This is a genomic window from Streptomyces sp. NPDC058653, from assembly GCF_042716895.1.
Classification (GTDB): Bacteria; Actinomycetota; Actinomycetes; order Streptomycetales; family Streptomycetaceae; genus Streptomyces.
Genome location: NZ_JBHXRM010000003.1, coordinates 1 through 114,076 on the forward strand (window position 1 = coordinate 1; position 114,076 = coordinate 114,076).

The following is a 114,076-nucleotide window of genomic DNA, read 5'->3' on the forward strand; positions in this document are numbered from 1 at the left end:
ACTCCGACTCGGACCCGGGCTCCGGCTCGTACTCGGGCTCGGGTTGGGCCGAGCACGCGCCGGAGCTTGAGTCCGCGCCGGCCCCTCCGGAGAAGGGCGCCGACACGGCCGAGACCCCACCGGCGACAACGGCCGCAACCGAGCCAGAACCAGAACCAGAGCCCGAATCCGAGTCCGAGCAGGAGCCCGGTCAGAAATCCGAGGCCGAGGTCGAGGCCGAGCCCGCACCGGAGCCCGAATCCCAGCCCGAGCCGGAACCGCGGTCCGAGCCGGAACCCGAGCCGAAGGCCGTCGGCTGATCCACACCACTCGAACGAGCGGCGGCCCCGCCCCTCCCGGATCGGGGAGGGACGGGGCCGCCGTCAGATTCGAGCTCTTCCCCCGGCTACTTCTGGACGCCGAAGATCGGGACGAGCGAGTCGGGGAGCTTGTCGTTGCAGGCCAGTTGGCCCGTCTTCGTCAGCGCGTCGTTCACGCATGTGTAGTAGTCGCGGTAGACCAACTGCACGGTGAACGTCGCCGCCACGACCAGCAGCGCGATGGTCGCCGTGACGATCCCGCTCACGGCCGTGGTCGTCTGCGGCTTGTGCGCCGTCGTCCCCTGCGCGGGGGCTCCCGGCACACCCGGCGCCGGAGGTGCCGCGGTCGGCGCGGGAGGGGTCGTGTCCGGGCCCGAGACCGAGGTCGTCCCCACGTCCGAACGGCGGGCCGCCACCTGGCCGCCCTCGCCGCCCGAGGACGCACGCGGCAGCGGGGCCTTGGCCCGCAGCGAGCTGATGCCCCAGTAGAGCGCGAGCGCTCCGAGGAGCAGCGCGATCTCCGGGAAGTCGAAGAGGGCGAAGAAGAAGGCCCACATGCCCGAGAGCAGCGAGTACCTGGCGCGGCGCTGGAACGGGTCGGTCGGGTCCCAGCGCAGACCGCCCCTGCCGCCGGGCTGCCCCTCGGGACCGTCCTGGCGGCCACCGGGGCCGTTCCGCTCGCCGCCCGGTCCGCTCTGGCCGCCACCCGGTCTGCCGCCGAAACCGCCCGACGAGCGGCCCGGCTGCCGGCTGCTCCACTGGCTGCCCCAGGACGAACGGTCGTCGCCCGACCGGTCGTCCGGTGTTCCGCCGCCGTTCTGGGGATGGCGCGGCTGCCACGGCTGGTCCGGCCTGTCCTCCGGCGGAGGCGCGAACGGGTTGTCGTCGGAGGCCCCGGACCCGGAGGCTCCGGACGGCCCGGACCCGGACGACTCGGACCCGGACGGCCCGGACCCTCCGCCCGTCCCGGAGGACTCGGCCCCGGACCCTCCTGAAGCTCCCGAGTTTCCCGAATTGTCCGAGCTCCCGGACGAGTCCGAGGACCCCGAAGCACCCGAGGCCCCGGAGGAGTCCTCCGGCCCCGAAGAGCCCTCGGGCCCCGAGGACCCGGCGGACGAGGACTGGCGTTCCCGCATCAGAAGCACCGGCCCGGTGGGCTGCGGGACATGAAGTGCCGTGCGGTGTCGTCGGTCCGGCATGTGGTGAACGTCTTCCCCTCAGACCCTTGGCGCAAGGGGTCTCGTGTCGTATGACCTGTTCTGGAGACAGGTCCGTGTCCCCAGACGCTACCTCCCGGCCGCGCCCCCGTCCCCCGGGGGCGGTTCGGTGTGCCGGTATCGTTGCTGACGGTCGGCTCCTTCGTAGAGTTCCCCGATACGGGAGACACGATTCGTTCGTACGACCACACAAAGCCGCACGACCCGCACGACCCGCGAGGCTGTGCTCGCTTCCAGAAAGGCGTTCCGCCGTGGCCTCCCCGCCGTCCCCGCCCGCCCCCGACGACCCGGTCGCCCCGACGGAACCGGGCTCTCCGGTCGTATTCGGCTCCCCGGCCCGGCTCGTGGTCCTCGTCTCCGGCTCCGGTACGAACCTCCAGGCACTGCTCGACGCCGTCGCCGCCGACCCCGAGAGGTACGGCGCCCGTATCGTCGCCGTCGGCGCCGACCGCGACTCCATCACCGGCCTCGAACGCGCCGAGCGGGCCGGGCTGCCGACCTTCGTCCGCCGCGTCAAGGACTACGCGACGCGTGAGGAGTGGGATGCCGCGCTGACCGAGGCCACCGCCGCGTACGAGCCCGATCTCGTCGTGTCGGCCGGCTTCATGAAGATCGTCGGCAAGCGGTTCCTCGCCCGCTTCGGCGGCCGGTTCATCAACACCCACCCCGCCCTGCTGCCCAGCTTCCCCGGTGCCCACGGAGTGCGTGACGCGCTCGCGTACGGGGCGAAGATCACCGGTTGCACCGTCCACTTCGTCGACGACGGTGTCGACACCGGCCCGGTCATCGCGCAAGGCGTGGTCGAGGTGCGGGACGAGGACCACGAGGACGGTGGCGTCGCTCTCCATGAGCGCATCAAGGACGTCGAGCGACGGCTGCTCGTCGATGTCGTGGGGCGTCTCGCCCGGTACGGCTACCGCATCGAAGGACGAAAGGTAACAATCCAGTGAGCGTCGAGAAGCCCGACGAAGCAGTGGCCGAAGGCACGAGGCGGCCCGTCCGCCGCGCGCTGGTCAGCGTCTACGACAAGACGGGACTGGAAGAGCTGGCCCGCGGACTGCACGCGGCCGGCGTCACGCTCGTCTCGACCGGCTCCACCGCCGCGCGGATCGCCGCCGCCGGTGTGCCCGTCACCAAGGTCGAGGAGCTGACCGGCTTCCCCGAGACCCTCGACGGCCGCGTCAAGACGCTGCACCCGCGCGTCCACGCCGGCATCCTGGCCGACCAGCGGCTCGCCTCCCACCGTGAGCAGCTCACCGAACTCGGCATCGAGCCCTTCGAGTTGGTCGTCTCGAACCTCTACCCCTTCCGCGAGACCGTCGAGTCGGGCGCCACACCCGACGAGTGCGTCGAGCAGATCGACATCGGCGGCCCGTCCATGGTCCGCGCCGCCGCCAAGAACCACCCGTCGGTCGCCATCGTCACCAGCCCCGCGCGGTACGGCGACGTCCTCAAGGCCGTACAGGACGGCGGGTTCGACCTGACGACCCGTAAGAGGCTCGCGGCCGAGGCGTTCCAGCACACCGCCGCGTACGACGTGGCCGTGGCCTCCTGGTTCGCGGCCGACTACGCCGCCGCCGACACCTCGGGTCTCCCCGACTTCCTGGGCTCGACGTACGAGCGCAAGAACGTCCTGCGCTACGGCGAGAACCCGCACCAGCCCGCCGCCCTCTACACGGCGGGCGGGGGCGGCGGCCTCGCCGACGCGGAGCAGCTGCACGGCAAGGAGATGAGCTACAACAACTACACGGACACCGACGCCGCGCGCCGGGCCGCGTACGACCACACCGAGCCGTGCGTCGCGATCATCAAGCACGCCAACCCGTGCGGCATCGCGATCGGCGACGACGTCGCCGAGGCGCACCGCAAGGCCCACGCGTGCGACCCGCTCTCCGCCTTCGGCGGTGTGATCGCCGTCAACCGGCCGGTCTCCGTGGCCATGGCCGAGCAGGTCGCCGAGATCTTCACCGAGGTCATCGTCGCGCCCGGCTACGAGGACGGCGCCGTCGAGGTGCTGGCCCGCAAGAAGAACATCCGGGTGCTGCGCTGCGAGGGCGGTCCCACGGCCCCCGTCGAGGTGAAGCCCATCGACGGCGGTGCGCTGCTCCAGGTCACCGACCGTCTCCAGGCCGACGGCGACGACCCGTCGACCTGGACGCTCGCCACCGGCGAACCCCTCGCGGACGCCGAGCTGCGCGAGCTGGCCTTCGCGTGGAAGGCGTGCCGCGCGGTGAAGTCCAACGCGATCCTGATCGCCAAGGACGGCGCGAGCGTCGGCGTCGGCATGGGGCAGGTCAACCGCGTGGACTCGGCGAAGCTCGCCGTGGAGCGCGCGGGCGAGGAGCGGGCCCGTGGGTCGTACGCGGCGTCGGACGCGTTCTTCCCGTTCCCCGACGGACTGGAGATCCTGCTGGAGGCGGGCGTGAAGGCCGTGGTGCAGCCGGGTGGTTCGGTACGTGACGAGCAGACGGTCGAGGCGGCGAAGAAGGCGGGCGCGACGATGTACTTCACGGGCACGCGGCACTTCTTCCACTGAGCCCGGGCCGGTTCCTGAACACCGAAGAACGACTGAAGGCTTGAGGGTCCGAAAGCCCGAGAGCCCGAAAGCGTGAAAGCGTGAAAGCGTGAAGAACGCCGAGAACGCCAGAAGGCCGTAATCCCCGCCGCCAGGACGGGTGTTACGGCCTTCTGGCATACGCGCGGGCGCGGGGACGTGCTTCCGGCGCGCGCGTGCCCTCGCTGCTCGCCCGCGTCAGTAACGGGGGCGCTTGAACCACGCCGCGCCGTCCGCCTTCGACACGAAGACGATCAGCAGGATGCTCAGGACGATGTGGACGATGCCCGCGATACCGCCGAAGGGGTAGATACCCAGGACGATGGTCAGGGCGCCGTAGACGATGAGCGCGGTACGCAGGCCCGGGCCACCCGTGCTGATCTTGATCGCCAGGACGATCGACGCGACGGTCCACACGACGGCGATGAAGGTCATGAACCAGAGCACACCGCTCGACTGGTCGACCAGGCTCTGGAACTGCGAGTCGTCCGCCAGCTCGTCGCTGTCCTTCGCCGCGTTCAGCGCGATCGCGCCGATGAGGAAGATCACGCCGCCTATCAGGCTGAGCCCGGAGAGTATCCAGAGGAAGACGCGGGACGCCGACACGCCGCCCGGCATCGTCTGGGGGCCGCCGCCCATGGGGCCGCCGGGGTAGCCGCCGTAGGGCTGGACCGGGGGAGCCTGCGGGTAGCCGTAGTTGGGGCCCGCCTGCGGGGGCTGGCCCTGCTGCGGGTAGCCGTATCCCGGCTGGCCCTGGGGCTGCCCCTGCTGTCCGTAGGGGTTGTTCGGGTCGCCGAAGCTCATGGCGGGTTTCCTCCGTTGGTGACGCGGGGACATCGCGGAGCCGAAGGAGGAAACATCACACAACCGAGCGGTTAGTCCCCCTACACTGCCCGCGTACTGCGCGGCTCATCGTGCGGTTGTTGGTGACTTTTTGTCCAGTCGGTATTCGTATGCGTTGTGCAAGCGCAACCTGGACATCCCTCGTCGATCTTCGTCCGCCCGGGCGCGCCGGGCACGGGACGGACCCCATGGCCGACCTCGTGAACGACCTCGGTTGGAACAGGGGCGGGGTCATCCGCGAAGATGGGCACATGACCGCCCAGATTCTCGATGGCAAGGCCACCGCAGCCGCGATCAAGTCCGACCTGACCGCCCGCGTGGCGGCCCTCAAGACGCGGGGCATCACCCCGGGACTCGGGACCCTGCTCGTCGGGGACGACCCGGGAAGCCGTTGGTATGTGAACGGCAAGCACCGCGACTGCGCCGAGGTCGGTATCGCCTCGATCCAGCGCGAGCTGCCCGACACCGCGACGCAGGTGGAGATCGAGGCAGTCGTACGCGAACTCAACGCGAACCCCGAGTGCACCGGCTACATCGTCCAACTGCCGCTCCCCAAGGGCATCGACACCAATCGCGTCCTGGAACTGATGGACCCGGAGAAGGACGCCGACGGGCTGCACCCGATGAGCCTCGGCCGGCTGGTCCTGAACGAGACCGGGCCGCTGCCCTGCACCCCGTACGGCATCATCCAGCTCCTGCGCGCGCACGGGGTCGAGATCAAGGGCGCGCACGTCGTGGTCGTCGGACGCGGGATCACCGTGGGCCGCTCGATCCCGCTGCTGCTCACCCGTAAGTCCGAGAACGCGACCGTGACGCAGTGCCACACCGGCACCCGTGATCTCTCCTCACATCTGCGGCAGGCCGACATCATCGTGTCGGCGGCCGGGGTGCGCCACATCATCAAGGCGGAGGACGTGAAGCCGGGCGCGGCGGTGCTCGACGTCGGTGTCAGCCGCGACGAGCACGGCAAGATCGCCGGGGACGTCCACCCGGACGTCGCGGGAGTGGCAGGCTGGATCTCACCGAACCCCGGCGGAGTCGGCCCGATGACGCGTGCGCAGCTGCTGGTCAACGTCGTCGAGGCGGCGGAGCGCGCCGGAAGCGGAAGCGGAACGTGAAGGGGGCACCCATGGGTGCTGGTACGAGTGCGGGTGCCGACGCGGCTGCGGCCGCCGGGCCCGGAGGCGGTGACGGCGCCGACGGCGACGGTGGGCGTGCGGTGAGCGATCCCGTGGCCGCGGACGGCGGGCCGGGCACGGCCGCGTACGTGGGGGAGAAGCAGCCGGACGGGGGGACGGACGGAGAGGCCGCCGGGGCGGCGGACGCCGAGGTTGCCGCGCCCAGTACCTCGCGGCGCTTCCCGACGGTGACGCAGGACACCGCGCGCCCGGAGGGCGGCGGCCGGGCGGCCCCCGGCGACGCTCCCGCCCCCGCCCGCCAGTGGCCGCTGCTGACGGTGCTGGGTATGACGGGGCTCGGACTGCTGATCGTCGGGATCGAGCCGTTCGAGGAGGCGTCCCGCTACGGCACGATCCTGATCGGTGTGGCGTTGATCACCGGCGCGGTGCTGCGGCGGGTCATGCCGTCGGTCGGCATGCTGGCCGTACGGTCGCGCTTCACCGACATGGTGACCTACGGGCTGCTCGGTGTCTCGATCGTGCTGCTGTCGCTGATGACGCAGCCGGATCCATGGCTGGAGATCCCGTTCCTGGAGGATGTCGTCCACTCCACCGTCCCGTAGACCTGGACATATCCCGTACCGATCGAGAAGACGGCGCCCATCCCCTCCCCCGAGTCAGGACGGGCGCCGTCGGCATGTGGCTAGCGTCACGGACCCGCCAAAGAGGATCAAGGGCAGACAGCCGCCTGTGGCACGGAAGTGACCATTCCGCCATGGTGTGATCGTCGGGCAACGGGTGCGAGACTGTGGGACGGAATCGGCGGCGGCGCGCGAGGGGGCGCGGGGACTGTCCCGAATGCTCCGGTGCACTCCCATATCTGGAACTGACACCTCGGCTCCTCGCATCCCTTGGGGTAGTCGTCGGCCGGCGTGGGGGCGCGGCAGGGCGGAGCACATCAGGAACGTGCGGGGGGACAAGGGGGAAGTAATGCCTCGTTGGAAGGCACTACCGGAGGAGCTCGACCCACAGGTCAGAGAGTTCGCGACGCAGCTGCGCAGGCTCGTGGACAAGAGCGGCCTGAGCATCGCGGCCGTCTCCGACCGAACCGGGTACAGCAAGACGTCCTGGGAGCGGTACCTCAACGGACGCCTGCTCCCGCCCAGGGGCGCGATCCTGGCGCTCGCCGAGGTCACCGGCACCAATCCGCTGCACCTGACGACGATGTGGGAACTGTCGGAGCGGGCGTGGAGCCGTTCCGAGATGCGTCACGACATGACGATGGAGGCGATCCGGATCTCCCAGGCGCGGGACGCGCTCGGCGAGTTCGGCGGCGAACCGGTCGGCGGCCCCGGCGGTGCCGGGAGCAGCCGTCCCGGCGGACGTACGGCGACGCCGCCCGGCGGGGGTGCGCGGACGGGCTCGGGTCCGGGTCCGGCGTCGGGGGGCTGGCTCGGTCCCGAGCAGCCGGGCGCGAACCGCCCTCCGGCAGGCGCTCCCGGGGGGACGCCGCCCGGCTTCCCGCCGTCGGCCCCCGTGCCGCCGCCCGGACGCGGCGGCGGCGGGCGCGGCCGTCGCCGGACGGTCATCTTCGTGGCGGCCCTCGTCGGCGCGCTGGCGCTGATAGCCGGCGCGGTCCTCCTGACCGACCTGGGCGGCGGAGGCGACGACGGCAAGGGGAAGGTCGCGCAGTCCGCGTCGCCGAAGCCGACCCCCACCGCTTCCGAACTGCCCGCCGGCGTCAAGTGCTCCGGTGACGAGTGCGTCGGCGAGGACCCCGAACTCATGGGCTGCGGCGGTGACTTCGCCGAGACCGCGACGACCGCGACGGTCGGTACGGCGGTGGTCGAGGTCCGCTACAGCGAGACGTGCGGGGTGGCCTGGGCGCGTATCACCGACGCGGCACCGGGCGACACGGTGGAGATCGCGGCCGACAAGGGCGAGGGAAAGCCCCAGACGGGCACGGTGAACGCCGACAAGGACGCGTACACCCCGATGGTCGCGGTGGCGGCGGCGGCCGAGGCAAAGGCGTGCGCGACGCTGACGACGGGCACGGAGGGGTGCACGACGCCGGGCCAGTGAGGTCACTGCGGGCCCGGTGTCGGTACGGGGGGCTGGCTCGGCCCGGAGCACCCGGCGTGAACCGCCCCCCACCGCACCGCCCGCGCCCCGTCGCGTTCCGCGTGCTTCGCGTCGGATAGCCTGGCGGGCGGTTGTCTCTTCACGTCAAGACATGATTCATCCCGCCGTCGGAGAGATGGCCCGCACCAGGGGCAGGGCCCCTGCCGCCCGCCGTTCCACCGCTGTCTAACGGAGACCGCCATGACCCGCACTCCCGTGAATGTCACCGTCACCGGCGCAGCCGGCCAGATCGGCTACGCGCTGCTCTTCCGCATCGCCTCCGGTCAACTGCTCGGCGCGGATGTGCCGGTCAGCCTGCGTCTGCTGGAGATCCCGCAGGGCCTGAAGGCCGCCGAGGGCACCGCCATGGAGCTCGACGACTGCGCCTTCCCGCTGCTGCGCGGCATCGAGATCACCGACGACGCCAACGCCGCGTTCTCCGGCGCCAACGTCGCGCTGCTCGTCGGCGCCCGCCCCCGTACCAAGGGCATGGAGCGCGGCGATCTGCTCTCCGCCAACGGCGGCATCTTCAAGCCCCAGGGCAAGGCCATCAACGACAACGCCGCCGACGACATCAAGGTCCTCGTCGTCGGCAACCCGGCCAACACCAACGCGCTCATCGCGCAGGCCGCCGCCCCCGACGTACCGGCCGAGCGCTTCACCGCGATGACCCGGCTGGACCACAACCGCGCGATCTCGCAGCTCGCCGCCAAGACCGGCGCGCAGGTCACGGACATCAAGCGGCTGACGATCTGGGGCAACCACTCGGCCACGCAGTACCCGGACATCTTCCACGCGGAGATCGCCGGCAAGAACGCCGCCGAGACCGTCAACGACGAGCAGTGGCTCGCCGACACCTTCATCCCGACCGTCGCCAAGCGCGGCGCCGCGATCATCGAGGCCCGGGGCGCGTCCTCGGCGGCCTCGGCCGCCAACGCCGCGATCGACCACGTCAACACGTGGGTGAACGGCACCCCCGAGGGCGACTGGACCTCGATGGGCGTTCCGTCGGACGGCTCGTACGGCGTCCCGGAGGGCATCATCTCGTCGTTCCCCGTGACCACGAAGAACGGGGCGTACGAGATCGTCCAGGGCCTGGACATCAACGACTTCTCCCGCGCGCGCATCGACGCGTCGGTGAAGGAGCTCACCGAGGAGCGCGACGCCGTCCGCGAGCTCGGTCTTCTCTGATCTCGGAGGCCCGCTCCGACCGGTCTACGACAGAGCTCCCGGCAGCCGCCCAGGCGGACGCCGGGAGCTCTGTCGTGCGGGCCCCGGGGCCGGGGCTCGGGGCCAGAGCCGGGATCGGGGTCGGGATCGCGGTCGGTGGGTCAACCGCCGTACACCGGTGTGGTGTTGATTACGCGTTCGGTGCCACCGAGGGCGACCCTTCGCGCACACTGAGTGCATGAACGCATACGGAGAGGGGCTGCCGGCGTACCGGACCATCCGCATGACGGCGCAGGACGGTCCGATCGCGGCATTCGCCGACGAGGAGGCGTGGCGGGCGCGGGAGCGCTACCCCACGATCGTGGGCATGGGGCTGCCGGCCTTCGTCGGGGCGAGGGAGTCGGAGCGGGGCGGCTGGGAGATCCTGCGTGCGGCCGGGGACACACCCCAGAGCGTCCGCGACTCCCTCGCCTCGCACTTCCGGGGGCTGGCCAAGGAGGCGGAGGACGCGGGGCGCGCGGCGGACCGCAAGAAGTACCGGGCGGCGTACGAGAAGCTCGACCGGGTCGCGGTGGACGAGTTGAGGGTGCTGGGCACGCGGTACCGCGTGGTGCGCGTGGAGCAGTTCATCCGGCTGGGGCCGGACGGCCCCGAGCCGCCGAGGCCTTCGGATCCGGACCCGGGGGAGGTGGGGGAGGCGTACCGACTGCCCAGCCGGGTCGTGGGGTTCGTCATCGACCCGTACACCGGTACGGGGATGGCGGAGGGCCTGCTCAAGTTCGATCTGATGCAGTTCGTGCTGAGGGCGGGCACCGCGCCGCCCGAGATGCGCGGGGATTCGCTGCGGGCGGTCGAGACGCATCCCGGTGGCGTACTGCTGCCGGCGGAGTTCGCGATCGCCGAGTGCGGTGAGGACGGGCGGTGGAAGCCGCATTCGGGCTCCGCGCCGAGTCCGCAGGCGGCGCGGGACCGGCTGGCGATCGACTTCCGGGTCATGACGCCCATTCAGCAGAGGCTGAGCGAGGCCGAGCGCGAGGAGTACGCGAAGGCGGCGGACCGGCTGGACGAGAAGCGCGGGGCGGGGGTCGCGGTGGGCGGGCGGCGCTTCCGGGTGGCGCGGGTCGAGCAGTTGGTACGGATCGGGCCCGACGGCCCGGAGGGTCCGAGGCCGTCGGACTTCGACCCGGACCCGCCGATCGAGGTGCAGACGAGGCAGCTGCGGGAGCAGGGACAGCCGGAGGACGACGCCGAGGCAGCGGCGGAACTGAACGCCGACATGGAGGAGATGAAGCGCCTGATGGCCAAGGAGGAGGCAAGACGCGCGGCCTGGAAACAACGCAAGCCCCGGAAGGACCCCGAACCGGGCCCGTCCTAGGTCCTACCCGGAGCCCTACGGGCGGGGCAGGCACACGAGCGATCCACCACGTCGAAAGCTCGGCACCCGGCGGACGGCTCGCTGCCGCGCGCGACCGCGTGCGGGGGGGGGCAGGTACTGGGCCCGCGTTGACCGCTCAGCGCCGAGCTCCGGCCCCGCCCGATGGGCGGGCTCGCTGCCCCGGTCGCCCCCGTACGACCGGGGCCAACGCGGCGAGCGCGCGTGCCGGGAGTCGTGACAGGTAGGCGGCCGTGGCTCGTTGCCCCGTGCGACCGCAGCCCCGGGGGTCGCACGCGTACCCGGGCGACCGAGGCCAACGCGGCGAGCGCGCGTGCCGAGCGCCATGAGCCGGGCGGGGCTTCGGGGCCCCGGACCAGCCCCTGAAGCCCCCTGCCCACCCCCCCAGGAGGGGTCCCGCAGTCGGTGAGCGGCAAGTTGCGTGCTATGTCCGGCAGTTGGTTCCCTGTTTTCTTCTTGTTTCGTCATGAGCATGGTTACATCTCGGCGTTTCTGGGGGACCATTCCCGCGGCGGTCATCGCGCGTAGACCCGTGTGGTGACCGCCCCGATCGCTCTGAGGTACGACTCCGTGTCACCGGGCACGGGGCGCCAACCTGTCTCCCCACCGGAGGTATCCGAAATGCGCCGTCGTCTGGCGATGCCGCTCGCCGCACTTGCCCTCGTCCTCCCCGCCACGCTGATGTCGGCGAGCTCGGCCGCCGCCGCGCCGGCCGACAAGCCGCAGGTCCTCAGCAGCTGGACGCAGACCAGCGCCGCGAGCTACAACTCGTTCGTCTCCGCCCGCAACAACCAGGGTGCCTGGTCCGCGTACGGCTTCGACTGGTCCACGGACTACTGCTCGTCCTCCCCCGACAACCCGTTCGGCTTCCCGTTCCAGACGTCCTGCGCGCGTCACGACTTCGGCTACCGCAACTACAAGGCGGCCGGCTCCTTCGACGCCAACAAGGCGCGGCTGGACAGCGCGTTCTACGAGGACCTGAAGCGGGTGTGCAACGGCTACTCGGGCGCCACGAAGGCCTCCTGCAACGCCACGGCGTGGACGTACTACCAGGCCGTCAGCATCTTCGGCCGCTCCGCGCTGGTCGACGGCAACAAGTCGGTGGCCTGACCGACGCTCCCGGCGGAGCCCCCCACCGCCGCCTGTTACTCGAAGGCCCCTCGCCCGCCAGCGAGGGGCCTTCGTGCTGTCCGGGGGCCGGGTCCCCGCGCCGAGGAGACTCCCGCGGCGAGTGACCCCGAACACTTCCGGTCATCGAACACGCATGCTTCCCCCTTCTCGGGGCAGGGGCCCAGATCGCCAGTCTCCGCTGGTGGTGGTGGGTTTCGGGAACGGAAGGCCAAACGCGACGTGTCGGCACAACAGACCATCTTTGTGGACGGGGAGTGGCTCGAAGCCGCCTCCGGTGCCACACGCGACATCATCGACCCCGCCGACGCGACACCGTTCGCCGTGGTGTCCGAGGGCGGGGCCCAGGATGTCGACGCCGCCGTCGACGCCGCGCGCAGGGCCTTCGACGGGGGCGCGGGCCCCTGGCCCCGGACCCCGGTCGCCGAACGGGCCGCGCTGTTGCGACGCGTCGCCGGGCTGCTGAGACGGGACCGGGAAACGCTCGGGGCGCTGGAGAGCAGGGACGCGGGCAAGACCGTGGAGGAGGGCCGCGTCGATGTCGACTGTGTCGCCGACGCGTTCGCCTACTTCGCCGATCTCGTGGGCAACGAAGGCGGCGGGCGGGTCGTGGACGCCGGCCTCCCGGACGTGCACAGCGTCGTCGTCCATGAACCCGTCGGCGTCTGCGCGCTCATCACCCCCTGGAACTACCCCCTGTTGCAGGCGAGTTGGAAGATCGCCCCGGCCCTCGCCGCGGGCAACACCTTCGTGGTCAAGCCGAGCGAGATCACCCCGCTCAGCACCGTCGCCCTCATCGGCCTGCTCACCGAGGCCGGGCTGCCGCCCGGTGTCGCCAACCTGGTGACCGGCGCCGGTGACCCCGTCGGCGCCCGGATGGCGGAGCACCCGGACGTGGACCTCGTCTCGTTCACCGGTGGACTGGCCAGCGGTACGAAGGTGATGGCGGCCGCGGCGCCCGGAGTGAAGAAGGTCGCGCTCGAACTCGGCGGGAAGAACCCGAACGTCGTCTTCGCCGACTCCTGCGCCACCGACGAGGGCTTCGACACCGCCGTCGACCAGGCGCTGAACGCGGCGTTCATCCACAGCGGCCAGGTCTGCTCCGCCGGCTCACGCCTCATCGTCGAGGAGTCGCTGCGCGAGCGCTTCGTCGCCGAACTCGCCCGCCGGGCCGCGCGGATCCGTACCGGGCGGGGCACCGGCGAGGGCGTCGAGTGCGGACCGCTTGTATCGGCAGGGCAGTTGGCGAAGACCGAGGAGTACGTCGCGTCCGCGCTCAAGGAGGGCGCCGTCCTGCGCTCCGGCGGCAAGCGGCCCGAGCCGGGTGAACTGCGCCCCGCCGGGGGGTACTTCTACGAGCCGACCGTCCTCGACCAGTGCCACCGCGAGATGCGGGTCGTCCGCGAGGAGGTCTTCGGCCCCGTACTGACCGTGGAGACCTTCCGTACGGAGGACGAGGCCGTCGCGCTCGCCAACGACACCGAGTACGGGCTGGCCGGCGGTGTCTGGACGGCGGACCCCGGGCGCGCCCGGCGCGTCGCCGGACGGCTGCGGCACGGCACCGTCTGGATCAACGACTTCCACCCGTATCTGCCGCAGGCCGAATGGGGTGGCTTCGGCAAGTCCGGCATCGGGCGCGAACTGGGGCCCGCCGGCCTGGCCGAGTACCGCGAGGCCAAGCACATCTACCAGAACCTCGCGCCCCGGCCCGTCCGCTGGTTCGCGGGCTGAGCCGGCCCGGCCGGCCCGGTCGGCCGTACCGGCATGGCGGCCGTCGCCCGCCCGCCCGACATCGCCAACTGCCTTACGGCTGAGTCACATTACGCCTTATTGCGCGCAAGAGCCTTGAATCGCCCCAGTGAAGTGGAGTAGACGACACCCATGGCCGAACACGACGCCGCATACGACTACGTCGTCGTCGGTGGCGGCACCGCCGGATCGGTGATCGCCTCACGGCTCACCGAGGACCCGGACGTCACCGTCGCCGTCATCGAGGGAGGGCCGTCCGACGTCGACCGGCCCGAGGTCCTGACGCTCCGGCGCTGGATGGGGCTGCTCGGCGGTGAGCTGGACTACGACTACCCGACGACCGAGCAGCCACGCGGTAACTCCCACATCCGGCACAGCCGCGCCCGGGTGCTCGGCGGCTGCTCCTCGCACAACACCCTGATCGCCTTCAGGCCGCTGCCCTCCGACTGGGACGAGTGGGCGGCGGCCGGGGCCGACGGCTGGGACGCGGCGTCCATGGAGCCGTACTTCGGGCGACTGCGCAACAACATCGTCCCCGTGGACGAGCAGGACCGTAACCCCATCGCCCGCGACTTCGTCGACGCGGCGCAGGCGGCGCTCGGCGTCCCCCGCGTCGAGGGCTTCAACAAGAAGCCCTTCCACGAGGGCGCCGGCTTCTTCGATCTCGCCTACCACCCGGCGACCAACAAGCGCTCGTCCGCCTCGGTGGCGTATCTCCATCCCTTCCTGGACCGCCCCAACCTCCGGCTGCTGCTAGAGACCTGGGCGTACCGGCTGGAGCTGGACGGCACCCGCGCGACCGGCGTGCGCGTGCGGGCCGCGGACGGCACCGAGTCCTACGTACGCGCCCGGCGTGAGGTCCTCGTCTGCGCCGGAGCGGTCGACACACCCCGGCTGCTCCTGCACTCCGGCATCGGCCCCCGCGCCGATCTGGAGGCCCTCGGCATCCCCGTGACCCACGATCTGCCGGGCGTCGGCGAGAACCTGCTCGACCACCCGGAGTCGGTCATCGTCTGGGAGACCGACGGGCCGATCCCCGAGAACTCGGCGATGGACTCCGACGCGGGTCTCTTCGTCCGGCGCGACCCGGACGGCCAGGGGCCGGACCTGATGTTCCACTTCTACCAGATTCCGTTCACGGACAACCCCGAGCGCCTGGGGTACGAACGCCCCGCGCACGGCGTCTCGATGACACCGAACATCCCCAAGCCCCGCAGCCGCGGCCGGCTCTTCCTCACCAGCGCGGACCCCGACGTCAAACCCGCCCTGGACTTCCGGTACTTCACCGACGAGGACGACTACGACGGACGCACCCTCGTGGACGGCATCAGGATCGCCCGGCGGATCGCCGCCGCCGAACCGCTCGCCGACTGGCTGACCCGCGAGGTCTGTCCGGGCCCCGACCTCACCTCCGACGAGGAGCTGAGCGAGTACGCCCGTAAGTGCGCCCACACGGTCTACCACCCGGCCGGCACCTGCCGGATGGGCGCGACCGACGACGAACAGGCCGTGGTCGGACCGGATCTGACGATCCGTGGCCTGAAAGGCATCCGAATCGCCGACGCCTCCGTCTTCCCCACCATGCCGGCCGTGAATCCGATGATCGGGGTCCTGATGGTCGGCGAGAAGTGCGCCGAACTGCTCACCGCGACAGCCAATACAACCGCACCGGGAGGTGATGCGTGATGACCGCCACCGAACCGGTCTTCTCCGTACGCGATCTGTGGAAGGTCTTCGGACCCAAGGCCGACCGAATACCGGGCAACGCCGAGTACGCGGCCCTGTCCGCCGAGGAGTTGAGGGCGCGCACCGGCTGTACCGCCGCCGTCCGCGACGTCTCCTTCGATGTGCGCAAGGGCGAGGTCTTCGTCGTCATGGGCCTCTCGGGCTCCGGCAAGTCGACCCTCGTACGCTGTCTGACCCGGCTCATCGAGCCGACCAGCGGACAGCTCGCCATGGACGGCGAGGACGTCATCGCCATGGACAAGAACCGGCTGCGCGAACTGCGCAGGCACCGCGCCGCCATGGTCTTCCAGCACTTCGGTCTGCTGCCGCACCGCTCCGTGCTCGACAACGTCGCGTACGGCCTGGAGATCCAGGGCATGCCCCGCGCCGAGCGCCGGGCCAAGGCCGCCGAGGTCGCCGCCCTGGTCGGTCTCGAAGGCCTGGAGGAACGCCGCCCCGGCCAGCTCTCCGGGGGCCAGCAGCAGCGCGTCGGCCTCGCCCGCGCGCTCGCCGTGGACCCTCAAGTCCTGCTGTTCGACGAGCCGTTCAGCGCGCTCGACCCGCTGATCCGCCGTGACATGCAGGAGGAGGTCATCCGGCTGCACCGGGAGGAGGGCCGCACGATGGTCTTCATCACCCACGACCTCAACGAGGCCCTGCGGCTCGGCGACCGCATCGCGCTGATGCGCGACGGCGGCATCGTCCAGCTCGGCACGCCGGAGGAGATCGTCGCGAACCCGGCCGACGACTACGTACGCGACTTCGTCCGCGACGTCCCGCGCGAGCAGGTCATCTCCGTACGCCGCGCCATGCGCCCCGCGCGCGAGGGCGAGAGCGAGTCGGGCGTGGCGCTCAAGCCCGGCACTCTCGTCTCGGACGCCATCGAGGCCGTCGCGCGCAGCGGCGACTACTGCCGGGTCGTGGAGGACGGACGGACGCTCGGTGTCGTCGGCTACGAGGAACTGCTGGCCGTCGTCGCGGGGCTGGACGACGACGCGGAACCCAAGGAGGTGGCGGCGGTATGAGCGCCGCTCCCCAGCCGGTCTCCGAGAAGACCGACCCCGCCCGGCGGCAGACGGCCGACGGCCCGGGGGACATACGTACGTCCAAGACCGACGTGTCGGACGACCGGGTACCCGGTGCCTGGTCCCGTCTCGCGGGCAATCCCCGCGCGATGCTGCTCGTCGCCGCCGTCCTCGTCGCGATCGTCAGCGCGGCCGTCACCGGAAGCGGAGCCTGGCCCGCCGACCTGACCGTCGACGTACGCTCGCCGCTCGACGACCTCAACCGCTGGCTGGTCGACAACCGCACCACCCACCCCCTCTTCCTCTACTTCCTCCTGCACATCAGCAACTCCGCCGAAAGCTCGGTCGACGGCGTACTCAGCCTGCTGGAGAGCCTCGGCTTCATCGGCGTGACCGTGGCCGCCGTACTGATCGCCTGGTACGCGGGCGGCGCCGGCCTGCGCCGCCGCGCGCTGCGCACCGCCGCCACCGCGCTCGCCACCTTCGCCGTGATCGGGCTGCTCGGCATGTGGGAACCGGCGATGGAGACGCTGTCGCTGATGGTCGTCGCCGTCACCGTCTCGGCGGTCGTCGGCGCGCTGCTCGGACTCGCCGCCGGGCTGTCCGACCGCTGCCAGCGGATACTGCGGCCGGTCTTCGACACGATGCAGGTACTGCCCGCCTTCTCGTATCTGCTGCCGTTCGTGCTGCTCTTCGACATCGGCATCCCCTCCGTCTTCGTCGCGACCGTCATCTACGCGGCCCCGCCGATGGCCCGGCTGACCGCACTCGGGCTGCGCGGCGCGGACGCGGCGGCGCTTGAGGCATCCGCCTCGCTGGGCGCGAGTTCCTGGCAGCGCCTGATGACGGCGCGGCTGCCGCTGGCCCGCAAACAGATGCTCCTCGGCCTCAACCAGACGATCATGATGTGTCTGTCGATGGTCGTCCTCGCCTCGATGATCGGCGCGGGCGGGCTCGGCGACGAGATCTTCACGGCGCTCTCCACCGTCGACGTGGGCCTCGCGCTGCCCGCCGGAATCGCCGTCGTCCTGCTGGCGATCTGGCTGGACCGTACGACGGCGGCGGCCGGCGAACAGCTCGAAGACCCCGACGCGGGGCAGCGGCCCACCTGGTGGATGCTCTGGTCCGGCATCGTCGCGGCGGTCGCCGGCGGCGCGGTGCTCGGAGCCGTACTCGGCCGCAAGGAGTGGCCCGAGGCCTGGACCGTCTCGATCAGCGAACCGGTCAACAACGTCGTCGACTGGATCGAGCGCGAACTCGGCTCCGGAGTACCGGTTCTGGGCGGCACCCTGACCTGGTCCGAAGGCTTCGCCAACTGGGTGATCAACCCGGTGCGCGACGCGCTGCTGGCCACCCCCTGGTGGGCGCTGCTCCTCGTCGCGGCCGTGCTGGCGCTGCGGACCGGCCTGCGGGCCGTCGTCACGGTGGTGCTGTCGCTGGCCGCGATCGGCGCGATGGGCCTCTGGGAACGCTCGCTCGACACCCTTTCGCAGGTCCTCGCCGCACTGGTGGTGACCCTGCTGCTCGGCTTCGCCCTCGGCATCCTCGCCGCGCGCGTCGAGAGGGTCGAGCGGCTGATCAGGCCGGTCCTCGACATCATGCAGACGATGCCGCAGTTCATCTATCTGATCCCGGTGATCGCGCTGTTCAGCGGCGGCCGGACGGCGGCCGTCGCCGCGGCCGTCGTCTACGCGCTCCCCGCCGTCGTACGCATCACCACCCAGGGAATCCGGGAGATCGACCCCTCCGCCCTGGAGGCCGCGCGCTCGCTGGGCGCCGGTACGGGGCAGCAACTGCGCCAGGTCCAGCTCCCGCTGGCCCGCCCCGCCCTCCAACTCGCCGTCAACCAGGGCGTGGTGCTGGTCCTGGCCATCGTCGTCATCGGCGGCATGATCGGCGGCGGCGCGCTCGGCGTCGATGTCGTGAGGGGCCTCGCCAAGGGCGATCTGGGGCTCGGCATGACGGCCGGGATCGCGATCGTCTGCCTCGGCCTGCTGCTGGACCGGATCTCGCAGCCGAGCGCGGTGGCGAAGGAACGCGCCCAGGTCTGACGGCCGCCACGGACCGCAGGCCGCGGCTCCCCTCTCCCTCCCCCCCCGCACATCCGCAACCGAAGAAAACCGCACACAGCGACAACTAAACGCAGCCGAAACCGCGACAGAAAGAACCACGACGTGACCCATAGCAAGCGGATACGCACCACCCTGGTCGCCGGAGCCGGCGCGCTCGGCATGCTCGCGCTCAGCGCCTGCGCCGCGGACACCGATTCGGCGTCCGCCTCCGACGAGATCACCCTGACCGTTCCCTCCTGGGTCGGCGCGCGTGCCAACGCCGAGGTCGCAAAGGTGATCATGGAGCAGGAGCTGGACGTCAAGGTCGAGCTCCAGCAGCTCGACGAGCCCGTCGCCTTCGACGCGCTCAACAACGGCAAGGCCGACGCGATCCTGGAGGACTGGGGCGGCTCGCCGAAGAAGGAGAAGCTCTACATCGAGGACAAGAAGACCATCGTCAAGGGCGGCGACCTCGGCGTCGTCGGCCACATCGGCTGGTTCGTCCCCAAGTACTACGCGGACGCCAACCCCGAGGTCCTCGACGCCAAGAACCTCAACAAGTTCGCCAAGGACTTCCGCTCCGCCAACAGCGGGGACATGGGTGAGTTCCTGGGCGCGGCCCCCTCGTACACGACGTACGACGAGCACCTGGTCAAGAACCTGAAGCTGAACCTCAAGATCAAGGAGACGGGCAACGAGGCCGCCCAGATCAAGGAGATCCAGCAGAAGTACCGCGACAAGGAGCCCTTCATCACCTACTGGTGGGACCCGCAGTGGCTCAACGCGGACATCGACCTGGTCGAGGTGAAGCTGCCCGCGTACGAGGAGGGCTGCAACGTCCCGGAGACGGCGACGGACTGCGCGTACGCCAACACCCCGCTCCAGAAGTACCTCAACGCGGACTTCGCGAAGGACGGCGGTGACGCCGCCGAGTTCATCAAGAACTTCAAGTGGAGCACCGAGGAGCAGAACGCCGTCGCGAAGGCGATCGCGAAGGACAAGATGAGCGGTCCGGACGCGGCCGAGAAGTGGGTCAAGGAGAACAAGTCGACGTGGGAGGCCTGGCTCCCGAAGAAGTAGCCGCCTCTCTATCGCTGTCCGCACCCGTTTCCGTTGTCACCTGTCCGTGCCGTCCGTCCGGCCCGGAGCGCTCGTCGGCTCCGGGCCGTCCGGCCCTGTGCAGACACGGGCGTAGGCCGGTCGTGGGTACCTCAGAAGTGGCTCAACTCCCTTGAACGGGGAGGCCGGAGGCGGCGAGTATCCGGAGATGACGCTATTCGGACAGAAGAAGCAGGAGTTCGCCGTCCTCGTCGTACGCGACGCCGACGAGGTCGCCGAGGCCGTGGACAGCGCACTGAAGACCGCGGATCCCGAGGAGCGTCCCGGGCTGGAGCGGGCCGCCGCGCTGCTCGCCGCCGCGAGGGAGGCCACCGACAGTGAGGTGCGCGGGGCCTGGGCGCGCCGGCAACTGGTCGAGGCCGGTGTGGACGGGCGCCCCGACTCGGTGAAGGCGGTGAAGGCCCTGCGTGAGGCTCAGCCGGGGCTCAGCCTCCTTCAGGCCGTACGGCTGTCGCAGGAGGCCGCCGCGCTCGACGACGAAGAGGACACGGACACGGGCAGCGGCCGGGGTCTCACCGCCTGAACGGGCCGAGTGTTCGCCCAGGTCGGACGGGTACGGCGGGCACGGCGAGGACGCGTGCACGACGGGCGCCACGGGCGTTACGCGGACTCCCGCACGACCAGCGTCGGCGTGAAGATCATCGACGGCAGCGGGCTGCCCGGCGCGGCGATCTGCTTCAGCAGCAGCCTGGCCATCTCCGAGGACATCTCCTCGACCGGCTGACGTACCGTCGTCAGCGCCGGATCGCAGGTCAGCGCCGCGTTGCTGTCGTCGAAGCCCACCACGGCCACCTCGTCGGGCACCTGTCTGCCCGCCCGGAGCAGTACCGGCAGAGCGCCCAGCGCCATCAGGTCCGAGGCGATGAACACCCCGTCCAGGTCCGGGTGTTCGGCCAGCAGACGCCGCATCGCCGCCGCGCCGCCGGTATGGGTGAAGTCGCCCTCCGCGACCGCCACGTCCTCGATCCCGTACGCGGCCATCGCCGCCCGGAACCCTTCGAGCCGCTCCTGCCCCGCCGGCATGTCCTGGGGCCCCGCGACCGTACCGATCCTGCGCCGTCCCAGCCCCGCCAGATGCCCGGCGGCCAGCCGCGCGCCCGCCGCCTGGTCCGCCTCCACGTAGGTGAGCGGCGACGGATGTCCGGGCCGGCCCGCGAGAACGGCGGGCAGCCGCGTCTCATGGACCAGCCGGGGCAGCGGATCACCGGCGTGCGAGGAGATCAGCACGATGCCGTCGACATGGCCCTGGCGCAGATACGAGAGCAACTGCTCGCGCGAGGCCGCGTCGTCCGCCAGCATCAGCACCATCTGCACACCCGCGGGGCGCAGCACGTCCAGCAGCCCGCCCACGACCCGGCCGAAGTACGGGTCCGAGAACATCCGGCCCACGAACGGCTCGGCCACCGGCCGCCGTTCCTGCTCGGAGACCACCAGCGCGACCGAGTCGGTGCGGCGGGTCACCAGGGAGCGCGCGGCGCGGTTCGGCACGTAGTGCGTCGTGGCGATGGCCTGCTCAACGACCGTGCGCAGCGCCGGATCCACCGTCGTCGCTCCGTTGATCACGCGGGAGACCGTGGCACGTGAGACGCCTGCGACGGCGGCCACGTCCTCCAGGGTCGGGCGCGCGGGCTGGGAGGCGTCGGCAGTCATGCAGCCTTTATACCGGTTGGTACTCGACGCCCCGAGTGGGGCCCGGTGCCGTTCGGAGCCCCTCCTACGCGGCGATGCGCCTCAGTCCCGCGAGTTCGCCCTTCCTCGCCTCGACGAGCGCGGCGGCGAGCTTTCTGGCCGCGGCCTCGCTGCCCGCGTCGACCTCGGAACGGGACACGAGCGCGGAGTGCTCCAGATGTTCGCGGATCTGGGTCACGAAGACCTTCTCGAAGGCCGCGCCCTCGGCGGCGCGTGCCTGGGTGAGATCGCCGGGGGTCACCATGCCCGGCATCTCATGGCCCTCGTGCACGTTCGTGGACGGCAGGCCGAGCTGCTTCAACAGCGGTCGCATACGGCCGAGTTCGGCGCGGTGCCCGGTGGCCAGGTTCTTCGCCCAGCTCCGCAGACGGGGGTCGGTGGAACGGTCGGCTGCCAGCGTCAGCAGCTCCACCGCGCCCTCGTTCATGGGGGTCATGAGCTGGAGCCAGGCGGCGTCGGTGGCACTGGAGGGGGTGTCGGCGGGGGTGCCGGAGGGAGTGGGCGGCGCGGGCTGTGAGGGCTCTGTGTTCTGGGCGGGAGTCGAGGCCGCGGGGGGTCGCGGGTTCGCGCCCGCGTCCGTATGCGCGTCCGCCGCCGAGCAGCCCGTCGCCGTCGCCGTCAGAAGAGCGAGGAGCGCCGCCGCCGTCACGCCTGCCGCCTTCATGGGGGAGCCCTTCGAGTAGGAGATGCGCGAGAGGTACGGGGGAGGGGAGCCGGAGAGGGAGGGTGGCCGGTGTCCGGCCGGGGCGGGCGTGGCCCCGGCCGGACACCGGACCGGTGTGCCGGGTCAGGAAGGCTGACCGTTGGCGCCGCACTTGATGATGGGACGGATGCAGTCACGCACGCGCCGCTCCATCTCCGCGACCGGCCAGACGTTGAAGAAGTCGCCGTGCATCGTGTAACCGCGGCCGGACGCCAGTGAGAAGCGGCCCGGGTCGCCGTTGACCGGATACCTCAGCACCTGGCGCAGCTTCGGCACCGGTACCGGGTGGGTCGACGGGCAGGCGCCCGCCACCGGGTACGACATATGACTCTTGTGGTCGGCCGAGTCGAGGTCCCGGCCGTTCCAGCACTGCGGGAAGTCCAGATACGACTCCAGCATCGCGCCCGACGGACAGTTGACGAAGTCGGTCGACGGATTGACCTCGCCGTGGTGCAGACACGACCAGCGCGCCCGCGTGTTGTCGTTGGGACCGGTCGCCTTGGCGTTGCCCGCCACGATCCGCAGTCCGTAGGGCAGCGGCTGTGTCTGGGCGATGATGTCGTCCCGGACGCCTTCACCCAGGTAGTAGAAGGTGGTGCCGGTGGGCTCCACGGCCTTCGTGCCGTCGTACAGGGTGGGCACCCAGTACGAGGAGAGGTCCTCCTTCGGCGCGCAGGTGGAGCGCCCCCTCGCCAGGCTGTTGACGTCGGAGTTGGCGTTGGTGGTGTCGTTGCCGAAGAAGCTGTGCATGTGCGAGGCACCGGGCAGACCGGGGAAGACGATCGGGTCGTCCGGGGCGCGGTGGCTGTACGGGCACTCGGCGAGGAACTCCGACACCCGGACGACGGCGGCGCCCTTGGTCCCGGACTGTGCGGTGTCGGCCGAGACCGACTCGGTGTTCGCGCTGCTCATGTTGGCCTGGAGCAGCGACGCGGTGAGCGCGACGAGGGCCAGGGCGACGACCCGTCGGCGCCAGGACGCCAGTCCTGTCCGGAGGGATGAGGTGTTGCGGGAGGCGTGGGGGGTGCGGGGGGTGCGGCTGGGTCTGTGGAGCACGGCACTCCAATCTGAGGAATGGGGGAGTTCCTTGATCGCGTTAGAGAGCGCTCTCTGGCCGTGACCGTAGGAGTGGGGGGAGAGGGTGTCAAGAGATGCGGCAAGGTCGGTCAAGTAGCGGAAAATACAGGCGAGTTGATGGGTCGAGATGTTGGAGAGCGCTCTCTTGGATCGGGTGGTCGAGATGAGGGATATGGGCCGGTGCCGGACGTGCCGGATCCCCGGCGGGCCGTTGCCCGCCGGGGATCCGTTATGTCGTGTGCCCGGTCAGGCGCGCAGTCGGGCCGCGCTCTCCCGTACCGCGCCCATCGCCTGCCGCTGGAGGCCCGGCCCGAAGGTGATGCGGGTGGCGCCGAGCTTGCCCAGCTCCGACAGTTCCGCCGCGGTGCCGGGCGCCGACGCGACGTTGATCGGGCCCTCGATCCCCGCCCGGAGCGCCGGAATCGCCTGGGGCGGCGCGAGGATCGGGTAGACGCAGTCCGCGCCCGCGGCGACGTAGAGCCGGGCACGGCCGATCGCCTCGGCCGGGTCGCCCACGCCACGGATGAACGTGTCCACGCGGGCGTTGAGGAACAGCTGGTCCCCGGCCTCCGCGCGGACCTCCGCCAGCCAGTCGGCGTGCCGCTCCGGGTCCTTGAGACCGCCCTTGGACGAGTCCTCCAGGTTGCAGCCCACGGCGCCGGTCTCCAGGAGGCGGGCGACCAGCTCGGCCGGCGCCAGCCCGTAGCCGTCCTCGATGTCGGCCGTGACCGGGACGGGCGTGTCACCGGTGGAGACGGCGCGCACGATACGGGCCACCGCCGCGAACATCTCGTCCGGCGGAGTGGCCCCGTCCTCGTAACCGAGCGACGCGGCGACCCCCGCGCTCGGTGTGGCGAGCGCGGGGAAACCGGCCTCCACGAAGACGCGGGCGCTGGCCGCGTCCCAGGGCCCGGGCAGGACGAGCGGGTCTTCGGCCGCGCGGTCGTGGTGCAGGGTGCGGAAGGTCGTCAGGAGCGTCATGGCTGAATCAGGTTCCCGGGTGTGGAGGCGTGCACGGCGCGGGCGTCGGGGGTTCTGTCCGCCGCGAGGGCGGACAGGAGGGTCGGTTCGTGTCGTTACTTTCTGTCGGACGTCGGCGCGTAGTAGCCGGGAGGCGTCCTCGTGGTCACTCCGAAGCGGTTCCACGCGTTGATGAGGGTGATCGCGGCGATCAGATGCGCGAGTTCGGTCTCCTCGAAGTATGCCGCCGCCCTCTCGTACACCTCGTCAGGCACGAAGCCGTCCGTCAGCACGGTGACCGCCTCGGTCAGCTCCAGCGCCGCGGTCTCCTTCGCCGAGTAGAAGTGCCGCGACTCCTCCCAGGCGCTGAGCTGGACGATCCGCTCCACCGACTCCCCGGCCGCCAGCGCCTCCTTGCTGTGCATGTCCAGACAGACGGCGCACTTGTTGATCTGCGACGCGCGGATCTTCACCAGCTCGTACAGGGCCGGATCGATACCCTGCCGGACCGCCTTCTCCACTCCGGCCATCGCCTTGTAGACGTCGGGTACGACCGTCGCCCAGGGCATACGGGGCTCGTGCACCGGGAGACGCTCGGGGGCGTGGGCGTGGGCGTGGGCGTGGGCGTGGGCGTGGGTCCGGGCCTGGGCCTGGGCTTGTGCGGGGGGCTGGGTCCGGGCGTTGGGGTGCGCATCGGTCGCGTCGGTCGTCATGAGTACGACGCTACGTGTCGGGTGGCGCAGCGGTATGGTCCATTCCCATGACGGAATCGTGGGCCAATGTGCCACGCGGCGAAGGGCTGATCGCCCCCGGGGCAGGGCAGACCGAAGGCGACGGGCAGCAGGTCAGGGCGGTCACCGTCGGCGCCGATCTCCACCTTGAGCTGCGCGGGCCCGGACTCCGTACGGGACTGATGGACGCCCTGCGGGAGGCCGTACGGACCGGAAGGCTCGTCCCCGGCACCCGGCTGCCCTCGTCCCGTACGCTCGCCGCCGATCTGGGCATCGCCCGCAACACCGTCGCCGACGCGTACGCCGAACTCGTCGCCGAAGGCTGGCTCACCTCCCGGCAGGGGTCGGGGACACGGGTCGCCCGGCGGGCGGCGCCACGCACACCGGCGACGGGCGGCTCGCCGGCCCGGCCGGTCCGGGGGAGGGCCACGCACAATCTGCGGGCCGGGTCGCCCGACCTCGGCTCCTTTCCGCGCGCCGAATGGCTCGCCGCCTCGCGCCGGGCGCTGACCGCCGCGTCGCCCGAGGCGTTCGACTACGGCGACCAGCGGGGGCGCGTCGAACTCCGTACCGTCCTCGCGGACTATCTGGCCCGGACGCGCGGGGTCTACGCCGACCCGGAGCGGGTCGTCCTGTGCTCCGGGTTCGTCCACGGCCTGACGCTGATGGCCCAGGTCCTCGCTGCCCGCCGGGGGAAGGCGCGGACGGTGGGGAGGGCGCAGGCCGGGGGGAGGGCGCCGGCGGTGGCTGTCGAGTCGTACCAGCTCGGCATCCACCGGGACATCCTGACGGCCGCCGGACTGCGGACCCCTGCGCTCGCCATCGACCGACTCGGCACGCGAACTGAGGAGTTGGCGTCCGGGCAGGGCCGGCTGCGAGGCGTCGACGCGGTGCTGATGACACCGGCGCATCAGTTCCCGATCGGCGCCCCGCTCCATCCGGACCGGCGTGCGGCGGTGGTGGACTGGGCGCGCGGCGCGGACGGGCTGATCCTGGAGGACGACTACGACGGTGAGTTCCGCTACGACCGTCAGCCCGTCGGCGCTCTCCAGGGCCTGGACCCGGAGCGGATCGTGTACATGGGCACGGCGAGCAAGTCCCTGGCGCCGGGGCTGCGGCTCGCGTGGATGGTGCTGCCCGAGGCGCTGGTGGGGGAGGTGATCAGGGCCAAGGGAGAGGCGCCGGCGGTGCCCAGTGCCATGGACCAGCTCACACTGGCCGAATTCATCTCCTCCGGCGCCTACGACCGCCATGTCCGGTCCATGCGGCTGCGCTACCGCCGCCGGCGCGACCAACTGGTGCGGACGCTCGCCGAACACGCGCCGGAATCACGCGTCACCGGCATCGCCGCCGGACTGCACGCCGTGGTCGAACTCCCGCCGGACACCGACGAACGCGCCACGGTCGAGGCCGCGGCCCGCGAGGGCCTGGCGGTCGAGGCACTCTCCGGCTTCCGGCACCCGTCGGTCCCACCGGGCCGGGACGCGCTGGTGGTCGGCTACGGCGCCCCGACGGACAGCGCCTGGACCGGCGCACTGGCCGCACTCTGCCGCGTGCTGCACCGGCCCCTGACCTAGGGCCTGCTCGCCGCCTCCAGCGCGTCGACGCTTCCCGACATGATCGTGCGCAGATGGGTGGTGATGTGATCGAGCGGCCAGTCCCACCACGCGATCGTCAGCAGCCGGTCGACGTCCGCATCGTCGTAACGGCGGCGGATGAGCTTCGCCGGGTTGCCACCCACGATCCCGTAGTCCGGCACGTCGTCGACGACGACCGCCCCCGACGCGATCACCGCTCCATTCCCGATCCGGACACCCGGCATGATCATGCTGCGATAACCGAACCAGACGTCGTTCCCCACCACCGTGTCACCCCGGCCCGGCAGTCCGGTGATGAGATCGAAGTGCTCGCTCCATGAACCGCCCATGATCGGGAAGGGGAACGTCGACGGGCCGTCCATCCGGTGATTGGCGCCGTTCATGATGAACCGCACCCCTTCACCCAGCGCGCAGTACTTCCCGATGACCAGCCTCTCCGGCCCGTAGTGGTACAGCACGTTCCGCGTCTCGAACGCGGTCGGCTCGTCCGGATCGTCGTAGTACGAGAACTCCCCGACCTCGATCAACTCGGATGTGATCAGCGGCTTCAGCAGCACCACCCGTGGCTGGCCGGGCATCGGGTGGAGCACGGTCGGATCGGCGGGGCCGTCGGGTACAGCCGGCATGGCGAATCGTTCTCCTCGTATACGGCGAGTCACGCATCCTGCCTGAACGGTGATCGCGACGACACCGATTAATCCCTGCCCGCACCGGGCCCGCCCTCCTCGGTCGGACATGTGGGGCCGACGATGCCGATCGTTCCAAACGGGGTAAAAGGCGTGTAGTTGAGGAGAGTTCATGGACCGCCTGTCCGGTGTGGAGGCCAGGCATCTAATGTGTGCGGCGAGCACGGGATTGACGGGTCGAAGCATCGGCCGGCAGACGGGGGAGGACAGCGCCATGGCGGCAACGAGACAACGCAGGCTGCGGTCGAGCACGGTGGTGCTCGGCGGTATGGGGATACTCGCACTGACGATCACCTCCTGTGGTTCGGAACCGGACCGGCGCTGCGCCGACCGGAACACCTATGAGGAACTCTCCAACTCCGAGTGCGACAGCAACGGCACCGGCGCTTACTACTACGGCGGCAAGAGCACCAAGGGCCGTGTCCACGACGGCAGTTTCGACAAGTCGGCGGTCGACCGCGGGGGCTTCGGCTGCTCGGGCACCGGCGGCGGCTGAGCGGGCGTCGCCGCGCCATGATGGAACGTCGGACCATGGAGCCCCGCCCCGGCTGGCAGCAGACCGTCGAGGAGCAGGGTCTCGTCTATCCGCTCACCCGCTACCCGGACGACTCCCTGCGTCCGTACTGGGACGAGAGCGCCTACTACGTCTTCTCCCTCCCCGAGATCGAGGCCCTCGAAGTCGTCGTCGAGGAGCTGCACGCGATGTGCCTCGCCGCCGCCGAGCACATCGTCAAGAACGACCGCTTCGCCGATCTCGGCATCACCGACCCCCGACTGGCCCGTCTGGTCGGCGAGTCCTGGCACCGCCGCGACGAACTGCCCTCCATCTACGGCCGGTTCGACCTCCGCTACGACGGCACCGGTCCGGCCAAGATGCTGGAGTACAACGCCGACACCCCCACCTCACTGGTCGAGGCGGCCAGCCCCCAGTGGTTCTGGATGGAGGAACGCTTTCCCGGCGCCGACCAGTGGAACTCCCTCCATGAGCGGCTCGTCGAAGCCTGGCGCCGCCAGGCCCATCTCCTCCCCAAGGGGCCCCTGCACTTCGCCCACTCCGACGGCGACGAGCTGGGCGAGGACCTGATGACCGTCGCCTACCTCCGCGAGACGGCCCAGCAGGCGGGTCTGGACACCGAGGCGCTGTCGGTCGAACAGATCGGCTGGGACAGGCTGACCGGCCGTTTCGTCGACGAGCGGCTGCGCTTCATCCGCAGCTGCTTCAAGCTGTATCCGTGGGAGTGGCTGACCACGGACCGCTTCGGCCCCCAGGTCCTGGACACGCTCGACAACGGCGGCGGCACCGGCAGCACCTGCTGGATAGAGCCCGCCTGGAAGATGCTGCTCTCCAACAAGGCGCTGCTGGCCATCCTCTGGGAGCTCAACCCGGGCCATCCGAATCTGCTGCCCGCCTATCTCGACGGACCCCGTGAACTCGCCGTCGACGGAGGCTATGTCTCCAAGCCCCTGCTGGGCCGTGAGGGTGCCGGAGTCACGGTCCACGAGCCGGGCCACGCCCCGGTGATTCGCCAAGAGGCCTGCTGCTACCAGGCGTTGGCGCCCCTGCCCTCCTTCGACGGCAACCGCGTCGTGCTCGGCGCCTGGATCGTCGAGAACGAGGCGGCGGGCCTCGGCATCCGCGAGTCCTCGGGCCTGATCACGGACGAGTACGCCCGCTTCCTCCCGCACGTCATCCTCTAGGCCCGCTCCGGCGGACCGGACCTGGACCCGGACCGGGGACCCCGGCCGAGGGTGAGAGGTACGGGCCAGCGGCCGGCGGCGTCGCCCGCCGGCCTCTGCCTCCGTGCCCGGACAGGACCTAGTGGGCCAGGACCGCCCGCAGCTGCTCCAGGCCCCAGTCCAGGTCCTCCTTGCTGATCACCAGGGGCGGGGCGATCCGGATCGTCGACCCGTGGGTGTCCTTGACCAGCACACCCCGATCCATCAGCTTCTGGGAGATCTCCCGGCCCGTGCCGTACGAGGGAGAGATGTCCACCCCCGCCCAGAGCCCCCGACCGCGCACCTGTCGCACCGCTCCGCCGGTCGTCATCAGCCCCAGTTCATGGTGGAGGTGATCACCCAGCTCCGCCGCCCGCTGCTGGTACTCACCGGTGCGGAGCATCGCGATCACCTCAAGGGCCACCGCACACGCCAGCGGATTCCCGCCGAACGTCGAGCCGTGCTCCCCGGGCCGGAACACCCCGAGGATCTCGGCCGACGACACCACGGCGGACACCGGCACGACCCCGCCGCCGAGCGCCTTGCCCAGCACATACATGTCGGGCACCACGCCCTCGTGCTCACACGCGAAGGTCTTTCCGGTCCGGCCCAGACCGGACTGGATCTCGTCCGCGATGAACAGCACATTCCGCGCCCGGGTCAGCTCACGCACGCCCGCGAGATAGCCCGGCGGTGGCACCAGCACCCCCGCCTCCCCCTGGATCGGCTCCAGTAGGACGGCAACGGTGTTGTCCGTCATCGCGGCGTCGATCGCGGCGAGATCCCCGTAGGGAACGATCTCGAAGCCCGGCGTGTAGGGCCCGTAATCCGCACGGGCCTCCTCGTCCGTGGAGAAGCTGATGATCGTGGTCGTACGCCCATGGAAGTTGTCAGCCGCCACGATGATCTTGGCGGTGCCGTCCGGCACCCCCTTCGTCCGATAGCCCCACTTGCGGGCCGTCTTGACGGCGGTCTCGACCGCCTCCGCGCCCGTGTTCATCGGCAGCACCATCTCCATGCCGCACAGCTCGGCGAGCTGGGTGCAGAAGTCGGCGAACCGGTCGTGGTAGAACGCCCGTGAGGTCAGCGTCACCCGCTCCAACTGGGCCTTGGCGACATCGATGAGCCGTCGATTGCCATGGCCGAAGTTGAGCGCCGAGTAGCCGGCGAGCATGTCGAGGAAGCGCCGTCCCTCGACGTCGGTCATCCACGCGCCCTCCGCCGAGGCAACGACGACGGGCAGCGGGTGGTAGTTGTGCGCACTGTGCGCCTCCGCAGAGGCGATGGCACTCTCTGTTGTCGCCACGGGTTCTCCGTTCGGTCGAGACAAGCCATCCGGTCGGGGCGGGGTGATGCCCCTGTTTCTATGGTCACTCGCCAGTGTGGACGAAGAAACCCTGCCTCCGGCGTGGCCCGGGAGACAACCCCATGAGCGGGGGCCGGTTGGATCAGGTGTCCAGAAGCTGCCCGCGAGGACCCTTCTCCGGCCTCTCCCCTCCCCGCCCGAACGGCGGCCGGGGCAGTCGCCCCGCGAGCGGGCGCAGCACCAGACCCAGCACCACACCGGCTCCCAGCGCCGGTATCGCCCACCACCAGCCCTCTGTGCCGCCCGAGGAAGCGGAGCTCGCCGTCTCTGTCTCCTTCTCCGCCGTCCGCCCCTGATCCTGCCCGGGAGCGTCAGCGGCGGCCGTCGGATCGTCCGCCTCCCAGGCGGGAGGCACGGTCAGACCGCCGGCGAAGCCCTCCAGCTCACCCATGACCCCGACCCTCTTCAGCAGGGCGTGCAGCGCGGCCGGTCGCTTCGCCTTGTGCCAGACGCCGGACTCGCCTGCCTGCACATCCGTCGACGTATATATCCAGACGGTCGAGGGGTCGGAGCTCGGATACACCCGGTCCAGCCGCCAGGGCATCACATCGTGGATCATCCACGTCACATTGATCTGCCGGGAGCCCGTCGCGGAGTCCAGTGAGGACGGGCGCTTCTTCTGCCCCTCCGGCAGGACCCCCATGTCCCGCGCCACCAGCTCCTTCGACAGGGCCTCGTACTCCCCGTCGGTGTGATACAGCGCTGCTGTCTCCCGACTCTCCGGGGAGGAGATCAGCACGCTCGTGGGCCCACCGGCCACCGCGCTCGGAGCGAAAACCCAGGTCAGCCCCGTCACCACGATCAGGGCCGCGAGACGCCGGACCGTCCCCGCACATGGAAGTCGCATCATTCCCCCTGCCGACGCCCGGGCCCGGACCGTCCGGACCGCCTTCGCGTCACTTCCTGTACACCGCCCACCCCGAATCGGTTCCCACTCCCCGGCCGTCTTTTCCCGGGACCGCCGGAGTCAGGAGGGCATTGACTCGGCGATGGCCGTCGCCCGAGCCCGCGAGTCCACGCCTTCCAGCCGCAGCGTCAGCCGTTCGTCGGTGCTCGCGCCCGCGCCCGTCGCCTCCCAGAGCAGCGTCGGCCCCGTCATCCGCGCCGAATGGGACCAAGGGGCCCCTTCCTCGTCGAACATCCGGAACCGCAGCAGATGAGGATCGGCGAACCACAGCGCTGTCGTCTCGTTCCCCTCCCCGGCATTCAGGGACACCCACTCCGGCATGTGCCGCACCTGCTTGGCGAACATCAGGTCGAGGCCGGCCCGGAACTCGTCCAGGCGTATGGTCCCCCCGGCAGGGTCCGTCCAGCACAGACTCATCACCGGACGGTCCGCCGACACCCACTCAAGCGACACCTGGTCGGGCGCTCCGAGCTCGGCCGGGATCCGGGGCATGAATCCCGCCTTCCGCGCGGCTTCGTCCAGCGGCAACGGATCCGCGCAGCCCGGCACCGGCCCGCCCGGACCGGGCGACGCCTTGGGGTCGTACCGCACCTGGACCCCGCCGAAGTCGAACCAGTCGGCCACCGCCGCGCGCACCGGCGGCGTCAGCACCAGCACGACCAGCAGCCCCGACAGACCGGCCAGCAACGCGCGCCATCTGCGACGCACCAGCCGACGCAGCCGTACGACCCGGGCCGCCCACCCCCGAACCGGAGCCGGATCCCCGACCGGATCCCCGACCGACTCCGGCCTGGTCGTGGATGTGGATGTGGATATCGACGGGGGAATCGGTGCGGGCGTCGCGTCGGCGAGGAGCTGTGCCAGGACACGCTCGGCCATCGTCTCGCCGTCGACATCCGGAACCCGCATACCGCGCCCCAGCGCCCGCAGCTCCTTCTCAAGATCCCCCTCGCGCCCGCTCCCGTCCTCCCGCTCACCGTCACTCATGCCCGCCACCTCCTCCCCTCTCCGACCCCGCCCCAGTACCCGCCCCCGACTCGGGCGCCAGCAGCCCGCCCATCAGTTTCAACGCGCGGCTCAGCCGGGACTTCACCGTGCCGCGCGGCCAGCCCAGCGCCTCCGCCGTCTCCGCCTCGTTCATCTCCAGCAGATAGCGGCACCCCACCACATCCCGGTGGTCGTCGCTCAGCGCGTCGAGCGCCGCCCACAGCTCGGCACTCCGCTCCTCCTCCACCGCGGCCACCGCCGGATCGGCCGATTCCGGTATCAGCGGCTCACCCCTCAGCAGCGCGGCCTCGCGCCCCGTCGCCGCCCTCAGCCGGACCGCCGACCGCACGGTGTTCCTCGTCTCGTTTGCGACGATCCGTATCAGCCAGGGCCGGAACGGCGCGCCCTCCTTGAAGCTCCCCAGCGACAGATACGCCTTGATGAACGCGGACTGCACCACGTCCTCCGCGTCCGCACCCGCGCCGCACGCCACCGCCACCCGGAGCGCGATCCCCGTATGGGCGCGCACCAGCTCCGCGTACGCCTCCCGCTCCCCGGAACGCACACGCGCGATCACAGCCCACTCATCCGCAACCGTCAGGATGCGGCCCCCCTCCAGGGTCCCCTCCCGTGTCCTCACGCCTTTGATACACCGCTCACCGGAGATCCGTTCCCGACCTGAGGGCGCCACCTGAGAGAATGTCCACCATGGCCACTCGTCCTCGCGCGCTCTCCGGCATCCAGCCCACCGCAGGCTCGTTCCACCTCGGGAACTACCTCGGTGCGATCCGGCAGTATGTGGCGCTGCAAGAAACCCACGACGCGTTCTACATGGTCGTGGACCTGCACGCGATCACCATTCCGCAGGAGCCCGCCGACCTGCGCGCCAACACCAGGCTCGCCGCCGCGCAGCTCCTCGCCGCCGGTCTCGACCCCCAGCGCTGCACCCTGTTCATCCAGAGTCATGTACCCGAACACGCCCAGCTCGGCTGGGTGATGAACTGTCTGACGGGCTTCGGCGAGGCCTCCCGTATGACGCAGTTCAAGGACAAGTCGGCCAAACAGGGCGCCGACCGCGCCACCGTCGGACTCTTCACCTATCCGATCCTCCAGGTCGCCGACATCCTGCTCTACCAGGCCGACTCGGTCCCCGTCGGCGAGGACCAGCGCCAGCACGTCGAGCTGACACGTGACCTCGCCGAGCGGTTCAACACACGCTTCGGGAGTACGTTCACGGTCCCGAAGCCGCACATCGTCAAGGAGGTCGCGAAGATCTACGACCTCCAGGACCCGTCGATCAAGATGAGCAAGTCGGCGTCCACGCCGAAGGGCCTGGTCAATCTGCTCGACGACCCCAAGGCCACCGCGAAGAAGATCAGGAGCGCCGTCACCGACACGGGCACCGAGATCCGGTTCGACGCCCAGGCCAAGCCGGGCATCAGCAACCTCCTCACGATCTACGCCACCCTCACCGGCGCGAGCGTCACGGATCTCGAGCAGCGGTACGAGGGCAAGGGATACGGCGCCCTGAAGGTCGACCTGGCCGACGCCATGGTCGACTTCGTCACACCCTTCCGGAGCCGGACCCAGGAATATCTGGAGGATCCCGAGACGCTGGACTCGATCCTGGCCGAGGGTGCGGAGAAGGCCCGCACGGTCGCTGCGGAGACGTTGGCCCAGGCGTACGAGCGGATCGGCTTCCTCCCCGCCAAGCACTGAGACCCTCCGGGGCGGGCAGGCCGGTCCCGGCCCGCCCGCCCCGGACGCCCGTCCGGCCCTTTACCGCATACGCGCCGCCCGCGTACTGCTGACCAAGGACCCTGGCCAGCCGGGCGGTGCGAGCGTCACACTGACGCAGGGACGGAATGGGTCGGCAAACAGCACGCACCACCCGCACACACGGACTGAGGAGAACGACGTGGGGACCGTAACGCTCGGCGTTTCGATCGCGGTCCCGGAGCCGTACGGCAGCCTGCTCCAGGAGCGCCGCGCGGGCTTCGGCGATCCCGCCGCGCACGGCATCCCCACCCACGTCACCCTTCTGCCGCCGACCGAGGTCGACGCCGCGACGCTGCCCACCATCGAGGCCCATCTCGCCTCGGTCGCCACCGCGGGCCGCCCCTTCCCGATGCGGCTCTACGGCACGGGCACCTTCCGCCCCCTCTCGCCCGTGGTCTTCGTCCAGGTCGTCGAGGGCGCCGCCGCGTGCACCTGGCTCCAGAAGCGGGTCAGGGACGCGTCGGGGCCGCTGGTCCGGGAGCTCCAGTTCCCGTACCACCCCCATGTGACCGTGGCGCACGGCATCTCCGAGGAGGCGATGGACCGGGCGTACGCGGAGCTGGCCGACTACACGGCCCGCTGGAGCTGCGCGTCCTTCGGGCTCTACGAGCAGGGCTCCGACGGCGTGTGGCGCATGCTGCACGAGTACGCCTTCGGAGGCGGGACCGAGATCACGGGCGTGCCCTCGCAGAGCACCCCCGTCGACCTGCCCGCGACCTCGTCCCTGCGGCAGTAACGGCCGGCCCGCGCGGACCCGGGGCCCGGAGCGTCAGACCGGCAGTCGCCGGAAGAGCGGCCTCGGCAGATGCCGCACCAGCGACATCGCCACCCGCAGCGCCCCCGGCACCCACACCGTCTCCGAGCGCCGCCGCAGCCCCAGCTCCACGGCGACCGCGACCGCCTCGGGCGTGGTCGCCAGGGGCATCTCCTCCCGCCCGGCCGTCCCCCTCGTCCTTACGAAGCCGGGTCGTACGACCATCACATGAACCCCGGTGCCGTACATCGCGTCCCCGAGCCCCTGCGCGAACGCGTCCAGGCCCGCCTTGCTCGACCCGTAGATGAAGTCCGCGCGCCGCGCCCGCTCGCCGGCCACCGACGACAGCACCACCAGCGAACCGTGCCCCTGCGTCTGCATCGCCGCCGCGCACACCAGACCCGCCGAGACCGCGCCCGTGTAGTTCGTCTGCGCGACCCTGACGGCGGCTGACGGATCGGCCTCGTCGTGCGCCTGGTCACCGAGGAGACCGAAGGCGAGCAGCGTCATGTCGATGTCGCCCTCCGCGAAGACCTTGCCGAGCACCTCGGCGTGCGAGGCGGGGTCGAGCGCGTCGAAGTCGACGGTGCGGACGTCCGCGCCCAGGGCGCGGAGATGGTCGGCGGCGGCGTCGAGCGCGGGTGAGGGGCGGCCGGCCAGCCAGACCGTGCGCGTACGGCGCGCGATCAGGCGCCGCGCCGTGGCCAGCGCGATCTCGGACGTCCCACCGAGGACGAGCAGGGACTGCGGGATGCCGAAGGCGTCCTTCATGGTGCGGTGCTCCTTGCAGCGAGGGTGCGGGGCGAGCGTCAGGGGGACGAGAGGGGCGGAGAGGGACGAGGGGGGCGGAGGGATCGACGGGGTCGGCGGGCTCGGCGGGACCGATGGATTCAGTGGTGCGGACGGGGCAGGGCGGGGCGTCAGATCGAGAGCCGGCGGGAGAGGTCCGAGACGAAGACCGCGCGCGGGTCGAGTTCGGCCCGCAGCGCCCGGAACTCGTCCAGCCGCGGATACATCTCGGCCAGCAGCTCGGGCCGCAGCCGCGAGTCCTTCGCGAGACAGACCCGCCCCCCGGCGGCGGCCACGTCCTCGTCCAGCTCGTCGAGAAAGGGACCCAGCCCCGTCCGGTCGGCGGGGATGTCCAGCGAGAGCGTCCAGCCGGCCATCGGGAAGGACAGCCAGCCGGGATCGCCCACGCCGAAGCGTTTGAGTACGGCGAGGAGCGAGGGACAGCCGCGCCGGACGATGCGCCGCACGATGCGGATCAGCGCCTCCTCCTGGCCGTACCCGACGACGAACTGGTAGCGGACGAAGCCGCCGCGCCCGTACAGCCGGTTCCAGTGCGGCACCCCGTCCAGCGGGTGGAAGAACGCCGAGATGCGCTGGAGTTCACCGGTCCGCCGACGTGCGGCGCCCCGGTACCAGAGCTCGTTGAAGAGGCCGACCGTCGTACGCCCCAGCAGCCCCCGCGCTACGTAGGAGGGCGCGCCGGGCAGATGCCCCGGCCGGAAGGCGAGCGGCTGTCTGCGGGCCCGCGCCGCCGCGCCCCGGCTGCCCCACTCACCCCACCCGCCCAGGCCCGCGAGGCCGCCCCGCCCCCGCGCGGCGTGCGCCGACAGCGCGTCACGTGTGGTGTGTACGCCGTGTGTGAGGACGGACCTTCCCAAGGAGGAGCCGCCGGCCAGCAGATCGATCCAGGCGACGGAGTAGTGGTGGCGCCGGTCGGACGCGGTGAGACGGGCCATCAAATCGTCCAGGTCCGCCGCGCGTTCGGTGTCGACGGACATCAGGGAGGTCTCCACCGGATGCAGCCGGAAGGCGGCCGTGAGGATCACTCCCGTCAGCCCCATGCCGCCGGCCGTCGCGTCGAACAGGGGCGTGCCGGGGACCACCGTACGTACGTCGCCGTCGGCGGTGAGCAGCTCCAGGGAGAGCACGTGGCGGGAGAACGAGCCCGACACCTGGTGGTTCCGCCCGTGGATGTCCGAGCCGATCGCCCCGCCGACCGTGACATGGCGGGTCCCGGGCGTCACCGGGACGAACCAGCCCAGCGGCAGCAGCACCTCCATCAGCCGGTGGAGACTGACCCCCGCCTCGCACTCGACGATCCCGGCCTCCGCGTCCACCGACAGGACGCGGTCCAGGGCGGTCATGTCGATGAGGGAGCCGCCCGCGTTCTGCGCCGCGTCCCCGTACGCGCGGCCGAGACCGCGCGGGATGCCGCCGCGCGTCCCGCAGTCGCGTACGGCGCGGGCCGCCTCCTCATAAGAACGCGGCCGTACGAGACGGGCGGCGGCCGTGGGGGCGGTGCGGCCCCAGCCGGTGACAGGGTCGGCGATCTCGGCAGGCATGGTCGAGACGGTATCGCCCTAAACGTCATTCTTTGCGTTGTAAGCCGTATTTGCTGCTGTACTCGTATGAATGGGTGGTTGGGTGGGTGTCGGTGGACGATGACGTGCGGATCGGGTTTCGGGGTACCCGACCGTTGGTTCTCCGATCCGAGGGCAGGTCACCGTCATGGACTGGCTGAAAAAACTCCCCGTCGTCGGCCCGCTCGTGGCCCGGTTGGCGCTGACCCACGCCTGGCGTTCCTACGAGACCCTCGACCGCACGCACTGGACCCGGCTCGCCGCGGCGATCACCTTCATCAGCTTTCTGGCGCTCTTCCCGCTGATCACCGTCGGCGCGGCGATCGGGGCCGCGCTGCTCAGCGAGGACCAGCTCGACCATCTCAAGCACGACATCACCGAGCAGGTCCCCGGGATCTCCGACCAGCTGGACATCAACTCGCTGGTCGACAACGCGGGCACGGTGGGGCTGGTGGCCGGCGCCCTGCTGCTGTTCACCGGTGTCGGCTGGGTCGGCTCGGTGCGGGAGTGTCTGCGCGCCGTCTGGGAGCTGGACGACGTGGACGAGGGCAACCCCTTCGTACGGAAGGGGCTGGACGCGGTCATCCTCGTCGGTCTCGGTGTCACCGGTCTCGCCTCGATCGGCGCGTCGGCGCTCGGCTCCACGGCCATCAGCTGGACCGCCCACCGGCTCGGCATCCAGGAGGACGGCGTGGGCGGTGTGCTGCTCCAGATCGCGGCGATCGTGCTGGCGGCGGCGGCGACCTTCCTGATCCTGCTGTACGTGCTGACGCTGCTGCCGGGCGTACGGCCGCCGCGGCGCCGGCTGGTCGTCGCCGCGGTGATCGGGGCGCTCGGCTTCGAGGTGCTCAAGCTGCTGCTCGGCGGCTATGTGCGGGATGTCGCGGGCAAGAGCATGTACGGCGCGTTCGGCGTGCCCGTCGCGCTGCTGCTGTGGATCAACTTCACGGCGAAACTGATGCTGTTCTGCGCGGCGTGGACGGCGACGCCGAGCAAGCCGAGCGAGGACGAGCGGCCGGACGGACCGACGGGCGGGAGTACGGACGGCGACACGGACGGCGACACGGATGCCGACAGGAACGGCGAAACAGACGGGAAGCCGGACGGCAAGAGGGACACGAAGACGGACGGCGACGGGGGCGCGTCGGGTGCGCCGAGCGCGGGCGGTGCCCGGCGGCCCGGCGCGACCCGGTACGCGGGTGGCTAACGGCCCGGCAGCCGCTTGACCAGGTCCGGCAGCGGCCACCGGCGGTTCACCAGGAACACGGCCCCCGCCAGCAGCAGCAGCGCGCCACCCGCGATGGACAGCGCGATCCCCACGCCGCCCGATCCCGACGCGGAAGCCTTGTCGCCCATCCCGGCCTGGTCTGTTCCGCCGCTGCCTCCGGCCTCGCCCTTCTCGCCGGAGTCGCCGACAGCCTCCTTGTCGGAGCCGCCGTCGGCCGGGCCGGGCTTCACCAGCTCGCCGATCGGTTCGACCTTCCCGGCGGCGGTGAAACCCCAGTCCAGCAGGCGGGCCGTCTCCTGGTAGACCGCCAGGCCCTCCTTCTCGGACGGACTCATGACCGTGACCAGCAGGACCCTGCCGTTGCGCTCGGCGACGCCCGTGAAGGTCGAGCCCGCGTTGGTGGTGTTGCCGTTCTTGACCCCGGCGATGCCCTTGTACGGCTCCAGACCGGCGTCCCCGGTCAGCAGCCGGTTGGTGTTCTGGATCTCGAAGGTCTCCCGCTTCGGGGCCTTCTTGCCCTTCTTCGGCTTCTTCTCCTCGCCCGGGAACTGCACGCGGACCGTGGAGGAGTACTCCCGGAAGTCCTTCTTCTGGAGTCCCGAGCGGGCGATCAGGGTGAGGTCGTACGCGCTGGAGACCTGCCCCTTCTCGTCGTAACCGTCCGGCGAGACGACATGCGTGTCCAGCGCCTGGAGATCGGCCGCGTGCTTGTTCATGTCGGCGACCGTCTTACCGACGCCGCCGTTCATGTGGGACAGCACATGGACCGCGTCGTTGCCGGAGCGCAGGAAGACGCCCATCCACAGGTCGTGGACGGTGTACGTGCTGTTCTCCTTCACCCCGACCAGACTGCTGCCCTCGCCGATGTCCGCCAGGTCGGAGGGCAGCACCTTGCGGGACTGGGTCTTCGGCAGGACGGGCAGGACCGTGTCCGCGAAGAGCATCTTCAGCGTCGAGGCGGGCGGCAGCCGCCAGTGCGCGTTGTGCGAGGCGAGGACCTCGCCGCTCTCGGCGTCCGCGACGATCCACGACTTGCCGGTCAGCTTCTTCGGCAGCACGGGCACGCCGGGGGCGAGGTTCACCTGGGTACCGGGCTTGCCGAGAAGAGTGCCGCCGACCGTCGACATCGCCGCCGGCGGCTTCGGCTGCTTGTCCTCCGGCTTCCGCGCGTCCGCGTCGTCCGCCAGGGCGGGCGTGGCGGTCAGTACGGGCAGCAACGCGACGGCTAGGACCGTCAAGGCGGTCTTTCTCAGTGCGGACACGGTCGAAAACGTACATGGCCTGACGGGCGATCCGAACACCGGCGGGCTGGCCGGCCACTTCGACCGCCGGGACAGAGCACTTTCCGGCCAGCGGCGCCCCACCGTCCCGCCGGCCCCGGTCCCGGCCCCGGTCCGAACGCCTCCCCGGCCGACCCCTGCGCGAAGCGGCGGCGAGGGCTCCGGCGATACTGGATCCATGAAGCTCAGCCGCCCCGTGTCCTGGTTCCTGCTCGCCTTCGGGGTGTGGAGCTGGTTCATCTGGATCACTTTCGTCAAGAATTTGTGGCAGGACGGCAGCGGACTCGCCTTCGACGACGCCGGTGACCCCACGGGGTACTTCTGGGTCCATCTGCTGCTCGCCATCACGTCCTTTCTTCTGGGGACGGGTGTCGGGGCGGTGGGGTTCCGCGGAGTCCGCGCCTGGCGGGGCGAGTTGAGGAACGAACGCGACGACGAGCACGTAGTACAGAGACAGCGACAGGGATAAAGGGGAATCGGCTCGTGATCGTCGTGGTGGTCCTGGTGGCGCTTGTCGCCATCGCAGTAGTGGCAGGCGCGCATTACTACATATGGCGGCGCCTGGTCCGCGACACGACGGCGGCGGGAGGTACGGCCCGCAGGGCGGGCACCGCCGTGATCGTCCTGCTGCCGGTGCTGACCTTCGCCGGTGTCGGGATGAGCCGGGGCGAGGTGCCGTTCTCCCTGAAGCAGATCTTCGGCTGGCCCGCCTACATGTGGCTGGCGACGCTGCTCTATCTGCTGCTGGCGCTGCTGGTGGGCGAAGCCGTACGGCCGCTGCTGAGCCGGGTGCTCGCCCGCAGGGACGCGGCGGCGGGTACGACGACGGTCCCCGTCGAGGAGCCGGTCCCCGTCGGCGCCAGCCCGGGCTCCGGAGCATCGGCCGAATCGGACACGGACACCAACAGCAACACCAACACCGACGCCGACCAAGCCTCGCCCGCCGTCCCGGCGGTCGACGCCTCCCGGCGGCTCTTCGTCTCCCGCGTCGTCGGTGGCGCTGCCGCCGCCGCCGCGCTCGCGACGGTCGGCTACGGCACGGCGAACGTACTGCGCGGCCCCCGCGTCAAGCGGATCACGGTGCCCCTGGCCAAGCTGCCGCGCGCCGCGCACGGCTACCGGATAGCCGTCGTCAGCGACATCCACCTCGGACCGCTGCTGGGCCGGGCCCACGCGCAGCGCGTCGTGGACACGATCAACTCCACCAACCCCGACCTCGTCGCCATCGTCGGCGACCTGGTGGACGGGAGCGTGGCCGATCTGGGGCCGGCGGCCGAGCCGCTGTCCCGGCTGACGTCACGGCACGGCTCGTTCTTCGTCACCGGCAACCACGAGTACTTCGGCGACGCGGGCGAATGGGTCGACCACGTACGGGAGTTGGGCGTACACCCGCTGGAGAACGCGCGCGTGGAGATCGCCGGGTTCGACCTGGTGGGCGTCAACGACATCGCGGGCGAGGAGGAGGGCGAGGGCCCCGACTTCAAGAAGGCGCTCGGCGGACGCGACCCGGCGCGCGCCTCCGTGCTCCTCGCGCACCAGCCCGTGGTCATCCACGACGCGGTGAAGCACGGCATCGACCTCCAGCTCTCCGGACACACGCACGGCGGCCAGATGTGGCCGGCGACGTACATCGCGCAGGCGGCGAACCCGACCCTGGCCGGCCTGGAGCAGTACGGCGACACGGCGCTCTACGTGACGCGCGGGGCGGGGGCGTGGGGCCCGCCGGTACGGGTCGGCGCGCCCTCGGACGTCACCGTCGTCCAGCTGGCGTCGCGCCAGGCCTAGGGCGCACCGGGGCGGAGCGCGGCAGACGTACGGGAGCTCGACCTCTCGTACGTCGCGTGCCCCGAAGGCCAGGTCACCTCGCCCCCCCGGGGCCTCGCCGCACTCCACCCGGACCTCACCCTGCCCCCGGCCTTCACCTCGGCAGCGTGACCGTCACCGACAGGCCCGTGCCCGGTGAGGTCCGGATCGCCACCTCGCCGCCGTGCGAGCGCACCACCGCGTGGACGATCGCCATTCCGAGGCCGCTGCCGGCACCGCCGCCCCCGGCCCGGAAGAAGCGGTCGAATATCCGGTCCGCGTCCTCGTGCGTCATCCCCGGGCCTTCGTCGGAGACGCACAGCCGCACCACGCCCTCGGCCGAGCGGCCCAGCTCCACCCGGACGGGCGCGTCGGCGGGGGTGTGGGTGCGGATGTTCGCCAGCAGATTGCCGATGACCTGCCGCAGCCCCGACTCGTCCGCCTGGACCAGCATCGAGCCCGCCGCCGCCACGTCGAGCGGCCGGTCCGGCTGCTGCGCCCGCAGGTCGTCCGCCGCGTCGCGGACCAGCCGGCTCAGGTCCACCGGGCGCAGCCGGAGCACGGGCCGCTGGTCGAGCCTGGCCAGGGTGAGCAGTTCGTCGACGAGCCGGCCCATCCGGTCCGCCTCGCCGGTCATCCGGGCCAGCGCGCGGGCGCGTTCCGCCGGTTCGCCGAGCATGCCCTTCTCGTACAGCTGGAGGTAGCCGCGGATCGCGGACAGCGGCGTACGCAGCTCGTGCGAGGCGTCCGCGACGAACCGCCGCAGCTGTGTCTCGCTGCGCTCGCGCGTCACATACGCCGACTCGACCTGCTGGAGCATGGCGTTGAGGGCGAGCCGCAGCTGCTCGATCTCGGTGACCGGGTCGCGCCGGCCGGGGACCCGCCGGGTCAGATCGCCCTCGGCGATGGCCGTCGCCGTCTCGACCATGTCCCCGAGCGGCCGGAGCGTGCGGTTGGCTCCCATCAGGGTGATCATGGCCAGCAGCACGAGCAGCAGCGCGCCGAACGCGGCGTCGAACTTGAACGCGAGAAGCAGACTCCGCTGCACCGCCTTGGTGGAGCTGGAGATCAGCACCGTGGTGCCGTCGCTGAGACGGGCCGCCACCACGCGGTACGGGTCGCCGTCCACCGTCACCTCGCGGATGCCGCCGTCCCGGCTCAGTTCGGCCGGGTCGCTGACCGCCCGTGCCAGAGCGCGCTGCCGCTCGGTCACCACGATCCCGGCGAAGTTGATCGGCCTGCGCCGTTCGTCGACGAGGACGAAGACCGACTCGGGGGGCGGCAGCATGCCCGTGCCGGGCCGGCGCGGGGATATCCGCTCCACGATCGTCGCGAGCGAGCTGAGCGACTCGATCTGATTCACCGTCAGTTCGGTGCGTTGCAACCCGTCGCGGGACATGGTCAGTTCGGTGTCGATGTTCTGCAGCAGATAGTGCTTCAGAGCGAAGAGGCTGACGCCGGTGGCTATGGTGATGCCCAGGGCGAGCAGCACCACATTGATCAGCGTCAGCTTCGTACGCAGCGAGTGCGTACGAGGGGTGCGCCGCCCCACGACCCGCCGGGCCGGCACCCGCCGCCCCAGCACGCGCCCTCCCCCGACGAGGCGTCTCACGGCGAGCCCGGACTCGCGAGGCCGTAGCCCACCCCGCGTCTCGTCATGATCAACGGGGGCCCGTGCGCGTCGAGTTTGCGCCGCAGATAGCTGATGTAGGTCTCCACCACCGTGGACTCCGCCGCGTGCTCGTACCGCCAGACATGCCGGAGCAGCTGCTCCTTGGTCACCACCGCGCCCGCGTTGCGCACCAGGAACCTCAGGAGCGCGTACTCGGTCGGGGTCAGATCCACCGCGCGCCCCGCCCGGCGCACCGTGTACGTCGCCTCGTCCAGCTCCAGATCGCCGTACCGCAGCGGCGGCCGTACCGCGATCCGGTCGCCCGGCAGGGTCCTGCGCAGCACCGCGCGGACCCGGGCGACGACCTCGTCCACGTTGAACGGCTTGGTGATGTAGTCGTCGCCGAGGGACAGCCCGCCGACGATCTCCGCGGGCGCGTCCCGCGCCGTGAGGAAGACCACCGCCGTCTCCGGCCGGGAGAGCCGGAGTTGGCGGGCGATGTCACGGCCGTCGCCGTCCGGGAGCATCACGTCGAGCAGGGCCACGTCGGGGCGAGCCCGCCGTACGGCGTCCACCGCCTCCCGTACCGAGCCCGCCACCAGCACGTCGAACCGGTGGTAGCGCAGGGCGATGGTCAGGACGTCGGCGATGCTCGGCTCGTCCTCGACGACGAGCACGGTGGCCGTCGCCTCCGTCGTGTCCCCGTCCGTCAGGGCTGCGTCCGTCATGGCACCAGTATCCGCACGCGACCCGCGCGGATTCGCCGCCGCCGTCTTGGAGTTCCTTGAGAGTCGGCCCTTCGACCCCGCCCGCGCCGCCGCCCCAACCGATTCTGGAGCTGTCCGAAGACGGACATGAGCGGAAGGAAGAGATCGTGGAGGCATGGGCACGGTGGTGCTACCGGCACAAGCTCCTTGTCCTGGCCCTGTGGGTGGCGGCGCTGGCGGTTCTGGGCGTGGCCGGCACCGCGGCGGGAGGCAACTACGCCAACATGTTCGGCATCCCGGGCACCGACTCGTCCCGGGCCCACGACCGGATGGCCGAGGTCTTCCCGGAGAGCGCGGGCGACACGGTCACCGTCGTGTGGCGCGTCGACTCGGGGGACGTCACCGACAGCGCCGTACGGGACCGGCTGGAGCCGGCACTCGACCGCATCGGCTCCCTGCCGGGCGTCGGGGATGTCGTCGGCCCGTACGGACCGGGATCCGGCGGGGCCGCGCGGATCAGCGAGGACGGGCGCACCGCGTACGCGCAGGTGACCTTCGCCGAACAGGCCGACGCCGTACCGAAGGAGCTCGTCCAGGAGGTCGTGGACACCGCGCGGGGCGCGGAGCGCGCCGGGCTCCAGGTGGAGCTGGGCGGACAGGCGATCACCCGGATCTCCGCACCGCCCACCGGCATCGCCGAGACGGTCGGCATCCTCGCGGCGGGCGTCGTCCTCTTCCTCGCCTTCGGCTCGCTCTTCTCGATGCTGCTGCCGATCACGGTCGCGATCTTCGGCGTCGGTACGGGGCTGATGTCGACGCTGCTGCTGAGCCATGTCGTCGATGTGCCCGAAGTGGCCTCGCTGCTCGGCTCGTTGATCGGTCTCGGCGTCGGTATCGACTACGCCCTGTTCATCGTCACCCGCCACCGCAGAGCCCTGCTCGGCGGCCGGTCGCCCGAGGACTCGGCCGTCCAGGCGCTCAACACGGCGGGCCGCGCCGTGCTCTTCGCGGGCGGCACCGTCTGCGTCGCGCTCGCCGGCATGCTCGTGACGCGGATGAGTTTCCTCGAAGGTGTCGTGGTCGCCACGTCGCTGACCGTCGTCCTGAGCGTCCTGGCCGCGATCACCCTGCTGCCCGCGCTGCTCGGACTGCTCGGTGAGCGCGTACTGAGCCGCCGGCAGCGGCGCAGGCTCGCCGCCGAGGGACCGGAGCCCGCGGAGGCGACGGGCGCGGCGGCCCGCTGGTCGGCCGCCGTGCAGAGACGTCCGAGGGCCGTGGCGGCGGTGGCCGTCGTGCTGATGGCCGCGCTGGCGTTCCCGGTCCTGTCGCTCCGGCTCGGCGCCACCGACCAGGGCAACCACCCCGAGGACCGGACGACCCGGCAGGCGTACGACCTGCTCGCCGACGGCTTCGGCCCCGGCTTCAACGGACCGCTCCAGCTCGTCGTGGAGACCGGCCGGCTCGGCGCGCCCGGCGACCCCGGGGTGGAGGCGGCCGTGGACACGCTCGTCGAACGGGTCGCCGCCGACGACGGGGTGGCGATGGCCGCCGCGATGCCCCTGCCACCCGGCTCACCGGCCCCCGTGACGGTCGTCCAGGTCGTCCCCACCACCTCGCCGCAGGACGTGAGGACGGACCGGCTCATCGACCGGCTGCGCGAGGATGTCGTCCCCGACTCAGGGATGGAGGCGCACGTCGGGGGAGTGACCGCCGTCTTCAAGGACTTCTCCACCGTCACCGCCGACCGGATGCCCCAGTTCGTCGCCACCATCATCGGCCTGGGCTTTCTGCTGCTGCTCCTCGCCTTCCGCTCCCTCGTGGTGCCGCTGACGGCCGCCGTGATGAACCTGATCGCCGCCGCCGCCTCCTTCGGCGTGCTGGTCGCGATCTTCCAGTGGGGCTGGGGGGCCGAGCTGCTGGGCTTCGGGAGGGAGGGGCCGATCACCGCGTTCCTGCCGGTGATCATGCTGTCGATGCTGTTCGGGCTCTCGATGGACTACCAGGTCTTCCTTGTCAGCCGTATGCACGAGGAGTGGGTGCACACGAAGGACAACGCCCGTGCCGTACGGGTCGGGCTCGCCGAGACCAGCCGCGTCATCAACTCGGCCGCGCTCATCATGATCTGCGTCTTCGGGGCGTTCGTGCTGAGCGGTGACACCGAGGGGGCCGTGGCGGGTGTCGGGCTGGCCGCCGCCGTGGCGCTGGACGCGTTCGCCCTGCGTACGGCGCTGGTCCCGGCGGCGATGCATCTGCTCGGGCGCGCCAACTGGTGGCTGCCCGCCTGGCTGGAGAAGCGGCTTCCGCATCTGGCGGTGGAGGCCCCCGATCCACCCCGAGCGGCCGACGCACCCGGGGCCGCCCCGCGGACGGAGCGGCCGACGACGGGACACGGCTCCCTCAGGGACACGGACACGGGAGCGGCCTGCGGAGGCACCACCGTCGTACACGGCTTCGTCCTCACCGAGGAGGGCTCGCCCGTCCCCGACGCCGTACTGACCCTGCTCTCGCCCGCGGGCCAACAGCTCGACCGGGTCTCGACGCTCGCCGACGGCGGGTACATCCTCACCGCCCCGGTCGACGGCTCGTACCTGCTGGCCGTCACGTCCGACCACCACGAGTCCTGGACCCGGAACATCCTGGTCGGCGACGAGCCGCTGATCCACGATCTGACGCTCAGCCCCTCGGAGGCCTCGTCACCATCGCACCCGGCATGAACTCGACCAGCAGTTCGTGGAGTTGACGTACGACAGGACGCAGCATCCGGTACCGGGAGAGCGCGATCACCCGGGCGACCACCGGCGTCGCGCGCACCACCAGCCGCCGGCTGCGCCCGGCGCCCTCCGTACGGTCGTACACCCAGTACAGGACCAGCCCCATCTGCATCAGCCAGAGCAGATGCGGCAGCTGCTCACCCAGTTGCGGGTCGATCCGGGCCGACGAGCCGGCGAGCACCCGCTCGTGGATGGCGACGGCCGCCTCGCGCGCGGGGGCGGAGTCCGGGGAGAAGGGACTGAGCGGGCTGTCGGGGTCGGCGGCGTTCTTGAAGAACTGGGCGGCGAAGCGGTGGTACGGCTCCGCGACGTCCAGCCAGGTCAGCAGGACACCCCTGAGACGGACCGCCAGGTCCTTCTCGTCGGCGAGGACCTGCCGGACGGCCTCGGCGTGCTCGGCGGCGATGCGGTCGTAGAAGCCCTGGACGAGATGTTCTTTGGAGGAGAAGTAGTAGTACGCGTTCCCGACCGAGACACCGGCCTCCCTGGCGATGGACCGCATGGTCGTCCGGTCGTAGCCGTTCTCCTCGAAGAGGCGCAGCGCGGTTTCGAGGATGAGTGTGCGGGTCTGCTCGCTCCGGGAGGCCTTGATGTCGTCCCTGTCCTTCGGTCACTCGGGCGGCCCGCCGCTTCCCTCACGCCGAGCGGGCCCGAACGGTGGAGGCACGACGCACCACCTGTCGGAACATGATGCCGTCCGCCGTCCCTTCGGGAAGAGTCGGGCCCATGATGCGCGCGGAGGATGTGCTCGCCGTCCTGGACCTGCTCGACCGGGCCGGCGTCGAGGTCTGGCTCGACGGCGGCTGGGGCGTCGACGCCCTCCTGGGCGAGCAGACCCGCCCCCACGAGGACCTGGACATCGTCGTACGTGCCGAGAGCCTCGCCCACCACGGACGGACCATGGGGGACCACGGCTTCCGGCCGCTGCGTACGGAACACCGCCTGGTGCTGGTGGACGACGCCGGCCGAAAGGTCGACGTCCACACGGTGGACCTGGGCGCCACCCGGACGGACGAGCGGGGCGTCCGCGTGCACGGCCCCGGCGGGCTGCCCTGTCCGGTGGGCTCCCTGAACGGCAGCGGCCGGGTCCGGGGCCGCCGCGTCGGCTGCGTCACCCCGGAGTACCAGATCGCCTCGCACACCGGGTACGCGCTCGGCGAGGACGACGAACGGGACGTCCTGGCCCTGCACCACCGCTTCGGCGTACCGCTGGCCGCGCGGGTGCGCGCCTGGCACGAGGAGGAGGGGTGGGGTGTGCTGGACGCGGCCAATCTCCGGGAGGACGTGTGGGCGCACTTCTCGGCCGTCGCCGGTGAGGACTACGTGGAGCCGGCGGTGGGTCAGGCCGTCACCTTCTCCGTCGAGGAGTCGGCGCGCGAGGGCTACCGCAGACGCGCGGTGACGGTCTGGCCGGAGGGCGCCGAGCGCGAGGGCGCGGCCACCGACGGCGCCGCGCCCTCCCCCGCTACATCGCGCTGAGCGAACGGGCGTAGCTGATCTGCCCCATGACGACATTGAAGCTGTCCGGGTTGTTGGCCGGGATCATCGTCGAGTGGTGCCTGCCGCCGCTGGTCACCGTGACCTGGATGAACCCGGTCGTCTTCCTCTCCTTCATCAGGAGGAAGAGCAGACCGAGCAGACAGAAGATGAAGAAGACGACCGCCAGGATGATGGCGTGGGTCGGGATCTTCTCCTCCGTACGCGACATGTCCGTCGCGTTCCACACCGCGCCGCGCAGCGGCAGTGTGCCGGACGGCGTCACGATGCCGTCGTTCATGACGGTGATGTCCCCGATCGAGACCAGCGGCGCGCCGCCGCCGGAGGGCGTGGGGACGAGCTGGCCGCCGGCGGCCAGCGTCGGGTCGTACGCCGGGCCGCCCTGGCTGGGATAGCCGTATCCCGGCGTCGGGTTGGGATAGCCGTAACCCGGCTGGGTGGGGCCCCATCCATAGGCCCCGTCCCCGTCCGGATTCGGGTTCGGATTCGGCTGGCTCATGACTTCCCCGCTTCCCCTGATGCTTGGTCTGTCTGAATCCTGGCACAGAAAGGGCCCGTACCGTACGGGCCGTTACGGCTTTGTACGGAAACGGGCCCTCACCGTGAAGGCGGGTGATAAGCGGTCAGAAGCGGCGTGTGATCAGCGCGCGCTTCACTTCCTGGATCGCCTTGGTGACCTCGATACCGCGCGGGCAGGCGTCGGTGCAGTTGAACGTCGTGCGGCAACGCCACACGCCGTCCTTGTCGTTGAGGATCTCCAGCCGCTGCTCGCCGGCCTCGTCGCGCGAGTCGAAGATGAACCGGTGCGCGTTCACGATCGCCGCCGGGCCGAAGTACTGCCCGTCGTTCCAGAACACCGGGCACGACGACGTGCACGCCGCGCAGAGGATGCACTTCGTCGTGTCGTCGAACCGCTCGCGGTCCTCCGCCGACTGGAGCCGCTCACGCGTCGGCTCGTTCCCGGTGGTGACCAGGAAGGGCATCACGTCGCGGTACGCCTGGAAGAACGGCTCCATGTCCACGACCAGGTCCTTGAGGACCGTCAGCCCCTTTATGGCCTCGACCGTGATCGGCTTGGTGGCACCGGTCTTCTTGTCGACCGACGTGATGTCCTTGATCAGCGTCTTGCAGGCGAGCCGGTTCTTGCCGTTGATCCGCATCGCGTCCGAGCCGCAGATCCCGTGCGCGCAGGAGCGCCGGAAGGTCAGCGAGCCGTCGACGTGCCACTTGATCTTGTGGAGGGCGTCGAGCACCCGCTCCTTGGGGTCGATCTCTATCGAGAAGTCCTCCCAGTGGGACTCGTCGGAGATCTCCGGGTTGAAGCGGCGGATCCGCAGCGTGACCGTGATGTACGGCGACGCCGGGTCCGACACGGAATCGGACTCGGCCTTGTCCAGTAGGGGAGTTGCCATCAGTACTTACGCTCCATCGGCTGGTAGCGGGTCTGGACGACCGGCTTGTAGTCGAGACGGATGGACTCCGTGCCGTCGTCGCCGACCTCGCGGTACGCCATGGTGTGGCGCATGAAGTTCACGTCGTCCCGGTTGGGGAAGTCCTCGCGGTAGTGACCGCCGCGCGACTCCTTGCGGGCGAGCGCGGAGACGGCCATCACCTCGGCCAGGTCGAGCAGGTTGCCCAGCTCGACGGCCTCCAGCAGATCCGTGTTGAACCGCTTGCCCTTGTCCTGGATGGACACGCGCAGATAGCGGTCGCGCAGCTCACCGATCTTCTCGACGGCCGCCTTGATCGTCTGCTCGGTGCGGAAGACCATGACGTTGGCGTCCATCGTCTCCTGGAGCTCGCGGCGGATGTCCGCCACCCGCTCGTCGCCCGTCGACGCGCGCAGCCGCTCGACCTGTGCCTGGACCAGCTCGGCCGGGTTGTCGGGGAGTTCGACGTGGTCGTGCTTGGCCGCGTACCCGGCGGCGGCGATCCCGGCGCGCTTGCCGAAGACGTTGATGTCGAGCAGCGAGTTGGTGCCGAGGCGGTTGGCACCGTGCACCGACACGCACGCGACCTCGCCGGCCGCGTACAGCCCGGGTACGACCGTGGTGTTGTCGCGCAGGACCTCGCCCTGGACGTTGGTCGGGATGCCGCCCATCGCGTAGTGCGCGGTGGGCTGGATCGGGATCGGGTCCGTGTACGGCTCGATGCCGAGGTACGTACGCGCGAACTCGGTGATGTCCGGGAGCTTGGCGTCCAGTTGCTCCGGCGGCAGATGCGTCAGGTCGAGATAGACGTGGTCGCCCTCGGGACCACAGCCGCGGCCCTCACGGATCTCGGTGTAGATCGACCGCGAGACGACGTCACGCGAGGCGAGGTCCTTCATGACGGGCGCGTACTTCTCCATGAAGCGCTCGCCGTCCTTGTTACGGAGGATGCCGCCCTCACCGCGGGCGCCCTCCGTGAGGAGGATGCCCATGCGCCAGATGCCCGTGGGGTGGAACTGGAAGAACTCCATGTCCTCCAGGGGCAGTCCGCGCCGGTAGCAGGCGGCCTGGCCGTCACCGGTGAGCGTGTGCGCGTTGGAGGTCACCTTGAAGAACTTGCCGGTGCCGCCCGACGCGTAGATGACCGCCTTCGCCTGGAAGACATGGATCTCACCGGTGGCCAGCTCGAACGCGACCACACCCGCCGACGTTTTGACGCCGCCGACGTCCACGATCAACTGGTCCAGGACGTAGAACTCGTTGAAGAACTCCACGCCCTCCTTGACGCAGTTCTGGTAGAGCGTCTGGAGGATCATGTGGCCGGTGCGGTCCGCCGCGTAGCAGGACCGGCGGACCGGGGCCTCGCCGTGGTTGCGGGAGTGGCCGCCGAAGCGGCGCTGGTCGATGGTGCCGTCCGGCGTCCTGTTGAACGGCAGACCCATCTTCTCCAGGTCCAGGACCGCGTCGATGGCCTCCTTCGCCAGGATCTCGGCGGCGTCCTGGTCGACCAGGTAGTCGCCGCCCTTGATCGTGTCGAAGGTGTGCCACTCCCAGTTGTCCTCCTCCACGTTGGCGAGCGCGGCGGCCATGCCGCCCTGCGCGGCGCCCGTGTGGGACCTGGTGGGATACAGCTTCGTCAGGACGGCGGTACGGCTGCGCTTGGTCGACTCGATGGCCGCGCGCATTCCGGCGCCGCCGGCGCCGACGATGACGGTGTCGTACTTATGAATCTTCATTGCTCTCGTCAGCCCCGGGCTTAGCGGATGTTCGGGTCGAAGGTGAAGATCACCAGCGAGCCAAGAAGGATGGTGAACACCGTGGCGGTGTACAGCAGGCCCTTGAGCCACAGGCGGGTGTTGGCGCGCTCCGCGTAGTCGTTGATGATCGTGCGCATGCCGTTGCCGCCGTGCAGCATCGCGAGCCAGAGCATCAGCAGATCCCAGACCTGCCAGAACGGGGACGCCCAGCGGCCGGCCACGAAGGCGAAGCCGATCTTGGCGACGCCGCCGTCCAGCACCAGCTGGATGAGCAGATGGCCGATGACCAGCACGACGAGGACGACGCCGGACAGGCGCATGAACAGCCAGGCGGCCATCTCGAAGTTGCCGCGCGTGGCCTTCGGGGTCTTCGAGGTGCGTTTGCGCGGCGGCTCGATGAGCGGCGCCGGGTGGTCGGCGTCGAAGAGGCTCACGCTCTCGACGGGACTGATCGCGGCCGTGGAGCCGGGCGCGTTGGTGTCTGCGGACATCGGTCAGCTCCCCCAGAGTTCCCGTGCGGCATGGCCGAGTACGGGGTAGATCGCGCCCAGCATGAGGACGAGCCAGACCCCCACGACGCTCCAGAGCATCTGCTTCTGGTAGCGCGCGCCCTTGGACCAGAAGTCGACGGCGATGACCCGCAGGCCGTTGAGCGCGTGGAAGAGGACGGCGGCCACGAGGCCGTACTCCAACACCCCGACGATGGGCGTCTTGTAGGTCGCCACGACATCGTCGTAGGCCTCGGGGGAGACGCGGACGAGTGCGGTGTCCAGCACATGGACGAACAGGAAGAAGAAGATGGCGACGCCGGTGACTCGATGAGCCACCCATGACCACATTCCTTCCCGGCCGCGGTACAGCGTTCCAGCCGGCACGGAAAAGCCCTCCGGGAGCGGGGATCGGGGCCGGCCGCCATCTTCTACTCGATGAAGCACAGTGGTGTCGGTCGCGCCCGGCCGGGTACGGTCCACCGGCCCTGGCCATCGTAGCGACGCATTGTCGGCTCGATTGCCCGGGGGCCCGCTCGTGTGATCAAACAGGAGGTCAAACAGCCACGGACGGGCTATCCGGACGGCCGTAGTCGTTCGATTCCTGCGAAACGCGGGGAGCGGGGGGTTCCGGTTGGCGGCCCGCGGGACGGCCGGCGAGGCGGCCACCCTCGTGGTCGGGGTGGTTCACCAGGCGTGCGACCCTTGATCGCGCGAGCCGGCGCAGTTCGTCGGCGGCGACGGCACGTTCCTCATCGGGGTCGTGGGACAGCCGCTCGCGGATGCGGGTCAGCACCTGGTTGAGGCGCTCCTCCGGGCGGTAGTGGTCGAGGCTGATCACGAACGCGTGGCCGAAATTGCTCTCGTAGGCCGCCTGCGCGGCCCGCAGGGCGGTCCGGGCGGCGAGCGGCGCCCCGTGGTGCGGGCCTGCCGGTGTCTCGTCGGCGAGCGCCCCGGCGAGATCGGCCTTGGAGAGGTCGTAGCTCGCCTCGTCGGCCGCGGCGAGGAGCGCGTCGACCGTGGGGTACGGACGGTGGTCGGCGAGCCGGCGGGCCCAGCGGCGGTTGCCGCAGCAGGCCAGCAGCGCGTGCTCGACGGTGTCGGCCGGGGCGGCGTTGAAGCGCGCCAGACCGGCGTGGGAATCGCTGGACAGCGTGGGCTCCTCGGACGCGGCGTCACGCTCGGGCGGCTCGGGCGGCTCGGGCGGCTCGGGCGGCTCGGGCCGCGAGGCCGAACGGGTGACAGGAGGTGACAGGAGAGGTGACGGAAGTGAAGGCAGATATGGGCGAGACGGATGTTTCGCAACGCTATCGAGGGCTGATGGCGGGCGCCCGACAGATGCGCGAATTTCACCCGGACGGGATGTCTTCGGCTCGCGCGATGAAGGTGGACATGGGAGGTTCGCCCTACTTCCTTCCTCTTTCTTCTGCAAGGGATGATCACGGATGAGGTGGAACTCCCCAGGGATTCTGGCGGGCGGGACCGCTGTCGTGGCGGTGGCCGTCACCCTCACGGTGGTGGCCTGGCCCGACGGCACCCCCTCCGACCGCGGCGCGCGGGCGGGAACGGCCGCCACGAGCGAGGCGTCGTCGGCACTGTCCGACACCCGCCCGGCGGCACCCACCCCCTCGGCCGACGGCCCGCTCTCCGAGGCGCCGAGCACCGTGCCCTCCGTACGACAGCACGAGGCGGCCCGCGGCCCCGGCTGGCGGCCCGGCGGCGACAGCGGTGTCGTCATCGCGAAGAACAGCGAGAAGCTGGCCGACGAGGGGAAGCTGCTGGCCGGCGAGTTGAAGATCGAGTACCGGGGCGAGGCCGCGGCCAAGGCCGGGGACATCGAGCTGGCCCTGGAGTCGGGCAGGCAGGCGGGCCCCGAGTCGTACACCCTCACTACGCGCGACGGGCGGGTGCGGATCGCCGGGCCCGACGAGGCCGGGGTCTTCTACGGGACGCGTACGGTCAAGCAGTCCGTACGCGCGAACGGCGGGGTGCCGGAAGGTGTCGTACGGGACCGGCCCGACCGCCCGCAGCGCGGGCTCAATCTGGACATCGCCCGCAAGTACTACACACCGGGGTGGATCGAGGACCGGCTGCGTGAGATGGCCGATCTCAAACTCAACCAGCTGGGCCTGCACTTCTCCGACGACCAGGGCTTCCGTATCGCCTCCGACACCCACCCCGAGATCGTCTCCGCGCAGCACCTCAGCAAGGCCGAGGTCCGGCGGATCATCGCCCTCGCCGGCCGGCTGCACATCAACATCATCCCGGAGATCGACTCACCCGGGCATCTGGGAGCCGTCCTCGCGCGGCATCCCGACCTCCAGCTGCGGAACGTGAGCGGGCAGCCCACCCGCGGGGCCATCGACATCTCCAAGCCCGCGTCCGCGAAGATCGTGGACGAACTGCTGGAGGAGTACGACACGTTGTTCCCCGGACCGTTCTGGCACATCGGCGCCGACGAGTACCAGGCGCTCGTGGTCCGGGACCCCGAGACGTCCTTCCCCCAACTGGCCGCCGCCGCGAAGAAGAAGTACGGCCCCGACGCCAAGGTCCAGGATCTGGCGACCGGTTGGCTCAACGACCGCGCGGCCGTGGTGCGGGCCAAGAAGAAGGACGTCCAGGCCTGGAACGACGGCTTCTTCGCCGGCGGTGTCGTCAAGCCCGACCAGAACCTCCAGGTCGACTACTGGACCGGCAAGGAGATCGGCGCCAGGCCCCCGCTGGACTATCTGCGCGAGGGCCGGCCGGTGGTGAACCTCAACGACGAGTTCCTCTACTACGTCCTCGGCCAGCCGAACGACTTCGTGTACCCCACCGGGCAGCGGATCTACGAGCAGTGGACCCCGCTCGTCCTCCGGGGCACGACACCGGTGCCCGAGAAGTACTCGAAGCTGATCCTCGGCGCGCGGTTCGCGGTGTGGGGCGACATCGCCTCCGCCCAGACACAGGACCAGGTCGCGAACGGGATCCGGCTGCCGCTGGCCGCGCTGTCGCAGAAGGTATGGAATCCGGTCAAACCAGATCTCACCTGGCCCCAGTTCAGATCGCTCGCCGACAAGGTGGCCGGGTAGCCACCCGGGTTATGTCCCTGATTGCCGGACAGGACCGTGAATCGGGCCGTCCGGCGATTGGGGACGTAGCGGTCGCCCGAGGGTCTTTCTCGCGAACTGCACCTGTATTTCTGGGCCATCAGTGACGTTTTTCAGCCGCCGGGCGCTTTAATGAGCAGTATTCTGCCCGCGACGGGAGACGTGAATGAGCCTGCTGGAACTGATCGTTCGGGCGGACGAGCGAGGGCTCGCCGCGAGCGGGGTCGCCTGCCTCGACCGCTGCCTGCCGGTGCTCGCCGACGAAGGCGAGGTGCTGCGCCCGCTCTGGTCGGGCATCGCCGACGGCGCCGAGAACTGGGCACCCCGCCTGGCGGTGGCCAGGGAAGCGATGGAGGCGGCCGTCATCAACGACGAAACGGCCCTCCTCGTACGGAAGATGCTCGCCGCCGCGCCGTCGGAGTGGGCGGCGGAACCGCTGCGCGCCTGGTCCGACAACTGCTCCGTGGCGGCGCTGGAGATCCACCAGCAGTTCGACGTGGTGGGGGACGGGATGATCGGCGCGGCCGGCACCGTCGCGGGCGGCACGTACACCGACTGGGTCGAGCGCTGCCGTACGGGAGTGGCCGACGGCGGCGAGGGCAGGCCCGGCATCGGCCCGTTCGTGGCAGGGCCGCTTGTCTCCGGCGAACTGCGCCGCCAGACCAGGATCCTGGAGATCTTGTCCGAAACCGCCGGCGCGGCGGGCTTGCGCCAGGCACTCGATCTCTCCATCGAGGGTCAGCGGGTCCTGCGGGCCGTCGTCTCACGCCGGGCGCGTGCACAGGGCTGACCCCGGGCTCGTACGGACATCGCGTCCACGGGTGTCAGGGGCGCCCCGGGGGCTGCTCCCTGTCGGCTCACCATCACCGAACGGGCAGGTCACAGCCGTGCGCGCGGGGGTGGAGAGGACGACCGGGGCCGCCACCCCCCACAGGAGAGGCCCCGGTCGTCTTCCGGCGGGGACGCTCTGCGGCCCCGTACTCATGTCAGCGTCGGGAGAGCGTTTTCTGTCACACCGGGGTCCGACAGGTGGTTGTTGCCGGTTGTACAAGTTATGGACTTGGGCGTCCGAGAGGCCGTAGCGTGCAGGAGCGCGTGGGGGCGCGCGGCAGTGACCAGCCGCGATTCAAGACAGGTTGTGTGGAGTGCTGGGGGACGACGCGGAGCTCACCGCCGCGGTGCTCGCGGCACAGGACGGGGACGAGACTGCGTTCCGGACTGTGTACCGCGCAGTGCACCCGCGGTTGTTGGCTTACATACGAACGCTCGTCGGCGAGCCTGATGCCGAGGACGTGGCTTCTGAGGCCTGGCTCCAGATAGCCCGCGACCTCGAACGCTTCAGCGGCGACGCCGACCGCTTCCGCGGCTGGACCGCGCGGATAGCCCGCAACCGCGCGCTCGACCACATACGGATGCGCGGCAGGCGCCCGGCGGCCGGCAGCGACGAGACGGAGCTGGCGGGCAAGCCCGCCGATTCGGACACCGCCGACGAGGCGATGGAGGCCCTGTCCACCGGCACGACCATGGCGCTGATCGCGCAACTGCCGCAGGACCAGGCGGAGGCCGTCGTGCTGCGCGTGGTGGTGGGGCTCGACGCGAAGAGCGCCGCCAGGACACTCGGCAAGCGGCCGGGGGCCGTACGGACGGCGGCGCACCGGGGGCTCAAGCGGCTGGCCGAGATGCTGGGCGCCGAGGCACCGGAACCGCTGGAGGGCCCCGACGGCTCCGACCGTTCCGCCTCGGCCGACGCCGCCGGACGGACCCTGCGCGGTGGGGCCGCGCACGGTGGCGCAGTGGGCGGGCTGGAGCTCGGATCCGTACCACTGCAACGCGGCCGTCACCAGGACTCTCCCGAGCCCGCCGGTGTGACGCATTCGCCGCCGGGGACGCAGAAGGACATGTGATGGCGCACGAGCGTGAGACGTGGCTCAACCATGGCGTCGCGGAGCTTCTGCTGCGCGGTCGGCCGGTCGAGACCGCCGATGAAAACGCCCAGGCGCAGGCCGACCGGCTCGCCGGGCTCCTGGCGGAAGCCGCACGCGTCGGGTACGCGGGCCGGAGCGAGGACGGGAACGGCCGCGAGGGCCGGGACGCGGGCGCCGGCGCCGGTTCGGGCGCGGCCACTGTCCTGGAGCCGGGCGAACTGCCCGGTGAGGCCGCCGCGCTGGCCGCGTTCCGGCAGGCCGTCGGGACGGTGGGACGGACCGCCCCGCGCACCCCCGGTCGCACCGACGCCCTCACCGACACCGACACCGACGCCGACGGGATCGGGACCGTACGCCTCGCGCCCGAACAGCGGCGCCGGGTGGGTCTCCCGAACTTCGCACGCCCGATCCGGCTGGGGCTGGCCGCGGCCATGGCCGGATGCGCGCTCAGCGGGGTGGCCGCCGGAGCCGGTTATCTGTACGCGCCGTCCGCGGGCGAGAGTTCGCCGCGGCCGAGCAACTCCGTCTCGGGCGCCCTGACTCCCGAACCCCTGGTCTCCGAATCGCCCGGCACCGGCGTCAGCTCGCCCCCCTTCCCGGGAGAGTCGTCGGGCGCGGGTCCGGACTCGGTCCTGCCCGGCGCCACGGGCACCCACCCGACGGAGGGCACGCCCGGCGGGCCGAAGGGCGGCGAAGAAGCGGAGAAGGGCCCGGCGTCCGGCGACGGCTGGAACGGCAAGGGCCACGACAAGTGGTACGCGAAGCTCGTCCAGGCCTGCCAGGAGTACCGCAGCGGCACGATCCCCCCGGGGAAGAAGAAGCTGCTGGAGGACGTGGCCGAAGGGCCCGAGGCCGTCACCCGGTTCTGTGAGGAGTTGCTGAAGAGCGGTTCGGGCGGCGACGGGCACTACGAGGGCGCTCCGGGCCACGGTCACGGCGACGACGACGGCGGCGGTGAGAACGGCGGCAGCGGTGGCAGTGGCGGCGGCGACGGCCCGCAGAACGGCGGCCCCATCGACGTCGGCGGCAGCGACGGTGGCACCGATGGCGGTGGCGACGGCGGCACGGACGGCGGCGGCACTGACGGCGGCGGTACGGACGGTGGTGGCAGCGACGGCGGGGGTACCGACGGCGGTTCCGGCCAGCCGTCGACCGGCTGGCCGGGCGGCGACTACGACGAGACCATCAGTCTGGACCCGGACCCCGAGGCGGCGGACCAGCCGCCCCAGCTCCCCGTGACGCCGAACGCCGGCACGGGCTCCGGCACGGGCCCGGGTCCCGGTCCCGGTACGGTCCAACAGGTCCGCTAGGTGTGCGCGGAGTGACCGTGCCCATGGCGGGTTCCGGTCATCCGCTCCCGTAACCCATTCCGGTCATCGCGCCCGCCGCTGCCCGAACCACCCCCGCGGCCCTCGATTTTCGGCCAGGGTTGGTGCCCGAGACGCGGGTGTGACGTTTTTTCGCACGGTGACGCAGTAGTGAGTGAGCCGACTGGTCATCGGCCGCGTCTGAGCCGGGGTTCCCCCCGTACCTTCGGCTCGACGCACAATTGGCGCGGGCGGGATACGTTCCCCCGGTCCCGCCCGCGCCTCTCAACTCCACCGCTCCGGGCCGGTCCCGCACTCCGGCCGACCCCCGTCGCCCACCAGAAGGCGCCTACCAGTAGACGACGACCTTGTCGCCGGTCCGCACCTGGTCGAAGAGCGACGCGAGCTTCTTCTCGTCCCGTACGTTGACGCATCCGTGCGAGGCCCCGCTGTAGCCCCTGGCCGCGAAGTCCGCCGAGTAGTGGACCGCCTGGCCGCCGCTGAAGAACATCGCGTACGGCATCGGGGTGTCGTAGAGCGTCGAGACATGGTGCCGGGACTTCCAGCCGACCTTGAACGTGCCCTCGCGGGTCGGCGTGTACTGCGAGCCGAACCGGACGTCCATCGTCGACATCACCTTGCCGTCGATCATCCAGGACAGCGAGCGGCTCGTCTTGCTGATGCACATCACCCGGCCCGTCATGCACCGCGGGTCCGGCTTGGGCGCGGGCTTCTTGACGGCCGGCGGGCGCAGCTCGGCCGCCGTCGGCTTCCTCGTCATCCCGAGCAGCCGCTCCCAGGTGACGGTGTCGAGCGTGCCGGTGAGCGGCAGTCCGCGCTTGGCCTGGAACGATGTCACGGCCGCGGCCGTGACCGTGCCGTAGTAGCCGGTGGGCGCGCGGTCGAAGTGGGCGATCTGCCGGAGCCTGGCCTGGAGTTCACGTACCTGGTCGCCCTCGGCGCCGCTTTCGAGGACCGTTTTCGGCTGCGGCCGGGGCTCGGGCTCCGGCGTCGCCGGCTCCTCGGTCGCGCTCTTCGACGGCTCCGCGGAGGGAGTGGCCGGCGGCTTCGACGCGGCGGCCGGCCTCGCCGACGGGGTGCCCGACGCGGGCCCCGCGGGCTCGATCGTCACCCTGCCGCCGTTGCCGCCGCCGGGCTTGTCGTCGGCGGCGCCCGCCGGATCGGTCGCCACCTGTGCCGAGCAGCCGACGGTGACAGCGAGCACGGCGCCGGTGGCGAGCACCGCGCGGAGCGTGGCCGTGCGCGGCTGCCGCGTCTCTGTCCGCGTGCGCGTACCGCCCCGCGTTGATCTTCTGGGCACGTTCGTCCCCCTGTCTGCCACTGAGCTGTCCGATGGCGAGTATCTCCGAGCCGGCCTCGCCGGCATGTATCTCCTGAGACAACTCAGAGCCCGTTCCGGTTGCCCTGACGGCGCCGTCATCGCGGAAAACTTACCGGCAGATGAATTTCACATTGCCGGTCCGCGAAAGAAAAGCATGTCTCGACCACTGAGCCTTCCTGATCGGCGCCGTCGCGCGCAACCATGCGAAACCGGAAATCCCAGACCGGTGCCCAGGAGAAGCGCGTCCCCACCATCCGAAGGTTCATTCGTCATGACAACAGCTCAGAGCAAGCGGCCGCTCCCCGGCGAACTCGCCGACGTACGAGGCTGGTTCCCCCCGCTCGACCAGTTGATTTTCGGCACACTGCTCGACCGCCAGGAGGAACACGGAGAGCCGGGTGATCTGCTGGAGCTCGGCGTGTTCATGGGAAAGAGCGCGATCTTCCTCGGACACCATCTGCGCGACGGCGACCGCTTCACCGTCTGCGACCTCTTCGAGTCCGACGCCCCGGACGCCGCGAACAACGCCGAGACGTCGAGGTCCTACCGGATGCTCACGCGCGAGGCCTTCGAGCGGAACTACCTCTCCTTCCACGACACGCTGCCCCGCGTGCTCCACGGACCCAGCTCGATGGTCCCCGGCGAGGTCGAGCCGCGGTCGTGCCGATTCGTCCACATAGACGCCTCGCATCTGTACGAGCACGTCCGCGGCGACATCGCCGGGGCCCGCGAGATTCTGCTGCCCGGCGGCATAGTCGTGCTCGACGACTTCCGCTCCGAGCACACGCCGGGCGTCGCCCTCGCCACCTGGGAGGCGGTCCTCGACGGCGATCTGCGCCCGATCTGTCTGACCACCCAGAAGCTGTACGCCACCTGGGGCGACCCCGAGCCGCTGCGCAAAGCCATGATCGCCCTGGCCGACAGCCGCACCGACTGCGACGTCAGCGTCGAGGAGGCCGCCGGGCACCAGCTCGTACGGCTGAAGGCGCGCGGCATGGAGCCGCCGCCGTTCGCCCGCTCCAGGTACTACGAGGAGGCGTCGGCGCCCGAGCCCGCCCCCGAACCGGCAGCCGCCCGGCCGTCCGGGCGCCGGCGGTCCACGCGGTCGATCGCGCGCGGTGTGGCCATCGACCTTCTGCCGCCGGTGGTGACACGCGCGGTGATGCGCTCCCGCGCACGGCGACGGGAGGCGGTCGCGCGCAAGATGTAGGGGAAGGGAACGACACTCTGGGCGCGAGCGGCGATGGAGGCGGAGCGGATGGCACCCGAGCGCGGCGACGAGGGAGCGGACCGGGCGGGCCGGCGGACGCAGAGCGGGCTGCCGGTCGAGCCGGTCTACGGCCCCGGCTCCCTGGCCGGGCGAGATCCGGCCGAGCGGCTCGGCGAGCCCGGCTCGTACCCGTACACCCGGGGGGTCTACCCCTCGATGTACACCGGCCGGCCGTGGACGATGCGCCAGTACGCGGGCTTCGGCACCGCCGTCGAGTCCAACGCCCGCTACCGGCGGCTGATCGAACACGGCACGACCGGGCTCTCCGTCGCCTTCGACCTGCCGACCCAGATGGGTCACGACAGCGACGCGCCGATCGCGAGCGGCGAGGTCGGCAAGGTCGGGGTCGCCATCGACTCCATCGACGACATGCGGATCCTCTTCGACGGGATTCCGCTGGACCAGGTCTCCACGTCGATGACGATCAACGCGCCGGCCGCGCTCCTGCTCCTTCTCTACCAACTGGTCGCCGAGGAGCAGGGCGTACCGGGCGCCGCGCTCACGGGCACCGTGCAGAACGACGTACTCAAGGAGTACATCGCCCGGGGCACTTACATCTTTCCGCCGAAACCGTCACTGCGGCTGATCGCGGACATTTTCAAGTACTGCCGGACGGAGATTCCCCGCTGGAACACGATCTCGATCTCCGGCTATCACATGGCCGAGGCGGGCGCGACGCCCGTGCAGGAGATCGCGTTCACGCTCGCGGACGGAATCGAATACGTCCGTACGGCCGTCGCCGCCGGAATGGACGTGGACGACTTCGCGCCCCGGCTCTCCTTCTTCTTCGTCGCCCGTACGACGATTCTCGAAGAGGTGGCCAAATTCCGGGCCGCGCGGCGCATTTGGGCCCGGGTGATGCGCGAGGAATTCGGCGCGCGCGATCCCAGGTCCCTGATGCTCCGCTTCCACACGCAGACGGCGGGGGTGCAGCTCACCGCGCAGCAGCCCGAGGTGAATCTCGTACGGGTGGCGGTGCAGGGGCTGGCCGCCGTCCTCGGCGGTACGCAGTCCCTGCACACGAACTCCTTCGACGAGGCGATCGCGCTCCCGACCGACAAGTCGGCGCGGCTCGCCCTGCGTACGCAGCAGGTGCTCGCGTACGAGACCGATGTCACCGCGACCGTCGACCCGTTCGCCGGTTCGTACGCCGTCGAGAGGATGACGGACGACCTGGAGGAGGCGACGCTGGCGCTGATGGCCCGCGTCGAGGACCTCGGCGGCGCGGTCGAGGCCATCGAACGCGGCTTCCAGAAGGGCGAGATCGAGCGGAGCGCGTACGCCGTCGCGCGCGAGGAGGACAGCGGGGAGCGCGTCGTGGTCGGCGTGAACCGCTTCCGGCTGGACGAGGAGGAGCCGTACGAGCCCCTGCGGGTCGACCCGGCGATCGAGGCCCAACAGGCCGCCCGGCTGGCCGCCCTGCGCGCGGAGCGGGACGCCGGGGAGGTGGAGGCGGCGCTCGCGGAGCTGCGGCGGGTGGCGTCGGGGAGCGGTGACAACGTGCTCCACCCGATGAAGCGCGCGCTCAGGGCGCGGGCGACGGTGGGGGAGGTGTGCGACGCGCTGCGGGAGGTGTGGGGCGCGTACGTCCCGACGGAGACGTTCTGACGCGCCTCGAGGGGGGTTTCTTTCTTTTGTGCCCGCCACTAGGCCGCAGTGGCCGGCCGCGGAGACGCGCGGCTGCCGCGGGTGTCCCGTCGTGGGCCCGCCCCGGCGGGGCCGGTGTGGGCGCCCCGGCCGGGGCGGAGGGAGCGTGAGGGCCCTGAGCCCCGGTGCCGCTAGGGCTCGTCCGTGCCCTTCTGGGGCTTGGTGTCGCCCACCTCCTGGGTGGTGGCTCGTTTCGCACGGGAGTGGAGCACATCGCCGATGAACAGGTCGTAGACCAGGACGCCGATCACGCCGCCGATCAGCGGCCCGACGATGGGGATCCAGAAGAAGGCGCTGTAGGACCCGGCCAGATTGCCCGGTAGCGCCAGACCGTCCCAGCCGGCGATCCAGGTGAGCAGACGCGGGCCGAAGTCACGGGCCGGGTTGATCGCGTAGCCGGCGTTGGCTCCGAAGGACATACCGATCGCGGCGACGGCGAATCCGATGATCAGCGGACCGAGGTTGGCCTTCACCGCGGTGTTGCGCAGGTCGACGATGGCGACGATCAGCATCACCAGGAACATCGTGCCGACGATCTGGTCGATCAGCGGTCCCCAGATGCCGCCGTGGAAGTACGGCGCGGGGAACGTGGCGAAGATGGAGAACGTCGCGTTCGTATGCCCGTTGACCTTCGGGCCCTTCATCGCGAGGTCGAAGGCGTTGATGGCGTCGTTGTAGACCCAGTAGACGAGCGCGGCGCCGACGAACGCCCCGGCGACCTGCGACGCCCAGTAGGGAAGGACCTTCGCCCAGGCGAACTTGCGGCGTACCGCGAACGCGAGGGTCACGGCCGGGTTGATGTGGGCTCCGCTGACGCCGCCGGCCACGTACACACCGAACACCACGGCGAAGGCCCAACCCCAGGTGATCAGCAGCCAGTCCCCCGAGCTGAGGAAGAACGTGGTGGGACCCTCCGTGCGGCCCGACCCGGGGAGGGCCGCGACGGCGACCGCCACCGAGCCGCACCCGAAAGAGATGAGAACGAGTGTTCCGAGGAATTCCGCCAGGCATTCGCCCGCGAGAGTGGCTCGACTCCGGAAGACAGAGGGCTTGATCAGGGGCGGGATTTCTACAGCCATGGGTCCTCAGGATCTCTTCCGGTGCGCCGAGACGCAGTGGGGGTCCCCTCCCTGTCATGGCACCCTAAGGTCAGGCGATCGGGTGGACACGGCAACGACGCGCGCCCCACCCGAGTGGCGCAGCGCCCTTTTCCTCCCGCTTTGCGGGAATGCCTCTTCGCGGCGGGCGGGCTACCGGGGCTCGTTCGCGATCTGGATGAGATTGCCGCAGGTGTCGTCGAAGACCGCGGTGGTGACGGGGCCCATCTCCAGGGGCTCCTGGGTGAAGCGCACGCCGAGTCCGCGCAGGCGCTCGTACTCCGCCGTCACGTCCGCGACCGTGAACTGGGCGAGCGGGATGCCGTCCGCGATCAGCATGTCGCGGTAGGGCTTGACGGCGGGGTGGCCGGCGGGCTCCAGCAGGAGTTCGGTGCCACCGGGCTCGTCGGGCGAGACGACGGTCAGCCAGCGGTCCTTCCCGCCCACCGGGACGTCGTGCTTCTTCACGAAGCCGAGGATCTCGGTGTAGAAGCGCTCGGCCTCGGCCTGGTCGTCGACGAAGACGCTGGTGAGACGGATCTTCATGGGGTGCTCTCCTCCGGTTCGGATGTACGGGATACGGGCCACCGCTCGGCGATCTGCCGCAGCGGGGCCGTGTTGAGGTCGTGGAACTTGTAGCGGCCTTCCCGCCTGGTCTCGACGAGCCCGGCGGATTCCAGCACGGCGAGGTGCTGGGAGACCGCCTGGCGCGAGATACCGAGGTGGTGCCTCATGCTCAGACGGGAGCAGATCTCGAACAGGGTCTGTCCGGACTTCTCCGTGAGCTCGTCGAGGATGGTGCGACGGGTCGGGTCGGCGAGGGCTTTGAAGAGGTCGTCGGCCACGGCGGCAGCATAGGCAAGCTTTCGCTTGCCTATCAAGTCCGGGGGCGTCCGGGCGGGTCCGTCCGAGGGGCGAAATTCTCTCGTTGGCGCCTCGGGGCGCGTGCCATACTCCGCCGCATGCTGGGTGCCACGGATCTGCCGACCTACCTCGTCGGCGTCGTCATGATCATTCTGCTGCCGGGACCGAACTCGATCTATGTGCTGTCGCTGGCCGCCCGACGGGGCGTCCGCGAGGGCTACAAGGGCGCCGCCGGGGTCTTCTGCGGCGACACCGTGCTGATGGTGCTGTCGGCGGCGGGTGTCGCCTCGCTGCTCCAGGCCAACGAACTGGCCTTCTCCGTCGTGAAGTACGCGGGCGCCGGTTATCTCGTCTATCTGGCCGTCGGCATGATGCGCACGGCCTGGTCGATGTGGCGGTCGCGGCACGAGAGCGTGACGGACGAGCCGGCGGGTGGGGCGGCGGACAGGACGGCGGGTGAGGCGGCGGGTCAGGCGCCCGCGGTGACCGGCGAGGCGGAGCGGCCGTTCCGGCGCGCCTTCGTGATCTGCCTCTTCAACCCGAAGGCGATACTTTTCTTCGTCTCCTTCTTCGTGCAGTTCGTCGACCCGTCGTATGCCTATCCCGCGCTGTCCTTCCTGGTGCTCGGCGTGATAGCGCAGGTGGTCAGCCTGCTGTACCTCACGGCGCTGATCTTCGGAGGCACGGCGCTCTCCACCGCCTTCCGCCGCCGCAAGCGCCTGTCGGCCGCGGCGACGTCGGCGATCGGCGCGCTGTTCCTGGGCTTCGCGGCGAAGCTGTCGCTGAGCGGGGCGTAGGGCCCACCGCTTCTCGGCCTGCGGCAGGAGTGTGGCGGGGGCGTGGGCTCATGGATGCTCCGAGGGCCGGAACAGGCCCGAACCGCTTCCCCGGCGCCGCCATCGCGACGGGCGCGCGCCGCCCTCGCGACGGGCGCGGGTCAAGAACCGGTGCGTACGCTCCGCTTCGTCAGCTCGAACGCCGGCAGCATCTGCTCGTGCTCCTCGGTGTCCGCTCCGCCCAGATGCATCACGACCAGACCGTCCGGCGTCGCGAACGCCAGTGCCCGCTCCTTCTTCGGGGCGTCGAGCATCTCGCCGGTGTTGAGGTAGCCGACCTCCACCCCGTCGTACGGACCCACCTCGGTCTCCTCGAACGTGGCGTCCTTCCGGCTCGGCGCCTCCGCGGCAGTGAAGGCCTCCAGCGCCTCGCGCGGGTCGTCGTCCGCCTTGCCGCCCGTCCATACGCGCAGGAAGCCGATATGACCCGCCGGTTTGGCGTCGATCTCGCAGGCCAGCGTGACCGGTCCCTGCGCGGGCATCCCGGGAACCGTCACCGCCTCCGCCGTCCATCCGGCAGCCGTGTCGAACGTCGCGGGGAGTTCGCAGGGAGACCCCTTCGCACCGACCGATTCGCCCCGCTCCACGGCCGGTGCGGCGGCGGGCGCCTTGGGGGCCGGCGCGGCGGCGTGCCCCTTCGCGTTCGCGTCCGGTTCGTCGGACGCCTCCGTGGAACAGCCACCGAGCAGCCCCAGCAGAAGGACGGCGCCGAGCGCCGTCATGGTCTTGAGTTCGCGCCCCACGAGAGTCCGTCCCCGATGCCGTGCACAACGCCCGGCGAGCGCCGAACCGTTAGGGATCATACGGTTCGGGCCCGGGGGACTTCGGGTCGCGTCACGGGCCGGGGTCCGACGCCGGGAGTGCCACGTACGATCCCGGACCCAGCCTGACCTCCCCCCGCGCCGCCCAGTTCGTCTCGTAACGCCTGTGGGGCGCGCGGATCCGGATCGCGAAGCGGTCGCCCGGCTCCGTCCTACGGGAGACGAAGGGGAAAGTCAGCTCGACGGGGCGGGTCAGATCGCGGTGACCGGCGCGGAAGACCGTCTCGCCGAGGAGCGTCGCTCCGTCCCGGAGCAGATAGAGGCCCACCAGCAGGTCGAAGTCCGGCAGGTCCGAGGAGAGCGTGAGGGCGGCGCGGGGGCGTCCGGAGAGATCGTGCGCGGGGGCGACGCACACGAACGCGTCCTCGTCCAACTCCTCGCGGAAACCCTCCGGCTCGTCGCCCACCAGCGCGGGGTCCAGGGTCAGCGTCGTCTCCGGGAGGAGCAGCGGGCGCGACGGACCCTGGGGGAGTGCGGGTGCGTGCCGCCATCCCTCACCGATGTGGAAGTACGCGACCCGGTCGGCGAGGAAGGCCGGGCGCGGGCCCCGGTCGAGCACCCAGTCGTACCAGTCGGCGTGCAGGGCGGGCAGATCGATCACGCTGTCCTCCGCGAACGTCAGCCCACCGAAGGAGCGCGCCGCCGACCTCGTGCCGGCGTGGTCCCACGGGCCCATCACCAGATGCGTCGCCGGGTGCCGCTCCTCGTACGTCAGCGCGCCGAGCTGGTCGTCGTCGTACTGGCCGGTGACGGCCAGCACCGGGACGCCGACCGGCTCCGACGGTACGTACGACGCCCAGTACGCGTCGTACGTGGGATGGTCGAGCCACTCCTGGAACGCCGGCAGCCGCTCCCCGACGGACGCGACGTCCAGATCCCGGAAGGGGCGGTCACCGAGGCCGCGGTGCGCGTCGCGCCAGTAACGGTCGTCGCTCCAGGGCCCGGTGTTCATCCGCCGCCCACGGTTGAAGGCGAGCCACTGCACGGCGTACGAGGTCGGCACGGAACCGGTCATGGGGAAGTCGACCCCCGGGTACACCGACGCGACCGGCGCGACGGCGCGCAGGGCGGGCGGCCGCGTACCGGCGACGGCCCACTGCGCGAACCCGCTGTACGACCCGCCGTAGGTGACGACGTCCCCGCTGCTCCACGGCTGTCCGGCGAGCCACCCGACCGCGTCGTGACCGTCGGCCCCGTCGTCGTGGAACGGCCGGAAGACCCCGTCGGAGTCCCCGCGCCCCCGCGAGTCGAGGCTGACGAAGTGAAACCCCCGCCCGGCGAAGAACAGCCCGTCCCGGTGATACCGATCGGCCCCGTAGGGAGTCATGACCAACACCACGGGCCCGACCCCCTCGGCCGGGTAGTGAATCCCCCGCAGCACGGCCCCGTCACTGCTCGGCACATCAACAAATCTCATGGTCATCCAACCACCGGAAACCCCGGTTCATTCCCCGCCACCCGCCCCGTCCCGCCCCGCACACCGTCCCGCCGGTCCGAATTCACCCGTGACCATGTTTCGGGCTCCCGGCGTTCCTCCTGCGGACGCAGTCAGTTCACCTTCCCGTCGCGCGGGTTTCCTAGCCTGTCGCCGACCCGCAACCTGATCGCGGGCAGACACACGCTGGGAGCACCATGACGAAGGTCCGCAACCGATGGCTCAGGCCGCGCGACGGGGACAGCCCGGCCGGGCCGCCCGACGGGGCCGGGCAGGTCCCGGGTCGGGGGGACCGGATCACACCGACCGAGCTGGACGTGTGCCTGCGGGCCTGCGCCGTGCACAGCGGGAAGATGGTCGGCAGCCTCGACCGCAAGCGCGCCGAGCTCGCCGAGAAGCTGCGCCTCGTCCTCGCCGCCCACGCCACCGGTTCCGGCGAGAGCGCCCCGGCTGCGGCCCCGAGCGCGCCGCTGATCCGGCGGGCGGCCAAGAAAGTGGTCGCCGGGCCGACCGGCTCGCTCAGCGGTGAGCTGCTCGACGCGCTGCTCGCCGTCGGCAACAAGGCGCTGGAGTGCGGTTACGACGACGAGCTGAAGCTGGCGCTGCTGATCAGCGACGCCGTGCTGACCCAGCGCAAGAACTCCCGGGCCGGCTGGCGGCTGCGCGCCCGCACGCTGGAGGCCATGGGCGACGAGGCCGCGACCATCGCCGCGTACCAGCGCTATCTCGACCTGACCGAGGAGGACGGCTTCGGTGTCGCCCCCCGGATCGCCGGCCTGCACACGGCCGGCGAGCAGCAGGACGAGATCCTGCGGCTGCTCGAACGCGGCTGCCCCGGGGCCTCGGTCTACGCGGACGGCCCCGCCACCGACGTCTGGGCCGACGGTGTCGCCCTGTACGACGCGGGCGACCGCGCCGGCGCCGAGGCGCGGCTGATCGGCGCGCTCCTCGCGATGCGCGGCGACGGGAGCCCGGTGACGGACCTCCAGGTGTCCATCGGGCAGTACCTGGACCTGCGGCTGGCCCGGCCGGACGCCCTGACGGCCGACGGCGATGTGCGCCAACTGGCCGAGCTCTACGGTGAGATGCGCCGGAACCGGCAGCGCGGCCCGGTCCCCGACCCCACCTTCGGCGATGTCCAGTGGCTCACCCTGGGCGAGTTCCGCAACCAGATCGCGGGCAAGTCCATCTGTCTGGTCGCCAACTCGCAGAGCGTCGGGCGCGGTTCGCTCGGGCCCGAGATCGACGCGTACGACCTGGTGGTCCGCTTCAACTCGTACAAGATCGACGCTCCGGCCACCGGCAAGCGCACGGACATCCACACCTCGATCCACAAGCACGGCTTCAACTGGGACAAGAGGGTCACCACCCGGCTGATCTTCGGCGGTCTCAGCGGCGACTGGAAGAACTCGCTGCGCAACCGGTTGGTGCCCGGCGCGCAGACCTACGTCAACGACGAGTCGCTGCGCTGGCCGCTGCGGAACATCGGCCGCGTCGGCAACGACCAGTGGCCCGCCATCCCGACCAGCGGCTTCAACATGCTGTGGCTGCTGGACTTCCTGGACGCCAGCCCCAAGCTGGACCTGATCGGCTTCGACTTCTACGAGAGCGGCGCGTACCGCATCAAGGAAGCGATGCGTATGCCCATCACGTCCGTGCACGAGTACACCAGCGAAAAGGCGTGGGTCATGGAACGCGCCCAGAGCGTGACCGACACGAGGATCTCCCTGCGATGACCGCCACCCCCCATGCCCCGGTCGGGGCGGCCTCGGCCGCCGCCGCCACCGCGCCGCTGTCCGCCAACGCCCTGACCGGCAAACGACGTCTGGCGTTCGCGTCCTTCGTCGACGAGAACTATCTCGACGGTTTCCTGGCGCTGCTGCGCAGCCTCGCGCTGTCCAACCCCGGTGTGTGCGAGGACTTCATCGTCCTGCACGACGATCTGCGGCCCCAGTCGGTGGCCTCGATCCGCGCCCTGCACCCGCGGGTACGGTTCCACCGGGTCGACGCCGCGCGCTACGACAGCTACGAGAAGGGCGACCAGGACAACTACCTGGTCCGCAAGGCGTACTTCATCCTCGACGTCTTCCGGCTGCGCGACTACGACACCATCATCACCCTCGACACCGACATGGTCGTCCTCGGTGATCTGTCCGAACTGCTGCGGATGCGCGAGGGCCTCGCCGCCGTACCGCAGTTCTTCTACGGGCAGCACAAGCTCAACAGCGGACTGCTGGTCATCCAGCGCGAGTATCTGAGCGACGAGTTCTGCGCGCGGATCGACGCCACCGGACGCAGCGGCGACTACGAGCTCGACAAGCACGACCAGGGCATCCTCAACTCGGTGCTCGACGGCGACTTCGTCCATCTCGACTCGCGCTACAACTTCGTCAAGCGGCGGCTCTCCGGCGACAAGCCCGTCCCCGACGACACCGCGATCCTGCACTTCACCGGGCGCCACAAGCCCTGGCAGGGCGGCGAGTCCGGTTACACCCAGGCGGAGGACCGCTGGCGGGAGTTCGACCTGACGGACGCGGAGTTCTACGCCGCGTACATGGCCGTCTCGGGCACCATGCACCACGACCTGGTCGTCAAGTACGGCACCGAGCACGTCGCGCGCACCGGGGACGTCGAGAGCGCCCGCAAGGTCGCCCACGCGCACATCAACGCCGGCGGGTTCCAGGAAGCCGCCGACATTCTCACCAGCGTGCACATCCCGGTCGACGACACCTGGCCGCACGAGGTGCTGGGCCACGCCCTGATGAGCGTCTCCCGCTACGAGGAGGCCAAGGTCCAGCTGCACCTCGCGGCCGGCTCGCCCGTCCGCGCCGCCACCTCCTTCGGGCGGCTCGCGCAGATCGCCTGGATCCACGGCGACGACGCGGCGGCGCACGCGTACGCGATGCAGGGTCTGGCCGTCGACCCCACGCACCGGCCCAACCGGCTGATGCGGCTGCGCACCCAGGGCCATGATCTGCCGGCCCCGCGCGAGGGCAGGCCCGAGGACCAGCTCGCCCATGTGGCCTTCTACATGCCGCAGCAGGGCAACGCGGGCGACAAGCTGCTGCCCGAGTCGGTACGGCTCGCGGTCGGCACCAGCACCGGTGCGAACGGCGGGGCCGACATCGAGACCGGCGAGCGCCGCTGGCACTCGATCCACGCCCACCGGCTCTTCGACAAGGCGGCGCTGGAGCGCGTCAACGCCCGTCGCGGTCTGGTCATCGGCGGCGGCGGACTCTTCATCCCGGACACCGCGCCGAACGGCAACAGCGCCTGGCAGTGGAACGTCCCCGACGAGAACCTGAACGCCATCGACGTACCGATCGTCGTGTACGCGGTCGGCTTCAACGCCTTCGACGGCCAGTCCTACCGCGCCGGGCGCTTCAACTCCTCGCTGCGCCAGCTGGTCGAGCGCAGCGCCTTCTTCGCGCTCCGCAACCACGGCTCGATCGAGAAGGTCCGCGCGCTGCTGCCGGCCTCGCTCCACGACAAGGTGCGCTTCCAGCCCTGCCCGACCACGGTCACCCGGCAGCTGGTCGACGGCTGGTCGGACCCGGCCCCCGGGCAGCGCGAGAACACCGTCATGATCAACGCCGCGTACGACCGGGCGGGCCTGCGCTTCGGCCACGACTACGCGCACTTCCTCGCCGAGATGGCGAAGGCGGTACGGGCGCTGGACCAGCACGCCGAGGTGCAGTGCGTGGCGCACTCGCTGGACGACGAGAAGATCGCGTTCGACCTGCGGCGCGAGCACGACGTCTCGCTGCCGGTCATCCCGATGTACGACTTCGACAACGACGCGATCAGGGACACCTACGCCCGTACGAAGCTGGTCATCGGTATGCGCGGCCACGCGGGAATGATCCCGTTCGGCTGCGGCACCCCGATCATCTCGCTGATCTCGCACCCGAAGATGGCGTACTTCCTCAGGGACATCGACCGCCCGGAGTGGGGCGTCTCGGTCCACGACAAGAACCTCGGCGCGGTGCTCACCGAGCGGGCGCTGGAGCTGCTGGACGACCACCCCGGGTCGGTGGCCGATGTGCACGGCAGGCAGCAGGAGCTGTGGAAGGTGACGCAGTCGAACGCGGCCGACCTGCGGGCGATCCTGGGGACCTGATCCGGGGGCCTGATCCTGGGGGCCTGATCCCCGGGGACGTCTCTCCACGCGAAGGGGCGGGCCGCTTCCGCGGCCCGCCCCTTCGCGCTGTCGTCTCTCTCGTCAGTAGTGGACCTGCGTGGGGAAGGTGGCCGTGGGGCTGAAGAGCGCGGCGTAGGCCTCCTCGTGGTGTCTGCGGTGCCGGCCGGCCCGGTTCGCCTCGCTGGTCTGGGAGGACGTCGGGGTCAGCATGCCGCTGTCGGCCAGCGCCTGTACGCGCAGCAGCAACGCCCGGACGTCCAGGCCCAGTTCACCGGCCACCGTCTGGAGGTCGAGACCGGACTGCCAGCTCCACAGCAGCACCGAGTCCATGCTCGACGACCAGACGACGGGGTTGTTCTCGGCCTCGGTCGCGTGGAGCACGGGGGAGGCCGCGTCGTGGTGGTGGGCCGTCTCCTGGAGCGGTGAGGCCTCCGCGCGCTGATGCGGCAGATGGACCTCCCCGGGGCCACCCGGAGACGTCTGGTGCTGGTGATACGCCCCCGATGCCTGACTCGCCTGAGGTGTCTGGGCCGACAGGGAAACGTGGGGCGACTGCTCGGTGAAAGGTTCCTCCACCGGCAGGGGCGGCGCCACCGGCTGGGTGCCCGGAGCCGCCGCGGAGGCCGACTGCGCCCGCGGGATCGGCTGGGTGCTGGCCTGCGGGTAGCGGTCGAGGAGCTCCTCGGCGACGCTGCGCGCGTTGGTCTTGCCGACGGTGCGCCGCGCCAGCCGTACCTCCCGCTCGTTCAGACCCATCAGATCCGCGACGGCACCGTCGTTGCCGACGGTGACGGCGAAGGCGGCGAGGGTACGGCTCCGCTCCGCCTGCGCCTCGTCCAGCACGGCCTGGGCCCGCCGCACCTGCTCGTCGCTGGCGCAGAAGGCCTCGGCCAGCACGCTGTTCCGATCCCAGAGTTCACGTGGTTCCACGTGGCTATCAACGCCGCCGGGGCGTAAGGGAATGCGACTTTCCGTCAATTACCGCCAAATGGACCATAACTTCACTATCGTCCGAAAGGCTGGCAGATGAACGGTTAGCAGATGAACGGGCCGGAGGCCGTCGCGGACAGGGGCTCAGGCGCGCAGCCTCAGCACCGCCCTGCGCAGCCGCCTCGCCCGGCGCACCACGCGCTGCGCCGCCGCGTTCTGCGGGATACGGACGAGCTGCGGACCGACCGCGCCCGGCAGCCCGAGCGTCGTCAGCCGGCGGCGCTTGAAGTACCGCAGCGTGTGCGGGTCCAGCCGGGCGGCCAGGAAACTCTCCGCCCCCGCCCGCAGCCCCGGGTGCATCTGCGGCTGCATCACGAAGCCGACCGCCGCGACCAGCTCCGAGGGCTCCGGCTCCGGCCGGTGCGTACCGTCGTCGTCCAGCGGCGGGACCAGCGCGTCCACGAGCGTGACCGGCACCCGGTTGCTGTTCTGGTACGGGGAGAGCCGGTCGAGCAGCATGTCCGTACCGACGCGGGCGACCGGGACGCCGTAGAACGCGGACGCCGTGAAGAGCGCCGTCGAGAAGCAGCCCACGACCAGCGCGGGCTTCAGCCGCTGGTAGAGGACCTCGGCGAGCACGGGGCTGTCCAGCACGGTCAGTTCGGCGTCGAGCTTCGCCGCCTCCTCCTCCAGCCGCCGGGACCAGATCGCCGGCGCGGTGGGGTGCGGCTTGAACACCACGTTCCGGTGGCCGAGTCCGACCACGCCCCGCAGCATCCGCAGGTGCAGCTCCTCCTCCTCGCGCTCGGTGATGATGCCGAGCGTGGAGAGGTACTGCCCGAGCAGCAGCGCGGGCGCCACGGCCGGGGTCTCGAAGTCCCGTGCGCTGTCGGCCAGTTGGTCCAGCACCCGGAGGAAGTCCGATGTCGGCACCGTCTCGGACGGCACGCCGAACTCGGTGAGCAGCAGGGGTACGAGACCGGGCACCAGATCCAGATGGAGCAGCCTGCGGATACGCGCGCCGACCTGGAGGTCGAGCCGGTTGCGGGTGGGCCCGTAGCTCATCAGCCCGTCCGCGTACACCTCGATCCGGGCGGCCGTGAAGATCTCCGCGAGCGTGAGCGCGGGGCTGACCTGGATCGATTCCAGGACCAGCTCCACCGTGTCGTCGCCGAGACCCCAGGCGAGCCGCAGATGGCGCTCCCAGATCGGCAGGTCGTCCTCGCGGGGGACCCAGCCGCCGGGGTGGAACGGCGCGATGGTCTCGTTCCACGACAGCACGTCGTCGAAGCGGTGGCGCAGCCGTCTGAAACCGGGCGTCTCATGGACGGCCGGGGTCAGCTCGGGCGTGCCGGCGTTGTTGCTCACGACCAGGACGGTCCGGTCGGCGGGGGCGAAGAGCCCGGCGTCGATGGCGGCGGTCAGCGTCGCGGCGCCGTACAGGGTGGAGGCGTAGAAGACCCGTGTCGTACGGGAGCGGGTGGCGGTGCCGGTGCGGGAGAAGGAGCTGGTCATCAGGCCGCCGCCTTCCCGTTCGCGCCCTGGCGCCTGCGCAGCCTGCGCAACTGGGTCGAGCGGTCCAGGTCCATCGAGTTCAGCGCTTCTTTCAGTACGTCCTGCGGCAGCCGCTTCATGGCGGCGGCACTCATGGTGCGCAGCTTGCGTGCCACGGCCGGTTCGAACCGGTCCTTCGCCGCCAGATGGTGGGAGATGATCGCCAGATAGGTCCGTACGGCCTTCAGCAGGAACCGCTCGCCCTCGGGGTCCGCCGCCGTCTCCTCGACGACCTGGTCGAAGGCGCGGATGAAGTCCAGCTGCCGTACGTCGCCGATCTGCGTGAGCGAGGAGGCGACGCCGCGTCGGTAGAAGAGCCCCAGCAGCCCCACGGCGGCGAAGGACTCGGCCTCCCGGTGCAGCCGCCAGATCCACGGCCGGTCCTCGGCGGTCCGCAGCCCGTCGGTGAAGTGCAGCAGCCCCCGGTCGGCGAGACGGCGGTGGTACACACCGGCCCAGGCGTACGCGTAGTCCACGGACGTCGTCTTGTCGGCGGGCAGGATCGTCTCGCGCGGCTTCAGGACCTCGCCGCGGGGGCCGACCGGCACGCGGTGCACGGTGCGGACCCGGCCGGTGAACTGGACATGGTCGGTGCGGACGAAGTCGCAGCCCAGGTCCTCGATGGCGGCGAGCAGCCGCTCGAAGTAGCCCGGCGCCACCCAGTCGTCGCCGTCGAGGTAGGTGATGTACTCGCCGCGCGCCGCTTCGAGACCGGTGTTGCGCGCGGTGGCCAGCCCGCCGTTCTTCTCGTGTCTCAGCAGGACCGCGCCGGGGAGATCTCGCTCCGCCCGCCGCAGGAGTTCGGGGGTCCCGTCGGTCGAGCAGTCGTCGACGAGGAGGAACTCGAAATCTTCCCGCTTGTTCGCCGAGAGGCTTCGAAGGGTTTCTGGGACGTATGTCTGCACGTTGTAGAACGGCACGACGACAGAGAGCTTGACCACCCGCGTGACGGTAGGCGGCACCACGTCCTTCGTTCCGACATCTACGGGTATGCGAGGTGAACGACGGATGGCGGGATCGTTAACCCACGCCGTTCCCGAGCCATTTCGCTCTCTGTCGACCCTCTGTTAACCCTTTATTGCTGTTCCGTTGGGCCGCCAAACGGAATGCCTTCCTAACGTCCAACACGTGCCATCACGTACCAGCAACGCGGTCCGGGTCGCTGTGCTCGCCGACTCCGACACCCGGTGGAAGTGGGGCGCGCTCACCGCGCGCCGCATCACACCCGAAGGCCGCGACATCGAGCTCAGTGGGTTTCTGCTGCGCGGACGAGCGACGCCCACTGCCCGTCAGCTGGAGGAGGTGGGGGCGGAGGCCGACGCACTGCGCGAGATGACCGGGACGGAGTTCCTGGACCTGCTGCGCGCGGAGTCGTACGACGTCGTCGTCCTCGCCCTCGTCGGTGGCGCCGTACAGGCGATGCTGCACGGGATATCCGCCCTCGGACTGCCCGGCCGTCCGGCGCTGGTCACCGGCTATGTGGGCGTCGTCTACGAGAAGCTGTCCGACGGACTCCTGCTGCGCCACGGCGCGGACATCGTCCTCGCCAACTCCCGTCACGACGCGCAGCGTTTCCGCGCCGTCTACGAGGGTGTCGGCGCCGGGTCCGACTCGGTGACCGAGGCCGCGCTGCCCTTCCTCGGCGGCGCCCGGTACACCCCCGAGGAGGGCCGTGACACGGTCGTCTTCGCGGCCCAGCCGTCCGTACCCCTGACCCGCACCGACCGGATGTACCTGCTGCGGCGGCTCGTCGAGCACGCGCGACTGCATCCGCGCCGCGAGGTCCTGCTCAAGCTGCGCAGCCGCGTGGGGGAGCAGACCACGCACGTCGAGGAGTACCCGTACCAGCGCCTCGCCGAGAAGCTGCCCGGCGGACTGCCGCCCAACTTCCGCCTGGTGTACGGGAACATGGGCGAGGTCCTCGACGGCACCGACCTGCTGGTCACCGTCTCCTCCACGGCGGCGCTGGAGTCCTTGCACCGCCGTATCCCCACCGCGATCCTCACCGACCTCGGGATCCGCGAACCGCTCGGCAACCACCACTTCATCGGCTCCGGCTGCCTCGCCTCCTGGGACCAGCTCGACGGCGGACAGCGGCCGAAGGCCGACCCCGTCTGGGCCGACCGGCAGGGCGTCGCCGCCGACGGCTCGTACGCCTCCGCCTTCGACCTGGCGCGCCAGCGCGTCGCGAAGCTGGTGGCCGACGCCGATCTGCCGCCGATCACCCCGTACTACACGGCGACCACCGCGCCCGGCTATCTGCCCGGCCTCCTCGCCCGCTACCACCTGGCGCCCGACGGCCTGCCGCTGACGGCCTCGAACCGTACGGCCGCCGCCGGCGCGACCGGCGTACGCCGCGTGGTCCGCGACACGGTGCGCGCCGCCGCCCGGGGCGCCTACCGCCACGGCGTCCAGCGCGTGGCCCCGGTGATCCGCCGGATGGGCGAGCTGTGACCGGGGACCCGCCGGGCCCCCGCGGCTTCCCCGCACCCCGCGTACGCCGCCGCCCCCTGCCGGCCGACGTACTCGCCGGTTACGGCTGGTCCGGCTGGACCACCGAGACCCCGAACGCCGCGTCGGACGAGCGCCCGACGGGCCGGCCGGACGCGGAGAACCAGCAGGACGCAGTGAATCAAGGAGAACCGTCCATGACCGTCCTCGCCGTGATCCCCGCCCGCGGTGGATCCAAGGGCGTCCCCGCCAAGAACCTCGCCCAGGTCGGCGGTGTGCCACTCGTCGTACGGGCCGTGCGCGCCTGCCGCGCCGCCCGGCTGGTGACCGACGTCGTCGTCTCCACGGACGACGCCGCGATCGCCGACGCCGCCCGCGCCGCCGGGGCCGAGGTCGTGCTGCGGCCGGCCGCCATCGCGGGCGACACCGCGACCAGCGAGGCCGCCGTCCTGCACGCCATGGACGCCTACGGCGCGATGCGCGGCGCCGCGCACCGGACCGAGGTGGTCCTGCTCGTGCAGTGCACCAGCCCCTTCATCACCCCGGGCGACCTCGACGGCGTCGTGTCCGCCGTCACCGAGAACGGCGCGGACAGCGCGCTGACCGTCGCCCCCACCCACGGCTTCATCTGGCGCGCCGAGAGCGACGGCTTCGGCGTCAACCACGACAAGTCGAACCGTCCGCGCAGGCAGGACCGCCCCCAGGAGTTCCTGGAGACCGGCGCCGCCTACGCGATGCGCGCCGAGGGTTTCCGCGAGGCGGGCCACCGCTTCTTCGGGCGCACCGAACTGGTGAGCACCGACCCCGAGCGGGTGCTGGAGATCGACGACCCGCACGACCTGGAGCGCGCCCGCGCCCTCGCGCCGCTCCTGGACACCCCCGCGCTCCCCGGCCGCGCAGACATCGACGCGGTCGTCCTGGACTTCGACGGCACCCAGACGGACGACCGGGTGCTCGTCGATTCGGAGGGCCGCGAGACCGTCGCCGTACACCGCGGTGACGGCCTCGGTATCGCCGCCCTCCGTCGCGCCGGCCTGGAACTGCTCATCCTCTCCACCGAGCAGAACCCGGTCGTCGCCGCACGCGCCCGCAAGCTGCGCGTGCCGGTGCTCCACGGCATCGACCGCAAGGACCTCGCACTGAAGCAGTGGTGCGACGAGCACGGAGTCACACCCGAGCGGGTGCTGTACGTCGGCAACGACGTCAACGATCTTCCGTGCTTCGCTCTCGCCGGCTGGCCGGTGGCCGTCGCGAGCGCACACGACGCCGTACGCGCGGCGGCGCGTGCCGTCACCACGACCCCCGGCGGCGCCGGCGCGATCCGTGAGATCGCCACCTGGCTCCTCGGACCCGGTCTGGACGTCAACACCCCCACCGCCCCCCATGGCACCACCGCCGACATCTCGACCAGTTAAGGAACTCATCGATGAGCACCAACTCCCGCCTGCGTACCCTCGGCACCCGTACCGCGGGTCCCGGCCGCCCCGTCTACGTGACCGGTGAGATCGGCATCAACCACAACGGTGACATCAACAACGCGCTCGCGCTGATCGACGTCGCCGCCGAAGCCGGCTGCGACGCGGTCAAGTTCCAGAAGCGCACCCCGGAGATCTGCACCCCGCGCGACCAGTGGGACATCGAGCGGGACACCCCCTGGGGCCGGATGACGTACATCGACTACCGCCACCGCGTCGAGTTCGGCGAGGAGGAGTACGCCACGATCGACGCGCACTGCAAGAAGCGCGGCATCGACTGGTTCGCCTCCCCGTGGGACACCGAGGCCGTCGCCTTCCTGGAGAAGTTCGACGTCCCCGCCCACAAGGTCGCCTCCGCGTCGCTCACCGACGACGAGCTGCTGCGCGCCCTGCGCGCCACCGGCCGTACGATCATCCTCTCCACGGGCATGTCGACGCCGAAGCAGATCCGTCACGCGGTCGAGGTGCTGGGCAGCGAGAACATCCTTCTCTGCCACGCCACTTCGACGTACCCGGCCAAGGCCGAGGAGCTGAACCTGCGGGTCATCAACACCCTCCAGTCCGAGTTCCCGAACGTGCCGATCGGCTACAGCGGCCACGAGACCGGTCTCCAGACCACGCTGGCCGCCGTCGCACTCGGCGCCGCGTTCGTCGAGCGTCACATCACCCTCGACCGCGCCATGTGGGGCTCCGACCAGGCCGCCTCCGTCGAGCCGCAGGGCCTCACCCGCCTCGTGCGCGACATCCGCACCATCGAGGCCTCCCTCGGTGACGGTGTCAAGAAGGTCTACGAGTCGGAGCTCGGCCCGATGAAGAAGCTCCGCCGGGTCGCCGGTGTCATCGCCGACTCCGCGGACGGCGCGAAGCCCGTGGCGGTCTGAGAGCCATGAGCCGGTCCTCCGGGGAGCGCACCGCGCCTCGCGCCATCGCATTCGTGGAGAGCCCGGTCCAACTCCTGAACGTGCTGGAGTGGGCGCGGGCGAGCGCGGCCGGTGAGGAACTCACCGTGATCGTCCTGTCGCCCACGGACCCCATGTCGCGCGGCCAGCTCAGGCGCATGGCCGAGCTGGCCCGCGACGCGGGTTTCACGGTGCGCTGGCAGGAGGCCCGCGGCGGCGCGAGCGCGCCGCTGCGGACGATACGGGAGCTGGCTCCGCTGCTGCGCAAGGCGGAGCGGATCGTGATCGGCGATCCGTTCTCCCGTTACGTACAGCTCCTGCTGACCCTCGTCAGCAGCAAGGAGCTGACCGTCGTGGACGACGGGACGGCGACGATGGAGTTCATCGCGCAGCTCGTGCACGGCGAACCGCTGGTGCGCTGGCACCGGCGGGGCGGCAGGCGCGGGCCGCGCGAGCTGGCGCTCGCGCCGGTCTCCGCCGTGGCGCGGCGTCGGCTCACGCCGTCGCGCACCCGGGCTGTCGAGGTCTTCACCTCGATGCCCGTGGAGGCACCGCCGAACATCACGGTGACGGCCAACACCTTCGAGTGGACCAAGGCGACCTTCGGGCCGCCGCGGATCTCCAAGGGCGCCGACATGGTCGGCACCTCGCTCGTCGAGACGGGTGTGGTCGATCTGGAGCAGTACGTGACGGCGGTCGGCTCGCTCGCCCGCACCCACGGCGCGACGCGGTACTTCGCGCACCGCAGGGAGAGCGTGGAGAAGCTGCACCGCCTCGCCACGGAGACGGGCCTGGAGATCGTCAGGCCCGATCTGCCGCTGGAGCTGATCGCACGGCGCGGCCCGATCGGGTCGACCGTGCTCAGCTTCCCGTCGACGGTCGTGCACACGCTGCCGCTCGCGCTCGCCGGTACGGGCGTGCGGGTGGCCGTGTGGGACATCGCACCGGAGTGGCTGAAGGACAACGCCTCGCCTCGCGCGCAGGGCTTCCTCTCCGGGGTGACGGGTACGGCCAAGGACGTACACAGGCTGCCGAGGCTGCCCGCCTCCGCGTGAGGTGGCGGGCAGCCGCAGCCGGTCCGCGCCGCTCGGCAGGGCCCCGGCCGGGGCCCGCGCGTCCGGCGTCTCACGGTGCGATATTCACCGGCCGTAACTTTCTGTCGCCGCTCCGCGACGGAGGCGCGAGCTTACCCATCCGGACATGCGGCTATTCGTTCGCCGCCCGGTTTTCTTACGCCTTTCCGGCTGAAGTTTTGTTGATCGTCGGGCAGTTGCCCCCTCGGGGGGCCTACCCTTCAACAGGTGAACCAGTTGATGTCCCGTGAGTCCCAAGCCGACCTGTCCGGTGAGCCCAGCGCGACCCCGCTGCCCGGCACGCTGTCCGAAAACCTGCGCACCGAGCTGATCGCGTTCCGCCGGGACATGCACATGCACCCCGAGCTCGGCAACCAGGAGTTCCGTACCACCGCCGCCCTCAAGCACCGCCTCGAGCGGGCCGGCCTCACGCCGCGGGTACTCACCACCGGCACCGGACTCTTCTGCGACATCGGCACCCGCGAAAGCGCCCCCGGCGCACGCCCCATGCTCGCCCTGCGCGCGGACATCGACGCACTGCCCATCCCGGACACCAAGGCCGGTGTCGCCTACCGCTCGACCGTGCCCGACCGCGCGCACGCCTGCGGCCACGACGTCCACACCACCGCCGTTCTCGGCGCCGGTCTGGTCCTGGCCGAACTCGACCGCCAGGGCCTGCTGCCCCAGCCGGTTCGGCTGATCTTCCAGCCCGCCGAGGAAGTCCTGCCCGGCGGAGCCCTCGACGCCATCGAGTCCGGTGTCCTGGAGGGCGTCGGACGGATCATCGCGGTCCACTGCGACCCGCGTGTGGACGTCGGGACCATCGGTCTGCGCACCGGCCCGATCACCTCCGCCTGCGACCGGCTGGAGATCGCCCTCGACGGCCCGGGCGGTCACACCGCCCGCCCGCATCTGACCACCGACCTGGTCACCGCCGCCGCGAAGGTCGCCACCGAGGTGCCCGCGCTGCTGGCCCGCCGCGTCGACGCCCGCTCCGGGCTCGCGCTCACCTGGGGCCGTATCGCCGCCGGCCACGCCTGCAACGTCATTCCGCAGCACGCCGAACTGTCCGGCACCGTCCGCTGCCTGGACCTGAAGTCCTGGCGCGAGGCGCCGGACCTGGTGCACGCCGCGATCGACGAGATCTCCGCGCTCTACCACGCCAAGTCACAGATCAACTACGTGCGCGGGGTGCCGCCGGTCGTCAACGACCTCGTGATGGCGGAGCTGCTGCGGGACGCCCAGACCGCGCGCCGCGGCCCGCAGTCGATCGAGGACACCGAACAGAGCCTCGGCGGCGAGGACTTCTCCTGGTATCTGGAGCAGGTCCCCGGCGCGATGGCGCGGCTCGGCGTACGGACACCGGGCGACACTTCCCGGCGCGATCTGCACCGAGGGGATTTCGACGCGGACGAACGGGCGATTCAGGTCGGTGTGGAGCTTTTCACCGCGGCCGCGCTCATCGACGGCGACCGTTCGTAACCGCGGGTGCCCCTTCTCGTAATCGGACGTCACACCTCCTGTTCGCGACGATCCGATAACAGCTTCCGTAGGGGGCTTTATCTGACATCTACGCGCGTTACGATCGCGGCGAAACCAGCGCCGGAAGAGGCGCTTAGGTCGCTTTGAAGGAGCCTCCCTTGCGCCGGATCACCAGGATCGCAACCGTGGGCGTCGCGTCCGCGGCGCTCGCGCTCACCGCCACCGCGTGTGGCAACACTTCTTCGTCGGACGCCGCATCCGACTCGAAGGAGAAAAGCGTCGCCATCGCGTACGACATCGGTGGCCGCGGTGACCAGTCCTTCAACGACGCCGCCTACGCGGGTCTGGTGAAGGCCGAGAAGGACCTCAAGGTCAAGGGCAACGACGCCGAGCCCTCCGACGGCGAGTCCGACGCCGACAAGGTCCAGCGCCTGACCGAGCTCGCCCGGGCCGGCAACGACCCGGTCATCGGTGTTGGTTTCGCCTACGCGCCCGCCGTCAAGAAGGTCGCCCCGAAGTTCCCGAAGACGACCTTCGGGATCATCGACGACGCCTCGGTGACGGGCAAGAACATAGCCAACCTCGTCTTCAACGAGGAGCAGGGCTCCTACCTCGCCGGCGTCGCGGCGGCCAAGGCCACCAAGACCAAGACGGTCGGCTTCATCGGCGGCGTCGAGACCCCGCTGATCAAGAAGTTCGAGGCGGGCTACCTCCAGGGTGTCGAGGACACCGACCCCTCGGTGAAGGTGCTCTCCCAGTACCTGACCCAGCCGCCGAACTTCGACGGCTTCTCCAAGCCCGACCTCGGCAAGGCCGCGGCCCAGGGCCAGCTCGACAAGAAGGCCGACGTCGTCTACGCGGCGGCCGGTCTGGCCGGTTCCGGCTCGATCGAGGCGGTCTCGGCGGCGGGCAAGTGGAACATCGGCGTCGACTCCGACCAGTACAAGCAGGCCGGTCTCGCCGCCTACAAGGACAGCATCCTGACCTCGGTCACCAAGGACATCTCCGACGCGGTGTTCAACCTGATCCAGTCCGTCCAGGACGGCAAGCCGCAGAACGGCGAGATCCGTTACGGCCTGGACAAGGACGGCGTCGGCCTCACCGACTCCAACCCGGCCTACGTCAAGCTGACCGAGGTCACTGCGGCCGTGGACAAGGCCAAGCAGGAGATCGTCGACGGCAAGATCACCGTCAAGACGGCTCCGTAGGACCGCGATTCCCGGCCACGCCGTACGAGAGGTACGGACGTCGTGAACGAACCGCGGGCCCGGAGCGACGCGAGCCGTCGCTCCGGGCCCGATCACGACGACCGGGTCTCCTCTCCGCAAGATCTACCCTCACGATTCGGCAGCGCTACGCGTGTAGACGCCCCTCCGGCGCGATAGCTTCACCCCCGCCCTGCCCTCCGCCCAGCCCCAGCTCCTTTCCGGCCAAGGAGAGTGCGTCATCAACGCGTCAAGCAGTCCCCCCGCCGTAGAACTGCACGGCATCACCAAGCGCTTCCCCGGCGTCGTCGCCAACCACGACATAGCCATCACCATCGGCAAGGGCACCGTGCACGCCCTTGTCGGTGAGAACGGTGCCGGCAAGTCGACCCTGATGAAGATCCTCTACGGCATGCAGAAGCCGGACGAGGGGACGATCACCGTCGACGGCACCCAGGTCGGCTTCAACAGCCCGGCCGACGCCATCGCGCGCGGCATCGGCATGGTGCACCAGCACTTCATGCTGGCCGACAACCTCACGGTCCTGGAGAACGTCGTCCTGGGCGCGGAGAAGCTGCACGGCATCGGGCAGGGGGCCCGTGACAAGATCGACGAGATCTCCGGCGCGTACGGTCTCGGCGTCCGTCCCGACGCCCTCGTCGAAGACCTCGGTGTGGCCGACCGCCAGCGCGTGGAGATCCTCAAGGTCCTCTACCGGGGCGCCCGCATCCTGATCCTCGACGAGCCCACCGCGGTCCTCGTCCCCCAGGAGGTCGACGCCCTCTTCGACAACCTGCGCGAGCTCAAGGCCGAGGGCCTCACCGTCATTTTCATCTCCCACAAGCTGGGCGAGGTGCTGTCCGTCGCCGACGACATCACCGTCATCCGGCGCGGTACGACCGTGGGCACGGCCGACCCCGCCGACACCACGACCAAGCAGCTCGCCGAGCTGATGGTCGGCACCGAACTCCCCTCGCCCGAGACCCGCGAGTCGACCGTCACCGACATACCCGTGCTCAAGGTCGCGGACCTGCGGCTCACGGCCACCGACAGCGACGGCGCCGTACGCGAGGTGCTCGCCGACATCGGCTTCACCATCCACCGCGGCGAGATCCTGGGCATCGCGGGCGTCGAGGGCAACGGGCAGACCGAGCTGATCGAGACGCTGATGGGCCTGCGCGACCCCGACGGCGGTGTGATCACCCTCGGGAGCGCCGACATCTCCCACGCGCCCACCCGGCAGCGCCGCGAGAGCGGCATCGGCTACATCCCCGAGGACCGGCACCGGCACGGGCTGCTGCTGGAGGCGCCCCTGTGGGAGAACCGTATTCTCGGCCATGTCACCGAGCCCCCCAACAGCCGGCGCGGACTCCTCGACCCCAAGGCCGCGCGGAGCGACACCAAGCGCATCGTGGTCGAGTACGACGTCCGCACCCCCGGCATCGACGTCACGGCCGCGTCCCTCTCCGGCGGCAACCAGCAGAAGCTGATCGTCGGCCGCGAGATGAGCCACCGGCCGAAGCTGCTGATCGCCGCCCATCCGACCCGCGGTGTGGACGTCGGCGCACAGGCCCAGATCTGGGACCAGATCAAGGCCGCGCGCCACGACGGGCTCGCGGTGCTGCTGATCTCCGCGGACCTGGACGAGCTGATCGGACTCTCCGACACCCTGCGCGTGATGTACCGCGGCAGGCTCGTCGCCGACGCGGACCCCGCGACCATCACCCCGGAGGAGCTCGGCACGGCCATGACCGGCGCCGCCGGCGGTCATCTCGACGCAGCCCCGGAGGACGAGGCCTGATGAAGAAGTTCGACAAGGACCGGCTGATCCTGGGCCTCGCCGGCCCGGTGCTCGCGCTGGTCGTCGCCATCGCCCTCACCACGGTGGTGCTGCTCGTCTCGGGCACCAACCCGTGGGAGCCGTACCGGATCATGTTCGAGTCGGCGAGCTACGTCGACGTACAGGTCCTGATCGTCAACCAGGCCGGTACGTACTACCTCGCCGCGCTCGCCGTCGCCGTCGGCTTCCGGATGAACCTCTTCAACATCGGGGTCGACGGCCAGTACCGTCTCGCCGCGATGATGGCGGCGCTCGTCGGTGCCAGCGTGAACCTGCCCGGACCGCTCCAGATCGCGCTCATCGTCGTCACCGCGATGCTCGTCGGGGCCTTCTGGTCCGGTATCGCGGGCATCCTCAAGACCACGCGCGGGGTGAGCGAGGTCGTCTCCACGATCATGCTCAACTCCATCGCGACCAGCCTCGTCGCCTGGCTGATCCTGCCGAAGAACTTCGGCGAGCAGCCCGCCGGCTCCAACAACCTGACGACCGGCGAGATCCCCGAGGCCGGCTGGTTCCCCGGGCTGAACATGGGCGCCGAGGCCGGTGAGATCTACGGGTTCACCTTCGTCGCCGCGCTCTGCGGTGTCATCTACTGGTTCGTCCTCGGCCGTACCCGCTTCGGCTTCGACCTGCGCGCCACCGGCGCCAGCGAGAGCGCCGCGCAGGCCTCCGGTGTGGACGCCAAGAAGATGGTCCTCACCTCGATGCTGATCTCCGGCGGCATAGCCGGCCTGGTCGGTATGCCGACGCTGCTCGGAGACACCCATACGTACAGCCTCGACTTCCCCACGGGCATCGGCTTCACCGGCATCACCATCGCGCTGCTGGGCCGCAACCACCCGCTGGGGATCGCGTTCAGCGCGCTGCTGATCGCCTTCCTCGACAAGTCGTCCGCCTCCCTCGACCAGTTCGGGTACGAGAAGGAGATCGCGACGATCATGCAGGGCCTGATCGTGATCTCGGTCGTGGTCAGCTACGAACTGGTCCGCCGGTACGGACTCCGGCGCCAGCAGCAGAAGGTCGGCGAGGAACTCGCGGCGGGCGGCGCGATCCCGACCGAGGCCGACCCGGGACCAGGGTCCGGCCCGGGCTCCGGCCCCGACCCCGCTTCCGCGACCGCTTCCCTTTCCGGTGACAAGAACGACAAGGGGGCTGCCCTGTGAGCACCAGCACCGTGACCGCGGCGAGCACGGCTCCCAAGAAGGGCGGCGGGCGGCGCAAGCTCAGCCTGCCCGTCATCCTGCTGATCATGGCCGGCGCCCTCGCCCTGGTCTCCCTGGTCCGCCTCATCAGCGGCGCGGACGACATCACCTCCGTAGGACAGGTGGCCGGCGCGCTCGAACTCGCCGTCCCCATCGGCCTCGCCGGACTCGGCGGCCTGTGGGCCGAGCGCGCGGGCGTCATCAACATCGGCCTCGAAGGAATGCTCGTCCTCGGCACCTGGTTCGGCGCCTGGGCCGGATTCCAGTGGGGCCCCTGGGTGGGCGTGCTGTTCGGCATACTCGGCGGGGCGCTCGGCGGGCTGCTGCACGCGATCGTGACCGTCACCTTCGGCGTGAACCACATCGTCTCCGGTGTGGCCATCAACATCCTCGCCGTCGGCGTGACCCGCTACCTCTCCAACTTCACCTTCGCCAACGAGCCCGGCGGCTCCTCCAAGCAGTCCCCACGGATCGACTCGATCACCGAGATCACCGTCCCGGGACTCTCCGACGGGCTCGTCGATCTCCAGCAGAGACACTGGTTCCTGATCTCGGACCTGGCCGGAGTGCTCGGCGGTCTGGTGACGGGCCTGTCCCTGCTGACGATCGTCGCCCTGCTGCTGATCCCGGGCACCTGGTGGATCCTGTGGCGTACGTCCTTCGGGCTGCGGCTGCGCTCCTGCGGTGAGAACCCGATCGCCGCCGAGACGCTCGGCGTCAACGTCTACAAGTACAAGTACATCGCCGTCACCGTCTCCGGCGGCCTCGCCGGACTCGGCGGTGCCTTCCTGGCCATCGTCGCCACCGGCATCTACCAGGAGAACCAGACCGGCGGCCGCGGTTACATCGGTCTCGCCGCGATGATCTTCGGCAACTGGATGCCGGGCGGTATGGCCCTGGGCGCCGGACTGTTCGGCTTCACCGACAGCCTCAAGCTGCGCGGCGGCGCCGAGAACGTGCACGCCATGCTGCTCCTGCTGGCGATCCTGCTGGTGCTCGTCGTGGGCTGGCAGCTCTACAGGCGCCGCTACGTCCCGGCCATGATCTCCGCGGCCGTCTCCGCGCTGCTGTTCCTCTGGTACGCCCTGACGGACCAGGTCCCGAGCCAGTTCGTGGACGCCGCGCCGTACGTGACCACCCTCCTCGTCCTCGCGTTGTCAGCGCAGCGGCTGCGGATGCCCAAGGCCGACGGCATGACCTATCGAAGAGGCCAAGGCACATGACAGACACCGGCGCGGGTGGCGGCAGAGGCGGATCGATCGACTGGGGGGCCCTGCGCGAGGCGGCCCGGGACGCCATGTCCCGTGCCTACGCGCCGTACTCGGGCTTCCCGGTCGGCGCCGCCGCCCGCGTGGACGACGGCAGGACCGTCACCGGCTGCAACGTCGAGAACGCCTCGTACGGCCTCGGCCTCTGCGCCGAGTGCGGGCTCGTCTCCCACCTCCACGCCACGGGCGGCGGCCGGCTCACCCACTTCACCTGTGTGGACGGCGCGGGCGAACCGCTCGTGCCGTGCGGCCGGTGCCGTCAGCTGCTCTCCGAATTCGGCGGCCCCGGCCTGCTGCTGGACACCCCGGCCGGAATCCTCCCGCTCTCCGAGATGCTGCCCCAGGCCTTCGGCCGGCAGCACCTCGCGTAAGACCACTCGCACCCGCGCTAAGGACACCCATGGACGCCATCTCCGTCATCCGTACCAAGCGGGACCGGGGCGAGCTGAGCCCCGAGCAGATCGAGTGGGTCATCGACGCCTACACGCGCGGTGAGGTGGCCGACGAGCAGATGTCGGCCCTCGCCATGGCGATCCTGCTGAACGGTATGAACCGCACGGAGATCGCCCACTGGACCGCCGCGATGATCGCCTCCGGCGAGCGCATGGACTTCTCCTCGCTCTCCCGGCCCACCGCCGACAAGCACTCGACGGGAGGCGTCGGCGACAAGATCACGCTGCCGCTCGCCCCGCTCGTGGCCGCCTGCGGAGCGGCCGTTCCCCAGCTCAGCGGACGGGGCCTCGGCCACACCGGCGGCACCCTCGACAAGCTGGAGTCCATCCCCGGCTGGCGCGCGGGTGTCTCCAACGCCCGGATGCTGGAGGTGCTGGACTCCGTCGGCGCCGTGATCTGCGCCGCCGGTGACGGTCTGGCCCCGGCCGACAAGAAGCTGTACGCGCTGCGCGATGTCACCGGCACCGTGGAGGCGATCCCGCTCATCGCCTCCTCGATCATGTCCAAGAAGATCGCCGAGGGCACCGGCTCACTCGTCCTGGACGTCAAGGTCGGCTCCGGCGCGTTCATGAAGACGGCCGAGGACGCGCGCGAGCTGGCCGCGACCATGGTCGGTCTCGGCACCGACCACGGCGTACGGACCGTGGCGCTGCTCACCGACATGGCGACCCCGCTCGGCCGCACCGCGGGCAACGCCCTGGAGGTACGCGAGTCGGTCGAGGTCCTCGCGGGCGGCGGCCCGGCCGATGTGGTCGAGCTGACGCTGGCGCTGGCCCGCGAGATGCTCGACGCCGCCGGCCTGCGGGACACCGACCCGGCCAAGGCGCTGGCCGACGGCTCCGCGATGGACGTCTGGCGCCGGATGATCGCGGCCCAGGGCGGCGACCCGGACGCGGCCCTCCCGGTGGCCCGTGAGCGCCAGGTGCTCACCGCGCCGTCGTCCGGGGTGCTGACCCGGCTCGACGCGTACGACATCGGCGTCGCCGCCTGGCGCTTGGGCGCGGGCCGGGCCCGTAAGGAGGACGCGGTCCAGGCGGGCGCGGGCGTGGAGCTGCACGCCAAGCCCGGCGACACCGTGACGGCCGGGCAGCCGCTGCTCACGCTGCACACCGACACGCCCTCGAAGTTCGACTACGCCCTCGAATCACTCACGGCGGCCTACGACATCGCTCCGGCCGGCACCGCGTTCACCGCGGCGCCGATCGTGCTCGACCGCATCGCCTGACGCGACCGCGCCGGGTCCGTACGGTGCTGGCCCCGCTCCGTACGGACCGTGTCCGGCGTGCTGCGATGAGTTCCGGCCCGGGCGCCGGTCTCATTGGGCGTGGAAGCCACCAGCACGATCCTCCTCGCCCTGCGCGGACCGATCACCGCGGCCGATGTCCCGGGCCTCTGCGACCAGTTGGCCGCGCGGCTCAGGGACAGCGACGCCACCGACGCGGTCTGCGACGTCGGCGCCCTCGGCCGTCCGACCGTGGCCACCGTGAACGCGCTGGCCCGACTGCAACTCGTCGCCGGCAGACACGGCTGCCGGATCCGGCTGCGGGGCGCGGGACCCGAACTGCTCCTGCTGCTGGAGCTCGTCGGCCTGACGGACATCGTCCGGTCCGACGAGCCCCGCGGCGGTTCGGTGGAGACGGGCCCGGATCCCCCCGGCCGTCCTAACTGCCTTCCTCGGCCCGAGCCTGGGCCCGTACCTGTCGCTCGTCCTTCTCCAGGCGCGCCGGGAGATCGAAGAGCGGGAACCAGCGCTCGGTGTCCAGGAACGAGTTGATCCCCGTGATCCTGCCCTCGCTGATCTCGATGACCATGAGCGCCCACGGGGTGTACCCGTCGCCGTCCGGGCTCGGGTGGTAGTGCGCGAACGCGGGTGTGCCGTTGGCGACCGTCGGCACCAGACGGGAGCCGCGGCAGACCTCGCCGACACCGAGCATCCAGCCGACGATGTTCTCGTGCCCGCGCAGCCACAGGTCGTACGGGGGCATGGAGAGCGTCGCGTCCTCATGGAGGAGCGCGGTCAGCGCCTTCATGTCATAGCCCTCGAACGCGGCCACATACCGCTCCAGGAGCTCCTTCTGCTCCTCGTCGAGCGGGTCCGACGCGTCGGTGGCGGCCGGTTCGGACTCGGCGATCGTCGCGCGGGCCCGCTGGAGCGCGCTGTTGACCGAGGCGACCGTCGTCCCCAGCAGCTCGGCGACCTCGCTCGCCTTCCACGCCAGCACCTCGCGCAGGATCAGCACGGCCCGCTGCTTGGGCGGCAGATGCTGGAGCGCGGCGACGAAGGCGAGCCGGATCGTCTCCCGCTCGACCGCGGTCTCGGCGGGGTCGACCACGGAGGGCAGCACCCGGCCGTCGGGGACCGGCTCCAGCCAGGTGACCTCCGGACGTGCGTTCAGCTTCGCCTGGGACACCGGGGTCGCCTCCGAGAGATCCATGGGCCGGGCCCGTCGATTGCCCGCGTGCAGCATGTCGAGGCAGACGTTCGTCGCGATGCGGTAGAGCCACGAGCGCAGCGACGAGCGGCCCTCGAACTTCTCGAAACTCCGCCAGGCACGCACCATTGTGTCCTGCACGGCGTCCTCGGCCTCGAAGGCGGAACCCAGCATCCGGTAGCAGTACCCGGTCAGCTCGGTCCGGTGCTTCTCCAGCCGGGCATCAAGGTCCTCGGTCGTAGCCAGATCACTCATCGGTCACCCCAGTCGCCCCCTTTGGATCCAGTTCACCGGAAGCTACCGCAGCCCACTGACAATCGCCCCGCTACGGAGAAAACTGCCTGGTCCGGCCCATGGTGTGCAGCCCCGTTCGAGGGTGCCCGGAGCCCCGCGGCCGGATTCCCGGCGGCGCGCCCCCGGCGGGCCGACCCCGTGCGTGCTCCCGGTGGGGGCGCTCCCCGGGGGCCTTCTAGCGGCCCGCTGCCACCGCGAGGGCCCGCCGCTCCGTACGGGCCGCGTGCGTCCCGTACAGCGTCACCGAGACCACACCGAGCACCGCGAGCAGCCCGAGCGCGACCGTCGCCCCCCAGCCGCCCGCGTGGAACGCCACCGCGCCCAGCGTGCCGCCGGCGCTGCTGCCCACGTAGTACGCGCTCTGGTAGAGCGCCGACGCCTGCGCGCGGCCGGTCCTCGCCGTCCGGCTCACGGCCGACGAGGCGACGGCGTGACCGGCGAAGAAGCCCGCCGTGATCAGGACGAGACCGAGCAGTACGGCGCCGAGCGAGTCGGCCAGCGACAGCAGCAGACCCGCCGCCGTCGTGCCGACCGCCAGATACAGCGCGCCGCGCCGCCCCAGCCGGCCCACCAGCCTCCCGGCCGCGGCCGACGAGAGCGTACCGACGAGATAGACCAGGAAGATCGAACCGATCACGCCCTGCGGGAGGTTGAACGGCGCCTCCACCAGCCGGAATCCGATCGCCGTGTAGACCGCGCCGAACACGGTCATGAAGAGCGCGCCGATCGCGTACAGCCTGCGCAGCAGCGGATCGGACAGATGGCGTCCGACGGTCTTCGCCAGCGCGAGCGGGTTGAGCGTCGCCGGGGTGAAGTTGCGGGCCTTCGGCAGCAGTACGCGGAAGAGCACCGCGCACACCAGGGCGATCAGCCCGACGGCCGCCAGCGCGGCCCGCCAGCCCCACAGCTGGCTGACCCAGCCGGCCACGATCCGGCCGCTCATACCGCCGATGCTGTTGCCCGCGACGAAGAGCCCGACCGCGCCGACCAGCGCCTTTGGCCGTACCTCCTCCGCCAGATACGCCATCGCCGACGCGGGCAGCCCGGCCAGCGCCGCGCCCTGGACCGCGCGCAGCGCGATCAGCCACTCCAGGCTCGGCGCGAACGGCACGAGCAGTCCGACGGCCACCGCGACCGTCAGCGAGAGCGTCATCAGGGTGCGTCGGCCGAAGCGCTCGGACAGCGCGCTGAGCGGCAGTACGAAGAGCGCGAGCGCGCCCGTCGCGGCCGAGACCGTCCAACTGGCCTGGGCGGCCGTCGCGTCGAGGCCGGCGGAGATGGCGGGCAGCAGCGCCTGCGTGGAGTAGAGCAGCGCGAAGGCGGCGACCCCGGCGGCGAAGAGGGCGAAGCTCATCCGGCGGTAGCCGGGCCGGCCGGGGGTGAGGGGCTCGGAGGCCGGAGGGTCGGTGGGCGCGGAGGCGAGGGCACCCGTACGGACGGGCGCCTCTGTACTGAGGTCGGGCATACGACGAACGTACGGAGGCGGATCTCATGCGTCCAATGCATGGAATCGCCATAATCGTTCCCATGGCGCATCAACGCAGGCCCGGGCCCCGGCTGTCATCAAGCGGTTACGAGGAAGACATCGCACCGTCGACCCCGACGGCCACCCCGCCCTCCTCCGCGCCGCCCACCGCCGATCTGGACCCCGGGTCCTGGCCGGCGCTGCTGGCGCCCCGGCTGGCCCAGTTCGCGGGCGTCGCGCGCCACGAGCACGTGACCCGGGCCGCGCACGAGATGAACGTCCCGCAGTCCACGCTCTCGCGGGCGATGGTCCGCCTCGAACAGGACCTGGGAGTCGCCCTGTTCGCCCGCAAGGGCCGCACCGTCTCGCTCACCCCGGCCGGTCGCGCCTTCCTCACCTCCGTGGAGGGCGCGCTCGCCGAGGTGGAGCGGGCGGCCGAATCCGTACGGGCCGACGCCGACCCCGCGTCGGGCAAGGTCGCCTTCGGCTTCCTGCACACGATGGGCTCCGAGACCGTCCCCGAGCTGATCCGCGCCTTCCGCGCCGACCACCCCCGCGTCCGCTTCCAGCTCGTGCAGAACTACGGCGAGGCGATGCTGGAGGGCCTGCGCGCCGGCGAGCTGGATCTCTGCCTCACCTCCCCGATCCCCGAGGCCCCCGACCTGGTCGCCCGCCGCCTCGACGAACAGCGGCTGCGGCTCGTCGTCCCCGACGACCACCGTCTGGCCGGCCGCCGACGCGTCCGTCTCGCCGAGGCGTCCGACGAGACGTTCGTGACCCTCGAACCGGGTTACGGGCTGCGCCGTATCACCGACGACCTCTGCGAGGCCGCCGGGTTCCGCCCCCGCGTCGCCTTCGAGGGCGAGGAGGCCGAGACCCTGCGCGGACTGGTCGCGGCGGGACTCGGCGTCGCGCTGCTGCCGCCCCCGGCGGTGGCGCGCCCCGGGGTCGTGGAGCTGACGGTCACCGCGCCCCGCGCGGTGCGCGAGGTCGGCGTGGCCTGGCTCGACGGCCACCCCGACACCCCGCCGGTGGCCGCCTTCAAGCGCTTCCTGCTCTCGCGACGGGGCCATCTGCTGCCCGACTGACGCCCGTCGGTCCGCCGGCCGCCCAACGGCCCGCATGCGCCCGCCCTACGGCCGCAGCGACCGCCCGAAGCCCGCCGCGAGCGGCATCCGCAGACCCAGCGGCGGCGGCGCGGCCAGCGCGTCGGCCACCGGACGGGAGTACGTCCGCGTGAGCAGCGCCCCGAGGACGAAGTCCGTGGCCAGCGCGAGGACTTCACCGTGGTGCTGACGCAGCGCGTGCCCGTCCGAATGGACCTCGAAGCGGCAGGTGTGCCGGTTGGCCTTCCTGGCCCGCTCCGCCAGCCGGTAGGACAGCTCGGGGTCGCTGCGCTCGTCGTTGGTGCCGTGCACGATCAGCACCTGCCGGCCCGCGAGCTGGGTCACCGGCTCGGGCTCGTCGCCCGCCGTCCGGTCCGGCAGCCAGGGCGCCATCGCCAGCACCGAGCTGACGGCCGGATGCCCGGCGGCGTGCAGGGCGGCCCGTGCGCCCATGCCGTGCCCGGCCAGACAGACCGGTACGTCGCCGTAGCGGCGCCCGACCTCCTCCGCCGCCCACCCGGCGTCGGCCGAGAGCTGGGCGTCGGCGCCGTTCCAGCCGCGTGAGCGGTAGCGGACCATATGGACGATCAGCCCCTCGTGCGCGCCCGCGCGGGCCAGCCTCCGTGCCAGCGGCAGCATCGAGACGTGGGCGACGGCCGAGGGCCCACGCGCGGAGACGAGTTCGCCCGGCGGCAGTACGAGAACCACCCCGCCGACCTCAGGTGGCGCGGTCGGCGCGGAGATCGCCCGCCCCAGCCGTGCCTGTGACTGCGTACGACGCCCGCGGATGCCTGCGCCGCGCCCCGGCGTGCGCCCGCCGGGGCCGGGAACCTCGTGCTGTCCCATAGCAGAACAGTCTCAGAAGGTGAGGTGTACGGCACCCGTACGCACGGTCACTGTTGGGTATCGGCAAGGGGTCTTCTACGCGCGTAGGCGATAGGCTGCGCAGATGACGAGCCAGACCTACCGACCGCTCACGGGTGACCAGATCCGCCGCGCCCCCAAGGTGCTCCTCCACGACCATCTCGACGGAGGCCTGCGCCCGGGCACGATCGTCGAACTGGCCGGTGAGACGGGCTACGAGGGCCTTCCGGAGACGGAGCCCGACAAGCTCGGCCTCTGGTTCCGCGAGGCCGCCGACTCCGGCTCGCTGGAGCGGTATCTGGAGACGTTCGCGCACACCTGCGCCGTCATGCAGACCCGCGACGCGCTCGTCCGCGTCGCCGCCGAGTGCGCCGAGGACCTCGCGCGCGACGGCGTGGTCTACGCCGAGGTGCGTTACGCCCCCGAGCAGCACCTGGAGGGCGGCCTCAGCCTCGAAGAGGTCGTGGAGGCCGTGAACGAGGGCTTCAAGGAGGGTGAGCGCCGTGCCCGCGAGGACGGCCGCCGTATCCGCGTCGGCGCCCTGCTGACCGCGATGCGGCACGCGGCCCGCGCCCTGGAGATCGCCGAACTGGCCAACCGCTACCGGGACTCGGGCGTCGTCGGCTTCGACATCGCGGGCGCGGAGGCGGGCTTCCCGCCCACCCGGCACCTGGACGCCTTCGAGTTCCTCAAGCGCGAGAACAACCACTTCACCATCCACGCGGGCGAGGCCTTCGGCCTCCCGTCGATCTGGCAGGCCCTCCAGTGGTGCGGCGCCGACCGGCTCGGCCACGGCGTGCGCATCATCGACGACATCGAGGTCGCCGACGACGGCTCGGTGAGACTCGGGCGGCTGGCCTCCTACGTACGCGACAAGCGCGTCCCGCTGGAGCTCTGCCCGAGCTCCAACCTCCAGACCGGCGCCGCCGCGTCGATCGCCGAACACCCCATCGGTCTGCTGCGCGAACTGCATTTCCGGGCGACCGTGAACACCGACAACCGGCTCATGAGCGGGACGAGCATGAGCCGTGAATTCGAGCTGCTGGTCGAGGCGTTCGACTACACGCTCGACGACATGCAGTGGTTCTCGGTCAATGCGATGAAATCAGCATTCATTCCTTTCGATGAACGACTGGCCATGATCAACGAGGTGATCAAGCCCGGGTACGCCGAATTGAAATCCGAATGGCTGTTCACGCAAACCGCCACGACCAGCGATTCTCCCGTCCGATCCGACTGATCGCCGGAGCGGCGAATCGGACCGGGACACGAAATCCGGTTCGCCGCCGGGTGTTTGCGGCGCGTGCGCGGCGATGGCTAACTTGCGGAGCCGCTCATATTCCCCATTCCCCAAGGGACGACATCTCCATGAAGCAGTCCGCTGCCAAGACACTCGGCGTCGCCGCCCTCGGCGCCGCCTTCGCCGCCACCGCCGCCGGTAGCGCGTCCGCCGCCGCGCCCGCCGCCCCCGACGCCGGTGCCGCTCTGGACAGCGTCACCAAGAACCTGCCGGCGGAGACCCTCACCAGCGGTCTCCCCGACGGCACCACCGAGGGTCTGACCGCGGCCCGCAGCGCGCTCGGCAGCGGCCTCGGTACGGTCCAGCAGACCGCTCCCACGGCTCTCTCCGCCCTCACCGCCGCCGGCCCCCTCGCGGGCCTGCTGGGCGGGCTCCCGGTCGGCACGCTGCCCCTCGGCTAGGACAAGGGCCGTACACAGGAAGGCGGGGCCTCACCCGGTCGTTCCGGGTGAAGCCCCGCCTTTCGTCCGTGCGAGCGCTCTACCAGGCGGTGTCGGACGCGGTCTTCCGGCTCGGCAGGAACACCCAGAGCGCCAGATAGACCAGGAACTGCGGGCCGGGCAGCAGACACGAGGCCAGGAAGATCACACGCATGGTGTTCGCGGAGGTGCCGAAGCGCCGTGCCAGCGCCGCGCACACTCCACCGATCATTCGACCCTCTCGGGGGCGGGCAATCGCAGACATGATGGGCTCCTTCGCGAGTCCGTGGAGGGAGCTCCGTATGTGCTCCCGATGACTCAATGGTGGCCTCGGAGCACCGGACAAAGCGTCGCTCTACGGGGCGATGCCGACCCTGGTAATCGTCGGGGGCGTCCCCTGAGGAGCCTCCGCCACCGCCTCACCCTTGGGTACTACGCGCGCGTTCCGCCGGGGACGCTCCGGCGCGGGCCCGCGTCCACCCCCGCGTATGCGCCGCAGCCTAGCGCGTCCGGCGGGCACGACCAGCAGATGGGCCAGCCCGACCCCGACCGTGTTGAGCAGCAGCGAGTCCACGTCGACGACCTGCCCCGGGATACCGGTCTGGAGCAGTTCGATCCCCAGCGAGAGGAAGGCCCCCGCGGCCATCGTGCGGGCCAGCGACGCCAGCGGCGAGACGGCGAGTCTGCCCCCCACCATCGGGAGGAGGACCCCGAGGGGCGCCAGCAGGAGCAGCGCCTCACCGATCCGCCGGATCGCCTGGGGCGCCCCGAGCGCGAGATCGGCTTTGATGCCCGCCAGTGGCTGGAGGTTCGCCGCGGTCACCCACACCACGTCCAGCGGGCGCAACGTCAGCCACGCGACGAGCAGCAGATGCGCGACGAGGAGGATGACCCCCGCCACGCGGAAGCGGAAAGCGGCACTGCCGCTCTGACCTTGGCGCTGCACGAACGACAAGACGCGGCCACCGACGGGAACGGTTCCGGCGAGTTCCAAAAGGAGGGCCACGTGAGACGGGTGTCACCCCCAGGACCCCGGCGGGCTCCGTACGTCTCCGGCGCCGGCGCCGGAGCCCCCGCCTCCTCAGGAAGCGGACGGAAGCGGCCCCGTCGTCGGCACGGCCAGGTCGGGGCTGCGCTTGGTCTCGTCGTCGCACCGGTAGCCGCGCGCTCCGTACTCCCCGGGGCCGCCCAGCACCACCGAACCGTCCGTCGCCGCGCCCTCGACGAGCGTGCACACGATCTGCGCCAGCGCGGCCGTCGGCAGGTCCTCGGGCTGGCGGTTCAGCCGCAGTGTGCCGAGCGGGTCGCCCGCCCGCGCCTCGGAGAGGCTCAGCGGCCCCCGTACGTACGTCGAGAAGCCCGCCTCCTGCTCCGTGGACGACGGCTGCTCCTCCAACTCGTCCACCAGCGCCTGGGCCACCTGCAGACGGTCACCGAGCTTCTTGTCCGGAGGCAGGGCCGCCGTGCGCTCCACCGCCACCAGCCCGGACCCGCACACCAGATAGACCCTGACGGCGGCCCCCGGCTGCGCCTGGGTGGTCAGATTGCCCTCGGAGACCTCGCACGGCACCCGTGAGGGCGCGGCGCCCGCGTCCACCGGCACCGTGGTCGTCCTGATGCCGCAGCCGCTCAGGGCGCCCGCCAGCGCGAGCGTTCCCGCGAGTACGGCGAGGACCCGGCCGGCCGGTGTTCTCGACCTCACTGCGTCTCGCCTCCCTCTGGCCCCGCGCCGCCGTGCCCGTCCTCGTCGTCGATCTCCTCCGAGTCGTCGCGCGGCAGCGTCAGCACGAACACGGCCCCGCCGTCGGGGGCGTTGGCGGCGGTGATGTCGCCTCCGTGGATGTGCGCGTTCTCCATCGCGATGGAGAGCCCCAGGCCGCTGCCCTCCGACCTCGGCCGTGACGCGCTGGCCTTGTAGAAGCGGTCGAACACGTGCGGCAGTACGTCCTCCGGGATGCCCGGCCCGTTGTCGCGTACCTCGATGACCAGCTCGCGGCCGACGGCGCGCACCGAGACCCGTACCGGCGAACCGCCGTGCTTGAGCGCGTTGCCGATCAGATTCGCCAGGATCACATCGAGCCTGCGCGGATCGAGACGGACCATCATGCCGCGCTCGGCGTCCAGCTCCACCGCGTCCAGCCAGGCACGCGCGTCGATGCAGGCGGTGACCTGGTCGGCGACGTCGACGTCGTCGAGGACCAGCCGGGCGGTGCCCGCGTCGAAGCGGGTCACCTCCATCAGGTTCTCCACGAGGTCGTTGAGCCTGCGGGTCTCGCTCACCACCAGCGTCACGGCGGGCGCGATCATGGGGTCGAGCGTGTCCGCCTCGTCCTCCAGCACCTCGGTCACCGCCGTCAGGGCGGTCAGTGGGGTGCGCAGCTCGTGCGACATGTCGGCGACGAAGCGCCGGCTCGACTCCTCACGCGCGCTCATGTCGTCGATCTTCTTCTGGAGGGAGGCGGCCGCGTTGTTGAACGTCCGCGACAGATCGGCCAGTTCGTCCGTCCCCGACACCCGCAGCCGGGTGTCGAGCTTGCCCTCGCCGAGCTGCCGCGCCGCGTCGCCGAGGCGCTGCACCGGCTTGAGCACGGTCGTGGCCGCCGCCTGCGCCAGCAGCGCGGACCCGACGAGCGCGAGGCCCGTCGCGATCGCCAGCGACCACGCCAGCGCGTTGAGGTCCTCCCGTTCCTGTTCGAGCGAGAGGAACACGTAGCCGGTCGGTCCGCCGCCGACGATCCGGGTGCCGCCGACCAGATACGGCGTCTGTCCGCGCTGGGTGCGCTGCCAGAAGATGTGGTACGGCGAGGTGTTGCCCGACGTCACCTCCTGCCGGTCGTTCACCGCCGTCTGCAACGACTTCGGCACGTCGTCCAGGGTGAACGCGTCCTGGTCGGAGACCCCGGCCACCGGCTTCTTCTCGGCGCGCTCACCGATCAGCAGCACACTGAACCCGGCGCTGCTCTTGGCCATCTGCTGGGCCGTGTACTCGAGTTCGGGCTGCGTCGGCCGCAGCGGGAGCTGCGCGGCCTTGTCCCGCATCTCCTGCTTGAACTCCTTGAGCGCGGCCGTCTGCGTACGGGAGAGCACCGACTCGCGGTTGAGCCAGTACGCGATCCCGGACGCCGAGACGGCGGCGGTCAGCGCGACGGCCCCGAAGACGACGACCAGCCGCAGCCGCAGGCTCGTCCAGCGCAGCCCGGCGAGGAAGGCCCTCTTGCGCGTACTCCGCCCGGCCGTTCCGTCCGCCGCTTCCCCCTGCGTTCCGTCTGCTATGTCCGTTCGGTCCGATCCGTCCATGCTGTCCGACGATCTGGTGGGCGCGGGTTCCTGGCCGCTCACGAAGGCGCGTCCAGCCGGTAGCCCACGCCTCGTACGGTACGGATCAGCGTCGGTGACGAGGGCACGTCCTCGACCTTGGCGCGCAGTCGCTGCACACAGGCGTCGACCAGCCGCGAGTCGCCGAGATAGTCGTGCTCCCACACCAGCCGCAGCAACTGCTGCCGGGACAGGGCCTGGCCGGGCCGCCGGCTCAGCTCCAGCAGCAGCCGCAGCTCGGTCGGCGTGAGCTGGAGATCGTCGCCGTTCTTCGTCACCGTCATCGCGGAACGGTCGATGACCAGGCTGCCGAAGGTCGCGGAATCGGTCGACTCCCGCTCCCCGCGCCGCAGGACGGCACGGATACGGGCGTCGAGCACCCGGCCCTGCACGGGCTTGACCACATAGTCGTCCGCGCCGGATTCGAGTCCGACGACCACATCGATGTCGTCACTGCGCGCGGTCAGCAGGATGATCGGCAGCTGGTCGGTCCGCCTGATCCGACGGCACACCTCGAAACCGTCGATACCGGGCAGCATCACATCCAGAACGATCAGGTCTGGCCGCTGTTCTCGCAGCAGATTCAGGCCGTCCTCTCCCGTCGCCGCAGTGGCCACTCGGTGGCCCTGGCGTGACAACGAGAGTTCGAGGGCCGTGCGGATGGCGTCGTCGTCCTCGATCAGCAACAGGAAAGGCACAGAGGTCATTCTGGCCCATGGGGGGACCACAGTTCGACAGTCGGAGCGCTCCCACAGTTCCGCCACATCACCCGCCAAGATCCAGAACCCCTGTGACAGGCCTGTGACAGTCGGCGGACAGGCCCGAGAAACTGGCCCGGCAATCTCTTTGGCAGACGGAAACAGACAGACTCCACGCCGACGGGGGGCGCGAGATGAACTCACTGCACAGCACGGTCTCAAGCGCAGTAATCACGCGTCTCCACGACGTCGCACGGAGCACCGAGAAGTCCGGCGCCGTGAACGGGCGGGGGTGCGTTCGCGGCGCCGGGCGTCAGCACAGGCCGCCGTACATCGCGGTGGTCGACGCGGCGCGGAAGTCCACGGGGGACGACGCCAAGGGCCGGGGGAACGAGGGCGCGGCGTACGGAGAGGCCACGGGGGAGCGCTCCGCGCGGACGGAGGCGACGGACGCCGAGACGGCGTTCACCGCCTACGTCCAGGAGCGCCGGGCCTCTCTGTACGCCACCGCGTACCACCTGACCGGCGACCGCTTCGAGGCCGAGGACCTGCTCCAGAGCGCGCTCTTCTCCACCTACCGCGCCTGGGACCGGATCAGCGACAAGGCGGCCGTCGGCGGCTATCTCCGCCGCACGATGACCAACCTGCACATCAGCGCGTGGCGCAGGCGCAAGCTCAACGAGTACCCGACGGAGGAGCTGCCGGAGACGGTCGGCGACACCGACGCGATGCGCGGCACGGAGCTGCGCACGGTGCTCTGGCAGGCGCTCTCGCGCCTTCCCGAGACGCAGCGCACGACGCTGGTGCTGCGCTACTACGAGGGCCGCACGGATCCCGAGATCGCGGAGATCCTCGACATCAGTGTCGGCACGGTGAAGTCGAGCATCTGGCGGTCGCTCCGCCGGCTGCGCGAGGACGAGGTCCTCAGCTTCGGCCGTGACGAGGAGGAGTCCTTCGGCGAGCTGGTGGCCTGAAGGCAGCGGGGGGCACGGGGGAGGTAACACCCGGGGGGAATGGGGGAACCGGGGGGAAAGACTGCCGTCTCGGGGGAGACGGCAGGTGTGAATAGGGGGCACGGGGGTGCACCTAGCAGGACCGGACAGGCTGGGGGGCCTGTCCGGTCTTCGCGCGTTCGGGGGGCTTTCGGGGTGGCCGCGCGGCGGGGTGCGGCCGGGGCTTCGGGGTGGCCGGGCATGGCCCGGCGGGCGGGGGCATGTGCGGACTTCGCTGGTTCGGGGGTTCTTCGGGCGCCGACGCCGGGTGTGTGCGGTGAGGTGCGGGCGCGGGCCGCAGGGCCGTCGACCACGGCCGGCTCGACCGGGACTTGTGCGGACTTCGCTGGTTCAGGGGTTCTTCGGGGCGTCCGCGCAGGGGTGTGTGCGGTGACGTGCGAGCGTGGGCCGCAGGTGGTCGAGCCTGGCGAGGTCGACCGGCGCTAGTGCGGTCTTTGCCTGGTCCGGGGGTCCGGTGTGCCCGCGCGGGCGCGGGGCGCGTTTCGGTCCGCCCGGGGGGCTTTCGGGGGATCGCGGGCGGGTGGTCAGTGGGTGGTCTGGGTGGGGCGTGCGGGGGTGGTTGGGCGGGGCTTCGGCGTACGGGGGTGGGCAGTGGACGCCATCGCCGTGGCGATCCGGACCAGCGCCTCGGCCCTTCCGCAGGGATGCGCCCCCAGCGCCGACTGGCGGGCGACGATGCCGCGCTCCGCGCGCATCAGCCGCCAGCCGCGCCGCAGCAGGAACGCCACCGACTTGCGGCCCTCGCGCAGATCCCTCAGCAGCCGCCGGCGGAACGTCGTCGACGGGCGCCCGCGCAGACACAGCGCGTCGGCCAGGACGGACAACTCCTCGCAGCGCGCCACGACATCCGCCGCGAAGATGCCCTCCGCCACGAACACCCCGGCCCCGTCGAGGTCGAGCGGCTCGGTGTCGACGCGCGAGCTGGTGGCGATCGAGTACACCGGGACGGTCGTACGCCCCGTACGGCACAGCTCCTGGATCGCGGCGACCGCCGCGTCCGCGTCCCACGACAGCGGCGAGTCCCAGTCGATGTCCGCGCTGCCGGCGACCAGCGGCAGCGTCGGGTCGTCGCCCTCCTTGTAGAAGTCGTCGAGACGGAGGACGGGCAGGCCCGCGCGGGCGGCGAGCGACGACTTGCCGGAGCCGGAGGGGCCCGCGAGCAGGACGACACGCGCGGAGGCTGTTCGATGGGGACTCACGGCACACCAGTCTGAGGCATACACCCGCGCAGGGGATCCCCGGCTGGGGCGTTGGTATCGAGCGTCACCTCTCAACTACTGTGCGTGTCATTCCCCTTACTCGTCTCCTTCGCGCAGTCAGGAATCCCATGGCACGTCATTCAGCTTCCACCTCCCGCCGCCGGGCGCTGCTGCGCGCCGGGCTGACCGTCACCGCGGCGGGCGCGGCGATCGGGCTCGGCGGCGCCGCCGCGCAGGCGGCCCCGGCCGCGCCCGTGCCCGCCTCCGGCCCCGACAGCGCCCTCGCGGAAGCCGGTGCGGCGGCCGGTGAGGGCCTGGCCGGGGCGCTCGGGCACAGCCTCGCCGGGGGGCTCGGTCCGATCAAGAACCTCCAGCTCAACCCGCTGGCCAAGACGGGCGTCGACCCGCTGGACAACGCCGTCGGCACCCAGATCGCGGACTTCAAGCCGCTGTCCACGGCGACCCTGACGGAATCGGTCACCCAGGGCGGCGGCCTGAAGGACCTGCCGCTGGTCGGGCCGGTGACGGAGCTGCTGCCCGGCTGAGCGCGGTGCCCCCGCTCCGTACGTAGGAAGGCCCGGCCGTCACCGCGACGGCCGGGCCTTCCTACTCAGGGGGGACGGCTCAGTAGCCGGAGCCCGACGCGCCCAGGCTGCCCGTGGGGTGCCAGACGGTCTTCGTCTCCAGGAAGGCCGTCAGCCTGCCGGTGCCGGGGTCGGCGGAGAAGTCCACCGGGTGCGGGCGCACCACCCGCTTGAGGTTGTCCGCCGCCGCGATCTCCAGCTCCTTGGCGAGGCTCTCGTCGGCGCCGTACAGATCGATGCCGTTGACGTCCTGGTGCGACGCGAGCGGCGCGGCCAGTTCGGCCGTACTGCCCGACAGGACGTTGACGACGCCGCCGGGCAGGTCGGAGGTGGCCAGCACCTCGCCCAGGGACAGGGCGGGCAGCGGGGAGCGTTCGCTCGCCACGACGACCGCGGTGTTGCCGGTGGCGATCACCGGGGCGACGACGGAGACCAGGCCGAGGAACGACGAGTCCTGCGGGGCGAGGACCGTCACGACACCCGTGGGCTCGGGCGTGGACAGGTTGAAGAACGGGCCGGCCACGGGGTTCGCGCCGCCCGTCACCTGGCCGATCTTGTCCGTCCAGCCCGCGTACCAGACCCAGCGGTCGACGGTCGCGTCCACGACGGCCGCCGCCTTCGACCGGGAGATGCCCTCGGAGGCGGCGACCTCGGCGGCGAACTGGTCGCGCCGGCCCTCCAGCATCTCGGCGACCCGGTAGAGCACCTGGCCCCTGTTGTAGGCGGTGGCGCCCGACCAGCCGCCGAACGCCTTGCGGGCGGCGGAGACCGCGTCACGCGCGTCCTTGCGGGAGGACCGCGGCGCGTTCGCCAGCCACCTGCCCTTCGAGTCGCTCACCTCGTACACCCGGCCGCTCTCGGAGCGGGGGAACTTGCCCCCGACGTACAGCTTGTAGGTCTTGAAGACGGACAGTCGCTCGGACTCAGACATCGAGATACACCTCCAGGCCGTGGCGACCGCCCTCGCGGCCGTAGCCCGACTCCTTGTAGCCGCCGAAGGGCGAGGTCGGGTCGAACTTGTTGAACGTGTTGGCCCACACCACGCCCGCGCGGAGCCTGTTGGCGACGGCGAGGATGCGGGAGCCCTTCTCCGTCCAGATGCCGGCGGAGAGGCCGTACTGCGTGTTGTTGGCCTTGGCGACCGCCTCGTCCGGGGTGCGGAACGTCAGGACGGAGAGCACCGGGCCGAAGATCTCGTCGCGCGCGACGGTGTGCGCCTGCGAGACATTGGTGAAGAGGGTCGGCGCGAACCAGTAGCCGGACGAGGGGAGTTCGCACTGAGGTGACCAGCGCTCCGCGCCCTCGGCCTCGCCCGCGTCCGCCAGCGTCCTGATACGGGCCAGCTGCTCGGCGGAGTTGATCGCGCCGAGGTCCGTGTTCTTGTCCAGCGGGTCGCCGATACGCAGGGTGGAGAGCCGGCGCTTCAGCGAGTCCAGCAGCTCGTCCTGGACGGACTCCTGGACCAGCAGGCGCGAGCCGGCGCAGCAGACCTGGCCCTGGTTGAAGAAGATGCCCGTGACGATGCCCTCGACGGCCTGGTCGATCGGGGCGTCGTCGAAGACGATGTTGGCGCCCTTGCCGCCGAGTTCGAGGGTGGCCTTCTTGTCCGTGCCCGCGATCTGGCGGGCGATGGCCTTGCCGACGGCGGTCGAACCGGTGAACGCGATCTTGTCGATGTCCTCGTGCCCGACGAGGGCGGCGCCCGTGTCGCCGTACCCGGGAAGGATGTTGACGACGCCGCGCGGCAGCCCCGCCTGGCGGCAGATGTCCGCGAAGAACAGCGCGCTCAGCGGGGTGGTCTCGGCGGGCTTGAGCACCACCGTGTTGCCCGTGGCGAGCGCCGGGGCGATCTTCCACGCGAGCATCAGCAGCGGGAAGTTCCACGGGATGACCTGGCCGGCGACGCCGAGGGGGCGCGGGTTCTGCCCGTAGCCCGCGTGGTCGAGTTTGTCGGCCCAGCCCGCGTAGTAGAAGAAGTGCGCCGCGACCAGGGGGAGGTCGGCGTCGCGGGTCTCGCGGATCGGCTTGCCGTTGTCGAGGGTCTCCAGGACGGCCAGCTCGCGCGAGCGCTCCTGGATGACACGGGCGATCCGGAAGAGGTACTTGGCGCGCTCGGTGCCCGGCAGCGCCGACCACTTCACGAACGCCTTGCGGGCCGCCTTCACCGCCCGGTCGACGTCCTCCACGCCCGCCCGGGCGACCTCGGAGAGGACCTCCTCGGTGGCGGGGGAGACCGTCTTGAAGACCTTGCCGTCGGCGGCGTCGGTGAACTCGCCGTCGATGAACAGGCCGTAGCTCGGCGCGATGTCGACGACCGAGCGCGACTCGGGGGCCGGTGCGTATTCGAAAGCCATCGTGTATCAGTCCACCGTGACGTAGTCGGGGCCGGAGTAGCGGCCGGTGGCGAGCTTCTGGCGCTGCATCAGCAGGTCGTTGAGGAGGCTGGAGGCGCCGAAGCGGAACCAGTGGCTGTCCAGCCAGTCCTCGCCGGCGGTCTCGTTGACCAGCACGAGGAACTTGATCGCGTCCTTGCTGGTGCGGATGCCGCCGGCCGGCTTCACCCCGACCTGGACACCGGTCTGGGCCCGGAAGTCGCGTACGGCCTCCAGCATCAGCAGCGTGTTGGCCGGGGTGGCGTTGACGGCGACCTTGCCGGTCGACGTCTTGATGAAGTCCGCGCCCGCGGCCATGCCGAGCCAGGAGGCGCGGCGGATGTTGTCGTACGTGGACAGCTCGCCCGTCTCGAAGATGACCTTGAGGCGGGCCGCGCCGCACTCGGCCTTCACGGCGACGATCTCCTCGTAGACCTTCAGATAGCGGCCCGCGAGGAACGCGCCCCGGTCGATCACCATGTCGATCTCGTCCGCGCCGGCCGCGACGGCGTCCCGTACGTCGGCGAGCTTCACGGCCAGGGCGGTGCGGCCGGCCGGGAAGGCGGTCGCCACGGAGGCGACCTTCACGGAGCTCCCGGCGAGCGAGGCGACGGCCGTGGCCACCATGTCCGGGTAGACGCAGAGCGCGGCGGTCGTCGGGACGGTGCGGTCGGTCGGGTCCGGGTGCAGGGCCTTGGCTGCCAGCGACCGGACCTTGCCGGGTGTGTCGGCGCCTTCGAGGGTCGTCAGGTCGATCATCGAGATGGCCAGGTCGATGGCGTACGCCTTGGCCGTCGTCTTGATCGAGCGCGTACCGAGCGCTGCGGCGCGCGCCTCCAGGCCGACGGCATCGACGCCGGGCAGCCCGTGGAGGAACCGGCGCAGCGAGCTGTCGGACGCGGTCACGTCAGCGAGGGGGGCACCGCCCACGGCGGAGCCTGTGGGCGAGGGTGCGGTCGTGGGCATGGTCACCAGATGAGCATATCTACGCGCGTAGCAGCATGTACAGGGGGTGTACCGCCGGGCCGCGGGGCCGGCGTGGTGGAGCGCGCGACGGGCGCGGGGGCGGTGCGGGGCGGGAGCCGTGCCCGGGGTGTCGGCCGCGTACGGCAGAATCGAAAGCATGACAAGTCCCGAGCAGCCCTCCGAGCCGGCCTACGCAGAGCGCGTCTTCCGGTCGCCCGCCGCCATCGCGGGCGGTGTGCTGCTGCTCGCTCTCGGCGCGTGGATCGGGATCGACGCGGTGGTCAGGGGCCACGGCAGGACGCCCTGGCTCGCCCTCGCGGGGCTGCTGCTGGCCGTGCCGCTGGTGGTGGCCTTCACCATCCGGCCGGCGGTGTTCGCCAACGACGACCGGCTGCGGATCAGGAACCCGTTCCGCACGATCCTCGTGCCGTGGGCGTCCGTGGCCGACGTCCGGGCCGGATATTCGAGCGAGGTGTTCACCCACGGCGGCGGGAAGTACCAGCTGTGGGCGGTGCCGGTCTCGCTCCGCAAGCGCAAGCGCGCCGCGCGGCGGCAGTCGCAGAGCGCGCACGACGACCCGCACAGCAGGACGTCGGTGAGCGCGGACGTCACGGACACCCGCGCGCGGACGGCCGACGCGGACCACACGGTCGCGGGCCTGCGCGAACAGGCCGAACGCTGCGCGTCGCGACCGGAGGCCCAGGGCGAGGCGCAGGCCCGCTGGGCGTACGAGGTGATCGGCCCGACCCTGGCGGGCCTGGTGGTCCTGGTGGTCCTGCTCGCGACGGGCTGACGGGGGCGGGGGGGTTGCGCGGGCCTGTGCGGGTCGGTCCGGCCGACCCGCCCACGCACTGATTCCCGCGTATCCGCCGTGCGCTGCGGGAGGCCGGTGGGAACGCGGCGCGGGCCGTGAGCCCGCGCCGTCTCGTCCTCGCGGAAGGTGACGACCTCGTCACCGCGTCCGACGTTCGGCAACGGAAAAGGACCCGATGTGCGGGCCGCCTGATTCAGGTGGCCCGGCCCGGCCGGGTGGTGGCGAAGGTGACGAACGCGCTCCACGCGCTGTCGCGGACGTGCAGCACGGGTCCCGCCGTGTCCTTCGAGTCACGGATGCCGACCGTGGAGGAGGCGATGGCGATCTCGACGCAATTGCCGCCGCCCGAGCCGCTGTAGCTGCTCTTGAGCCATGTCGGCTCGACGGGCTTGGCCGTGCCCTTGTCGGTGTTCATACCTCTCCTGCCACGCGCTCGATCAGACGTGCAGACTCCTCCGCGTTCAGAGCCTGCGTGCGCAGCTTGCCATAGCGCAGTCCGAAGGTGCTGACCTTTGCCGCGTCGGTGATCACCCGGCCCACATCCTGGGACTCGATGTAGCCGACGTGGCGATGCTCCAACGTCTCCAGAACAACCATGGACCCGTTGTGCCCGGGATGGAAGCCAATGTCCGCAGGCATGAATTGGATCTCGACGTTCCGCAACGCGCTCTGTCGCAGCAGGTGTTGAAGCTGGGCGCGCATCACGTCACGACCACCCACCATGGTGGTCAGGGCGGCTTCGCCGATGATGAAGGACGCCTCCACCAGCGGTGTCCGGGTGAGCAGTTTCTGGCGGCCGAGCCGTGCTTCGACATGCTGCTCGATGATCTCGTCACCGAGAGGCGGGCAGTGCGCGGTGAAGAGGGCGCGTGCGTAGTCCTCGGTCTGGAGCAGTCCGGGCACCAGGAGCGGTTCGAAGTCGTACCTGCTGATCGCCTCGGTCTCGATCAGCGCGAAGTCCTGGAAGAACGCGGGCAGTTTGGCCAGGTCCACATCGTCCTGGAGGACGGCCAGCGTGCCGCCCGCGTTCAGGGTCGCTTCCGCCGCCTCGGTGAACGCCGTCTGGGCCGGACGCCGGCCCTGCTCGATCGAGGCGACCAACTCGACGGAGTAGCCCAGCGTGTGGGCGAGTTCCTGCTGGGTCAGGCCCGCTCTGTCGCGATGCAGCTTGAGCAGTTTTCCGTAACCCACCCAGATGCCGGGCCGGTTGTCTTCTTGCGTCCGCGGCTTCCGCTGGCGGCCGGTTCCCATACGCCTCACACCCCAACGCAGAGATGCACGAATGTAGTTGGCCGTCCAACGCGGGCCGCCGCCGGCCGGTCACGGTTGCCCACCCGTACAACTCGTACTGGTACGAGTCCCTCAGATTCCCGCCGCCCGTGCCACGTCCCGCTTCAGGGACGCGAGCAGTTCCGCCCCCGTTGCCCGTGCCGACGGGAGGGCCTCCCGGGTGGTGACCGGGATCACCGCCTCCAGGTAGCACTTGAGTTTCGGCTCCGTGCCGCTCGGGCGGACGATCACCCGGGCACGGTACGCGCCGTCCAGGTGGTAGCGCAGGCCGTCCGTCGGGGGGAGGCCCGAGGTGCCCGTCGAGAGGTCCTCCGTCGAGGTGACCGTCAGGCCCGCCAGGTCCGTCGGGGGGCGGTCGCGCAGACGGTCCATCGCCGCCGTGATCAGGGACAGGTCCTTCACCCGCGCCGAGAGCTGGTCCGTGGCGTGCAGACCGTGCGCCAGCGCCAGGTCGTCCAGCAGGTCCGAGAGCGTCCGGCCGCGCTCCTTCAGCTCGGACGCCAGCTCCGCGACGAGCAGCGCCGCCGTGATGCCGTCCTTGTCGCGTACGCCGTCGGGGTCGGCGCAGTAGCCGAGGGCCTCCTCGTAGCCGTACCGAAGGCCCTCCACCCGCGCGATCCACTTGAAGCCGGTGAGCGTCTCCTCGTGACCGACACCCGCCGCCTCCGCGATCCGGCCGAGCAGCGACGACGACACGATCGACTCGGCGAAGACGCCCGTCGCGCCCTTGTCCACCAGGTGCGCGGCCAGCAGGGCGCCCACCTCGTCGCCGCGCAGCATCCGCCAGCCGCTCGCGGCGTCCGCGTCCGGGACGGCCACCGCGCAGCGGTCGGCGTCCGGGTCGTTGGCGATGACGATGTCGGGCGCCGCGCGCCCGGCCGTGGCGAAGGCCAGGTCCATCGCGCCCGGCTCCTCCGGGTTCGGGAAGGCGACCGTGGGGAAGTCCGGGTCGGGATCGGCCTGTTCGGCCACCGGGACGGGCGCGGGGAAGCCGGCCCGGGCGAACGCGGCGTTCAGCGTCTCCGTACCGACCCCGTGCAGCGCCGTGTGGACCACGCGCGCGGTACGGGGCGAACCGGGGCTCAGCACCGCGTCCGTGCGTTCCAGATACGCCGTCAGCACCTCGTCGCCGAGCACCTGCCAGCCGTCCTCCGGGCGTGGCACGGAGCTCAGCGGTCCGACGGCGTCGATCCGGGCCGCGATGTCGCCGTCCATGGGAGGCACGATCTGGGACCCGTCGCCGAGATAGACCTTGTAGCCGTTGTCGCGCGGCGGGTTGTGGCTCGCGGTGACCTCCACCCCGGCCACGGCGCCGAGATGCCGTATGGCGAAGGCCAGCAGCGGGGTCGGCAGCGGACGCGGCAGCACGGCGGCGCGCAGCCCCGCGCCGGTCATCACGGCGGCGGTGTCGCGCGCGAAGTCGGCCGACTTGTGCCGGGCGTCGTAGCCGATGACGACGAGGCCGCCGCCCAGGCCCTCGGCGTGGAGGTACGCCGCCAGCCCGGCCGCGGCGCGGATGACCACCGAGCGGTTCATCCGCATCGGCCCCGCGCCCAGCTCGCCGCGGAGCCCCGCCGTACCGAACTGGAGCGTGCCGCCGAACCGTTCGGCCAGCGCGTCGGTGTCACCGGAGTCGACGAGCTTCCGCAGCTCCTCCCGGGTGTCGCTGTCCGGGTCCTCGGCCAGCCACGCCTCGGCGCGCGCGACGATGTCCTGCTGCACTGTGCGTTTCCCTTCCCTACGCCCGGGGGCCGGCGCGACGGCCGCGCGCGACACCCGGGTCGGACCGTGTCGGCCGGACCCGCGGCCCCGGCCCCGGAGCGGGCCCCGGAGCCGGACCCGTCGCCCGGCTCGGATGCCCCGCCTCAGATGCGTTCAAGCACCCGCGCCAGCAGGGCACCCATCTGGGTGGCCGAGTCACGGCCCGCCTGGAGGACTTCCTCGTGGTTCAGCGGTTCACCCGACAGGCCCGCCGCCAGATTCGTCACCAGCGAGATGCCCAGCACCTCCGCGCCCGCCTCCCGCGCGGCGATCGCCTCCAGCACGGTGGACATGCCGACGAGGTCGCCGCCCATCACCCGGACCATGTTGATCTCGGCGGGCGTCTCGTAGTGCGGGCCGGGGAACTGGACGTACACACCCTCTTCGAGGCCGGGGTCCACCTCCTTGCACAGGGCGCGCAGCCGCGGCGAGTAGAGGTCGGTCAGGTCGACGAAGTTGGCGCCGACGATCGGGGACGCCGCCGTCAGATTGATGTGATCACTGATCAGCACGGGCTGTCCGGGGCGCATGCCCTCGCGCAGCCCGCCGCACCCGTTGGTCAGGACGACGGTCTTGCAGCCGGCCGCCACCGCCGTACGGACCCCGTGCGCGACGGCCGCGACGCCGCGGCCCTCGTAGTAGTGCGTACGGCCCAGGAAGACCAGCGCGCGCTTGTCGGCGATCGCGTAGGAGCGGAGGGACCCGCCGTGGCCCGCGACGGCCGGCGGGGGGAAGCCCGGCAGCTCGGTCACGGGGAACTCGACCTCGGGTGCTCCCAGCGCGGCGACGGCGGGTGCCCAGCCGGAGCCCATCACCAGGGCCACGTCATGGGTCTCGGCGCCGGTGAGTTCGCGCAGGCGCACCGCGGCGGCGGAGGCGGCGGCGTGGGGGTCGGCGGATCCGTCGGCCGAGGCCGGGATAACTGATGCGTTCACGCCGAAGAGCGTAACCGGTCCGGCCCTACGCGCGTAGATGATCGAGCGTACGGTCTTCGGATCGTTGTGTTGTCGTTTCCGACGAACGCGCGGGTCAGCTCCCGTGAACCCGCAGGTCAGACGAGTGCCGCCGGCGCGCTGGCCCGGTCCGTGCGCGCGGAGTGGCGGTTCAGCACGCCCGTTTCCGCAGTTCCATCACATAGTCGTGCGGCGCCCCGGCCGACTCCGCGGCCTCGGCCAGCTCGCCGAGATAGCGCGCGGACGGCAGCCCGCCCTCGTACCCGTTCAGGACGTACAGCCAGGCCGGCTCCTTGCCGTCCAGGGTGTCCACGCGCACCCGCATCCGCCGGTATATGTCGAGACCGACACCCTCCCAGCGGTCCATCGAGTCCTCGTCCATGGGCGCGATGTCGTAGAGCGCCACGAAGACCTGCGAGCGGGGCGCCTCCACGAGGGTGACCAGCGCGCCCTCCCAGCCCATCTGCTCCCCACCGAAGGTGAGCCGCCAGCCGTTGAGCCAGCCGGTGCCCCGCAACGGGGAGTGCGGGGCGCGGCGGGACATCAGCCGCGCGTCGAGGTTGCCGGCGTACGCGGCGTAGAGCGACATGGGGACGAGGGTACGGGAGGTACGCGCGTGCCCGGCGAATCCCGTGGACGCGACCCGTTCGCGGCTCGTTCGCGGCGTACGGGGAGGGACCCGGTCCGAAGCAACTTGAAGAGTGCGGGACAATGGCGTACGTACTGCATCCTCCGGGGACCCCCCGGACTCCCGGCCGGGACGGCAGACGGGTCGGGTCGACAACGCGAGGCGGATTTTTTCGTGACCCGGATCGTGATCATCGGCGGCGGACCCGGCGGATACGAGGCGGCCCTGGTGGCCGCGCAGCTCGGCGCGGAGGTGACCGTCGTGGACCGCGACGGCCTCGGCGGAGCCTCGGTGCTCACCGACTGCGTACCGTCCAAGACCCTCATCGCCACGGCCGAGGTGATGACCACCTTCGACTCCTCCTACGAAGAGCTCGGCATCATCGTCGCCGACGACACCCCGCCCCTCGAACAGGCGGCCCGCGTCGTCGGCGTGGACCTCGGCAAGGTCAACCGGCGGGTGAAGCGCCTCGCGCTCGCCCAGTCGCACGACATCACCGCGTCCGTCACCCGGGCCGGCGCGCGGGTGCTGCGCGGCCGGGGCCGGCTCGACGGCCGGCAGGCCACCGACGGCTCCCGCCAGGTGATCGTGACCTCGGCCGACGGCGAGGAGGAGTCGCTGACCGCCGACGCCGTGCTGATCGCGACCGGCGCGCACCCGCGCGAGATCCCCGACGCGCTCCCCGACGGCAAGCGCATCCTCAACTGGACGCAGGTGTACGACCTGACGGAGCTGCCCGAAGAGCTGATCGTGGTCGGATCCGGTGTCACGGGCGCCGAGTTCGCCGGTGCCTACCAGGCGCTCGGCTCGCGCGTCACGCTCGTCTCCTCCCGCGACCGCGTGCTGCCCGGCGAGGACCCGGACGCCGCCGCCGTACTGGAGGACGTCTTCCGGCGCCGCGGGATGAACGTGATGTCACGCTCCCGCGCCTCGTCCGCCAAGCGCGTCGGCGAACGTGTCGAGGTGACGCTCGCCGACGGCCGGGTCATCACCGGCACGCACTGTCTGATGGCGGTCGGCGCGATCCCGAACGCCGAGGGCATGGGCCTGGAGGAGGCCGGGGTCCGCGTCAAGGACTCGGGCCACATCTGGACCGACCGGGTGTCACGTACGTCCGCCCCCGGGGTCTACGCGGCGGGCGACGTCACCGGGATCTTCGCGCTCGCCTCGGTCGCCGCCATGCAGGGCCGTATCGCGATGTACCACTTCCTCGGCGACGCCGTCGCCCCGCTCGACCTCAAGACCGTCTCGTCCAACGTCTTCACCGACCCGGAGATCGCGACCGTCGGCTACAGCCAGGCGGACGTGGACAGCGGGAAGATCGACGCACGGGTTGTCAAACTGCCGCTGCTGCGCAACCCGCGCGCCAAGATGCAGGGCATCCGGGACGGTTTCGTCAAGATCCTCTGCCGGCCGGGCACCGGGATCGTCGTCGGCGGAGTGGTCGTGGCGCCGCGCGCCAGCGAGCTGATTCATCCCATCTCGATCGCGGTCGACAACAATATGACCGTCGAACAGATCGCAAACGCATTCACTGTGTACCCCTCTCTGTCGGGCTCGATCGCGGAAGTCGCACGTCAGCTGCACAGCCGGAAGCACGAGGACGAGGGTTGAGCCAGGTCATGGGCGTGCGCGGGCCCCGGGACCGCGTCCCCATACCACTTGGCGCCGCGCCGCAACTCCACCTTCCCCATTTCGGCGTGAACCGCTGAAACCAGACGGACGTTGGGGTTACTGTCAGTTTCGTGTTCGCTGCAGAACGTCGCCAGTTAATCCTCGAAATGGTGCGTGCCAACGGAGCCGTGTCGCTCCGTGAGCTCGCCCGCGTCGTCCAGACCTCCGAAGTGACCGTACGGCGGGACGTGCGGGCACTGGAGGCCGAAGGACTCCTCGACCGCCGGCACGGCGGTGCGGTACTGCCGGGCGGATTCACGCGAGAATCCGGCTTTCCGCAGAAATCCCATCTCGCCACGGCGGAGAAGACGGCCATCGCCGATCTCGCCGCGAGTCTCGTCGAAGAGGGCGAGGCCGTGGTGGTCGGCGCCGGTACGACCACGCAGGAGCTGGCCCGCCGGCTCGCGCGGATCCCCGGTCTGACCGTCGTCACCAACTCCCTGCTGGTCGCCCAGGCGTTGGCCCATGCCAACCGGGTCGAAGTCGTCATGACCGGTGGCACGCTGCGCGGTTCCAACTACGCGCTGGTCGGCAGCGGCGCCGAGCAGTCGCTCCAGGGGCTGCGGGTCTCCCGCGCGTTCCTGTCCGGGAGCGGGCTCACCGCGGAGCGCGGGCTCTCCACCTCCAACATGCTCTCGGCCAGTGTCGACCGCGCGCTGGTGCAGGCGGCGGCCGAGGTCGTGGTGCTCGCCGACCACACCAAGCTGGGCACCGACACGATGTTCCAGACGGTGCCGACCGATGTGATCACCCGGCTGGTCACCGACGACCCGCCCCCGCACGACGACCGGGCGGCGACCGAACTCCAGGCGCTCGCCGACCAGGGCGTACAGATCACGGTGGCGGGCGCCGCCGGATCGGGATCGGGCGGTCCCGGGAACGGCGAAGCGGTTCCGCCGGGGCGTCAGCCCCGGCGGGACACCCCGCTGCCGGGCCAGCGCCGTACGCACGGAGGCGGTGGGCCGGGGCCGCAGGCACTGCGCAGCGCGGCGTCGGCCGGGGCGCTCGCCGAGCAGCCGGGGGAGCGTGCGCGGGTCGCGGATCTGCGCCGGCGCTGAGGGGGCGGCGGGCCGCCGCCCAGGGGCGACGGTCCGGGGTGACGGTCCGCTCGGACGGTCCGCTCAGGCGGTCTGTCCGGACGGTTCGCTCAGGCGGTCTGTTCCACGGGCCGCCCCGTGGTGCCGCCCTCGCGGGGACCCCTCAGCCCCGACAGGGTCAGCATCAGCAGCCGGTCGGCCAACTCCGGGTCGTCCGGCGCCTGTTCGGCGGCGAGCGCGATGGCGTTCGTCAGCTGCATCAGGTCGTCGATGGACGTGTCCGTCCGTACGTCCCCGCTCGACTGCGCCCGTACGAGCAGCTGCTCGCCCGCCGTACGGAGCCCCGCGCTGCACTGCGTCAGGGCCGAGCTCCTGTCGTGCGAGGCCGACATGAGCGCGCGCGAGAGGCCCCGGTACTCACCCGCGTGGGTGATGAGCGCGCGCAGCCAGGCCACCAGCGCGTAGCAGGGCCGGTCGGAGCCCGCGAGTTGACGCGAGCGGTCGAGCAGGTCGGCGAGCGCTTCCTGGAAGACCGCGTTCATCAGGGCCTGGCGGGTCGGGAAGTGCCGGTACAGCGTGCCGATGCCGACTCCCGCGCGACGGGCGACATCCTCCAGCGAGGCATCGGTGCCGTGCTCGGCGAACGCGGAACGTGCCTCGCCGAGCACCCGCTCGTAGTTCCGCCGCGCGTCCGCGCGCATGGGCCGGGGCGGCGCGCCGCTGCTGCTCGCCATCGCCGTCCTTCCTGTGGCTTGTGTTCTGTGTGGTCCCAAGGATGCCACCGTGCGGGGGACGGCTCCCCTGGATCGGGCCGGTGCCGACCGGAAACGAGCACCGGGACCTTCACAGTCCGCCGCGGGGCCCCCGGCCGCGTACCAC

At 71.0% G+C, this 114,076-nt stretch carries 103 protein-coding genes and 2 pseudogenes; 54 read left to right on the forward strand and 51 right to left on the reverse strand.

The features are described 5' to 3' along the window. A pseudogene (locus ACFWU9_RS03310) lies at positions 1-299 on the forward strand (Toxic cation resistance protein); the annotation flags it as partial. Between the two features lie 86 nt (positions 300-385). Here the strand turns inward: ACFWU9_RS03310 and ACFWU9_RS03315 are convergent. Next, positions 386-1,498, reverse strand: a complete 1,113-nt coding sequence (locus ACFWU9_RS03315) for a hypothetical protein (protein ID WP_384314427.1) — start codon at positions 1,496-1,498, stop codon at positions 386-388. Positions 1,499-1,860: 362 nt separating this feature from the next. On the opposite strand from ACFWU9_RS03315, the gene purN reads away from it, so the two are divergent. Next, positions 1,861-2,466, forward strand: a complete 606-nt coding sequence (gene purN, locus ACFWU9_RS03320; RefSeq protein ID WP_384314903.1) for a phosphoribosylglycinamide formyltransferase — start codon at positions 1,861-1,863, stop codon at positions 2,464-2,466. Continuing rightward, positions 2,463-4,052 carry a bifunctional phosphoribosylaminoimidazolecarboxamide formyltransferase/IMP cyclohydrolase gene (purH, locus tag ACFWU9_RS03325; RefSeq protein ID WP_384314430.1) on the forward strand — a complete coding sequence of 530 codons (1,590 nt, stop codon included), beginning with the start codon at positions 2,463-2,465 and terminating at the stop codon, positions 4,050-4,052. Before purN ends, purH begins: the two co-directional genes overlap by 4 nt. Before the next feature lie 216 nt (positions 4,053-4,268). On the opposite strand, the gene ACFWU9_RS03330 is transcribed toward purH, so the two are convergent. Then, positions 4,269-4,874 carry a hypothetical protein gene (locus ACFWU9_RS03330; RefSeq protein ID WP_384314433.1) on the reverse strand — a complete coding sequence of 202 codons (606 nt, stop codon included), beginning with the start codon at positions 4,872-4,874 and terminating at the stop codon, positions 4,269-4,271. Between the two features lie 290 nt (positions 4,875-5,164). Here ACFWU9_RS03330 and ACFWU9_RS03335 point away from each other — a divergent pair, with 290 nt between their 5' ends. The 12 genes from ACFWU9_RS03335 (at position 5,165) to ACFWU9_RS03390 (ending at position 20,035) form a co-directional block, all read left to right on the forward strand. Beyond that, on the forward strand, positions 5,165-6,031 hold the full coding sequence (locus ACFWU9_RS03335) for a bifunctional methylenetetrahydrofolate dehydrogenase/methenyltetrahydrofolate cyclohydrolase (RefSeq protein ID WP_384314434.1): 867 nt from the start codon (positions 5,165-5,167) through the stop codon (positions 6,029-6,031). 11 nt (positions 6,032-6,042) lie between these two features. Further along, positions 6,043-6,654, forward strand: a complete 612-nt coding sequence (locus ACFWU9_RS03340) for a DUF3017 domain-containing protein (protein ID WP_384314437.1) — start codon at positions 6,043-6,045, stop codon at positions 6,652-6,654. 367 nt (positions 6,655-7,021) lie between these two features. Then, the gene (locus tag ACFWU9_RS03345; RefSeq protein ID WP_384314439.1) at positions 7,022-8,113 is read left to right on the forward strand and encodes an XRE family transcriptional regulator; all 1,092 of its coding nucleotides are present in this window, start codon (positions 7,022-7,024) and stop codon (positions 8,111-8,113) included. 240 nt (positions 8,114-8,353) lie between these two features. Then, positions 8,354-9,343, forward strand: a complete 990-nt coding sequence (locus ACFWU9_RS03350; RefSeq protein WP_384314442.1) for a malate dehydrogenase — start codon at positions 8,354-8,356, stop codon at positions 9,341-9,343. A 217-nt stretch (positions 9,344-9,560) separates the two neighbouring features. After that, entirely contained in the window at positions 9,561-10,697 is a 1,137-nt protein-coding gene (locus ACFWU9_RS03355) for a DUF5954 family protein (RefSeq protein ID WP_384314445.1), read from the forward strand. 639 nt (positions 10,698-11,336) lie between these two features. Continuing rightward, positions 11,337-11,825: a phospholipase gene (locus ACFWU9_RS03360; RefSeq protein ID WP_384314448.1), complete on the forward strand. Its 489-nt coding sequence runs from the start codon at positions 11,337-11,339 to the stop codon at positions 11,823-11,825. 240 nt (positions 11,826-12,065) lie between these two features. Then, a complete protein-coding gene (locus tag ACFWU9_RS03365; protein ID WP_384314451.1) occupies positions 12,066-13,574 on the forward strand; it encodes an aldehyde dehydrogenase family protein in 1,509 nt (502 codons plus the stop codon). A 150-nt stretch (positions 13,575-13,724) separates the two neighbouring features. Then, positions 13,725-15,278: a GMC family oxidoreductase gene (locus tag ACFWU9_RS03370; protein WP_384314454.1), complete on the forward strand. Its 1,554-nt coding sequence runs from the start codon at positions 13,725-13,727 to the stop codon at positions 15,276-15,278. Further along, a complete protein-coding gene (locus ACFWU9_RS03375; protein WP_384314456.1) occupies positions 15,278-16,342 on the forward strand; it encodes a glycine betaine/L-proline ABC transporter ATP-binding protein in 1,065 nt (354 codons plus the stop codon). Before ACFWU9_RS03370 ends, ACFWU9_RS03375 begins: the two co-directional genes overlap by 1 nt. Continuing rightward, positions 16,339-18,393: an ABC transporter permease gene (locus ACFWU9_RS03380; RefSeq protein WP_384314459.1), complete on the forward strand. Its 2,055-nt coding sequence runs from the start codon at positions 16,339-16,341 to the stop codon at positions 18,391-18,393. Before ACFWU9_RS03375 ends, ACFWU9_RS03380 begins: the two co-directional genes overlap by 4 nt. A 123-nt stretch (positions 18,394-18,516) precedes the next feature. After that, entirely contained in the window at positions 18,517-19,473 is a 957-nt protein-coding gene (locus ACFWU9_RS03385) for a glycine betaine ABC transporter substrate-binding protein (RefSeq protein WP_384314462.1), read from the forward strand. A gap of 187 nt (positions 19,474-19,660) precedes the next feature. Continuing rightward, complete coding sequence (locus ACFWU9_RS03390) at positions 19,661-20,035, forward strand: hypothetical protein (RefSeq protein WP_384314464.1); 375 nt, start codon at positions 19,661-19,663, stop codon at positions 20,033-20,035. A 77-nt stretch (positions 20,036-20,112) separates the two neighbouring features. Here ACFWU9_RS03390 and ACFWU9_RS03395 read toward each other — a convergent pair whose 3' ends face one another. The 5 genes from ACFWU9_RS03395 to ACFWU9_RS03415 all read right to left on the reverse strand — a co-directional run bounded on the left by ACFWU9_RS03395 (position 20,113) and on the right by ACFWU9_RS03415 (position 24,654). Then, positions 20,113-21,162: a LacI family DNA-binding transcriptional regulator gene (locus ACFWU9_RS03395; protein WP_384314466.1), complete on the reverse strand. Its 1,050-nt coding sequence runs from the start codon at positions 21,160-21,162 to the stop codon at positions 20,113-20,115. A 64-nt stretch (positions 21,163-21,226) separates the two neighbouring features. Next, entirely contained in the window at positions 21,227-21,865 is a 639-nt protein-coding gene (locus ACFWU9_RS03400) for a DUF305 domain-containing protein (RefSeq protein WP_384314468.1), read from the reverse strand. Positions 21,866-21,988: 123 nt separating this feature from the next. Further along, entirely contained in the window at positions 21,989-22,816 is an 828-nt protein-coding gene (locus ACFWU9_RS03405; RefSeq protein WP_384314904.1) for a DUF1996 domain-containing protein, read from the reverse strand. A gap of 411 nt (positions 22,817-23,227) precedes the next feature. Next, positions 23,228-23,962 (reverse strand): isocitrate lyase/phosphoenolpyruvate mutase family protein, encoded by a 735-nt coding sequence (locus tag ACFWU9_RS03410; RefSeq protein ID WP_384314471.1) that lies wholly within the window; start codon positions 23,960-23,962, stop codon positions 23,228-23,230. A 95-nt stretch (positions 23,963-24,057) separates the two neighbouring features. Continuing rightward, on the reverse strand, positions 24,058-24,654 hold the full coding sequence (locus tag ACFWU9_RS03415; protein WP_384314474.1) for a carboxymuconolactone decarboxylase family protein: 597 nt from the start codon (positions 24,652-24,654) through the stop codon (positions 24,058-24,060). Positions 24,655-24,854: 200 nt separating this feature from the next. On the opposite strand from ACFWU9_RS03415, the gene ACFWU9_RS03420 reads away from it, so the two are divergent. Then, positions 24,855-26,249 (forward strand): PLP-dependent aminotransferase family protein, encoded by a 1,395-nt coding sequence (locus ACFWU9_RS03420; RefSeq protein WP_384314905.1) that lies wholly within the window; start codon positions 24,855-24,857, stop codon positions 26,247-26,249. On the opposite strand, the gene ACFWU9_RS03425 is transcribed toward ACFWU9_RS03420, so the two are convergent. After that, a complete protein-coding gene (locus tag ACFWU9_RS03425) occupies positions 26,246-26,896 on the reverse strand; it encodes a CatB-related O-acetyltransferase (RefSeq protein WP_384314477.1) in 651 nt (216 codons plus the stop codon). The genes ACFWU9_RS03420 and ACFWU9_RS03425 overlap by 4 nt on opposite strands. 274 nt (positions 26,897-27,170) lie before the next feature. On the opposite strand from ACFWU9_RS03425, the gene ACFWU9_RS03430 reads away from it, so the two are divergent. After that, the gene (locus ACFWU9_RS03430; RefSeq protein WP_384314480.1) at positions 27,171-27,452 is read left to right on the forward strand and encodes a hypothetical protein; all 282 of its coding nucleotides are present in this window, start codon (positions 27,171-27,173) and stop codon (positions 27,450-27,452) included. Between the two features lie 20 nt (positions 27,453-27,472). Further along, positions 27,473-28,654, forward strand: a complete 1,182-nt coding sequence (locus tag ACFWU9_RS03435; protein WP_384314906.1) for a glutathionylspermidine synthase family protein — start codon at positions 27,473-27,475, stop codon at positions 28,652-28,654. A gap of 118 nt (positions 28,655-28,772) precedes the next feature. Here ACFWU9_RS03435 and rocD read toward each other — a convergent pair whose 3' ends face one another. The 4 genes from rocD to ACFWU9_RS03455 form a co-directional block, all read right to left on the reverse strand. Next, positions 28,773-29,978, reverse strand: a complete 1,206-nt coding sequence (gene rocD / locus ACFWU9_RS03440; RefSeq protein WP_384314482.1) for an ornithine--oxo-acid transaminase — start codon at positions 29,976-29,978, stop codon at positions 28,773-28,775. A 142-nt stretch (positions 29,979-30,120) separates the two neighbouring features. Next, a complete protein-coding gene (locus ACFWU9_RS03445; protein ID WP_384314484.1) occupies positions 30,121-30,885 on the reverse strand; it encodes a hypothetical protein in 765 nt (254 codons plus the stop codon). 120 nt (positions 30,886-31,005) lie between these two features. Further along, the gene (locus ACFWU9_RS03450) at positions 31,006-31,932 is read right to left on the reverse strand and encodes a hypothetical protein (RefSeq protein ID WP_384314486.1); all 927 of its coding nucleotides are present in this window, start codon (positions 31,930-31,932) and stop codon (positions 31,006-31,008) included. Continuing rightward, on the reverse strand, positions 31,925-32,572 hold the full coding sequence (locus ACFWU9_RS03455) for an RNA polymerase sigma factor (protein ID WP_384314487.1): 648 nt from the start codon (positions 32,570-32,572) through the stop codon (positions 31,925-31,927). The genes ACFWU9_RS03450 and ACFWU9_RS03455 overlap by 8 nt, the downstream gene beginning before the upstream one ends. Positions 32,573-32,631: 59 nt before the next feature. On the opposite strand from ACFWU9_RS03455, the gene trpS reads away from it, so the two are divergent. After that, positions 32,632-33,651 (forward strand): tryptophan--tRNA ligase, encoded by a 1,020-nt coding sequence (gene trpS / locus ACFWU9_RS03460; protein ID WP_384314489.1) that lies wholly within the window; start codon positions 32,632-32,634, stop codon positions 33,649-33,651. A gap of 199 nt (positions 33,652-33,850) precedes the next feature. Continuing rightward, positions 33,851-34,447 (forward strand): 2'-5' RNA ligase family protein, encoded by a 597-nt coding sequence (locus ACFWU9_RS03465; RefSeq protein ID WP_384314491.1) that lies wholly within the window; start codon positions 33,851-33,853, stop codon positions 34,445-34,447. 33 nt (positions 34,448-34,480) lie between these two features. On the opposite strand, the gene ACFWU9_RS03470 is transcribed toward ACFWU9_RS03465, so the two are convergent. Next, complete coding sequence (locus ACFWU9_RS03470) at positions 34,481-35,236, reverse strand: decaprenylphospho-beta-D-erythro-pentofuranosid-2-ulose 2-reductase (RefSeq protein WP_384314493.1); 756 nt, start codon at positions 35,234-35,236, stop codon at positions 34,481-34,483. Between the two features lie 149 nt (positions 35,237-35,385). Continuing rightward, a complete protein-coding gene (locus ACFWU9_RS03475) occupies positions 35,386-36,816 on the reverse strand; it encodes an FAD-binding protein (protein WP_384314496.1) in 1,431 nt (476 codons plus the stop codon). Positions 36,817-36,982: 166 nt separating this feature from the next. Between ACFWU9_RS03475 and ACFWU9_RS03480 the strand changes: the two genes are divergently transcribed. After that, positions 36,983-38,041 (forward strand): YihY/virulence factor BrkB family protein, encoded by a 1,059-nt coding sequence (locus ACFWU9_RS03480; protein ID WP_384314499.1) that lies wholly within the window; start codon positions 36,983-36,985, stop codon positions 38,039-38,041. On the opposite strand, the gene ACFWU9_RS03485 is transcribed toward ACFWU9_RS03480, so the two are convergent. Further along, the gene (locus ACFWU9_RS03485) at positions 38,038-39,324 is read right to left on the reverse strand and encodes a D-alanyl-D-alanine carboxypeptidase family protein (protein WP_384314502.1); all 1,287 of its coding nucleotides are present in this window, start codon (positions 39,322-39,324) and stop codon (positions 38,038-38,040) included. The genes ACFWU9_RS03480 and ACFWU9_RS03485 overlap by 4 nt on opposite strands. A gap of 196 nt (positions 39,325-39,520) precedes the next feature. Between ACFWU9_RS03485 and ACFWU9_RS03490 the strand changes: the two genes are divergently transcribed. Together ACFWU9_RS03490 and ACFWU9_RS03495 are read left to right on the forward strand one after the other, a co-directional pair. Further along, on the forward strand, positions 39,521-39,811 hold the full coding sequence (locus ACFWU9_RS03490) for an SCO4848 family membrane protein (RefSeq protein ID WP_384314504.1): 291 nt from the start codon (positions 39,521-39,523) through the stop codon (positions 39,809-39,811). A 14-nt stretch (positions 39,812-39,825) separates the two neighbouring features. After that, positions 39,826-41,127, forward strand: a complete 1,302-nt coding sequence (locus ACFWU9_RS03495) for a metallophosphoesterase (protein WP_384314506.1) — start codon at positions 39,826-39,828, stop codon at positions 41,125-41,127. Between the two features lie 133 nt (positions 41,128-41,260). Here ACFWU9_RS03495 and ACFWU9_RS03500 read toward each other — a convergent pair whose 3' ends face one another. Both ACFWU9_RS03500 and ACFWU9_RS03505 read right to left on the reverse strand, forming a co-directional pair. Then, the gene (locus tag ACFWU9_RS03500) at positions 41,261-42,730 is read right to left on the reverse strand and encodes a sensor histidine kinase (protein ID WP_384314508.1); all 1,470 of its coding nucleotides are present in this window, start codon (positions 42,728-42,730) and stop codon (positions 41,261-41,263) included. Between the two features lie 23 nt (positions 42,731-42,753). Beyond that, positions 42,754-43,485 carry a response regulator transcription factor gene (locus tag ACFWU9_RS03505; protein WP_384314510.1) on the reverse strand — a complete coding sequence of 244 codons (732 nt, stop codon included), beginning with the start codon at positions 43,483-43,485 and terminating at the stop codon, positions 42,754-42,756. 146 nt (positions 43,486-43,631) lie between these two features. Here ACFWU9_RS03505 and ACFWU9_RS03510 point away from each other — a divergent pair, with 146 nt between their 5' ends. Next, positions 43,632-46,178 (forward strand): MMPL family transporter, encoded by a 2,547-nt coding sequence (locus ACFWU9_RS03510; protein ID WP_384314513.1) that lies wholly within the window; start codon positions 43,632-43,634, stop codon positions 46,176-46,178. Here the strand turns inward: ACFWU9_RS03510 and ACFWU9_RS03515 are convergent. Beyond that, the gene (locus ACFWU9_RS03515) at positions 46,138-46,827 is read right to left on the reverse strand and encodes a TetR/AcrR family transcriptional regulator (protein WP_384314907.1); all 690 of its coding nucleotides are present in this window, start codon (positions 46,825-46,827) and stop codon (positions 46,138-46,140) included. The two genes, ACFWU9_RS03510 and ACFWU9_RS03515, sit on opposite strands and share 41 nt — an antisense overlap. A gap of 134 nt (positions 46,828-46,961) precedes the next feature. Between ACFWU9_RS03515 and ACFWU9_RS03520 the strand changes: the two genes are divergently transcribed. Then, a complete protein-coding gene (locus ACFWU9_RS03520; protein WP_384314515.1) occupies positions 46,962-47,714 on the forward strand; it encodes a nucleotidyltransferase domain-containing protein in 753 nt (250 codons plus the stop codon). Here ACFWU9_RS03520 and ACFWU9_RS03525 read toward each other — a convergent pair. The 6 genes from ACFWU9_RS03525 to ACFWU9_RS03550 all read right to left on the reverse strand — a co-directional run bounded on the left by ACFWU9_RS03525 (position 47,701) and on the right by ACFWU9_RS03550 (position 52,914). Then, positions 47,701-48,231: a hypothetical protein gene (locus tag ACFWU9_RS03525; RefSeq protein WP_384314517.1), complete on the reverse strand. Its 531-nt coding sequence runs from the start codon at positions 48,229-48,231 to the stop codon at positions 47,701-47,703. The genes ACFWU9_RS03520 and ACFWU9_RS03525 overlap by 14 nt on opposite strands. 124 nt (positions 48,232-48,355) lie before the next feature. After that, positions 48,356-49,144, reverse strand: coding sequence for a succinate dehydrogenase iron-sulfur subunit (locus tag ACFWU9_RS03530; RefSeq protein WP_384314520.1), 789 nt, complete (start codon positions 49,142-49,144; stop codon positions 48,356-48,358). Next, positions 49,144-50,898 carry a succinate dehydrogenase flavoprotein subunit gene (gene sdhA / locus ACFWU9_RS03535; protein ID WP_384314523.1) on the reverse strand — a complete coding sequence of 585 codons (1,755 nt, stop codon included), beginning with the start codon at positions 50,896-50,898 and terminating at the stop codon, positions 49,144-49,146. Before sdhA ends, ACFWU9_RS03530 begins: the two co-directional genes overlap by 1 nt. Before the next feature lie 20 nt (positions 50,899-50,918). Next, entirely contained in the window at positions 50,919-51,410 is a 492-nt protein-coding gene (locus ACFWU9_RS03540; protein WP_384314526.1) for a succinate dehydrogenase hydrophobic membrane anchor subunit, read from the reverse strand. Positions 51,411-51,413: 3 nt separating this feature from the next. After that, positions 51,414-51,794 (reverse strand): succinate dehydrogenase, cytochrome b556 subunit, encoded by a 381-nt coding sequence (sdhC, locus tag ACFWU9_RS03545; protein ID WP_189107523.1) that lies wholly within the window; start codon positions 51,792-51,794, stop codon positions 51,414-51,416. A 169-nt stretch (positions 51,795-51,963) separates the two neighbouring features. Continuing rightward, a complete protein-coding gene (locus ACFWU9_RS03550) occupies positions 51,964-52,914 on the reverse strand; it encodes a 2-oxo-4-hydroxy-4-carboxy-5-ureidoimidazoline decarboxylase (protein ID WP_384314529.1) in 951 nt (316 codons plus the stop codon). On the opposite strand from ACFWU9_RS03550, the gene ACFWU9_RS03555 reads away from it, so the two are divergent. The 4 genes from ACFWU9_RS03555 (at position 52,853) to ACFWU9_RS03570 (ending at position 57,731) form a co-directional block, all read left to right on the forward strand. Continuing rightward, positions 52,853-54,478, forward strand: coding sequence for a glycoside hydrolase family 20 protein (locus tag ACFWU9_RS03555; protein ID WP_384314531.1), 1,626 nt, complete (start codon positions 52,853-52,855; stop codon positions 54,476-54,478). The genes ACFWU9_RS03550 and ACFWU9_RS03555 overlap by 62 nt on opposite strands. Positions 54,479-54,662: 184 nt before the next feature. After that, a complete protein-coding gene (locus ACFWU9_RS03560) occupies positions 54,663-55,286 on the forward strand; it encodes a hypothetical protein (protein ID WP_384314533.1) in 624 nt (207 codons plus the stop codon). A gap of 355 nt (positions 55,287-55,641) precedes the next feature. Next, positions 55,642-56,400 (forward strand): RNA polymerase sigma factor, encoded by a 759-nt coding sequence (locus tag ACFWU9_RS03565; RefSeq protein ID WP_384314535.1) that lies wholly within the window; start codon positions 55,642-55,644, stop codon positions 56,398-56,400. Then, positions 56,400-57,731, forward strand: a complete 1,332-nt coding sequence (locus ACFWU9_RS03570) for a hypothetical protein (RefSeq protein WP_384314538.1) — start codon at positions 56,400-56,402, stop codon at positions 57,729-57,731. Before ACFWU9_RS03565 ends, ACFWU9_RS03570 begins: the two co-directional genes overlap by 1 nt. A 346-nt stretch (positions 57,732-58,077) precedes the next feature. Here the strand turns inward: ACFWU9_RS03570 and ACFWU9_RS03575 are convergent, their stop codons facing one another. Further along, positions 58,078-58,971, reverse strand: a complete 894-nt coding sequence (locus ACFWU9_RS03575; protein WP_384314540.1) for a L,D-transpeptidase family protein — start codon at positions 58,969-58,971, stop codon at positions 58,078-58,080. A gap of 370 nt (positions 58,972-59,341) precedes the next feature. On the opposite strand from ACFWU9_RS03575, the gene ACFWU9_RS03580 reads away from it, so the two are divergent. Continuing rightward, positions 59,342-60,280 (forward strand): class I SAM-dependent methyltransferase, encoded by a 939-nt coding sequence (locus ACFWU9_RS03580; protein ID WP_384314543.1) that lies wholly within the window; start codon positions 59,342-59,344, stop codon positions 60,278-60,280. Between the two features lie 48 nt (positions 60,281-60,328). After that, positions 60,329-61,948 (forward strand): methylmalonyl-CoA mutase, encoded by a 1,620-nt coding sequence (locus tag ACFWU9_RS03585; protein WP_384314545.1) that lies wholly within the window; start codon positions 60,329-60,331, stop codon positions 61,946-61,948. A gap of 170 nt (positions 61,949-62,118) precedes the next feature. Here ACFWU9_RS03585 and ACFWU9_RS03590 read toward each other — a convergent pair whose 3' ends face one another. The 3 genes from ACFWU9_RS03590 to ACFWU9_RS03600 form a co-directional block, all read right to left on the reverse strand. Next, positions 62,119-63,066, reverse strand: a complete 948-nt coding sequence (locus tag ACFWU9_RS03590; RefSeq protein ID WP_384314547.1) for an MIP/aquaporin family protein — start codon at positions 63,064-63,066, stop codon at positions 62,119-62,121. A 171-nt stretch (positions 63,067-63,237) separates the two neighbouring features. Beyond that, on the reverse strand, positions 63,238-63,630 hold the full coding sequence (locus ACFWU9_RS03595; RefSeq protein ID WP_384314550.1) for a VOC family protein: 393 nt from the start codon (positions 63,628-63,630) through the stop codon (positions 63,238-63,240). Then, on the reverse strand, positions 63,627-63,929 hold the full coding sequence (locus tag ACFWU9_RS03600) for an ArsR/SmtB family transcription factor (RefSeq protein ID WP_384314553.1): 303 nt from the start codon (positions 63,927-63,929) through the stop codon (positions 63,627-63,629). Before ACFWU9_RS03600 ends, ACFWU9_RS03595 begins: the two co-directional genes overlap by 4 nt. 117 nt (positions 63,930-64,046) lie before the next feature. On the opposite strand from ACFWU9_RS03600, the gene leuE reads away from it, so the two are divergent. Then, positions 64,047-64,745, forward strand: a complete 699-nt coding sequence (gene leuE / locus ACFWU9_RS03605; protein WP_384314556.1) for a leucine efflux protein LeuE — start codon at positions 64,047-64,049, stop codon at positions 64,743-64,745. A gap of 140 nt (positions 64,746-64,885) precedes the next feature. Here the strand turns inward: leuE and ACFWU9_RS03610 are convergent, their stop codons facing one another. Both ACFWU9_RS03610 and ACFWU9_RS03615 read right to left on the reverse strand, forming a co-directional pair. After that, positions 64,886-65,527, reverse strand: a complete 642-nt coding sequence (locus ACFWU9_RS03610) for a lipoprotein (RefSeq protein ID WP_384314559.1) — start codon at positions 65,525-65,527, stop codon at positions 64,886-64,888. 91 nt (positions 65,528-65,618) lie between these two features. After that, the gene (locus ACFWU9_RS03615; protein ID WP_384314561.1) at positions 65,619-67,028 is read right to left on the reverse strand and encodes a CocE/NonD family hydrolase; all 1,410 of its coding nucleotides are present in this window, start codon (positions 67,026-67,028) and stop codon (positions 65,619-65,621) included. A gap of 209 nt (positions 67,029-67,237) precedes the next feature. Here ACFWU9_RS03615 and ACFWU9_RS03620 point away from each other — a divergent pair, with 209 nt between their 5' ends. Both ACFWU9_RS03620 and ACFWU9_RS03625 read left to right on the forward strand, forming a co-directional pair. Continuing rightward, positions 67,238-68,776, forward strand: coding sequence for a hypothetical protein (locus tag ACFWU9_RS03620; RefSeq protein WP_384314564.1), 1,539 nt, complete (start codon positions 67,238-67,240; stop codon positions 68,774-68,776). Further along, a complete protein-coding gene (locus tag ACFWU9_RS03625; RefSeq protein WP_384314566.1) occupies positions 68,773-71,160 on the forward strand; it encodes a glycosyltransferase in 2,388 nt (795 codons plus the stop codon). The genes ACFWU9_RS03620 and ACFWU9_RS03625 overlap by 4 nt, the downstream gene beginning before the upstream one ends. Before the next feature lie 102 nt (positions 71,161-71,262). On the opposite strand, the gene ACFWU9_RS03630 is transcribed toward ACFWU9_RS03625, so the two are convergent. The 3 genes from ACFWU9_RS03630 to ACFWU9_RS03640 form a co-directional block, all read right to left on the reverse strand. Next, complete coding sequence (locus ACFWU9_RS03630) at positions 71,263-72,111, reverse strand: hypothetical protein (RefSeq protein WP_384314569.1); 849 nt, start codon at positions 72,109-72,111, stop codon at positions 71,263-71,265. A gap of 144 nt (positions 72,112-72,255) precedes the next feature. Beyond that, a complete protein-coding gene (locus ACFWU9_RS03635) occupies positions 72,256-73,626 on the reverse strand; it encodes a polysialyltransferase family glycosyltransferase (RefSeq protein WP_384314572.1) in 1,371 nt (456 codons plus the stop codon). Then, complete coding sequence (locus ACFWU9_RS03640) at positions 73,626-74,606, reverse strand: glycosyltransferase family 2 protein (protein ID WP_384314574.1); 981 nt, start codon at positions 74,604-74,606, stop codon at positions 73,626-73,628. Before ACFWU9_RS03640 ends, ACFWU9_RS03635 begins: the two co-directional genes overlap by 1 nt. A 187-nt stretch (positions 74,607-74,793) precedes the next feature. Here ACFWU9_RS03640 and ACFWU9_RS03645 point away from each other — a divergent pair, with 187 nt between their 5' ends. From ACFWU9_RS03645 to ACFWU9_RS03700, 12 genes and pseudogenes are all read left to right on the forward strand, one after another. After that, on the forward strand, positions 74,794-76,119 hold the full coding sequence (locus ACFWU9_RS03645) for a DUF6716 putative glycosyltransferase (protein WP_384314577.1): 1,326 nt from the start codon (positions 74,794-74,796) through the stop codon (positions 76,117-76,119). Between the two features lie 194 nt (positions 76,120-76,313). Further along, positions 76,314-77,531 carry a cytidylyltransferase domain-containing protein gene (locus ACFWU9_RS03650; RefSeq protein ID WP_384314908.1) on the forward strand — a complete coding sequence of 406 codons (1,218 nt, stop codon included), beginning with the start codon at positions 76,314-76,316 and terminating at the stop codon, positions 77,529-77,531. An 11-nt stretch (positions 77,532-77,542) separates the two neighbouring features. Then, complete coding sequence (locus tag ACFWU9_RS03655) at positions 77,543-78,472, forward strand: N-acetylneuraminate synthase family protein (protein WP_384314579.1); 930 nt, start codon at positions 77,543-77,545, stop codon at positions 78,470-78,472. A gap of 5 nt (positions 78,473-78,477) precedes the next feature. Beyond that, positions 78,478-79,545 carry a hypothetical protein gene (locus tag ACFWU9_RS03660; RefSeq protein ID WP_384314581.1) on the forward strand — a complete coding sequence of 356 codons (1,068 nt, stop codon included), beginning with the start codon at positions 78,478-78,480 and terminating at the stop codon, positions 79,543-79,545. 258 nt (positions 79,546-79,803) lie between these two features. Next, positions 79,804-81,045: an amidohydrolase gene (locus ACFWU9_RS03665; RefSeq protein ID WP_384314909.1), complete on the forward strand. Its 1,242-nt coding sequence runs from the start codon at positions 79,804-79,806 to the stop codon at positions 81,043-81,045. 158 nt (positions 81,046-81,203) lie between these two features. Beyond that, complete coding sequence (locus tag ACFWU9_RS03670) at positions 81,204-82,253, forward strand: BMP family protein (RefSeq protein WP_384314584.1); 1,050 nt, start codon at positions 81,204-81,206, stop codon at positions 82,251-82,253. A gap of 271 nt (positions 82,254-82,524) precedes the next feature. Next, positions 82,525-84,051: an ABC transporter ATP-binding protein gene (locus ACFWU9_RS03675; RefSeq protein ID WP_384314910.1), complete on the forward strand. Its 1,527-nt coding sequence runs from the start codon at positions 82,525-82,527 to the stop codon at positions 84,049-84,051. After that, positions 84,051-85,157: pseudogene (locus ACFWU9_RS03680) on the forward strand (ABC transporter permease); the annotation flags it as partial. The gene ACFWU9_RS03675 and the pseudogene ACFWU9_RS03680, both read left to right, overlap by 1 nt. A 92-nt stretch (positions 85,158-85,249) precedes the next feature. After that, positions 85,250-86,515, forward strand: a complete 1,266-nt coding sequence (locus ACFWU9_RS03685; RefSeq protein WP_384314587.1) for an ABC transporter permease — start codon at positions 85,250-85,252, stop codon at positions 86,513-86,515. Next, a complete protein-coding gene (locus ACFWU9_RS03690; RefSeq protein ID WP_384314590.1) occupies positions 86,512-86,931 on the forward strand; it encodes a cytidine deaminase in 420 nt (139 codons plus the stop codon). The genes ACFWU9_RS03685 and ACFWU9_RS03690 overlap by 4 nt, the downstream gene beginning before the upstream one ends. 29 nt (positions 86,932-86,960) lie before the next feature. Next, a complete protein-coding gene (locus tag ACFWU9_RS03695) occupies positions 86,961-88,238 on the forward strand; it encodes a thymidine phosphorylase (RefSeq protein WP_384314592.1) in 1,278 nt (425 codons plus the stop codon). Between the two features lie 99 nt (positions 88,239-88,337). Continuing rightward, positions 88,338-88,787: an STAS domain-containing protein gene (locus tag ACFWU9_RS03700; protein WP_384314595.1), complete on the forward strand. Its 450-nt coding sequence runs from the start codon at positions 88,338-88,340 to the stop codon at positions 88,785-88,787. Here ACFWU9_RS03700 and ACFWU9_RS03705 read toward each other — a convergent pair. Next, positions 88,675-89,700, reverse strand: a complete 1,026-nt coding sequence (locus ACFWU9_RS03705; protein ID WP_384314598.1) for a sigma-70 family RNA polymerase sigma factor — start codon at positions 89,698-89,700, stop codon at positions 88,675-88,677. The genes ACFWU9_RS03700 and ACFWU9_RS03705 overlap by 113 nt on opposite strands. A gap of 214 nt (positions 89,701-89,914) precedes the next feature. Beyond that, positions 89,915-91,204 (reverse strand): MFS transporter, encoded by a 1,290-nt coding sequence (locus ACFWU9_RS03710; protein ID WP_384314601.1) that lies wholly within the window; start codon positions 91,202-91,204, stop codon positions 89,915-89,917. Positions 91,205-91,266: 62 nt separating this feature from the next. Between ACFWU9_RS03710 and ACFWU9_RS03715 the strand changes: the two genes are divergently transcribed. After that, a complete protein-coding gene (locus ACFWU9_RS03715) occupies positions 91,267-92,292 on the forward strand; it encodes a LysR family transcriptional regulator (protein ID WP_384314604.1) in 1,026 nt (341 codons plus the stop codon). A gap of 45 nt (positions 92,293-92,337) precedes the next feature. Here ACFWU9_RS03715 and ACFWU9_RS03720 read toward each other — a convergent pair whose 3' ends face one another. Continuing rightward, on the reverse strand, positions 92,338-93,018 hold the full coding sequence (locus ACFWU9_RS03720) for an alpha/beta hydrolase (RefSeq protein WP_384314911.1): 681 nt from the start codon (positions 93,016-93,018) through the stop codon (positions 92,338-92,340). A gap of 241 nt (positions 93,019-93,259) precedes the next feature. Between ACFWU9_RS03720 and ACFWU9_RS03725 the strand changes: the two genes are divergently transcribed. Together ACFWU9_RS03725 and ACFWU9_RS03730 are read left to right on the forward strand one after the other, a co-directional pair. Continuing rightward, a complete protein-coding gene (locus ACFWU9_RS03725; protein ID WP_384314606.1) occupies positions 93,260-94,414 on the forward strand; it encodes an adenosine deaminase in 1,155 nt (384 codons plus the stop codon). 128 nt (positions 94,415-94,542) lie between these two features. After that, complete coding sequence (locus ACFWU9_RS03730) at positions 94,543-94,875, forward strand: ATP-binding protein (protein ID WP_384314609.1); 333 nt, start codon at positions 94,543-94,545, stop codon at positions 94,873-94,875. Positions 94,876-94,954: 79 nt separating this feature from the next. Here ACFWU9_RS03730 and ACFWU9_RS03735 read toward each other — a convergent pair whose 3' ends face one another. From ACFWU9_RS03735 to afsQ1, 5 genes are all read right to left on the reverse strand, one after another. Next, positions 94,955-95,158: a PspC domain-containing protein gene (locus ACFWU9_RS03735; RefSeq protein WP_384314612.1), complete on the reverse strand. Its 204-nt coding sequence runs from the start codon at positions 95,156-95,158 to the stop codon at positions 94,955-94,957. Between the two features lie 90 nt (positions 95,159-95,248). After that, on the reverse strand, positions 95,249-95,839 hold the full coding sequence (locus ACFWU9_RS03740; RefSeq protein ID WP_384314615.1) for a VanZ family protein: 591 nt from the start codon (positions 95,837-95,839) through the stop codon (positions 95,249-95,251). A gap of 135 nt (positions 95,840-95,974) precedes the next feature. Continuing rightward, entirely contained in the window at positions 95,975-96,595 is a 621-nt protein-coding gene (locus ACFWU9_RS03745) for a hypothetical protein (protein WP_384314618.1), read from the reverse strand. After that, the gene (locus tag ACFWU9_RS03750) at positions 96,592-98,331 is read right to left on the reverse strand and encodes an ATP-binding protein (RefSeq protein ID WP_384314912.1); all 1,740 of its coding nucleotides are present in this window, start codon (positions 98,329-98,331) and stop codon (positions 96,592-96,594) included. Before ACFWU9_RS03750 ends, ACFWU9_RS03745 begins: the two co-directional genes overlap by 4 nt. Continuing rightward, the gene (gene afsQ1, locus ACFWU9_RS03755) at positions 98,229-98,906 is read right to left on the reverse strand and encodes a two-component system response regulator AfsQ1 (RefSeq protein WP_023539102.1); all 678 of its coding nucleotides are present in this window, start codon (positions 98,904-98,906) and stop codon (positions 98,229-98,231) included. The genes ACFWU9_RS03750 and afsQ1 overlap by 103 nt, the downstream gene beginning before the upstream one ends. Positions 98,907-99,100: 194 nt before the next feature. Between afsQ1 and ACFWU9_RS03760 the strand changes: the two genes are divergently transcribed. Next, positions 99,101-99,880 carry a SigE family RNA polymerase sigma factor gene (locus tag ACFWU9_RS03760; protein WP_384314620.1) on the forward strand — a complete coding sequence of 260 codons (780 nt, stop codon included), beginning with the start codon at positions 99,101-99,103 and terminating at the stop codon, positions 99,878-99,880. Between the two features lie 563 nt (positions 99,881-100,443). Here ACFWU9_RS03760 and ACFWU9_RS03765 read toward each other — a convergent pair. Continuing rightward, the gene (locus tag ACFWU9_RS03765; RefSeq protein ID WP_384314622.1) at positions 100,444-101,118 is read right to left on the reverse strand and encodes a uridine kinase; all 675 of its coding nucleotides are present in this window, start codon (positions 101,116-101,118) and stop codon (positions 100,444-100,446) included. A gap of 128 nt (positions 101,119-101,246) precedes the next feature. Here ACFWU9_RS03765 and ACFWU9_RS03770 point away from each other — a divergent pair, with 128 nt between their 5' ends. After that, a complete protein-coding gene (locus tag ACFWU9_RS03770) occupies positions 101,247-101,663 on the forward strand; it encodes a hypothetical protein (protein ID WP_384314624.1) in 417 nt (138 codons plus the stop codon). Between the two features lie 79 nt (positions 101,664-101,742). On the opposite strand, the gene ACFWU9_RS03775 is transcribed toward ACFWU9_RS03770, so the two are convergent. The 3 genes from ACFWU9_RS03775 to deoC are packed head-to-tail and all read right to left on the reverse strand — an operon-like array spanning position 101,743 to position 105,040. Then, complete coding sequence (locus ACFWU9_RS03775; RefSeq protein ID WP_384314626.1) at positions 101,743-102,633, reverse strand: aldehyde dehydrogenase family protein; 891 nt, start codon at positions 102,631-102,633, stop codon at positions 101,743-101,745. Beyond that, positions 102,626-104,056 (reverse strand): aldehyde dehydrogenase family protein, encoded by a 1,431-nt coding sequence (locus ACFWU9_RS03780; RefSeq protein ID WP_384314628.1) that lies wholly within the window; start codon positions 104,054-104,056, stop codon positions 102,626-102,628. The genes ACFWU9_RS03775 and ACFWU9_RS03780 overlap by 8 nt, the downstream gene beginning before the upstream one ends. 6 nt (positions 104,057-104,062) lie before the next feature. Then, positions 104,063-105,040 carry a deoxyribose-phosphate aldolase gene (deoC, locus tag ACFWU9_RS03785; protein ID WP_384314913.1) on the reverse strand — a complete coding sequence of 326 codons (978 nt, stop codon included), beginning with the start codon at positions 105,038-105,040 and terminating at the stop codon, positions 104,063-104,065. A gap of 157 nt (positions 105,041-105,197) precedes the next feature. Between deoC and ACFWU9_RS03790 the strand changes: the two genes are divergently transcribed. Next, positions 105,198-105,833 carry a PH domain-containing protein gene (locus tag ACFWU9_RS03790; RefSeq protein ID WP_384314630.1) on the forward strand — a complete coding sequence of 212 codons (636 nt, stop codon included), beginning with the start codon at positions 105,198-105,200 and terminating at the stop codon, positions 105,831-105,833. A gap of 214 nt (positions 105,834-106,047) precedes the next feature. Here the strand turns inward: ACFWU9_RS03790 and ACFWU9_RS03795 are convergent, their stop codons facing one another. From ACFWU9_RS03795 to ACFWU9_RS03815, 5 genes are all read right to left on the reverse strand, one after another. Further along, the gene (locus tag ACFWU9_RS03795; protein WP_384314631.1) at positions 106,048-106,269 is read right to left on the reverse strand and encodes a DUF397 domain-containing protein; all 222 of its coding nucleotides are present in this window, start codon (positions 106,267-106,269) and stop codon (positions 106,048-106,050) included. After that, positions 106,266-107,105, reverse strand: coding sequence for a Scr1 family TA system antitoxin-like transcriptional regulator (locus ACFWU9_RS03800; RefSeq protein WP_384314633.1), 840 nt, complete (start codon positions 107,103-107,105; stop codon positions 106,266-106,268). Before ACFWU9_RS03800 ends, ACFWU9_RS03795 begins: the two co-directional genes overlap by 4 nt. 111 nt (positions 107,106-107,216) lie before the next feature. Then, positions 107,217-108,866 carry a phospho-sugar mutase gene (locus ACFWU9_RS03805; RefSeq protein ID WP_384314635.1) on the reverse strand — a complete coding sequence of 550 codons (1,650 nt, stop codon included), beginning with the start codon at positions 108,864-108,866 and terminating at the stop codon, positions 107,217-107,219. A 143-nt stretch (positions 108,867-109,009) separates the two neighbouring features. Next, positions 109,010-109,840 (reverse strand): purine-nucleoside phosphorylase, encoded by an 831-nt coding sequence (locus ACFWU9_RS03810; RefSeq protein WP_384314637.1) that lies wholly within the window; start codon positions 109,838-109,840, stop codon positions 109,010-109,012. 169 nt (positions 109,841-110,009) lie between these two features. Next, positions 110,010-110,447 (reverse strand): gamma-glutamylcyclotransferase, encoded by a 438-nt coding sequence (locus ACFWU9_RS03815; protein WP_031229841.1) that lies wholly within the window; start codon positions 110,445-110,447, stop codon positions 110,010-110,012. Positions 110,448-110,660: 213 nt separating this feature from the next. On the opposite strand from ACFWU9_RS03815, the gene ACFWU9_RS03820 reads away from it, so the two are divergent. Further along, a complete protein-coding gene (locus ACFWU9_RS03820; RefSeq protein WP_384314639.1) occupies positions 110,661-112,100 on the forward strand; it encodes an NAD(P)H-quinone dehydrogenase in 1,440 nt (479 codons plus the stop codon). A gap of 167 nt (positions 112,101-112,267) precedes the next feature. After that, positions 112,268-113,218, forward strand: a complete 951-nt coding sequence (locus tag ACFWU9_RS03825) for a DeoR/GlpR family DNA-binding transcription regulator (protein WP_384314914.1) — start codon at positions 112,268-112,270, stop codon at positions 113,216-113,218. 89 nt (positions 113,219-113,307) lie between these two features. On the opposite strand, the gene ACFWU9_RS03830 is transcribed toward ACFWU9_RS03825, so the two are convergent. After that, the gene (locus ACFWU9_RS03830) at positions 113,308-113,931 is read right to left on the reverse strand and encodes a TetR/AcrR family transcriptional regulator (protein ID WP_384314640.1); all 624 of its coding nucleotides are present in this window, start codon (positions 113,929-113,931) and stop codon (positions 113,308-113,310) included. Between the last annotated feature and the right edge of the window lie 145 nt (positions 113,932-114,076).

Bases quoted from the DNA above. Each gene is read 5' to 3' on its own strand.
- ACFWU9_RS03705 (WP_384314598.1), bottom strand. From the start codon at position 89,700: ATGAGTGATCTGGCTACGACCGAGGACCTTGATGCCCGGCTGGAGAAG.
- ACFWU9_RS03480 (WP_384314499.1), top strand. From the start codon at position 36,983: ATGGACTGGCTGAAAAAACTCCCCGTCGTCGGCCCGCTCGTGGCCCGG.
- deoC (WP_384314913.1), bottom strand. From the start codon at position 105,040: ATGCCCACGACCGCACCCTCGCCCACAGGCTCCGCCGTGGGCGGTGCC.
- ACFWU9_RS03335 (WP_384314434.1), top strand. From the start codon at position 5,165: ATGACCGCCCAGATTCTCGATGGCAAGGCCACCGCAGCCGCGATCAAG.
- ACFWU9_RS03540 (WP_384314526.1), bottom strand. From the start codon at position 51,410: ATGTCCGCAGACACCAACGCGCCCGGCTCCACGGCCGCGATCAGTCCC.
- ACFWU9_RS03395 (WP_384314466.1), bottom strand. From the start codon at position 21,162: ATGACTGCCGACGCCTCCCAGCCCGCGCGCCCGACCCTGGAGGACGTG.
- ACFWU9_RS03525 (WP_384314517.1), bottom strand. From the start codon at position 48,231: ATGAGCCAGCCGAATCCGAACCCGAATCCGGACGGGGACGGGGCCTAT.
- ACFWU9_RS03410 (WP_384314471.1), bottom strand. From the start codon at position 23,962: ATGACGCTCCTGACGACCTTCCGCACCCTGCACCACGACCGCGCGGCC.
- ACFWU9_RS03830 (WP_384314640.1), bottom strand. From the start codon at position 113,931: ATGGCGAGCAGCAGCGGCGCGCCGCCCCGGCCCATGCGCGCGGACGCG.
- ACFWU9_RS03695 (WP_384314592.1), top strand. From the start codon at position 86,961: ATGGACGCCATCTCCGTCATCCGTACCAAGCGGGACCGGGGCGAGCTG.
- ACFWU9_RS03815 (WP_031229841.1), bottom strand. From the start codon at position 110,447: ATGTCGCTCTACGCCGCGTACGCCGGCAACCTCGACGCGCGGCTGATG.
- ACFWU9_RS03635 (WP_384314572.1), bottom strand. From the start codon at position 73,626: ATGACCAGCTCCTTCTCCCGCACCGGCACCGCCACCCGCTCCCGTACG.
- ACFWU9_RS03660 (WP_384314581.1), top strand. From the start codon at position 78,478: ATGAGCCGGTCCTCCGGGGAGCGCACCGCGCCTCGCGCCATCGCATTC.
- ACFWU9_RS03715 (WP_384314604.1), top strand. From the start codon at position 91,267: ATGGCGCATCAACGCAGGCCCGGGCCCCGGCTGTCATCAAGCGGTTAC.
- ACFWU9_RS03375 (WP_384314456.1), top strand. From the start codon at position 15,278: ATGACCGCCACCGAACCGGTCTTCTCCGTACGCGATCTGTGGAAGGTC.
- ACFWU9_RS03420 (WP_384314905.1), top strand. From the start codon at position 24,855: ATGGACGCCCTGCGGGAGGCCGTACGGACCGGAAGGCTCGTCCCCGGC.
- ACFWU9_RS03350 (WP_384314442.1), top strand. From the start codon at position 8,354: ATGACCCGCACTCCCGTGAATGTCACCGTCACCGGCGCAGCCGGCCAG.
- ACFWU9_RS03620 (WP_384314564.1), top strand. From the start codon at position 67,238: ATGACGAAGGTCCGCAACCGATGGCTCAGGCCGCGCGACGGGGACAGC.
- ACFWU9_RS03380 (WP_384314459.1), top strand. From the start codon at position 16,339: ATGAGCGCCGCTCCCCAGCCGGTCTCCGAGAAGACCGACCCCGCCCGG.
- ACFWU9_RS03650 (WP_384314908.1), top strand. From the start codon at position 76,314: ATGACCGTCCTCGCCGTGATCCCCGCCCGCGGTGGATCCAAGGGCGTC.
- ACFWU9_RS03725 (WP_384314606.1), top strand. From the start codon at position 93,260: ATGACGAGCCAGACCTACCGACCGCTCACGGGTGACCAGATCCGCCGC.
- ACFWU9_RS03415 (WP_384314474.1), bottom strand. From the start codon at position 24,654: ATGACGACCGACGCGACCGATGCGCACCCCAACGCCCGGACCCAGCCC.
- ACFWU9_RS03790 (WP_384314630.1), top strand. From the start codon at position 105,198: ATGACAAGTCCCGAGCAGCCCTCCGAGCCGGCCTACGCAGAGCGCGTC.
- ACFWU9_RS03430 (WP_384314480.1), top strand. From the start codon at position 27,171: ATGGCGGCAACGAGACAACGCAGGCTGCGGTCGAGCACGGTGGTGCTC.
- ACFWU9_RS03655 (WP_384314579.1), top strand. From the start codon at position 77,543: ATGAGCACCAACTCCCGCCTGCGTACCCTCGGCACCCGTACCGCGGGT.
- ACFWU9_RS03555 (WP_384314531.1), top strand. From the start codon at position 52,853: ATGAGGTGGAACTCCCCAGGGATTCTGGCGGGCGGGACCGCTGTCGTG.
- ACFWU9_RS03330 (WP_384314433.1), bottom strand. From the start codon at position 4,874: ATGAGCTTCGGCGACCCGAACAACCCCTACGGACAGCAGGGGCAGCCC.
- ACFWU9_RS03580 (WP_384314543.1), top strand. From the start codon at position 59,342: ATGACAACAGCTCAGAGCAAGCGGCCGCTCCCCGGCGAACTCGCCGAC.
- ACFWU9_RS03505 (WP_384314510.1), bottom strand. From the start codon at position 43,485: ATGACGGACGCAGCCCTGACGGACGGGGACACGACGGAGGCGACGGCC.
- ACFWU9_RS03760 (WP_384314620.1), top strand. From the start codon at position 99,101: ATGAACTCACTGCACAGCACGGTCTCAAGCGCAGTAATCACGCGTCTC.
- ACFWU9_RS03570 (WP_384314538.1), top strand. From the start codon at position 56,400: ATGGCGCACGAGCGTGAGACGTGGCTCAACCATGGCGTCGCGGAGCTT.
- ACFWU9_RS03360 (WP_384314448.1), top strand. From the start codon at position 11,337: ATGCGCCGTCGTCTGGCGATGCCGCTCGCCGCACTTGCCCTCGTCCTC.
- ACFWU9_RS03735 (WP_384314612.1), bottom strand. From the start codon at position 95,158: ATGTCTGCGATTGCCCGCCCCCGAGAGGGTCGAATGATCGGTGGAGTG.
- ACFWU9_RS03590 (WP_384314547.1), bottom strand. From the start codon at position 63,066: ATGGCTGTAGAAATCCCGCCCCTGATCAAGCCCTCTGTCTTCCGGAGT.
- ACFWU9_RS03665 (WP_384314909.1), top strand. From the start codon at position 79,804: ATGTCCCGTGAGTCCCAAGCCGACCTGTCCGGTGAGCCCAGCGCGACC.
- ACFWU9_RS03710 (WP_384314601.1), bottom strand. From the start codon at position 91,204: ATGCCCGACCTCAGTACAGAGGCGCCCGTCCGTACGGGTGCCCTCGCC.
- leuE (WP_384314556.1), top strand. From the start codon at position 64,047: ATGCTGGGTGCCACGGATCTGCCGACCTACCTCGTCGGCGTCGTCATG.
- ACFWU9_RS03560 (WP_384314533.1), top strand. From the start codon at position 54,663: ATGAGCCTGCTGGAACTGATCGTTCGGGCGGACGAGCGAGGGCTCGCC.
- ACFWU9_RS03390 (WP_384314464.1), top strand. From the start codon at position 19,661: ATGACGCTATTCGGACAGAAGAAGCAGGAGTTCGCCGTCCTCGTCGTA.
- ACFWU9_RS03355 (WP_384314445.1), top strand. From the start codon at position 9,561: ATGAACGCATACGGAGAGGGGCTGCCGGCGTACCGGACCATCCGCATG.
- ACFWU9_RS03595 (WP_384314550.1), bottom strand. From the start codon at position 63,630: ATGAAGATCCGTCTCACCAGCGTCTTCGTCGACGACCAGGCCGAGGCC.
- ACFWU9_RS03625 (WP_384314566.1), top strand. From the start codon at position 68,773: ATGACCGCCACCCCCCATGCCCCGGTCGGGGCGGCCTCGGCCGCCGCC.
- ACFWU9_RS03450 (WP_384314486.1), bottom strand. From the start codon at position 31,932: ATGAGTGACGGTGAGCGGGAGGACGGGAGCGGGCGCGAGGGGGATCTT.
- ACFWU9_RS03800 (WP_384314633.1), bottom strand. From the start codon at position 107,105: ATGGGAACCGGCCGCCAGCGGAAGCCGCGGACGCAAGAAGACAACCGG.
- ACFWU9_RS03475 (WP_384314496.1), bottom strand. From the start codon at position 36,816: ATGCCTGCCGAGATCGCCGACCCTGTCACCGGCTGGGGCCGCACCGCC.
- ACFWU9_RS03340 (WP_384314437.1), top strand. From the start codon at position 6,043: ATGGGTGCTGGTACGAGTGCGGGTGCCGACGCGGCTGCGGCCGCCGGG.
- trpS (WP_384314489.1), top strand. From the start codon at position 32,632: ATGTCCACCATGGCCACTCGTCCTCGCGCGCTCTCCGGCATCCAGCCC.
- ACFWU9_RS03730 (WP_384314609.1), top strand. From the start codon at position 94,543: ATGAAGCAGTCCGCTGCCAAGACACTCGGCGTCGCCGCCCTCGGCGCC.
- ACFWU9_RS03795 (WP_384314631.1), bottom strand. From the start codon at position 106,269: ATGAACACCGACAAGGGCACGGCCAAGCCCGTCGAGCCGACATGGCTC.
- ACFWU9_RS03370 (WP_384314454.1), top strand. From the start codon at position 13,725: ATGGCCGAACACGACGCCGCATACGACTACGTCGTCGTCGGTGGCGGC.
- ACFWU9_RS03520 (WP_384314515.1), top strand. From the start codon at position 46,962: ATGATGCGCGCGGAGGATGTGCTCGCCGTCCTGGACCTGCTCGACCGG.
- ACFWU9_RS03825 (WP_384314914.1), top strand. From the start codon at position 112,268: ATGGTGCGTGCCAACGGAGCCGTGTCGCTCCGTGAGCTCGCCCGCGTC.
- ACFWU9_RS03425 (WP_384314477.1), bottom strand. From the start codon at position 26,896: ATGCCGGCTGTACCCGACGGCCCCGCCGATCCGACCGTGCTCCACCCG.
- ACFWU9_RS03405 (WP_384314904.1), bottom strand. From the start codon at position 22,816: ATGAGCAGCGCGAACACCGAGTCGGTCTCGGCCGACACCGCACAGTCC.
- ACFWU9_RS03615 (WP_384314561.1), bottom strand. From the start codon at position 67,028: ATGACCATGAGATTTGTTGATGTGCCGAGCAGTGACGGGGCCGTGCTG.
- ACFWU9_RS03490 (WP_384314504.1), top strand. From the start codon at position 39,521: ATGAAGCTCAGCCGCCCCGTGTCCTGGTTCCTGCTCGCCTTCGGGGTG.
- ACFWU9_RS03530 (WP_384314520.1), bottom strand. From the start codon at position 49,144: ATGGCAACTCCCCTACTGGACAAGGCCGAGTCCGATTCCGTGTCGGAC.
- ACFWU9_RS03435 (WP_384314906.1), top strand. From the start codon at position 27,473: ATGGAACGTCGGACCATGGAGCCCCGCCCCGGCTGGCAGCAGACCGTC.
- ACFWU9_RS03345 (WP_384314439.1), top strand. From the start codon at position 7,022: ATGCCTCGTTGGAAGGCACTACCGGAGGAGCTCGACCCACAGGTCAGA.
- ACFWU9_RS03470 (WP_384314493.1), bottom strand. From the start codon at position 35,236: ATGAAGGACGCCTTCGGCATCCCGCAGTCCCTGCTCGTCCTCGGTGGG.
- sdhA (WP_384314523.1), bottom strand. From the start codon at position 50,898: ATGAAGATTCATAAGTACGACACCGTCATCGTCGGCGCCGGCGGCGCC.
- ACFWU9_RS03690 (WP_384314590.1), top strand. From the start codon at position 86,512: ATGACAGACACCGGCGCGGGTGGCGGCAGAGGCGGATCGATCGACTGG.
- ACFWU9_RS03400 (WP_384314468.1), bottom strand. From the start codon at position 21,865: ATGAAGGCGGCAGGCGTGACGGCGGCGGCGCTCCTCGCTCTTCTGACG.
- ACFWU9_RS03445 (WP_384314484.1), bottom strand. From the start codon at position 30,885: ATGCGACTTCCATGTGCGGGGACGGTCCGGCGTCTCGCGGCCCTGATC.
- ACFWU9_RS03780 (WP_384314628.1), bottom strand. From the start codon at position 104,056: ATGGCTTTCGAATACGCACCGGCCCCCGAGTCGCGCTCGGTCGTCGAC.
- ACFWU9_RS03585 (WP_384314545.1), top strand. From the start codon at position 60,329: ATGGCACCCGAGCGCGGCGACGAGGGAGCGGACCGGGCGGGCCGGCGG.
- ACFWU9_RS03770 (WP_384314624.1), top strand. From the start codon at position 101,247: ATGGCACGTCATTCAGCTTCCACCTCCCGCCGCCGGGCGCTGCTGCGC.
- ACFWU9_RS03315 (WP_384314427.1), bottom strand. From the start codon at position 1,498: ATGCCGGACCGACGACACCGCACGGCACTTCATGTCCCGCAGCCCACC.
- ACFWU9_RS03775 (WP_384314626.1), bottom strand. From the start codon at position 102,633: ATGTCTGAGTCCGAGCGACTGTCCGTCTTCAAGACCTACAAGCTGTAC.